The organism is Stenotrophomonas sp. SXG-1, assembly GCF_014083965.1.
In the GTDB taxonomy this organism is placed as follows: Bacteria; Pseudomonadota; Gammaproteobacteria; order Xanthomonadales; family Xanthomonadaceae; genus Stenotrophomonas; species Stenotrophomonas geniculata.
On record NZ_CP046588.1, the window covers coordinates 1,314,760 to 1,429,259 of the forward strand.

Here is a 114,500-nt window from a genome sequence, read left to right on the forward strand (position 1 = left end):
TCCGCCATAGTCCTAGAGCTGACAGAGCGATCCACTGCCTCTCAGCAGCTGCTGATAGAGGCGCTGCGCGAGCTGGAGCAGGCGGGCTTCAGGGTGTACCTGGACGATTTTGGAACTGGCTACTCGAACTTCGCCTATCTGGCTGACCTTCCTCTCGCAGGGCTGAAGATGGACCGCCGGCTCACCAGAGCTGCAGGCACTCATTCTCCGGCGAGCCATGCCGTTGAAGCCATCTGCGCAATGGCTAAGGCGCTGAAGCTGCCGCTTGTAGCCGAAGGCGTTGAAACCGAGCAGCAGGCGATTGCAATGTGCCGGCTCGTTCCCGACGCCGTTGGTCAAGGCTGGCTCTTAGGAAAGCCATGCAAGGCCGGCGCATTGCCCGCAGGTGAGAAGTTTGAAGGGCGACATCTGTGAAAGTTGGGCCCAGGACAACACAGAGCGGCGCTCCTCAGAAGGCCAGCGCGCAATGGAAAGGAAAGAGTAACGAAGTGACAATGTCCGATCGACGCCAGCCCTACAAAGGCCAACCGAAGCCTCTCTATCATGCGCTCGCGCAGTCAATCACCATTGACATTGAGCGCGGGGCTCATCCAGTGGGGAGTACTTTGCCGTCCGAGAAGAATCTCATGTCAGTTCACGGCGTGAGCCGCCAAACCGTGCGCCGGGCGTTGGCATTGCTCAGGTTCCAAGGCTTGATCGCGTCTCGCCCAGGGGTTGGCTCGATGGTGCTTCCGGCGCCACAGGAGGTGGAGGCATTTCCCCCGATCATTTCTGTAGATGGCCTTCGCGAGCTTCTCCGAAGGACAGAGCTTCACCACGTATCTTTGGGCTTGATCACCGTCAATGAGCGCCTCTCGGACGTTCTGGAGTGCCGGCGTGGTATCCAGTTGTCTGAGGCTTGTTTTCTAAGAAGGCGGTCAGCTGCTTCACTGCCGGCGGGCGTTGTGCGAGTTTACCTCCATCCGGAGTATGCGGCGGCCCAGATCACCTCGCGGATAGCACGTGGGCCGATCTATCAGAATCTGGAGCGGATGTACGGCATAGCCGTGACGGAAGTTCGGCAGGACATGACGGCTACGGTTCTCGACAAGGAGACCGCCGATCTGCTTCAAGTGGCGCCAGGTGATCCCGCACTTCAAGTTGTTCGCTTCTACTACTCCACAGCCGGCAACCCTGTCGAAGTGGCTGTCAGTCACTACCCAAGCTCACGCTTTCGACAGAGTATTAGGTATCCGCTGCCCCCGGCAAGTTGGCAGGCAGGGTGAATCAAGTGTGGCGTTACGCTGCGGCCGCGGGGCGCGAGAGCGGCTCGGCCTGGAGGTCCATCCTAAGCCGCTGTCGCGATCCATGACTACTTCGTCTGATGTCGATGAGCCGGCTCAAATCCTTCTCTCGCTGGCATCTGTCCGCGGATCCTCACGAGGGCGCGGTGGTGCCTGCAAGTACTGCTCTTTTCGGTCTGACGGCAGGGCAATTTGCGGCTTCATCCATAAGTGGATGGCGCTGCTTCGAGCAACCCGCAAAGGTGGGGGAAAATTCTCCATGCGACGTCTGGAGCACTCCCTGCATGTGCGGACATGCGGCGCAGGCTGACCGTCTTCATCGGCCAGTTGGCGACGCCCCGGCGTGGTGATAAGAAGGGCTCGCCGCCTCGACGGCTCCTGGACAAACATCAATAGTTGATCAATGACTCTTTCGAACTCTGTGTACTCGGTGTCGTCTCCTTACAGCGTGAGAAGAGTGCTGCTGGTTGAGGGTGACATTGAAAGCGCCGGCATACTTGAGGCTCAACTTCGAAAGGAGGGGTTCCTCGTAGCGGTTGCTGATGACGGAGAGCATGCCTTGGAGTTGTTCGCCCATTGGCACCCTCACATAGTGCTTCTAGAGACGATGTCTTCCAGGATGGCTGGTACCGATGTGCTCGCTATGATCCGCGGAAGGGCGAGCACACCTGTGATCATGATTTCTGCGATCGACGATGAGCGGGATAGGCTCGGTGCGCTGCATTGCGGCGCAGATGATTACATCGTCAAGCCATACAGTCCGCGGGAACTCGTCGCTCGTGTTCATGTGGTGTTGCGTCGCGTTTCGCTTGGATGGGGAATGGATAGCATCCTCCGGCAGGGAAGGCTGATTGCAGATGGAGTGGCGATGAGGGCACTGGTTGAATCAGAGGCGTCTGGACCGCCGGCTGTCGTCGACTTGACCCTGACCGAGTTCAACATCGTTTATGCGCTACTGCGGTCCCCTTCCAGAGCATTCACGCGTGGAGAGCTGCTCCAAGGCGTCGCTGCCGATGATTCGTCCAGTCGGGTTGTCGACACGCATGTCCACAATATCAGGAGGAAGCTCAAGCATCATGGCATCACCGGAGTGCTGGTGACGGTTAGAGGTGTGGGATACCGCTTCAAATGACGGCCGAACAGTCGCATGGCTAGTAGAGACTCTTATAGATATGAGTTCGCCTCTGACCGAGTGGGCCGGTCGTTGGCCTAAGCAATGCATGATGCTCAGCATGTTGCGCCAATGCCTCTTGGCCAGGCGGTCGGTTAGCCTGAGTGAAGAAGGTCCAGCGAAGACTTTGGAGCTGCTGTGCTAGAGGTGGATTCGCAATGACGCGAATCCACGGAATTTCGATTTCTGGCGAGGGCCACAAGATGGTGGTTGGTAAGCGTTACAGCGTGAAGTCACGTGGAATCATGACGTGCGGACTCATTTGATCAAGAAGTCGCTCGGCGACTTCCCGTTCTGAACCAAAGCAGCGAGCCACTTCGGTTGGCGCCCACGGCCGGACCAAGTCTCACCAGGGTTGGCCGGATTGCGGTACTTAGGGGCGACCTTGCTGCCGGCCGTCTTCTTCGGATTCCGGACTACTCGCTTGCCGGCCTTTTCCGTGGATGGACTTGAAAGCGCCCCATAGAGCTCCTCAATCGTGTAACCGTGGTCTTTAACATACTTGTTGATCTTGGCTCGCATGGCGGCAGCCTTGGGGCGAGTCAGTACTCTGGTTTGCTGTTTCTCTGCTTGAGCGATCAGCGTCTTGAGTTCTTTTGCCGAGAGGTGGCTGACATCGATTGTCATCTGTTCTATCCGAGGTGCAGAAGGGATAGCGTAGTTCGAAATCCGCCTCGATGCGAATGACGAAAGCCTATGGCAACGGCACCGCGTCATTCCGCAGCGGCTTGGCCATTGGCAATAGCTTACGGGTAGAACTTTCCCGGGTCGCTCAGCTGTTTCGCGAACTGCCCCCTCTGGTAGGGCGGCAGCTCCACCGGCGGCGCGTAGCGGCTCAGAAGGTCGATTTGCTTCCTTCGGGCGAGTTCCGGCTTCTTATGGAAGTAGGCCTCATGCAGCACCGGCACTCTCTTGCTGATGCTGTGGCCCGTCAGCAAGGCAATGTCCTCGTCGGGAATTCCCTTGTGATGGAGCTCCGTGGCGATGGTGTGCCGAAAGGCGTGCAGCCCAATCCCCTTCCCGAAACCCAAGCTCTTCAGGTAGGTGCTGAACTGGTTGAGCGCCGCTTGGCTGTAGCGCTGGTTCGACTCACCCGTTTTGCGGTTCACGCCGGCGGTCAGGTGGGGGAACAATCGAGGATGGCCACACGCGCGGATATCCTCCACGAAGTCCAGAAAGCCCGCATCAAGCACTTGGGGAGGGATGGGGAGGGTTCGAATGGCAGACTTTCCTTTCAGGCGCTGACGGCTTCGGTTGCGGGTCTTGTGCGCCAAGTCGGGATCGACGGTCTTCTGGATCCGTATGCACCAGACGCCAGCCTCTTGCACTACGTCCGCTAGTTTCAGCTGAGCGATTTCGTTGATGCGCGCCCCTGTGCACAGGCCAAGGATTGGAAGCCACCAGCGGTGGGGGTACTTGCTAGCCCATGGGACATATGTCTCCAGGTCGAAGATGCGCTTGAGTTCTGCATCGTCAAAAAGGCGCTCGGGCTTGTTCGGATCCACGACCAAGTCTTTCTTGATTTCGTCGAAGGCGACCATCGGCGAGGCACCAATGGCCTTGGATTTCTCTAGCTTTTTGAAGAAGGTCGATAGGAAGCGCCGGTGTTTCTCGAGCGTGGCGGGGGCGGGCGGAGCAACGTTGAGTTGCTTTCCACGCGCGACCGCCTGGTCGTAGGTAAACCTTCGGTACTCGGGGTCGGACAGCAGACGGTCTGGGGCCCAGCGAATGAGGTCCCACAGCTTGTAGATGTGAGCGTGGTCGATGCGGGTGACTGGTATGTCCCCGCAGGTCATTAGAAGCAGCCGTAGGGTGCGAGAGGTCGCCTCGACGGTCTCTCTGGCCAGGCAGCTGTAGTCGCCGCGATTGCGGATGTAGTCGTCAATTTCTACGGAGAGCGAGCGCCCGGGTGTGCCCGCCGGCAGCGGCTCGGGATACCGGGTGCCGTTCTTCGTTGAGCGTGCGCGGCGGGTGCGCTCATAGGCGGCATTGAGAATCTCTTGGGCCTGGATCGCGGCCTCTCGGCTGGTGACGACCAGCTTTCCGATCCGAAACCTGCCGATGCGGATGTCGGACATCTCCAGCGAGCCGTTGGGGTCGTCCAGGTAGATTTGGAGGGGGCTTGGTGGGGGAGTCAACTGCATTGCGGGCTTCCATCGTTTCGATGGAGGTACAGATAAACCAGCTTCAGCAATCGTCAATGGAAATGGGTCGTTCGCGTACCGACCGTAGGCATCTATTGTGAGCGCCCATTACTGCTTCTTCAGGAAAAGAAAATTACGCAGGAACTGGATGAATTTAATGTATTAAAATCAAAGACTTGACTGGATAAAAATTATGTCGAATCGCAGTCATTACGGTACTGTTTAATTTCTACAAGCTAACAACTCCCTCTGGGATGCTAGTTTAGTTCTGTACGGCTGTTAAACGGCGCAGCCAGTTGATGGCTGAGAAGTCACTTGGGAGGTGGAGCTGTGGCGAAACGACTCGGTCCATTGTTAGGGATTGCGATCCTCTTCGCGCCGCTGGGAGCCAGCGGTGGGACGCCCACTGACCCAGAGCTGCGCGGTGAGCTCCTACGGATGAAGGATGTCGGTCAGGCGGCGCGGGACTTCCCACTGACCGCCGAGGGCGAGGAGAGGGTGCTCAGGGCCGTCGATGGGGCGCACACCGCTCGGCTGAAGTCCACCGTTGCGGCCCGTGGCTGGCCGGACCGTGGCGCAAGTGGGCCAGGACGGAGCGGACGCGGCTTGGCTGCTGGCCAAGCATGCCGACAAGGATCCGGCGTTCCAGCGCTCAGTTGCGGAAGCCATGGAGCCCTTGGTAGCCACTGGGCAGATCATGGCGTCCAATTACGCCTACCTTTGGGACCGCACCCACGACCCCCAGCGCTATGGAACACAGGGGCGTTGTGCGGATAATGGGCGTTGGGTGCGCCACCTCATCTCACTTGCGAAACAGAACTGAGACTGTCGGGGCCGCCCTGGACAGAATGGGGGAGGGCGGGCAATGGCAATAACGAATGAATCAGTTTATCTCGTTAGGGTATATTGACAGTTGTGATGCGATGTTGCAGCTTTGTGTAGCTGTTCCCTCTCAATGAAGGAGTAAAGTTATGTCGATTAAGCCTGGACCGAAGCCGATAGCTCCCTCGACCGGGCAGCCGGACAAGCGTCGACGGGACAACAAGGACACCCCCGGGAATACGCCGGACTTGAAGCCTCACAAGCATAAGCCTGGCAAGTAAACCAAAGCGAAGTAGGTCCTGTGGTGCCAAGGCAAAGACGCAGAAGGTTGGCAATCGGCCGACGCTACAACGGCGTCGGCCTTTGCCGCTGCTTGGTTCATCGTATTGGGTAGCCAGGCTAATGTGCGAGTGCCTTATTCGAAATGGCATGCCCTGGAGCGGGCGGGGCGCACTCGTGGGCAATATCAAGTAGATGCAGAAAGTACTAAGTTGCTCTCCGTCTGCCAAGCAGACTATTCAGTGTGCATGATGTCTAGATTTGCTGTCCAGTAAATCTGTGAGTGCCTAATCAGAGCGGCGAAGTGGGCATCGAGACCGGGTTGTTGTGGCCAGGGGCAATTTTACTTCGATCAACTAGGGGACAAGCCGAACAGTGATGGTTCGGGTCGTCAGCAAGTCCCGTGGAATAATGCTTGCTGCTCATCAGGGGCAGCCATTCGAACAGGGTTCCGTCGTGACCCTTCACCTGCGCACCCTTCGTGATGAAGAGGGGGAGCATTGCCGAGGGCAGGCTATGAGAGAAAGCTATGCAAGAGGCCAGTGCGTTGGTTCCAAGTGGCTTTTTGGGATTTAGCTGTAGGCCAATTTTCTTGCAGAGCTTTGCCAGGCTGGTCCTATCGCTGCTTACGTAGTCCAACAGGTCTGTGTCATGGAAGGCAAGGCCAACTTGCCCAGACTTGTTGCCGCGGACTTGTAGGCTATTCTCCGGTGCTGATTGGATCTGGATCGAGCCGATGTTCGCCAACTTTTCTTGCACTAGCTTGGATATTTCTTTGTCGATAGCTTTCAGAGCTGTGTTAGTAAGAACTCCGATGCGTACGTCGAGGTGATGCGTGGGGGAAAGATGAGCCTGCTTACTGGTGCATGGCGTGAACAAGCAGCGTATTCTCCGCTTGGTTTCGCCGCCGCTCCAGGCGCCGTCGCAGAATAGTCGCAGTTTTCCCGATGCAGGAATTTTTGGCAAAGTCCTGCTATCGGTTAACTTGGCGTTGTCAATGATCGCTGACAAAATATTGATTAGTGCATGGTCCCCGCTGTGTGGATCAGCGCCCAAAAAAAAGCAACTGGCATGCACGTCCTCAGGTAGCTCTCTGAAGAATTCGCTAAAATCTCGAGCGTCGAATACCCTAAGCTGTGCCAGCAGTGCGGCGCCAGCCTGTCGACCTATGTTCGGGTCCACTTTGCTGAACTGTTCCAGCCATAACTGTGGGGAGATGCAGTAGAACGGAGTCTTTCTGCATTGTCTCTTGGCGTGTTCTAAATACGCCAGATTCTGCGCATCCAGCCAACGCACAACCTGATCCACCATCTGATACTTCTTAACTCGGCTAACGTTGCTGTAGAACTTGGCCAGATGTGCAGATGTGAGGTGCCCCATCGCGAAAATAGTCGCGTTAGCTGTGGTCGCATTATTGGCGATCTTGGTATCGTTTTCTTCCTTGTTCGTCGTAAGATCAATGACGGTAATGTGCTTTCGCCAGCGACCTGCGGAAACCTCATCCCAGATCTTGAAGGCACTTGCCGAATCCTTCGGCGCGATTGCGATGATGAGGCTGCTCATAGGCGCAGTAGATCAGGTCTTATTCCGATTCAACAGTGCGACAACTACATCCATCGGGATCATGATTTTTGCGATCATGTTGGCGTCAAGCTCACTTATCGCTCGGCTCAAAAGGGCGCGCGTTTGCTGCTCCGGTAGTTGGCTGGATGATAGTGAAGGGGCGGGCGGTAGTCGTTTTGAGGGGGCGGCGGCGGCACTTTGGCGCCCCGCAGTATAATCAGCATCAAGAAGATCAACTAAGCGCTTTCTGGTATCGGCGTCAGGTGTTAAATTTTCCAGGCGACCAGAAAACAGTGCTCTCAATTCTGCGCCACGAAAGACTCCCCATTTCTTATACAGGCCGGGCTCACTCTTAAGAGTCGCAACCCAGCTGGAATAGATGCCAGGATGGAACGCGGCGGCACTGGCTGCAAGTATGGATGCTGCGTGCCCTTCTTTTTCAAGTGTGGCGACAAAGTCGAGGCAGATCTGCTTGTGCTCTTCCGCGCTAACTTGTGGGATTACAGTATCCTGGCCTCCCTTTTCGCTATCCGTTTGGTCTCTCTCGATATCGACCAAATGAATAGAGCCGGAATTAGTATCAAATATAATGCGCTGTGCGGGCTTAATGGCGCAAAACGCCCGCCAAAGGGCGCCGTCAAATGAAGCTGGCGTCGCCGTTAAATGTCCATCAATTGTAAAAAGATAGTCTAGGCCGCGGCGTCGATTTGTCGGAGTGACCAGTCCGCACAAAAACTTTTCGGTAAAAGCGCGGAGGTTCTGAGAGCCTTCGGGCATCCAAGATTTGTAGCTGCCCTCAATCACTGCGTTGACTTGAGTGCCCAGCTGCGCGCCTAGAATTTCGGTCTCTGAGTGCTCCTCTAAACGAACGAGAAGGGCCGCGCGCATAGCGTCTACTGACGCGGAGGAAGGAATGGGAACAGCGGCTGCCATATTGCCTCCAGATAAATCAAAGCCCACATACGTGGGCTTGTTTGCTTGAAATCTTAAGTGGCTGCGCTCAGCTAACGCGCTCACTAGGGCAATTTGCGCGTGGGCCCCTGGGATGTCGAAAGATTGCGCACATGCTCAATGCCATGTATCCATTTGGTACCGGCACCTGAGGTCATGCATCCGTGCGGCCATCTTAGCATCCTCTACGGCTTCCGCAAGTCCCGTCATTGGCTGGGGGGAGTTCGGATGGTAGTGTGAAATCCATGGCCACTGCGCTCAAAGCAATCGCCTTCAGTTTTTTGCGTGGGGGGCTAGAGGCGCTTTCATCTAGAAGGTGCGGCAGAGCCAAGAGGCAGCCTCTTCTAAGGCCAGCTTTAGCGATGCATAGGAGCGTCTCAAAAGGCGTGGAGGAAGGAGACCGTCCCACTTCTGCGTGACCAAGTTGTTTGCAGAGTGAAGGAGCGTCTCTGGCGATGGTGAGGGCATCTTCGCTACCCGCCCGAGCACCTTGATCACATCATCGAGACTCCTGGCTCCCTTGGAGATTTCCACGCCCAGTCTGCCGGCCTGAGAAGTGAATCCCTGAGCGTTCAGGAGGCAGGCGATGGCTTCATTCGCAGAGTCTCCCAGCCACGTCAGCAGCAAGGCATCGCTGCCCTGGTCGAGGAGAACCTCCCCGTCCAGGCCCAATTGACGGTAGGCGCTCTGCGCCTCCTTCAGGAAGCGAGAGGCAGTGGGATCCAAGAAGTCTGGTTTGATCTCTTGCTGATACAGTCCACGCATTTTTTGACGGACCTGGGTGTGGACCTGCCCCCCCGTTCCATTGAATAGAGGCGGGGTGCCGCCTTTCGCTGCGGCCACGTAGATCGTCTTTTGGGCGTCGTCGATCTGCTCGACGAGCCAGGTGCGGCCGCCAAACAAGATTCTCTGGCCGACGGTCAGCAGTTGGGAAACGGGGAGCGTGCCTAGTGCCTTGCCGGCGGCCACGATCCGGAACTCTTCGTCGACGCTGAAAGCGGCGTAGAAGGTGTAGTGGTTGACCAACTTGTCGCCGACCGGGCCGTGGAGCAGCAAGCCGGAGCCGTCTTGAATCAGGACCTGTTCTTGGCCAAGGTGGCGAAGCAACTCTGCGAACGCGTCTTGGGACAGCCCGTGGAACGGTCCCTGATCTGCGCAGAGCAGCTGATAGGCTTGGGCTGCCTTGAGTCCGCCGTACTGGGCAATGGAGGAGAGCAACTGCTGAACCAGCGTCGATAGCTGTAGCCCGTTGACCGAAGGCGGTTCAAACCACCTCTCCAGCAGTAGCAGTACGCAAGCAGTGGACTGAACTGTGTCCAGTCGAAGCCTTGTTTTCAACGTCGACTCAGCATCGATTGCATCCTCGATAACGTAGCCTCGCAACACCGCTGGCTCTCCAGGGCGGCGTCCGGAGCGACCAAGGCGCTGGCGAAGGCTGGCCACGGAAGGTGGTGGGCCAATTTGCGCGATGCTTTTCACCGCTCCGATATCGATGCCTAGTTCCAGGGTGTTCGTGCAAATTGCGCTTGCTGGACGACCCCTTTGCTTCAGAGCCGCTTCCGTGTCCGTGCGTATCTCTTTGGACAGACTCCCATGGTGTGGCCAGAACTCTCTCGGCCGGCCGTCCCGTTCGCTCAGCAGGTTGAGGAGGTGGGTGTAGCGTTCAACCTCCCTTCGGCTATTGGGGAAGATCAGGTTGTTCGTCCCTGAAAGGACCCGGTAGAGGTGCTCGGCCAGTGCAGCGGGAGCCGCCGGATTCTCGTCGGACCCGGCGTCAGGTGCGGGTTGTTCGTAGCCCTTGATGATCAGTTGGAGATCATTTCCGGTTGATGAGGCGTTGACCAGCGCGGGGGCAGCCCCAACACCCGGGCGTAGGAAAGCCCCAGCGCTCGAAAAGTCACCCAAGGTTGCCGACAGGCCCAGGCGGGGAGTCTGCCGCCGTAACAGCACGTCGATCCGGTGCATCAACGATTGGAGCTGCTTCCCGCGCTCGCTTCCAATGAACGCATGGAGTTCGTCCACGACAACGTAGAGGAGCTTGGAGAACGCGGCGCCTACGGAGGTTCCGCGGTTGCAGAGCATCGCCTCCAAGGACTCCGGCGTGATCAGGAGCACGCCACGGGGGTGCTTAAAGAACCGCTGCTTGGTGGAGCCCGATACGTCCCCGTGCCAAGGCCACACGGGGACTTCAAGGTCCTCGCAAAGCCGCTGCAGCCGTTCAAACTGGTCGTTGATGAGCGCCTTTAGAGGGCTGATGTAGACAATCAGGCCCTCCTCGTCGGTGTTCAGAAGGTGCGTGAGCGCAGGAAGAAAAGCGGCCTCGGTTTTTCCCGAGGCGGTGCTGGCGGCGATGATCACGTCCCGGTCGGCGCTCAGGACGAGAGGAATCGCCAATTCCTGGACCTCACGCAGCGCCTCCCATTGTTCGGTCCAGAGGTAGCGCTGGATTCGAGGGTGCAGCGATTGGAAGGCGCTGGAGGCAGTCATCGTTAGAGCCTGAACGACGCCAGCTCGTCGTCCTCTTGCACGACCAATTCGCCGTCGCCCCCGTGGTCAGCTGCCACCTCGACCGATCCGATCAGGTCCTGCCAGTCCACGCCCGGGTTCTGCTCCAAGACGGCCAAGAGGTTGATAAAGGCGGTGATCGTTGTGCGCGGGGTGCGGAAGAAGTTATCGCCGATTCGATTGGCGCAATGGGTCATGAACTGGTGAATGGCTTCATCGGGCAAGAGATACTTGCCCGCGTCGCCGGCAGCGTAGACATGGCGAATCTTGGTGAGCAGGACGTAGAAGTCTTCGGCTGTCAGGCTCGACAGTCGAACGACAGGGCCGCTGAAATCCACCAACCCGTTGGTGGCAAAGGTATTCTGGGCCAGGCGGCTCTGAAGAGCTTCATAGCTGTAGACGCCGCGGCGGGTATCCATCAGGAAATCCGGGGTGCCGCCCAGAACAAAACCAAGGCCAACCGCAGTGCCCTGCAGGGAGTCGTTGAGCATGCGCAGGAGCTGTTCGTAGTTTGCATTCCGAGCCTGGGCGTTGGCCAACTTGTAGAGGTTGACCAGTTCGTCCAGGCACACCAGCAGGCCGCTATAGCCCGCCAGCCGAACAAAGCGGCCCATGAGCTTGAGCTGGTCGTAGACCGATGCGTCGTCCACGATGGTTCGGACGCCCAGCGCTGCACGCGCGTCCGTCCGGGTGGCAAATTCGCCACGCAACCAACGAATGGCATCGGACTTGAGCTGCTCGTTGCCTTGTTCGAAACCTCTCCAATAAGCGGCGATCACGTCGGCAAAGTCATAGCCGTTCACCAGTTCGCTCAGCTGCTCGAGCTTCGCGCGAATGACCTGCTCGGTGGATACGCCTTGCGACTTGGATTCGGCCACTGCGGTCGAAATGAACTTCTCTACCACCCCGGGCAGGGCGCCTCCGTCGGGCTTGGTCCGAGTGGCCAAGTTCCGCATGAGCTCCGCGTAGAGCGACCGGGCCTGCCCCCCTGAAGCATGCAACCGCCTGTCGGGATTCAGATCCGCGCTGGCCACGACGAGCTTCCGCTCCATTGCAATGGCGCGAACGAGGTTCAAGAAAAAGGTCTTGCCTGCGCCGTACTCACCCACTACCAGGCGGAAGGACGAGCCGCCATCGGCGAGCCGATCGATGTCACTGACCAGGGTTTGCACTTCACGGACGCGCCCGACCTGGATCAAATGCTGACCGGCGCGTGGAACGACGCCGGCGCGCAGCGACTGGATCACCGCGTCGCGGTCCCTGGAACGGATTGGGCTGCTCATTGCTCGATCTTCTCAATGAATTCGGGGTTGATCTCCAACGGGTCGTCGCCGTCGGAAAATGGGATGTCGTAAGCGTCGAACGACGCATCGTTGATTTGTTCAAGCGCGCCGTCGAGCATCAGCTCCATGTCTGCCGCGCCATCTTCCAGTTCCGCACGGGTCCAGACGGGGCGCGACAGCATTAGCCTCAGCAACGCGCTGTGTGCCTGATCAAGCCCGAGCAACTGACCAGGACTCTCCTCCTCGGCACTCACCGCTTCCGCCGGCGCAAGATCAGGGGGAGTCGCTTCCTCGTCGGTGAAAATGTTGGCGAGCAACGCGGAGACTTGGGCCGTGTCCCGCTGAAGAGCAGCGATCCGGTCGGGATCGAGTTGGAATGCGCCAGACGCAGCCTTGGGCAATGCGCTGGGGGCTTTGGACGGGCGTGGGGCATGGACGTCGCTGAACACACGAGCGGGATCCACGCCCAGCGCTTTGTAGACGCGCTCCAAGAACCGGACCTCCTCTGGGGAGACCATCCCGTCGACTTGGGCGAGCGTGGCCATGGACCCGGCGATGGCGTCCTTTATGTCCCCGCTGAGCGGATCCAGCTTCTTGCGCAACGTAGGCAAGGAAAGCGGTGCCCTCGCCAAGAGATCAAGGTGCGCGCGCAAACGCCGTCGGTCACCCTCGCTCAGATGCGTCCAGCTTTCGATTTCGCGTGAAAGGTGCTCAAGTTCGTGGGCGCTGAACGTGCCATCAGACTGAGCGACCGTCGAGGCGAGTTGCAGGGTCAACTGGGCCGTTTGATAGGCCTGAGCGTCGGTTCGATGGGTTTGGTCGGGAAGCAGGGGGAAGAGAACGATCGGGTCGTTATCGCCAGGCACCCGCGCGCCTTCGAGCACATTGGGTTCGATGCCGACCTTAGACTGCTCCAGTGCTCGTGCGAGTTCCCGAATTTTGTCCTTGCCCAAGGTGGTTCCGACTGCCCCAAGCCTTCCCAATAGGTCAGTCAGCTTGATCGACAAATTGGCGGCTTGAACATCCGAAGCGACTTCGGCCAATGCTGTCCGCGTGGCCAGCGGCCAAATCTCTGACGGAAGCAGCAAGGTGCCCTCAATGGATTGGCGGGCCTCGGGGTTCTTGCCCACGAGCCGGCTGAAGGCTCCGAGGTCCTCCGAGCACTGAGAAACAAGTTCCTGCAGCGCCTTTAGGGGCGCTCGCAATGCGGTGACATCGGGAATATCACCGAAAGTCTTGGTGCCAGCGTCGGTTCGGTCCAGGGCCGGGTTAAAGGGGCGGCGTGTGAACTTCAGCTTGGTGCGGTTTTTTGGCAGCACCATTCCAGTGCCGAACGTCTCTTGATACCGCAGAGCGAAAAGGCGATCGAACTCTTCCGCGCAACGCGTTGCGGCGGTTCGCAGCGGAATCTCTGGATTGAGTCGCACCCACGCCGTGGCCAGCGCGGGGGGCACGGGGACTCGATCCAAGGAGCATTGCCCCAGGGCCAAGCGGATGTAGAAAGGCAGTTCGTAAGTTCGTTCGAACGCTGGAAGAGGCGCGTTGTAGAGCTGTTCGCCTGCTTCGGTCAGAGCCATCCAGTCGAGCAGGCTGTTGACATGACCGTGGACGTTCGGAAGCACGGCAGCATAAGCAGACGACAAACGGAGGAGCATCGCCTTGATAGCGGGCCAGTCTTGCTTGGAATCCGGATCGTTCACCGAATCCAGCAAGATGCGACGCTCCAATCCAAACAGGAACAATCGAACATACTGGATTGCGCAGCCGGGATCGGTACGGTCCGAAGCGAGCCACTTCAGATAGGCGTGGCGTTCAGCGGGTTCAAAATCTGCGTAGCCTCCCCAGTAGCGCGTCGTGGACCGGTAATCCCCGTATCGCCCAACGGCAAGAACGCCATTGACCAAGCTGGGCTCGTTCTCACGCGTGCCAGGGGTGGCCAGCCGCGGACCTGTGTAGAACAGGCCGCCCCGGATAACGATGCCCGCGATCTCGATCTCGTCCTGGGCGCCGAGCCAGCGGGTCTTGTCCCAGCCCTCGGGGGGGCGGGGTACTGTGAATTGCTTTGCCGGCGTTCCGGCGTCGATGGCCACCCGCCGGAGTTCATCGGGCAGCGGGGGAGGCGGCGTCATTGCACCTGCGTCGCGGGTTCCGTTCGTGTGGGGAGGGTTGGTCTGCTCTGCGGCTCTTGAGTCCGAATGTGCGTGCGCTCGCCCATCTATGGTGCCCGTCAAGGGTTCGCCCGAGGTGGTGTCCGCGTTTGTGGTGGGCTGGATCAAGGGCTCGGCCAGCTCACCTTGCGAAGTCGCGGCCAAGCGCTGGGTCACGGCAAGTTTCGCTGCAGAGAGGTTGCCCGGGCGCGCGCGCTCAATGCGTTCCTCGTGAGGTTGGTAGGGGTAGGGGGTAGAAGGGTTTGCGGAGCCCACGGCCGTCAGCACCCGTGCGGCGGACTCGATGGCAAGGCGCATGCTCACCGCTGCTTTGGCCTCTTCCAAATTGCCAGGACGGGGCGGCGAAAGAGTCTCTGGGGGCGCTCTGCTCGGGGCCTGCGCCGCAGGCAGCGCCGAGCGACCCTCAGAGCCGACCGGGCACGCATCTTCTGACACGGCAGCGCAGACCGATCCCGAGGATGTGCCCGATTCAATACTCGCGGGTCTCGCCGGTTGGGCAGCTTCTGGGCGGGGCTGTCTCTGTGCCGCCTGCCCAGATGGAAGGGCGGATGCCTTGATCAACTCTGCCAAGGTCGGCTCTGGAGCGGGGACCGGCTTGGCGGGAGAGGGTGTCCTTTTCGGGCGCATCGCCTGCCACTTGGCCCAGAGCCAAACGGCAGTGGCCACCGCAAGGACGATACCCAATCCGATCCAGACTTCCTTTGGCACCAATGCTATGACGACCAGGATTGCGACGATCCAGCCGCCTGCGGTTTGCTTCCTTCTCGCCATGTGGCCCCCTGCCTTTGGCGCTTCCTTTGGGGCATTGTAGCTCGCCCACTCCACGTGAGACGCGCATAGCGAGGACGGGGCGGGGCACCGGGATGGCCAGGGTTTCGCCCATTCAGCATTGGCGTCCAGGGCGCTGGGAGTGCATGCCCGAGGCCTTGACGTTGATGGCCGTGCGATTGCGCTGGGATAATCAGTGGGACGGTGAGGGGCGTTTTTCGTTCACCGCAAGCAGGTGCCGCTGCAGGGCTGCGACGATCTCGTTGTCTGGCAGGTTCTGGGCCCCGGCCAGGAAAACGAGTTCGGCCACTTGCCGTCTGCGCTTGGCGTCGTCGCGGCGCTTGATGGCCTTCTCCCTGGCATCCTGCCGCTGATGCGCCAGAAGCTCCCTGGCTCGAAGCTGGGCCAGCCGATGGGTCGCCCTTTGGATCTGATCGCGGTAGTGATTGGTGGATGACATGATCTTCTCCTAGTGAAGTCTCCCTCAGTGAAGCAATGATTTCTCATCCGTCAACCTATTGATGGCGACATCGCATTCACACTTGAAGAAATCCAGAAAATCAGAAAAGGAAGATGCAAAAGCAAGGAGCGAAAAGCGCACTTAGGCATCACAAGTGATGCGTGCGCAAAGGGCTTCGCCCCTTGAACCCCAAGCCGCTTTTCGACTTGCCAACGGCAAATTCAAAGGCATAAAGAGCTCAAAGAACTGGAGCTCTCTGCATGGCGATCTACCACACCCGTGTCAAAACCTTCTCCCGTGCCAAGGGCCATTCGGCCGTTGCCGCCGCTGCATACCGCGCGGGCTTGTCGCTCGTAGATGAGCGCACGGGAGCGCGGCACGACTATTCTCGCAGAGGCGGAGTGGTCGAGAGCCGCTGGGTGGTACCTTTGAAGGCGCCCGACTGGTCGCTCGACGCCTCAAAGCTATGGCAAGCGGCTGAGGCGGCCGAGAGGCGAAAGGACGCGACCGTGGCCCGCGAGTTTGAGATCGCACTTCCGCACGAGCTCAACGGGCCGCAGCGCTCGGCCCTGACGGCGGACATAGCCCGGGCATTGGTTGATCGCTACGGCTTTGCGGTTCAAGCGAGCATCCACTCGCCGGGCAGCAACGATGGACTGAATTGGCACGTGCACATCCTCGCCACCACCCGGCGCTTGGGTGCCGAAGGCCTTGCGGACAAAACGCGCGAGCTCGACGGTGGCCCCTCGGGACGCAGCGAAGTGGAGTGGCTTCGGGCGATGGTGGCCCAGCTGACAAACCAGCACCTGGCCGCTGCCGAGATCCCAGTGTCCGTCGATCATCGAAGTTTGGAAGCGCAAGCGGAGGACGCGCTCGAGCGCGGCGACATCGTCGAAGCTGCGGTTCTCGGGCGGCGCCCAACGATCCACTTGGGCCAGCAGGCCTCAGCGCTTGAACGGCGGGGAGTGGAGACCGATGTCGGGAGAGTTCTGGCCAACATCGTTGCGGACAACCAGGATGCTGTGCATCAGGCAGCGATACGGTTTGAGAGGGCAGCGACGGATACAGACCGTGCCCGCGGACATGCGTCGATGCCGCCGAACCGTGTCGAGCTGGGGGCGAAATCAGGTGAAAGCTACATCGAGGACGTAAAGGGATTCGGTCGGCGAGGAGTTCTGGCCATTCGCACTCTTCCCGATGCCCCCGAACCCTCGCTGCAGTCCCTGATGGAAAGAGCATGGGGACTTTGGCGTGACGTGGTGGCGGCCGGTCTCGAGGGGGCGCTTCGCTCCACACTCGTGCTTCTACGTCGCTTGGACTTGGCTATTGGCAACGGGAGCGTGGGAACAAGGGTGCGCAAGGATGTCCAGCGAACGCTGAGGGGCTTGGCCGCGGTGAGGCGACGAGCTACAGAGTGGGTGCGGCGGGTCGAGGCTGAACGACGGGCGGCATCGCTTCTGACGCGCGCCGAGAGGTCGTTGGAGGACTTCGTCGAGCAGCAGCCCCGACCAGCAGGCGCTGGACTGGTGGCCTGGGCCCGGCGTCGCGGACGTCGTTTGGCAGCAATCGAGCAGCGTTTGGATGCCCTGAGAAAAGCTCGTACAAAGATCGAGGACGGTCAGGAAGAGGCCTGTGCGAATCAGCTGTCAGCCGCCGTGGCAGAGTTGGAAACCAGCAGCAAGATAGCCCTGGATCGGTTGGAGGATCCGCTCCACGAAATGGGAGACCCAGCAAAGCTGAGTGCATCCACGCAGCAGGCCACGCCTCGGCCAAGGCTTCACTGATAGGAATGAAGAGCCCCCGCCATGGCGGGGGCTTTAAGCCTTCAATGGAGCGTTGGCCGCTTGGTCGTTGGCGGCTTGGCCGGGGGCCTGATTCCCCGCCGATCAGCGAGCAGTTGGTTCAAAGACGCCAGCTCCTCTTTGACCTCCACGCGCTCCTTCGTTGTGGGCGTGGGCCGTTCCTGCGCTCGTGGTCCGTCGTGGGTGAGGTTTAGCGGGCTTCCACCCGCGCGCTGGCGTAGAACCTCGGCGGCGACTTCCAGGGCCACTCGAACATCTTCTGAGCGCTCTCGTTGGGAACGCTGAGCCGCTCGTTCGATGGTGCCGCTTAAAACGAGCGCGGCGATTCGGGTTTGTGGATCAGTCATGGCTCCTCCGCTGTCGATGCGTGCCCGTCGTCAGTCGACTGAGCTGTAATGTTGACCGGTTCGATCGGACTTCTCCTTTCGGACCTGCCCAGAATGCGCTCCGCGAGATCAAGGGCGTCTTGAACATCCCCCAAGCGCTCCTCGCGAGTTCGATGGGCGGTGGGATTGAGGGTGCCGCTCAGAAGTAGCGCGGCGATTTGGGTTCGTGGGTCTAGCAATGTGCGTCCTCGGTTGGTGTGTGCTCGTAGCCAACCAGCTAAGTGAAAATTAGCAAGGCCACTCAGCAGGGAATTGCGCACAGAATTGCTAGTTAGTCGGAAAAGCTCTGCTGTCGCGGTGCTTTCCCTTGAAAGTCAGCCCGCGCGGCAACGTGGCGGTCTAATAGCTTGGGAGCTTGCAGTTGAGAGAAGAAGGTGGCTACCCCGCTCTAAGCAGCTTGATGTCGGCTATGCGCTGAAGCTGTTGAAGATGATCCGGCTTGTTCTTGGCAAGCCATCGCACAACCGCTGCATTGTCCAAGAGGGTCGACCCAATGTGGGTTTTGACGATTTCGAGCTGGAGGCTGGCTGGGCCATAATTCTCCTCCAGCAGCTTCGTATCGGCTTGCAGCGCTGCCAGCTCCCGTTCCAAGCGTTGGAGCGCCTCGATAGGTGCACCGTTGACCGTCTTTGCTGCCAACGGCTCTATCAACTGTTCGACCGGCGTGTTTTGGAGAAGCGCGGTTGCAAGCTTGATCGAGTAATCTCCCAAATTCACCATGGTCTGGGCAGCATCGATCTGTCGGAAGGGCTTCATTTTCCGCAGCAACCGAAAGACGCCTGCGGCGGCGGGTTTGTCGGCCAGGATGGCGGTCGCTTCGTCGCAAACGCCATCCAGAAGCCGGAATTTGTCCCGGATGGAGCTGGCCGAGATGCTAAGCACCTGCGACAACTGTTCCACGGAAACCCCGCGCTCTGCTGCCCTGAGGATCATTCGGTGCTCTTGGACAACCGAAAGGCGGTTCACCTGCTTGTTGTAAGTGTAGCCCTCGTCGTCTGTTGAGATGAGGCAGGGGGCCACGGTTGCTCCCAGTTCCTTCAGAGCCTCCAAGCGCATTCGCCCATCCAGGACCAAGAACCGCCCGGCGGCGCCCCGGTCCAGGGTAACCACGATGGGTTCGACCAATCCCACCGTCCTGACCGAGCTCACGATCTGCTGATACTTGACGGAGGCTTTGGTTCCCGTGGGCATGGCCACGCTGTAATGGAGCTGCGCCACCTGGATGTCCACGCAATCCTTCTCAAAGCCCAGGCGTACGCCCGAAGGTTGCTTTTTGCTCATCGGGCCAACCCTCTGCGGGGCAGCAGGTCAGCCAGTGGTTGCGGGACGCTGGTCAGCCCTTCTGATTGGAGAACTCCGCAGAACTCTTTCGAGGCAAACAGCTCTTTGAAGATCTGGCGGGCCAGGAGGAGCGATTGCTGCGTGAACTCGGCCTTCTTCTGGATGCGTTGATGCATCTCCACGTCCCGTTTGTAGAGCTTGGCAAGGTCCTCGGGAGTCAGCTTCTTTCGCGGTGTGCCGTGAGCATAGGAGTTTGTTCCCTTCTTTCCGCTTCTAGCTCGATGAGCCAAGATATTTCGGACGACGGTCACCTTCTTTCCCTTAAGCTCACCGGCCTCGTAGGCGTCCATCAGCAACTGTTGCGCATCGCGATCATTTGCCCGGGAGATGTTGACTGCAAGGGCCAAGGAAATGTGGCCGGCCTCTGCGGCAGCGAGCAGACGTCGCTCTCCGCGCTCCATGAGGTTGGCCACGCTGTTCACCCAGGACGGAGTGCAGCCCAGCTTGGTGGCTATCTCCGGATCTGAGTAACCGCGCTCTCTGAGCACCTGGACCTGTTCCATGGTCTCGGCCGCCCTGGGCGTGCGGCGGGCGACGTTCTCCACGATGCTCATGACGTGGCCGGTATGCTCATCCACGTCCAAGATCAGGGCGGGGATCTCGCGGTGGCCCAACAACTTGCAGGCCTCAAGGCGGCCTTGGCCGCAGATCAGTGCATAGGGGAGGGACGTTTCATCAGGAGAAGCCTTGCGAACGCTAACCGGGCGCTTAAGTCCCACCGTTTCGATGCTTCGGGTGATGCCACGGTGGATTCGTTGGTTTCTGACACGCGGATTCGCGACGTGGATTTCGGCAATGGGGATCATCTGTACGCTTGTGCTTTTGTTCGTCATGCGGCCTCCAGCAATGCGGCCCGACCGGCCAAAGCGAAGAACTCCTCCAGTGTGTCCATCCGGTAGGCATCCAAGGAGAAGCCGTTGTCCTCCATGGAGGGCATGCCATCGGGGGTGAAGTCGATGGAAGGAAGCACGTAGAAGTCATGGGCATGACGGTTACCGGGATCCATCCGGATCACTACGGTCAAATGCGGCGTCAGGCTAGCATCCAGTCGGATGCGCCAGCGGTTGGAGCCGGCGGGTGTGGGCTTGCATCGTGCGATGACGACGGATGTGAGGAGCTCACCGTTCACCCGTAGCAGGCCGGTATCCCGGTATGGCTCGACCCACCCACCCTGTTGGGCTATGCCATCCACCACCAGCTGGACCATCTCGGGATGCCGCTGCCGAAGGGCGCGGTTGATCTCCAAGTAGGCGTAGTCGCGTTTGGGGGAGTAGCCAACCAAGCTATAGGCCCGGAGCAGGCTACCAAACCGATGACGAAAGGCGCTGCTGGAGGGGACGCCCTCTTCTTCGTCGATCAGCATCCCTGACAGCGCACCATGCCGCTCGAGCAGCGACCGCAGGGCGTCCAGCATCTGGTCGTCGTCCAAGTGGACCGAACGTGCCGCTATGACTGCTTGAACGCGCTCGAACAGATCAAGCGGAACAATGGCTTCAAACGCATGTTCCTTTCGCACCCACGCTTCCGGCGGGTTCTGAACGTGTTGCAGCTTCAGCTTGAACGAGGTCCGGTTGTAGACGTTGTGGCCGACGTATTTCTCATTCGTCAGTATTTGATGGATCGTCCCTCTGCTCCAGGGGCCACCCACTTCATTGGGGATGCCTTCTCGGTTCAGAACGGAGGCGATGACCCGTTCGGGCATAGCGTCCTTTAGAAACAGCCCATAGATCCGCAAGACGGTGGCGACTTCTTGCGCGGGCCCGGGCACCAGGATCACACGATCGGTCTGGATGCTCTTTTGCTCTCCCCGAGCGAGCACCGCCTTGGGCTGGAGGTGCTCGTCCACGAGTTGTCGGCGCAAGCCGTATCCCGGCGTGCCTCCTTGTCGGAACCCGTGTCGCACGATGTTGCATGCCCCTTTGAACACCTTGTCAGATAGCTCTCGGCTGTATTCGGCGGCCATGCTGCGCTTGAGGCCAATCATGATGGTGGATGGCAACGAGCCATCGTTCTTGAACGCTTCCGCGCAATAGATGACCGGCACACCATGGCTCTTACAGGCGTGAACGTAAGCGGCGGCCTCGTCGGGGTCGGGGAAGCGCCCCCAACGGCTCACGTCGTAGACCAAAATAGCGTTGAAGCCAGGGGAGGGGAGCTTCACATCCCGGAGAAGGGCTTGAAGAGCGCTCCGACCTTTCAGGTTTAGTCCACTCTTGCCTGAGTCCTCGTAGGTCTGGACGATCTCCATGCCGTGCGCCTTGGCATATTCGGCAATTGCCGCGGCTTGGTTCTCCGTGGAGTAGCGCTGATGCTCGGTAGACATGCGCACATACTGGGCAACCGGAATGAGCCGATCGGGGGGCTGAGTAGCATCGGACACTGCGTGGTGCGAAAACACGGTCAGCGCTTCCCATGTAAGACTATGTATTCAGCGACCGTAGGCGGGTAGATTGACGGTCTTGTGACCGTTTGAGTTCTTGGCTGAACCCGTCCGGTTAGTGACGGATCAGAAGAAGGCCAGGTTCTAGGGCGCAGACCATGTATCGTGGACAAACAGATGGTCATTCCGAGAGAGCGGATGGACGACATCGAAGATGAGAACGGCGGGGATTACCCCCGCTATCATGAAGAGATCGAAGCCAGTGAGTTGGTGGCCGGCCTGATGAGTCTGGCTCTGCTCAGCGACGATTTGGCAATGGTTAGCCAAGCCTACAACGTGGCTGCTGTGGACAAATTCATCATGGGGTTGGAGATGCAATTCCTGCGCAGCCGCTATGATGAAGAGACTCCGCGCGAAAATAGGGGTGGCATGTTCTTATCTGCCCAAACCGAGATGTGGATCTTCGCCGCCTACGAGCTTGTCCGGTCCTGGCGGGAGCGGGCGAAGCTGGCGATTAAGCTTGCCGAGAATGGTGGGTTGGACGTCAAGATCTCTCACCTCGTTGGGAAGCCAGATTGGGATTACGGAAGCCAGATGGTGGCCCGCCAACTCAGTCAGGTCCGTGATGAGCCTGCGCTCGTTGCAAGACTTAAGGACGATCTGCGCCGGAGCCATATCCCATTCCACTTGATCGAGTGGGTGAGGGTTCAGCTGGCAAAGCATCAAGAGCCCGGTAACGCTAAGTCTTTTGTTCGCTCGCATCCGATGATGGATCGAAACACGGGGTCGCTTAATTATCAACTGACTCAGGGGCCTTTGATCTTGGCCACCATGAGCAGACGCGAATTGGCAGACGCGCTTCGGGACCTCAACGATCCGTCGGTCCCTTCAGAAGAGGACATCGCGTCTTTCAATAATTTCCGAAAGGCAAGAGCGGTGAGCATTGATACACCAGGAGAGTGACTCCGCCGCAGGTCCACGGGGGAACATCTGGCGACGGCAATGAGAGGATTACGCTGAGAGTGCTCGACCCGAAGGCGGACGGGTGTGACCTGGATGGTGTAAGTCTCGCGGGGCTGGGTGGGATCGCACGCCAAAAGGCCTCGCAGCCCCCTGTTGCGACAGCGTTGCGACGGACCAGTGATCTCGTGGCTGGCGTCGAAGATCCTTGCTGCACAAGGCTCTTGATGACTAAGATCTTCTTTTAGTCGTTTTGCTTCATCAGCGGGGTGTGGTCCTTGGACGCCTTGGCGTTGCTGGTGTTGTCTTTTGTATCAGTCACTTGGGGCGTTTCGCGTCTTGGCAGGGCGTCGGGGCGTGGCCACGCGCAGGCATGGCCGGAGAGATCGTTAGTGTAGCGACCTGGGGCGGTCGATGATCCCGACCGGAAGCCCAGAGACAAGGGCGGTTGCCCGCGACTGTCCGTACGCCAACGCAGGCCCCCGTACACCTGCGGTTTGGTTGATTTCCACGGGGCCCCACGGTAGTGTCAGCCCCGGCGATTTCCGCCAAGCGGCCTCCATGGAAACCGGGGCGACTCACCCCGGGCGGGCGTTGATGGAAAGAACAAGCATGACTGCAGCCTGCATGGCCGCCGAACCTCGTTACACCTGGCGTACCGTCCTGCTGAGCATCCTGGTCGCCATCGTTCCGCTTGCCGGCTCCGCACCCTACACCTTGCTGAAGGCGGTGCTGCTGCTGGCCCTGCTGGTCACCGGCGTGGTTCTGATCCGCCGCCAGCCCGATGTCCGCCTGCGCTACCGCATCGCCCGGTTCATCGTGATCGTCTGCTTCCTGCGCCTGGCCTATGCCTTCTACAGCATCCTCTGGCACGGGCTGCGCTGGAACGAACTGGACCTTCCGGCACAGACACTGCTCTACCTGGGCACCGCTGCGGTGTTCGCCACTGCGCTGGACTGGCGCCTGATCTGGAAGATCTTCGCCCTGTCCACCCTGGTCTTCGGCGGGTCGTGCATCGTGCAGCACCACGTGATGGGCCTTGAACGCGCGCACGGTTTCAGTGGCGGCGAATGGACCGCCATCGAGTTCACCATGGTGACGTTGTGCATGGCGCTGTTCTCGGTCATCCGGTTGATCCAGCCCAATGTCCATCCGGCCGAACGCTGGCTGCACGGCGTGGCCATCGCCGTCGGCGTCTATGGTTCGATCCTGGCGCAGAGCCGCGGGCCGATCCTGGCGTTCATTCCCGCCATGCTGATGGTGATTGCGGTGCACGTCCGGCGCACCCGGCGCTGGCGGGGGGCACTGGCCTTCGTCGGTGCCCTGGTCATTGGCGTGGTCGGCGCCACCTCGGTGCTGAACCATGAGGTGATCCAGCGCTTCGGTGAGGTCAGCGGCGAGATCTCCGGTTTCAACCAGGAAAACGAGGTCGGCTCGGTCCGCGAGCGCATCGCCATGTGGGGCGTGGCCGTCGACGCCTTCGCCGAGCATCCCGTGGCGGGGGTGGGCCTGAACCAGTTCGGTACCTATGCACGTGAGGGCATCGCCCGCGGCGAGGTGTCCGAGTCGATCTTCCGCTACAACCACCCACACAACGAGTACCTGGAAGCGGCGGTGACCGGTGGCGTGCCGCTGCTGCTGATCATGCTGCTGGTCTTCATCCTGCCCGGCATCCATTTCGTGCGACGTCTCGGCCACGCCGACGACATCACCGCGATGATCGCCACCGCCGGACTTGCCGTGGTCATCGTCTATGCGCTTTCGGCGTTCACGGACAACGTGTTCTACCGGGCGATGCCGCATTCGTTCTATTTCTACCTGGTGCTGGGTTTCATGCTGGCGACCGCCTTGCCGGCGCGTGACCTGCTCCGGCCAGGGAGTCCCTCCTGATGGCGCATATCCATCTGCTGGCCGCCGACAACCAGCGTGGGCTGTCCCATGACATCCAGGTGATCGAGCGCTCGTTGCAGCAGCTCGGGCACACGGTGACGGTCAGCCGCCTGGACGCGGTCCGCAATGGTGGCGCCTGGAAACTCCGCGGAATGCGCCTGCGCAGGCTGCTGGCCTCGTGGCTGAGCCTGGGGCGCACGCCCGCCCGGTTCGACGTCAACATCTCGCTGGAACATGTCCGGCCGACGAGCTTCGGACTGGCCAACGTCAATCTGTTGATCCCGAATCCGGAATGGGTGTCCGCACGCAGCCTGCGGATCCTGCCGCGGTTCGATGCGTTGCTGACCAAGACCGAAGAAGCCACGCGCATCTTCAACGCGCTGGGCATGCGCGCGCTGGAAGTCGGTTTCTGCAGCCGTGACCGCTACGACCCGGCAGTGCCGCGCAGGCCGCGCAGCTTCCTGCATGCGGCCGGTACCAGCCGTATGAAGGGAACGGCTGCACTCGTCAATGTCTGGAAACGGCACCCCGAATGGCCCTTGCTGACCATCCTGCGCGGCGGCCCTTCGGACGAAGATGAGGGCGGTGCCGCGAACCTGAGAATCGTCCGCGAGCGGCTGCCCGACCAGGAGGTGCAGCGCCTGCAGAACGAACATGCGTTCCACCTGTGCCTGTCGCAGACCGAAGGCTGGGGCCACTATCTGGTGGAAGCGATGAGCTGCGGGGCGGTGGTGATCACCTGTGACGGCGCGCCGATGAATCAGATGATCGACGACAGCCGCGGCATCCTGGTTGCCGCGCACGAGGGCGAGCCCTGCCATCTGTCCAGGACCTGGCATGTGGATGAGAAGGCGCTGGAACAGGCCGTCGAGCGCGCGCTGGCGATGGATGAGGCCGAGTGGACCCGGCTGGGCGCCAATGCACGCGCATGGCACCTGGCCAGCGAGGTGGCGTTCCCGCGCCGTCTTGGCGAGGCCCTGGCCAAGCTCTGAGCTGATGTGGGGCTGGTCGCTGCAGCCCGCTCAGCCAGGCACCAGGGTGATCTGCGGATGGCTGCCGAAGATCTCCATGACGATCTCGAAGTAGGTCTGTCCCTGGCCAAGCGCCAGTGCCGTCAACTGAGCGTGGATGGCCGCACCGTTGAACCTGCCGCCCTGAGCGAGTTTCGACTGCAGCCAGGCGCGCGTGGTCTCGCGGCCCAGTGCATCGCGGCTGTGGGCGATGTCACGCCACACCACCGTGGCGATGGCATGGCCTGCGAGAGCGCCGTAGCCGCCGTGAAGCAGGTCATCAAGCGCATCCAGGCTTGCGCCCAGTTGCCAGTCTTCGTCGGCCATGAACACGCGATTGATTTCCACGTAGAGGCTGGCGATGTCGTTGATGGACGCGCCTTCGATGTGCAGGATCCGTGTCATCTGCAGACTGTAGCCCTCCCGGGCTGCGGTTGTGTCCGGCGCAGATAATCCAGGGCCGCTTCGGATGGAGCTGGCATGATTATGGTGTTAAACCTGCGTGATTTTCATCGGGCGCTGGCGTGTCAGCGGTATTCGATAATGATATGGCGCCATTATCTGCCGCCTTGTTTTCTGACTGCCTGCACAGTTCCATATATTTGGATCGGTCCATATATAAAGTCCCGTAAAGTTTCCCTTCGCTGCGCCGCCATCGAACGTACGGCCACGATCAAGGGAATTGAGATGCTTGCCTTACGTAATCTCCGTGTGGGATCCCGGCTTGGCGCCGGCTTCGGTCTGCTGCTGCTGTTCATCATGGCCATCGTTGGCCTGGTGCTGTATGGGAATCAGCTGAAATCCGCCCAGTTCGAGAAAGTGGTGGACGTCAACATGGTCAAGATGCGTTTGTTGAATGACATGCTTGATACCAACAACGCGGTGCTGATGCATCGCCGCCTGATGGTGATCAAGCGGGGTGATGAGTTCGACAGGGATTACCAGCGTGCCCAGGAGTTGTCGCGGACCTATGACGGTATCTGGGCCAAGTACATCAAGATTCCGCGTGACGCCACCGGCGATACCCTGGTCGCGCGCATCGAGGCGGCACGAAAGGCCACCGATGCATCAACCCAGCAACTGCATGAGCGCATGAAGGTGGGGGATTTTGATGGGGCAGCGAAGGAGCTGCTGGCCGAGCACGGTCTGGCAACGGCCTGGAATGAATCCATCTCGGCCCTGCTGCGCCACCAGGAAACACTGACCGAACGCAGCCGCGAAGAGTACCGCGCAACCGAATCGTGGACCGGCACGCTGTCGATCGCGTTCGGGGCACTGAGCCTGCTGCTGGGCACGTTGGCGGCCTGGGCGATCACCCGCAGCCTGACCCGTCCGCTGGAAGGCGCGGTGAAGCTGGCCGACGGCATCGCCAGTGGCCGCCTGGACAGCAGCATCGACGCCACCGGCAACGACGAGGTGACCCAGCTGCTGAAGTCGATGCAGCGCATGCAGGCACAGCTGCAGTCGGTGATGGCGGCGCAGGGCGAGCTGGCACGCCAGCACGATGCCGGCAGCCTCAGCTACCGCATGGACGAGAGCGCATTCCCCGGCGACTACGGGCGCATGGTGCATGAGACCAATGCGCTGGTTGGATCGCACGTGCAGGTACAGAACCGGCTGATCGAGGTGATGAAGCACTACGCACGCGGCGATCTGTCGGTGGACATGGACCCGCTGCCCGGCGAGAAGGCGGCGATCACCCAGGCGATGGACGAAACCAAGTCCAGCCTGTCGGCGATCAACAGCGAGATCCGCCGGCTGGCGACAGCGGCCGCGGCAGGCGACTTCAGCCTGCGCGGTGATGAAGATCGCTTCGCCTACGATTTCCGCGACATGGTGGCAGGGCTCAATCGCCTGATGCAGACCACCGACGAGAACCTGGTGCAGGTCTCGACCCTGCTGCAGGCCATCTCGCGCGGCGACCTGACCGTGCGCATGCAGGGGGATTTCCACGGCGTGTTCGCGCGCATGCGTGATGACTGCAACGCCACCGTCGATCAGCTCAAGCAGATCGTGGGCCGTATCCAGGCCAGTGCTTCCAGCATCAACCTGGCAGCGGGCGAGATCGCCTCGGGCAACACCGACCTGTCGCGGCGTACCGAACAGCAGGCGGCGAACCTGGAAGAAACGGCAGCGTCGATGGAGGAACTGACCTCTACCGTGAAGCAGAACGCCGAGCATGCACGCCAGGCCAACCAGCTGGCCATCGGCGCGCATGGTGTTGCCTCGCAGGGCGGTGAAGTGGTCGGGCAGGTGGTCACCACGATGTCGGCCATCGAAGCCGCGTCGAAGAAGATCGCCGAGATCATCTCGGTCATCGATGGCATCGCCTTCCAGACCAATATCCTCGCGTTGAACGCGGCGGTCGAAGCTGCGCGTGCTGGCGAGCAGGGCAGAGGCTTTGCAGTGGTGGCCAGCGAAGTGCGTACGCTGGCGCAGCGCTCCGCGGGCGCGGCCAAGGAGATCAAGGGCCTGATCGAGGATTCGGTCGGCAAGGTCGCCGATGGCTCGGCGCTGGTCCGCCAGGCCGGCACCACGATGGGCGAGATCGTGGCCTCGGTGCAGCGCGTGACCGACATCATGGCCGATATCTCTGCTGCCTCCCAGGAGCAGAGCTCGGGCATCGAACAGGTCAACCAGGCGGTGGTGCAGATGGATGAGACCACCCAGCAGAATGCCGCGCTGGTCGAAGAAGCCAGTGCCGCAGCGCGCTCGATGGAGGAGCAGGCGAACCTGCTGGCCGAAGCCGTGTCGGTTTTCCGCACGGGGGCGGTGACCGCCGCCGCCGCAGTACGCCCGGCGCTGGCAGCCGTGGCGGCATCGGTTGCGCCGGTACGCCGGCCTGCGGTGCTGTCGCCGCGGCTTGAGCCGACGCTGGCCGCCAATGCGGGTGGTTGGGAAGAGTTCTAGCAGAGGGCAATGCCGGCAGGGAGACGGCGCCCATCGCGACGGCTGGTCGCGATGGGCGCGGATTTTCTTCCTGAACGTGCGATGGCCGATGAAGTGGCGGACACGCGCATTTCACTTCCGGTTGCCAACCGCGGGAGGACACTGGTGCCATACCGGAACTCAGGAGATGGCCATGAAGACCTCGACCCGATTGCTTGTGCTGGGCACCCTGCTGGCGGCTTCGTCGGTGGCCGGCGCGCAGACCTATGGGCCGCGCGATGAGGGACGCAAGTTCAATGACGGCAGCCGCGTGGTCTGCAAGAACGTGGAAGTGCAGCGTAATTCGCGCGATCCCAACCGCATCGCCGGTACCGCCACTGGCGCCGTGATTGGTGGCCTGCTGGGCAACCAGGTGGGCGGTGGCAACGGCAAGAAGCTGGCCACCGTGGCCGGTGCCGTGGCCGGTGGTGCGGCCGGCCGCCAGATCCAGGGCAACAGCCAGCAGAAGAACGGCGACCGCGTGGTCGAACGCCGCTGCGAGCGCATTTACCGCTGACCGATGATGCCAACAGCGTAATCCCCCTTCCGCAACGCAGTTCCTCGAACGCCGGCCCCGTGCCGGCGTTCCTCGTTGTGGGGCCCCGTATCGCCGGCCGCTGTGTCGCGCCTATACTGCGCCGACCTCCAAGGATGAATGCCCTGTGAACGAATTGCCCGTCGCAGAGTCGCACGTGCCGGTTGCCGACCGCGAGCCCGGACCCGAGGCGAGCACCCGCTTCGGTCGGCTGCGCGAGCGTACCGATGAGTTGGAACTGTTCATTTCCGGCCTGCTGGCGTTCGCACTGTTGGCGGTGCCTGGGTACCTGTTCGATGCGTGGGCGCGCAGCAGCCTGCACACGGAAGGCATGTACTTCCAGGTGCTGTGGTTTGGTTTCAGCATCAGCGTGGGCATGTGTTACGTGCTGGCGGTAGCGCTGATCGCGCACCTGACCGTGCGCGGGTACTGGATAGGCCTGGTCGGGCTGAAATCGCACTTTCCCAAGGGCATCGACTGGGAACGGCTGCCGCAGATGGGCCCGGTATCGCGCGCTTTCCTCAAGGCGCGCGACGGTGGCCTGGACGGCAGCATCGAACGCGCTGATCGTTTGGCCACCATGCTCTTCTCCACCACGCTGCTGGCAGTACAAACGCTGGCCGGCACCTTGGTGATGGCCGTGCTGACGTTGTGCGTGGCGATGGCGATCAGTGCGCTTGCCGGCGGTTCCGATCGTGTGGCCATGATCGTGGTCGGTACCGTGCTGGCCAGCCTGCTTGTACTCGCACTGGTTCCTGCACTGCTGGAGCGTGTCATTGCGCGCCGGCAGCGGCGCGACCAGCCCTATGACGGCCTGCAGCGGTGGCTGCAGCGCTTCCTGGCGGGCCTGCAACGGATTCCCCTGCTGCGCCTGATGCAGACCATGCAGTTGACCCTGCAGAGCAACCTGCGCTCGCGTTCGTTCATGGCGGTCTATCTGCTGGCGGTGATGGTGGCCATGGTGCTGGGCGGGGTGCAGGTGCTGGGTTCGGTGAAGTTCTCGCTGTTCAACCGCTACCAGGTGATGACCGACGAGGCCGTCGAACACGGCATGTTGAGCGCGCATTACGAATCGATGCGTTCGGCGCACGATCAGCTGCTGCCGTACCCGATGATCCCGTCGGACACTATCAGTGGTTCACGCCTGCGTGTGTTCATTCCACACCGCCCCCAGCGCGACAACCCGCTGGCGCGCCAGCACTGCACCGCCTTGCCCGCCGCACGCAATGAAGCGACTGGCGCAAAGGCTGCCAGCGCAGCGGTGGAGTGCCTGTCCCGGTTGTGGCGGGTGCAGCTGGATGGCACGCCGGTTGACCTGCACGACTTCATGCCGATGGAGCGCCGCGATCTCGACATGCGTGGCCTGGTGGGCTATCTGCCCATGGCGACGCTGGCACCGGGTCGCCATGACCTGAGCCTGGTCTGGAATGCCGAAGGGGGCGAGCGCGGCCCGGAGCGACGCCGCGAGTACCGCATCCCGTTCTGGTACGCGCCCGACCCCTGAAAAGGGGGCGGAGGGGATTGAGCCGCATCCCCCGACCTTGCCGTTTACGACTCAATCCCCTTCGTCCCCTTTTTTTCGAGGAGGCGCCAGGCGGCGAGGCTGCCGTAGAGCAGCAGCAGGACGGTGAGAGTGATCAGTTCGTGGCCGACTTCAGCCAGGCGGGCGTCCATCTGGTTCAGGCGCACCATCAGGTTGATGCCCGAGGTGGTCGGCAGCAGCTGCGCCAGCCAGACCAGCGGTTGCGGCGTCATCACCGCCGGCCACGACAGGTTGGCCAGGAAGAACAGTGGGATCGAGGTGGCGATGATGTACTGGAAGGCGCGTTCGCGGGTGCGGAAGAAGCTGCCGACGAACAGGCCGAACGCCACCGTGGCGGCGATGAACAGCGTGCCGCCCAATAACTGGCCCAGTGGATTGCCACCGCGCGGATAGTCCTGCACCCACGCGGTGAAGCCGGCGTACCAGAACAGACCGAACAGGCCGATCAGGCTGAAGCCCAATGCCATGCCCGCCAGCGTTGGCAGGTCGAAGCGCAGGCGCCGGCCCAGCGCGAGTCGGCGGCCACCGAGCAGCACGCCGATGCCCATCAACAGGGTCTGGTGAACGATCAGCTCGGCCACGCCGGGCACGATGGCGCTGCCATAGCCTTCCTGCGTGTTGTACAGCGGGCGCTGCACCAGGGTGACCGGCGGTGCCTGCGGTGCGCCCATGAAGGCCGCCTGGCCGACTACCGCCTCACGCCCGAACGCGCCCAGTGCATCGGCCACGCTGCCCAGCACCCAGCTGGCACGGCCCAGGTAGGCGCCGTTGCCGAGCAACACCAGCTTGGCCGGATGGCCGCGCAGGATGTCGCGTTCCAGGTTGGCCGGGATCAGTACGATGCCCTCGGCGTGGCCGGCTTCCAGCTGCTGGCGTGCACTGTCGATGTCTGCCGGTTGCCCGACCACGCGTGCAACGCGGAGTGCATCGAGCTTTCGCAGCAGCGCGCGGCTGGTCGCGCTGTGGTCTTCGTCCACCACCAGCACCGGCAGGTTGCCGGCCACCTGGTGGCGGTACGCGGCCGGGTAGAAGAACGAGTACAGGATCACCGCGCCGACCATCACCACGATCGCGTAGCGGTCGCACAGCACTGCCATCAGCGTCTGCCGGAGGCTGCGCCAGAGTGCGCTCATGCGTCGGCTCCCGCAGGCTGCGCGGCTTCAGGCGTACGCGCAAAGGCGATCAGGCGCAGGCCGCCGATGCCACCGGCCACCATCGTCATCAACAACAGCGTGGTCAGCGGCCATATCGAAACCTGCAGCGGCGAACCGATGAACTGCTGCTGGGTCTGCAGCTTGATGTAGGCGCTGAGTGGCAGCAACTGATGCCAGATACGGGTGAACAGGGGGCCATCCAGCACCGGGAAGGTGGCGCTGGAGAACGCCAGTGCGGTGCCGATGCTGAGGCCGACCGCAGACAGCGCGGTACCCATGTCGCGGGTGACGCCGACGAAGAACAACGCGTAGGCGGCCGTGGCCAGGTAGAACAGTGGCTGTGCGAGCAGCAGCACGAGCACGCTGCCGGCCACGCCATCGCCGCGCATCCAGGCCAGGTACCCAATGCCGAGCGCGCCATACAACGAGAACAGCAGGATGTACGGCGCGACCTTGCCGGCAATCGCCGACCACGGCGTGCGACCCAGCCAGGCGGGCAGGGTGCCGTCGCGGATCTCGCGGCCAAGGCTGCCGGCTACGGCCAGCGCCAGTACCAGCGACAGCACCGCCGGGAAGATCAGTGGCAGCAGGAACAGTTCGTAGCTGCGTGCCGGGTTGTACAGGATGTCCGACTGCACCGCGATCGGCGCCGCACGCAGCTTGCCCGGGCCGACCTGCAGGCCGATGCGCTCGCGCAGCAGGCCCGCGTTCCAGGCCGCGACCGCATCGCCGATATCGCGTGCCGCCGACTGGCCGGTGGTCATGTAGGTGGCGTTGTAATAGGCGAACACCGTGCCCTGGCGGCCGCGCAGCGCCTGGCGGGTGACATCACGCGGCACCAGTACGATGGCGAACACATCCAGGCGGCGCAGCTGCGAACGGGCGTCTTCCATGTCCACGGGCTGGCTGGCGATGCGCACGCCCGGGCTGGCATCGAGCATGCGCAGCAGCAGGCGGCTGTCACTGCTGTGGTCGAGGTCGACCACAGCAATGGGGATATCGCGCATCACCGACGGCGTGAACATCCACGCCATCACCGCCAGCATCAGCAGGGGCAGCAGGGTCACCAGCAGCAGGTCGGCACGGTTGCCGCGCAGCGACTGCAGCTCGCGCCGCCACGAAGCGGCGAAGCCGTTGCGGTCGGGGCTCAGTGCTGGGGCCATGCGAACAGCACGCTCATGCCGGGGCGGAAGCCCTCGATGCGGCGTACCGGGCGCACCCGCACCTCGAAGCTGCGGACGTCGTAGCCGGACGACTGACGGGTGGTGCGCCAGGTTGCATAGTCGCCGGCCGGGTTGATGAAGTAGACCTCGAACTCACCGTCCTGGCCGAGTGCCGGCACGTTGCCCTGCAGCTTGCTGCCGACCTTCAGACCCTGCATCTGCGATTCGCGCAGGTTCATCGCCACCCACATGCGGTCGATGTCGACCAGGGTGAACACCGGGTAGCCGGCCGGCACCAGTTCGCCGGGGTCGGCCATGCGCTTGTTGATCTCGCCGGCCACCGGCGCGCGCCCTTCGACTTCGACACGCGCGGCGTTGACTTCGGCCACCGCGCCCTGTGCCTGCTGCACCTGGCCCTGCGCGGCGCGCTTGTCCTGCTCGCGTGCGCCGGCCAGCGCCATGTCGTACTGCGCACGGGCGGCACGGGCCAGTTCACGCGAACTGGTGGCCTGGGCATGCGCTTCATCGCGCTTCTGCCGGGTCATCACCCCTTCGTTGAACAGGTTCTGCACGCGCTGGTAGGTGGCCTCGGCCAGCGTCGCACCGGCTTCGGCGCGCTTCCAGTTCGCTTCGGCGGCGCGGATGTCCTCGCTGCGCGCGCCTTCGTCGGCCTTGTCGGCCACCGCCTGCGCGGCGGCCAATGCGCCGTGCGCCTGCTGTTCCTTGGCGGCCACTTCGGGGCTGTTGAGCAGGAACAGCACCTGGCCGGGCTGTACGCGGTCGCCCTCGCGCACCTTCAGTTCGGCCACGCGCGCGGTGATCTTGGCGGCCACGTTGATGGTGTCCGCATCGGCCATGCCCTGGATCTGGTCGGCCGGGCTGCGCCAGGCCAGCCACAGGCCGAGCACCACCACGATCAGCAGCACCACTATCAGGATCGGGCCCAAGCGGCGCTTGCCGGGGGGCGTTTTCGCTTCGTCGTGCAGCACATCACTCATGGTCGATCACCTCGTCCGCACGCCGCCGGAACTCTTCGAAACGGTCCATCTGTCCACTGACCTCCAGCAACTGTGCCAGCGCAATATCGTATTGGTAGGCGGCCTGCGCACGCTCGACACGGGCACCGCCCAGGCCGAGCCGCGCGTCGATTACATCAAGCGAAGTCGCCTGGCCTTCGCGGAACGCCAGCTCCTGCAGGCGCAGGTTTTCCTGTGCCTGGGCGATGCTGCTGTCGAGCAGTACGAACTGCTGCCGCGCGGTTTCCAGTTCGTTCCAGGCCTTGCGCACGCCCAGTGCGACCTGGTTTTCGGCCTCGCGCAGGCCGGCTTCGGCCTGCTCCTGCTGCGCACGTGCGGCGCTGATCTGCGCCGGCCGCGAGTTCGGCGACAGGAAGGTGTACTTCAGGCCGATGCCGAACGCCCAGTCCGGATCGGTCAGCATCTCGTCGCGGCGGCGGAAGTCGTACTGGCCGAAGGCGAAGATCTGCGGCTTCAGCTTGGCCTGCTGCACGCGCACGCCCTGTTCGGCCTGCGCCACCATCGCCCGCAGGCGTGCGATCTGCGGCTGGCGCGCCTGCGCAGTGCGCTCGAAGCTGGCGACCGGTTCCAGCGGCACGCGCTGCACGAACAGCGGCGACACCGGCTGTACCTCGCCGCCACTGCGCAGGAGCGTGGACAGCGCGGCCTTCAGCGTGGCCAGATCGTTCACCGTCTTCTGGTACTCGCGTTCGGCCTTGTCGCGGGCCACGGTGGCCTGCAGGCGCTGCGCGCGGGTGGCGAAGCCCTCGCGTTCCAGCTTTTCCGCATCCGACAGGTGGCGGTTGAGGCCATCACGCACATCGCGGCGCACGTCCACCGCCTGCTCGGCCAGACGCTGGCCGAAATAGGCCTGGGCCAGCTGCACGGTCAGCGACTGGCGCTGTGCTTCGCGCTCGGCGCTGGCCTGTTCGTGGGCGGCGCTGGCGGCACGTTGCGCGGCCGGAATCACGCCGCCGGTGTACAACGGCAGCACCGCAGTGACCACGGGCCGGGTACGCCAGTCGCGCTCGGTGAACGACAGCGGCGAATCGATGCCGAAGGCTTCAGCCACGGGGGCCAGCGAGCCCAGCGGCAGGGTGAGGGTCTTCTGGAACTGCAGGCGGCGCACTTCGCCAGTGATCTCCGGCAGGCGCAGCAGGCGGGTGGCGTCCTGCAGGTCCTGCTTGTTGCGTACCGCTGCATCAGCGGCCGCCAGTGCATCGGAGACCTGCTCCAGGCGTTGCCGCGCCTGTTCCCAGTCCAAGGCAGGTGCGTCGGTGTTGTTCTGCGCGGACGCAGCGAATGGCAGGCAGGTCGCCAGCGCCAGCGCCAGCGCGGCCTTCGCGCGGTGCATCCTTGTACGTCGGCCGATCACGCCCATGCCGTCCCAGTGGTAAAGAAGTGCGCAAACGGTAGTGCGCGCGGCGTGAAGCCCGGGTCTGCGGTCATCGGATTGTCCTCAACGAAGGGTGCCGCTGGCCGCAGTGCGCAGCGCCTGGGTGATGTGCTGCAGCGTGCTTGAACGCACGGCGGCATGCTGCCAGTACAGCGGCACATCGAGCCAGCGGCGGGGTTCCAGTACCACCACGCGGCCGGCGCGCACGGCGGGTGCGACCAGCGTTTCCGGGGCCATGCCCCAGCCGAGTCCGCACGCGGCGGCTTCGACGAAACCGGTGGAGGAAGGCAGGTAGTGTAGCGGTGGCTGCAGCCGCGCGCGGGTCAGGCGTCGCACGAAGCGCCATTGCAGTTCATCCTTGCGGTTGAACACCAACATGGGGGCGTGCGCCAGGGCCGCGGCCTGCATGCCGTCACTGAAGTACTGGCGGGCGAAGCCGGGCGAGGCGATGGCGTGGTAGCGCATCGCGCCGAGCGGGTGTACGTTGCAGCCCTTCACCGGCTGTCCTTCGGCGGTCACTGCACCCAGCACACTGCCGTCGCGCAGCAGCTGCAGGGTGTGGTCCTGGTCGTCCATGCGCAGGTCGAACAGGTAGCCATGGCGCTGGTGCAGGTCGGCGATGGCCGGCACGAACCAGGTATCGAGCGAGTCGTCGTTGACCGCCAAGGGGATCGGCGTACGTGCGGCGTCGCTGCCGCGTTCGGGCAGCAGTTCGGCCACTGCCTCGGCCTCCAGTGCCTGCATCGGCCGGACGCGGCGCAGCAGTGCCTCACCGGCGGCGGTGGGCCGGCACGGTGCCTGGCGCACCACCAGCACCTGGCCAAGCCGGTCCTCCAGGGCCTTGATCCGCTGCGACAGTGCCGACGGACTGATCGACAGCCGGCGCGCCGCAGCCTCGAAGCTGCCTTCTTCCAGCACTGCGGCAAATGCGGACAGTTGCGGATGTACCAGGTCCACCAGCACCTCTTCAGTATTTCTGCACAGGATAAAGAATAATCAGTTTGTCTTAACGTGTCCGTTGGCCGCACCCTGCGCGTCCCCCCGCTGCCTGGCCTGTCCTGATGTGGATCGCCGCTACCGCCGCCGGCCTGTTCGCAGGTGCCGGCCTGATCATCGCCATCGGCGCGCAGAACGCCTTCGTGCTGCGCCAGGGTCTGCAGCAGCGTCATGTGGGGAGGGTGGTGCTGGCCTGCGCCGGTGCGGACATCGCGCTGATACTGGCCGGTGTCGGCGGCATGGGGGCGCTGGTGCTGCAGTGGCCGCTGCTGCTGCAGGTGCTGCGTTTCGGTGGTGCGGCCTTCCTGCTCTGGTATGGCCTGCAGGCGGGATTGCGCGCGTGGCGCGGTGGCAGTGCGCTGGCCGCCGCCGAGGCGCAGGGCGGCAGTGGGCGCCAGGTGCTGCTGACCTGCCTGGCCTTCACCCTGCTCAACCCGCACGTCTATCTGGATACGGTGGTACTGCTGGGCAGTCTGTCCACGCGCTACCCGGGCGATCTGCGCTGGGCCTTTGCCGCCGGTGCGTGCGTCGCCAGCGTGGCCTGGTTCTGTTCTCTTGGTTATGGCGCGCGCCTGTTGCAGCCGGTGTTCCGCAGACCGGGCGCCTGGCAGATGCTGGACGCCGGCGTGGCGGTTTTCATGTTCTGCCTGGCCACGCTGCTGCTGTTGCGTCCTTTATCGCCATGAGTGCGTGACGCACGCCGGTGTTGCGTATGTGTTCCACCGATACGGTTCACGTGGCCGGATACAGCGCGGATAATGCGCGCCTGGTCGCGACCCCGCCGCGCATGCCGTTGTTCGGCAGCCCCCCGGTCGCCTGTGTTCTCGTTGTACGACCGCCACGGTGCGGCATCGGTGTTGCATGAAAGACAATCTACAGCTGCTCCTGTCCCACCTGGGGCGCACCTCCCTGTTCGGCCTGATGATGGCGCTTCCGCCTGCGTTGGCCTGGCTCGACATCCATTGGCTGGGCAATGCCGTCGGCGAGTGGTCGCTGGTCGAACTGACCCAGGAAGGCTTCCTGGTCGCCAGCGTGGCTGCCTTCGTCCGGCTTGCGTTGCGGCGTGCCGATGATCGGGCCTTTGCCGTGCTGGCGGCAGCGCTGTTCGCCTGCATGCTCCTGCGTGAGATGGATGAGGCGCTGGACCTGATCGCACACGGTTTCTGGAAGTATCCGGTGGGTGTGCTGATCATCGGCTCACTGGCCTGGGCCAGCCGCGACTGGCGCCGGGCCATGCAGGCGCTGGTGCGTTTTCTCGTATCCCGGCCGGGTACCGTGATGACGATTGGTCTGGTCCTGCTGCTGTTCTATTCGCGCCTGATCGGCATGACGTCGTTGTGGACCGGACTGTTGGGTGATCAGTACATCCGTGTGTTCAAGAACACCATCGAGGAGACCACCGAGCTCCTTGGTTACACCTTCATTCTCGCAGCCAGCGTCGGCTATGTGGCACATCGGGTGCGCGAGCCGCTGACGGCGCGCAAGCGCACCGTGCACGAGGACGCCGGGATGCAGCAACGGCCACTCTAGGCGCCATCCACCGCGCATAACGGCGTCTCGCCGGGGCGCAGGGTCAGTACGCGCACGCCGCTGCGGGTGACTGCCACGGTGTGTTCGAACTGCGCCGACAGCTTGCCGTCGCGCGTGTAGACCGGCCATGCGTCCGGCTGCTGGCGGATGGCCGGCTTGCCCTGGTTGAGCATCGGCTCGATGGTGAACACCATGCCTTCTTCCAGCACCATGCCGGTGTGGGGATGGCCGTAGTGCAGGATCTGCGGTTCCTCGTGCATTTCCTGGCCGATGCCATGGCCGCAGTATTCCTTCACTACGCTGTAGCCGTGGCTGCGCGCGTGGCGGGCGATGGCGTGGCCGATGTCGCCCAGGCGTGCGCCGGGGCGCACCGCGGCGATGCCTTTCCACATCGCCTGGTAGGTGGTCTGCACCAGCCGGCGCGCGGCGTAGTCGACCTCACCGACCAGGTAGGTGGTGCTGGAGTCGGCGATGTAGCCGTTCTTCTCCAGGGTGATGTCGAGGTTGACGATCTGACCGTTGTGCAGCACGTCGGTGGTGCTGGGCACGCCGTGGCAGATGACGTTGTCGATCGAGGTATTGAGCACGTACGGGAAGCCGTACTGGCCCTTGCTGGCCGGCCGCGCCTGCAGCTCATCGACGATCATGCGTTCGACGAAATCGTTGATCTCCATCGTGCTGCGGCCCTGCAGCGGCAGCTGGTCGAGTGCGGCGAACACCTGCGCCAGCAGGCGACCCGATTCGGCCATCAGCGCGATCTCGTCGGGGCGCTTGATGATGCCCATCGGCTCAGACCTGGCCCGGGGGCAGCAACGGTGGCTGCACGCCGGCCGCGCGCAGCTCGCTGGCGACGATGTTCTGGAAACTCAGCGTAGGGTTCAGCTCGCACAGCATGCCGACCCGGATCCAGAAGTTGGCCTGGGCGTTGATCGAACGGCTGGAAACGGTGCAGGCACGGCGCAGCTGGTCGTGCAGGGTGTCATCGATGTTGACGATGCCCATGGGCGGTCCTGGAGGGTTCAATATACGAAGCGTATATGTTTCGTATATTCATCTCAACCCGGCGTCGTTCAGTCCACGCGTGTGGCGAAGCGCAACCGGTTGTCGTCCGGGTCGCGCAGCAGCATTTCGCGGCTGCCCCATTCGGTGTCATGCGGGGGCTGCTCGATCGGCACGTTGGCCGCGCTGAAGGCGCGGTGCAGGCTGTCAACATCGTCGACGATGAAGTACACCGCGCCGCCGACCTCGCAGTCGCCGCTGTGTTCGGTGAGGAAGATCGTCTGGCCGTCGCGGGTGAGCTGGGCGAACAGCGGGAAGCCGGGTTCGAAGCGATGTTCCCAGTCGACCACGAAACCCAGCCCCTGCACGTAGAACGGCAGGGTGGTGTCGGCATGGCGCATGCGCAGTTGCGGGATGACGGTCTGGGGCATGGCGAGGGCTCCGAGGTGGGAACCCAGTGTAGAGCCGAGCCATGCTCGGCTGCTGTTCGCGGTGCCCGCAGTCGAGCATGGCTTGACTCTACAGAAGGCGCCAGCCGAGCGTGGGCTCGGCTCTACCCGGCTCTGGTAGTTGCCAACCTTGGTTGGCATTGCCGGACAGTGGTCAGCAGGCCGTCGGCACGGCGGCCATTGCCGCCAGCAGTTCGCGGTTCACCTGCTGGTGCCGGGCCTGCCAGGCAGGAAGATCATCGGCGCTGACGTCCGGCTGGCCATCCAGCGACGACAGCCAGCGCTTGAAGCGGCTCTGGTAGTTGGCCAACGACACTTCGCCGGTGATGTCACTGCCGACCAGGCCGCCGGCGCGCAGTGCTTCGATCACCACCAGCGCGTGTTCCAGCTGGAAGCGGCCCTGGTCCCAGTTGCTGCGGGCCACGTCTCCGGCGAACACGTCCTTGTCGATCGACAGATAGGTCGGCTGCGGCGACTTGGCCTGCTCGGCGGCGAACGTGGCGACCAGGGCCTCGGGATGCTCGAAACGGCGGAAGGCATGGCCCATGCCGAGGCGATGGCCCCAGCCGACATCCACGTCCATGCACCAGTAGGTGAGGCGACCGCCCATCAGCGGACGCCAGTGGTTCTCCCAGGCATGGCCGAGGCCGATGTCGCTGGAGGTGATGCCGAGCACGTGGATGTGCGAGATCTGCGGCAGCTTGCTGGCGGCGTTGACCCACGACCCGCAATGCATGCCGAACGGGAATCGCATGTTGTCCGGATGGTTGTCCAGCACCACCAGCTGGAACGGCGCCTGCGCGCGCATGCGGCGCAGCAGCGGCAGGCTGAGGTGATGGAAGTCACCACTGCCGAGCATCACTGTGCCGAGCAGGGCCGGCAGCGGCGCAAGCACCTCGGTGCTGAAGCGATCCAGGGTGCCGTTGCTGCAGGCGAATCGCAGCGTGTCGTGCCACTGCGGCAGGGACAGGGTCTGCGCTTGGGGCAGTGGCAGCACGCCACCGTCCAGGTCCAGGATCAGCGGGGAACGCACCAGCATCGCTCAGCCGCCTCCATCAGGTTCGCCCTGCAGGTACGGGGCCAGCCGGCGCAGGGCGGCACGCAGCAGCGGGGAACGGGCATGGATCGCGTGCCGGGTGGAGGTGAAGCGGGCCCCCAGCTCGGCCTTGATCCGCGAGTCGGTCCAGCCAGCCACGTAGTGGCTCAGGCCGTGCTGCAGGGCGTACTCGAGGTTGTGCATCCAGCTGACCGCGTACAGGTTGTGCTCGCGCGACTGCGGGTAAGCCAGGCCGATGTACTTGTCCACCAGCTTGCCGGCATGCACGTAGCACAGGTTCCAGCCGATCAGCTGGCCCTGGTGGCGGTACAGGAACATCCGTCCCTGGCCCTGGCTGTCGGCCAGCAGATGCTGGAAGTAGGGCAGGCCGAGCTGGTCGAAGTGCACCGCGCTCTGCGCATACACACCCAGGTACAGCGCATGCAGTTCGGCCTGCAGCCGTGGGTCGGCCAGGGCCGGATCACCGGTGGCGATGCAGTCGATCTGCAGGTCGTCGCGCGAGCGCAGCTTGCGCCGGATGTTCTTGCGGCGCGAGGACGACAGGCGGCCGAGATAGCCGTCGATCGAATCGAAATCGATCGCCACCCAGGCCAGCGGCATGCCTTCCAGTTCAACGAAGCCGCGCGCCAGCAATGCCTGCAGGAAGGCAGCGCTGTGCGCGTTGGCCGCGTCGTCCAGCAGTGGTGAATCGATCGCCAGGTCCTTGACCACCAGCAGCCGGGTATCGCCGATCGCGTGACGCGTCACGTCCTCGGCCAGCGCCTCCGGCGCGACGTGTGCCGGCAGCGGGGTGTACTCGGTGCTGGTGGCACCGACGAAGCGGGTCTTCCAGGTGATCCACGGCCGCCACAGGCGCGACAGCGGGAGGCCGAGCAGCCTGCCGCGCAGTTCGTCGTCCATCGTCGTGGTCAGGTCCAGCGGTGCACGGAAGGACGGCAGGCCGCTGGGAAGGCGGCCTGCCTCGAATCCGAGCGGCGGGTGGGCCAGGAAGCCCTCCAGCAGCGCGGCCGGTTCCAGCGCGGTGCTGGATGCGCGTGACGTCATCTCCATCGGCACGGGAACCGGCAGCGCATCGACCTCAGCCCTTGGCCTTGGTCAGCGCCTGGTCGAGCAGGGTGATCGCCAGGTCGATTTCTTCGTAGCTGATGTCCAGCGACGGCGCAAAGGTGATCACGTTCTTGTACCAGCCACCCACGTCGAGCACGAGGCCCATGCGCTTGCCGTCGTGCAGCAGGTCACCGGCCAGGCCGATGTCGACCATGCGGTCCAGCAGTTCCTTGTTCGGGGTGTAGCCGTCGGCCTGGCAGATTTCCGCGCGCAGGGCCAGGCCCAGGCCGTCGACGTCGCCGATTTCCGGGTGGCGCTTCTGCAGGCCACGCAGGCCGTCGAGGAAGTACGCGCCCTTCTCCGGCACGGTGCGCTCGTAGTCCATTTCCTTGCCCAGCTTCAGCACTTCCAGGCCCAGGCGGGTGCCCAGCGGGTTGGAGTTGAAGGTGGAATGGGTGGAGCCCGGCGGGAACACGGTCGGGTTGATCAGCTCTTCGCGAGCCCACAGGCCCGACAGCGGGTTCAGGCCGTTGGTCAGCGCCTTGCCGAACACCAGCACGTCCGGGGTGACACCGAAGTGCTCGATCGACCACAGCTTGCCGGTGCGCCAGAAGCCCATCTGGATTTCATCGACGACCATCAGGATGCCGTACTTGTCCAGCACGCGCTTGAGGCCGGTGAAGAAGTTGCGCGGCGGAATGACGTAGCCGCCGGTGCCCTGGATCGGCTCAACGTAGAACGCGGCGTACTCGGCCTGGCCGACCTTGGGATCCCACACGCCGTTGTACTCGCTTTCGAACAGGCGCTCGAACTGCCACACGCAGTGGTCGGAATACTCGTCCGGGGTCATGCCCTTCGGGCGACGGAAGGGGTACGGGAACGGGATGAACATCGCACGCTCGCCGAAGTGGCCGTAGCGGCGGCGGTAGCGGTAGCTGGAGGTGATCGAAGACGCACCCAGGGTGCGGCCGTGGTAGCCGCCTTCGAAGGCGAACATCAGGCTCTTGCCGCCGCGCGCGTTGCGCACGATCTTCAGCGAGTCTTCAATGGCCTGCGCGCCGCCGACGTTGAAGTGCACGCGGCCGTCGAGGCCGAACTTCTCGTGCATGTCCACGGCAATGGTCTTGGCCAGCTGCACGCGGGTCGGGTGCAGGTACTGGCTGGCGACCTGCGGCAGGGTGTCGATCTGGTCCTTCAGCGCGTCGTTCAGGCGCTTGTTGCTGTAGCCGAAGTTGCAGGCCGAGTACCACATCTGCAGGTCGAGGTAGGGCACGCCCGCACCGTCGAACATGTAGCTGCCTTCGCCGCGCTGGAAGATCTTCGGCGGGTCGACGTAGTGGACGGTGTCGCCGAAGGAGCTGTAGCGGGCTTCGTCGGCCAGCAGCTGCGCGTCGGAGGCAGCGGCGTCGGCGTTCTTGTCAAAAATGTTCATGCAGTTCGGTTCCGTGAAGGACGTTCGAAAGAGGTGGCGGGGGCGTGCTCAGGCGGTGGCCAGCAGCAGGGGCAGTGCGGTGGGCTGCGGGCTGGCGTCGATGCGGCGTGGCTGCAGCAGGCTGCCATCGAGCAGGCGCGGCAACAGCGCGATTGCATCGTGGAAGGTAGCGATGGCGGCATGCCCGATGCCGGCATTGGCGCAATGGGTGATCAGGCGGCGCTTGGCGAACACGAAGTCGGCATCTTCGGATACGCAGAAATCCGAGCTGCCGTCACCGATCATCAGCACGCGCGGTGCTTCGTTGGCGCGCGCCTGCGCGGCGCAGGTGCATTTGCAGGTGCCACTGCGGCAGCCTTCGGCCTGGTAGGGCGATTCCAGTTCCCAGTGGTCCCCGCACCAGCGCAGGTGGTTGGCCACCACCGGCAGTCGCGACAGGCCATGGTTGGCGAGGATGCGGTGGATCGCATAATCCAGGCCGTCGCTGACGATGCGCAGCGGCACGCCCAGCTGCTCGGCGCGGGCGACGAAGGCGACGAAGCCCGGATCGATCTGCACCTGGTCCAGGTGCGCATCGAGCGTGGCCGGGTCCAGCTTCAGCAGCCGCACCTGGCCCTGCATGCATTCACGCGAGCCGATCTTTCCAGCCTTCCATTGCTCTTCCAGTTCCTGCCAGCCCGGCTGGCCGTACTTTTCCAGCAGCGAGTCGATGACATCTTCGAGGCTGATGGTGCCATCGAAGTCACACAGGATGCTCCAGTGCATGGGCAGGTCCGTCGATGAAAGAAACGCCCGGCCCGATGCCGGGGCAGACTCAATGTAGGCAGGCCGCCTTTCTCGTTCCTTTCCTGTTGAAAGGCTTCATTGACGGGCTGGGAAAGCGTTCAGGAAGGTGCATGGATGAATGCGTGAGGTGCAGTCCATCCGTGCGCCTTGAAGTCACGCGCGGGCCAGCACCTGCAGTATTTCGGCCGTCTCTTCACGGGTCTGCCAGGCACTGTTGCCAAGGGTAAGCATGCGTGCGGCGAAGTCGCGTGCGTTGGGCATGTCGTCCTGCGGCACGATGCCGCGCAGGTACGCGTAGTCGGGCAGGGCATGGATGAACATGCGGCTGGCGCCGAGCCCGCGTGGCCACAGGTCTTTCAATACGGCATCGCGGGCGCGCTGGCTGGGCAGCAGCAGCATCAGCATCGGCCAGGTGCCACCGCTACCGGCAAGGCCGTCGACCACCTCAACGGCTGGCAGCTGTGCCAGCTGCACGCGCAGCTGCAATGCACGCAGGCGCCCTGCCTGCAGGAAGGCCGGCAGGCGCCGCGCGGCACGGGCACCGATGTTCTGCCGCCACTGGCTGACCCGGTGCTGCGGAATCTGCAGCGGGAAAATGTCACCGACCGCTTCTTCCAGGTCGCCACGCTGCAACGCACTGCGCAGCGGATTGCCGTACACCAACGACAACAGCGATGGCCGATAGCAAGCGGCCAGGCCAAGCAGCTGCAGACTGCGCAGCAGTTCCCAGCGGAGGCTGGAACGCACCTGTTCGGCGGCATGTCCGGCCAGCGCGGCACGCAGCTCGTCATCGCGGCTGACCAGCAGGCCGCCTTCGTGCAGGCTCAGGCCCTTGCCGGCGGCCAGGCTGAAGAATCCGATATCGCCACGCAGGCCGACACTGCTGCTGCCGACCCGTGCACCGAGCGCCTGCGCGGCATCCTCGATCACCCAGGCGCCAGCGCCGCGCGCAACCTCGCAGGCCAGCTCGACATCGGCGATGCGCCCGCCCAGGTGGGTGGGCAGGATCGCCAGCGTGCGTGCGTCGGCCAGGCGCTTGAGCTGGCCGGGGTCGAAGTCGAAATGGCCGTGGCGGGTATCGCACAGCTGCACGCGCAGGCCCAGGCTGTGCACCGCGATCGGCACCAGCGGGCAGGTATAGGCCGGCAGGATCACGGTGTCGCGCTTGGGCGCACGCTTGCGCAGCGTACGCAGCGCGATCAGCAGCGCGTGTGTGCCGGAACAGGTCAACTGCAGCGGCGGTGTGCCGAGCTGACTGGCCAGGATCGCGCGCAGGTCGCCACCACCGGGCAGGAAATCGCTGGCCTGCATCGGCAGGCCAGCCGTCGGTGGCAGTTCGCGCGCGAACAGGCTCATCGCAGGGTGCTCACGCGGCGCTTTCGGCGGGGCTGTGCGGGTCGTCGGCTTCCGCGCGGCCGAGGCAGACGATGCCGGCCACGATCAACACCGCACCGAGCAGATGGTGCAGCGTCAGCGGCTCGTTCAACAACCACGCCGACAGCAGCAGCACGCTGATCACTTCCAGGTGCGAGGCGGCGAATGCGGGGCCGATCGGCGCATGCCGCAGCAGGCTCATCCAGGTGAAGAACGCACCCACGTAGCCGAGGATGGCGCCGTACACCCACGGCTGCGACAGCACGCGCAGCAGCCACGCAGTGTTGGCCTCGACCGGCAGCGCGGCATCGCCGGCGTACTTGAAGCACAGCTGGGCCAGCGTGTCGAAGGACATCAGCAGCGGGAAGCCGATGACATACAGGCGCCTCATGAGCCGGCCCCCACCACCGCCACGCCCGCCGTGACCAGCAACATGCCGGTCACCCGCAGCGGCGTGAGTTTCTCGCGGAACAGGAAACGGCCGGCGATCATCAGCGCGACGATGTTGATCGAGCCGAGCAGCACGCCCTTGGACAACGGCACCAGCGACAGGAACGCGATCCAGGCGACAAACTCAAGCACGTAGCAGGCGATGCCGATCCACAGCCAGGGGCGGCTGAGCATGTGTTTCCAGCGTTTCAGTCCTTCGCCTTCCTGCGGATCGCTGGCGGCGGCCTTGAAGGCGAGCTGGCCACCGGTATCGAGTACCACATTGGCCAGCCACAGCAGCGTGGCAAGTGCCCCCATTTCAGGCCACCGCCTTGAGCACGCCCGTACGTTCACCGATCTCGGTGAAAAAGCGCGCGCTGCGGCGGATCACGTCGCGGCGTTCGCGGTCGATGGTGATCATGTGGTAGCTGTCTTCCAGCACCACCAGTTCCTTCGGACCGCTGACCCGCGACATCACCAGTTCGGCGTTGCCCATGCTGGCCACGTCGTCTTCGCGGGCGTGCATCACCAGGCACGGTGCGGTGACCTGGTGCAGATGGCGTCGGGTCCAGTTGCTCAACGCACGCATCTCGGCCAGCGCATGCCAGGGGTTGCCCGGTAGGCCGGCGGCGGCGCTGTCGCCGGACAGCATGGCGGCGCTCACCTGCGCACGCAGGCGCTCGTCACGCAGGCCGTACGGCGGTTCTTCCATGAACATGCGGTCGCGGCCGATGTTGAAGCGCTTGAACCACGGCAGCAGGAACGAGAAGCGGGCCACGGCGGGAATGTTCCAGCCGTCGTAACGGAACGTGGCGCCGTACACGCCGACCCCGGACACCCATTCCGGGCGCCGGGCAGCCAGGGCCAGCGACAGCACCGCGCCCATCGACAGGCCGCCGACGAACAGCTGGTCAACCTTGCCGCGCAGGGTTGCCGCCGCATCCTCCACGCCCTGGTACCACTGTTCCCAGGTGGTCGCCAGCAGGTCATCCACGCTGCCGCAGTGGCCGGGCAGCTGCACGCCGTGCACGGTGAAACCGGCGTTGTTCAGCCCTTTGCCCAGCATGCGCATTTCCGCCGGGGTGCCGGTCAGGCCATGGACCAGCAGCACGCCCTGTGGGCCACCGGGGAGGAAGAAGTCGTGCGATTCGGTCACCTGGCGGCTCCGGGACGGCAGTGGGGATGGCAGGATCGCAAGCGCGATTTTCGCCAGCCTTTCATCGCCCCGGGCCGGGTCAGGGCGCCTTCAGCAGCGGCAGCGTGATGGCGACCTTCAATCCGCCACCGGGGCGGTTCAGAAAGCTCAGGCGGCCGCCGAAGTGCTCCACCGCCTCATGCGCGATGGCCAGGCCGAGGCCGGTGCCGCTGGCAGCGGTGCCCGGCGCCCGGAAGAAGCGCTCGCCCAGCCGTGGCATCACGTCGTCGGGCACGCCGGGACCGTTGTCTTCCACATACAGTTCGACATCATTGTCGTCCAGCGCATGCACGCCCACCGTGACCGTCGCATTGCGGCCGGCATAACGAAGGGCGTTGTCGATCAGGTTGTCCAGCGCCTCCTGCAGCATGGCGCCGTTGCCGAGTACACGCAGCGGATGGGGGCTGCCGCGGTAGCCCAGATCGATGCCATCACGGATCGCTTCCGGTACCCGCATGCCGACCCACTGCGGTACCAGAACGCCCAGATCCAATGCCTCGACCGTTTCCGGCACGGTCTGTGCCCGGCTCAGCGCCAGCAGCTGGGTGCTGACCCGTGCCGTGCGCTGGTTGAGCCGGCGGATGTGCTGCAGTGCCTCGCGCACCGTGTCCGGGTCGCCGTGCGCCAGCGCCTGGTCCACGTGCAGTGCCATGCCCGCCAATGGGGAGCGCAGCTGGTGCGCGGCATCAGCGATGAAGCGGTTCTGCAGGGTGATCATTTCCGCCTGGCGCGCGAACAGATCGTCGATGGTGCTGATCAGCGGCTGGATCTCTTCCGGTACGTCGGCATCGGAGATCGGCGCCAGTTCGCCGCGGCGCTGCGCCAGGCGGGTCCTCAGCGGGGTCAGGATGCGCAGGCCGTACGTCACGCCGAACCAGACCAGCGCCGCGGTACCCAGCGCCAGCATGGTCATCAGCGGGATGATGATCATCAGGATCTCGCGCGCACGCTGCCGGCGGTCGGCCATGCTCTCGGCCACGGTCACCGCCAGCTGGTCCTGCGGATCGTTCATCGCCTGCGTGCAGACGGTGGCCATGCGCACCTGCTGGCCATTGAGGTTGCCGTCGTACAGCGCCGGATGCACGCCGGTGCAGTCCTGCGAAGGGGCATACGGGCTGAAGTCTGCATTGCCGCTGAGCGTACCCATGCGGCTGCTGTCGACGTTGAAATAGCGATGGCCGTCGGGGTCGTACTCGATCAGGAAGCGCGCCTGCGGAGACAGGTCGCTGGTCACCGGCATGGTGCTCAGCATCTGCGCGAACGAATGCGTGTCGTCGATCAGGTTGCGGTCGTGGATGCGGTTGGAATAGTCCAGCGCAACGTAATAGGCCAGGATCGTGTTGAAGGTGAGCAGGCCCAGCATCGGCAACGCCAGGAAGGCGAGCAGGCGCCGGCGCAGGCTGGGCGGTCCACTGATCACGGGGTGCCGTCGTCCTGCGCGTCTTCCAGCATGTAGCCCAGCCCGCGCACGGTGCGGATGCCCATGCCGCCGGGCTGCAACTTCCGGCGCAGGCGGTGCAGGGCGATGTCCAGGCCGTTGTCGGTGAGGTCCTGCCCCCAGTCGCACAGCGCTTCCACCAGTTGCGCGCGCGACACGATGCGCTCGGCGCGTACCGCCAGTGCCGACAGCAGGCCGAACTCGCGCGCGGTCAGTTCCAGCGACTGGTCGTCGATCCACACCCGATGCCCGGCCAGGTCGATGCGCAGGCGGCCGATGCGCAGGTCAGGGTTGCCATTGCTGGTGACCCGGCGCAGCTGCGCACGCACGCGCGCTTCGAATTCGTCCAGTGCGAACGGCTTGACCAGGTAGTCATCGGCGCCAAGGTCGAGCACGCGCACGCGCTCGGCCAGGCCATCGCGGGCGGTCACCACCAGCACCGCCAGGCCATCGCCGCGCTGGCGCAGACGTTGCAGAACGTCGCGGCCATCCAGCTGCGGCAGGCCCAGGTCCAGCACCAGCAGCGCGTACTGGGTCGAGTCCAGCGCGGCGTCGGCGTGCGCGCCGTTGTCGACGTGGTCGACCACATGGCCCTGCCGGCGCAGCGAGGCGCACAGGCCGGAGGCGATATCCGGGTCGTCTTCAGCAATCAGAACGCGCATGCGCGGGGGCTCCTGTAACGGTCTGGCCCGCCGGATGGACGGGGTGGGCCTCTCTCGGCTGCCGAGGGTAGCCGCAAACCGGGTGAAGGTGGAGCGCGCCGGCGCCGTCGGTCGCGCTCGCGCTTTCCGGCCATTCAGTCCTGCAGGCCCGGCTCGCCCTGCGCCAGCGGCACCCGCGAACCGTCCAGCAGGCCACGGCTGAGTTTGCCATCTTCGATGAACAGCAGTTCGCCGTTCTCGCCGTTCTTGATGCTGCTGTCGATGGCGATCACGCGGTCGCCATGGAAGCTGCTGACGTGCGGCATCGAAGTGTGGCCGACCACGATGCGCGCGAGCTGCAGGCGGTCGAGCACCTTCTGCACCCCTGCGGTGTCGAGGCGGCCATCGAAGTAGCCGCGGTACCAGATCGGGCTGGTCTTGCCGTCATACAGCGGTGCGGTGTCCGGGTCGGCCTTCACTTCGGCCTTGGGCAGGCCGAGCGAGGCCTGGTAGGCCGCATTGGTGCGCGCCGGGTCCAGCGCCAGCTGTACTGCTTCGGGCGAAATTCCGCCGTGCAGGAACAGGGTGTCGCCGATCTTCAGCAGCACCGGGCGGGTGCGCAGCCACTGGCCGATCACCGAGTCGGCGCCATACAGCTGCGGGTAGCTGCGCCCCAGCAGCTGGGCACTGCGCAGGTACTTCGGGTTGACGTAGCGCAGGTCGTCGTACAGCACCATGGTCTCGTGGTTGCCAAGCACGAAGTGCACCGCGCCACCGGCGGCAGCCGCCTGTTGCTGCAGTCCGTAAAGCAGCCAGAACGCTTCGGTCACCTCTGGGCCACGGTCGAACACATCGCCGGCGATGACCAGGGTGTCCTTGCCCAGCGCCCAGCTGTCCTGTGCGTCGATCACCTTATTGGCGCGCAGCAGGCGCACCAGCAGCCCGTACTGGCCGTGGATGTCGGACAGCGCAACGATGCGCGGCACGGCCGGCAACACGGAGATCGAAGGTGCATCGGGTGCAGCCACGTGCACGCTGTGTTCGTAGCCGCAACGCGGGGCGATGTCGGTGCCTGAGGCCTGCGTGGCAAGCGTGTGCGACTCGACCTTGTCGTCGCAGATCCATCTGGCCTGCAGCTGGTTGCCCTGGCGGAACACATAGGGGCCATCGGCCTGCACGTGGTCGGCGGGCGCGGCAACCTCGCGGGCCTCCGTGGTTGCTGTGGCGCAGGCCAGCAGGGGTAACAGCAGGGCGGTCAGCAGGGAAGGGCGATCGCGCGACATCGGGGGCATCCAGCGGCGGAAAAAACCGATGCTAACCGGCGCGGGCGTTCGTCGGTGTACGCGAATGGGCGGGTCAGGTGTCGCGCCCGTCGTCCTTGAGTTTGCGTACGCGGGTGGCGGCGGGCTGAAGCGGCTGGCCGTCGCGCCCGCGCGGCTGCATGTAGAGCAGCGGCCGCCGCGTCGCCAATTCGATCAGCTGTGAATGGGCTTCCCCCATACCGAAGCGATGGCGCTCTCCCCACTGGCGCAGCGCGACCAGCAGCGGGAACAGTTCCTGGCCGGCGGCGGTGAGCACGTACTCCTGGTAGACCGATCCATCGGAGGCCGGCCGCAGCTGCAGGATGCCGGCCTCGACCAGCCGGCGCAGGCGGTCGCTGAGGATGTTGCGCGCCGCGCCGAGGCTGCGCTGGAAATCACCGAAGCGGGTGATGCCGTCGAACGCGTCGCGGATCACCAGCAATGCCCAGCGGTCACCGAGCAGGTCGGCACTGCGGGCTACAGGACAGGGACTGTCGGCGTGCATGCTGGGTACCTCCGAATGTGGTTGCAGTTTAAAACCAATGACGATAGCCTGCATCTGGTTTCAAATTGCAACTACAAGATGAGTGCCGCATCTCTTCCCCGCCCGCTGCTGGTCCTGCTTGCGGTTGCCGCCGGCGCCAGCGTTGCCAATGTCTACTACGCGCAACCGCTGCTGGATCAGCTTGCACGCGCCTTTGCACTGGACCGGGCCGTGGCCGGCGCGGTGCTGGCTGCCACCCAGGCCGGCAGCGTGCTGGCGTTGCTTGGCCTGCTGCCGCTGGCGGACCGCGGTGACCGGCGACGCCTGCTGCGGCTGCAGCTGATCGCACTGGTGCTGGCCCTGTTGTGGCTGGCGGCGTCGCGCACGGCGAGCTGGCTGTTGTCTGGCATGCTGCTGGCCGGATTGCTGGGCACGGCGCTGACCCAGGGCCTGATCGCCTACACCGCCACGCTGGCACCGCCCGAGCAGCGCGGTCGCATGGTTGGCGTGGTGCAGGGCGGAGTGTTCATCGGCCTGCTGCTGGCGCGCGTGGTGTCGGGTACGGTGGCGGCGGCCTTCGGCTGGCAGAGGGTCTACCTGCTGTCCGCGGTGGTGATGGCGGCATTGGCGGCGCTGCTGTGGCAACGCTTGCCCGCAGTACCGGTGCCGTCGGTCCCTCCACGCTGGCATGAGCTGCTGGGCTCGATGCTGGGCATGCTGTGCCGGAATCGAATGCTGCGCGAGCGTGGCCCGCTGGCGTTGCTGTTGTTTGCCGGCCTCAACGTATTCTGGGCGGCGGCGCCCTTGCCGCTGTCGGCACCGCCGCTGCACTGGTCCACCGCGGCCATCGGCGCGCTCGGCCTGGCCGGCGTGGTCGGTGCGTTGATGGCGGCGCGGGTCGGGCACTGGATGGACTGCGGTTTCGCACATCGGGTCAGCCTCGGCGCGCTGCTGTTGATGCTGGTCGCGTGGTGGCCGCTGCTGGGCCTGCCGCAATCGCTGTCCTTGCTGTTGGGTGTGGTCGTGCTCGACCTGGGCGGCCAGGCACTACATGTTTCGAACCAGGCATTGCTGCTGCGTGCACCGGCAGAACAGCATGGGCGCCTGGTGGCTTTGTACATGCTGTTCTATGCGGTGGGCAGTGGTGCCGGTGCGGCGGCGGGGCCCTGGATGCAGGTGCGGCATGGCTGGCCTGCCGTGTGCCTGCTGGGGGCAGGCATCGCGTTGCTGGCGCTGCTGTGGTGGGCAGCATGGCGGGTGGTGGCGGTGAAAGCAGCGGCTGGCGCTGGTGTCGGTGGCGTCGGCTGTCGGTAGCGTCGACCGTTGGTCAACTGCTCTTGCCGCGGAGCGCGAAAAGCCCGCGCTGCGCGTGATAGTCGACTGGCAGTCGACTCTACACATGGGTTGCCTGCCGCGCAGCGTTACCGCTGCAGCGCGCGCCGCCCGGGGGCCTCCTGCAATGCCTCGCTGGCCACCACCACGCGGTTGCGGCCGCTGCGCTTGGCCTCGTACATCGCGGCGTCGGCACGTGCCATCAGCCGCTCGTAATCCGGATGACCATCGTGACCGGCCACGCCGATGCTGGCGCTCAGTTCCAGCACCTGGCCATTGGCCAGCGCTACCGGCGACTGTGCGATCTGCCGGCGCAGGCTCTCGGCGATCACGGTCGCCTGCGATTCGCTGGCGGCCACCAGCACCACCACGAATTCTTCGCCGCCATAGCGGAACAGGTAGTCGCTGCCACGCGTGAGCTGGCCGAGCAGGCCGGCCACATGCTGCAACGCGCGGTCGCCGGCATCGTGGCCATGGCCGTCGTTGATTGCCTTGAAATGATCCAGGTCGAGCAGCAGCAGCGAGAACGGTGTGCGGTTGCGCGTGGCCAGCTCGATTTCCCGGCGCAGCACGGTGGGCAGGAAGCGGCGGTTGAGCAGATTGGTCAGGGCATCGCTGCCGGCATCCAGTTCGCCGATGCGCTCGAACAGCAGTGTCATCAGGGTGCGGATGGCGGCCAGGTCCTCGCGTATGGCCGGCAGCACCGCCAGTCGCTGTGCCGGGGCATCGCCGCTCGCGCGCTGCAGGTGGCCGTCAATGCGGGCCATCAACTGGCCCACCTGCTGCGTTTCGCTGCTTTCGCCGAAGCTGGGGATGCCCTTGTGGGTGAACCACAGGCCGAACTCCGAGGTGGCCAGGCTGGCGTTGTCGCTGGCCTGCACATGACCGGCGAGTGCGTAGAGCAGGGCGTTCTCCCAGTCCAGCAGCAGTGCGCGTTGACGCTCGCGTTCGGTGCCGACGTTCTGCACCAGCGAGAACAGCCGGTACGCAGCATCGGCACGGGTGGAGCGCTCGCGTGCATGGGTGTAGGCCAGGGTCATGCCTTCCATGGCGATATCCATGATCGCGCTGAGGCAGTCGATGGCGGCGAACGCGGTGGCGCTGTCGGGCGCGTCGTCGCGCAGGCGCACGAACAGTTCGTGCTTGAGCACGCGCGCGCCGCGGGTGACCAGATCGACCGGAATGCCGACCCGGGCATGCACATCGCCGATCACGCGCTGTGAGGCAACGGTGCTGGCAATACCGTCGGCATCGGTGGTCAGCAGCTGCACCAGCCAGCGTTGCATGGCTGGCTGCAGGCGCTGCTTGACCTGGTCATGGGACAGGAAGCGGCGTGCACGCCCGTCCTGCAACAGTACTTCGTAGAAGCGTTGGGCCAGCGCCGGCGGGGCATCGGCGGCGGCGGCGTGCAGCAGCGCGGTGGCGGCAGGGCCGGCCTGTTGCAGGCAGTGCTGCCAGGCCTCGGCCAGCGGCTGGCTGGCATCGTCCAGTTGGGGTGGTTCCACGTCGATCTCTGACTGCGTACGGCAAACCACGGGTATCGGCCGCGGTGGCGTACGGTTGATGGCAGGTTGGCCGGCCAGTTTACGCGCGATGCAGGGTTGCACGGTGCGCAAAGCACAACGGTGCCGCTGCGGCAATGAGTGAACGCATTTGAGAATCACTCGCATTGATGGGAGAATACGCGCACGGATCGGGCCGCAGGCGACTGCAGCGACGCTCCGCCCCCCCCTCGTCGTTGCCTCAAGCCCTTTGCCAGAGGCCCCGTAGCCCTGCCAGAAGGTCCTGATCATGTCTCCTGCCGTTGTCCTTTCGCCGCGCCCGCTGGCGCTTGCCGTTGCCGCCCTGCTGGCGGGCAGCGCCCTGACCGCCAAGGCTGAAACCGACGCCACCGATATCGACACGGTGCATGTCACCGCCTCGCAGATTGCCCGCCAGGCGTTGGGCACTTCGACCATCACCGCTGAGGACATCGCCAGGCGCCCGCCGGCCAACGACATCGCCGAACTGCTGCGCACCATGCCGGGCGTCAACCTCACCGGCAACAGCGCCTCGGGCCAGTACGGCAACAACCGCCAGATCGATCTGCGCGGCATGGGCCCGGAAAACACCCTGATCCTGGTCGATGGCAAGCGCGTCGGCGCACGCGATGCTGTGCGCATGGGGCGTAGCGGCGAGCGTAATACCCGCGGTGACACCAACTGGGTGCCAGCGGAAATGATCGAGCGCATCGAAGTGCTGCGCGGACCGGCAGCGGCACGCTATGGCTCGGGTGCTTCTGGCGGCGTGGTCAACATCATCACCAAGCGCCCGACCGGCGACCTGACCGGTGCGGTCGACCTGTATGGCCTGGTGCCCGAGCACAGCGCCGAAGGCGGCAGCGAGCGCGTCGGCCTGCAGCTGAGTGGGCCGATGACCGACACCCTGTCGTTCCGCCTGTACGGCAATCTCAACAAGACCGACGCCGATTCGCTGGAACTCAACCGTGACTTCGCGACCAATCCGAACGCGGTGCCGCCGGCCGGCCGCGAGGGCGTCAAGAACCGCGACATCAACGCGCTGCTGCGCTGGGACGTGACCGCCAACCAGGTGGTCGAGTTCGAAGCCGGCACCAGCCGCCAGGGCAACATCTATGCAGGTGACCGCGCGGTCAGCACCACCGGCACCTCGACACCGATCGATCTGGGGGCCTTGGCCGAGCAGCAGGCCGAGACCAACCGCATGTACCGCAACACCGGCGCGATCACCCATCGCGGCCGCTGGGGTGATGTGACCTCGCGGGTAACGGCGGCAGTGGAGGCGGTGAACAACTCGCGCATCAACGAAGGCCTGGCCGGTGGCCCGGAGGGCAGCTTCAACGGCACCGACTGGTCGACCTCGCGCCTGCGCAACTACCAGCTGGATGGCGAAGTGAGTTTCCCGACCACGCTGGGCGGTGCCGAGAACATCTGGACGCTGGGCTTCGAGTACCTGGACAGCCGCCTGACCGACCCGTATTCGATGAGCCAGTCCAGCAGCAGTGGCGGCGGACTCCCGGGATTGTCGGCCGATCGCGCGCGCGGCAAGTCCGACGCGCAGACCACCGCCGTGTTCGTGGAAGACAATATCTACCTGGGTGAGCGCTGGATCGTCACCCCGGGCCTGCGCTTCGATCATCACAGCCAGTTCGGCAACAACACCAGCCCCAGCCTCAATGCGCAGTTCCGCATCAACAGCGACTGGGTGGTGAAGGGGGGTATCGCCCGTGCATTCAAGGCACCCAACCTGTACCAGTCGAATCCGGACTATCTGTATTACACCCGTGGCAATGGCTGCCCGAATGCACTGCCGAGCCTGGGCGCCGGCTGCTACATGCGCGGCAACGCGGACCTGAAGGCGGAAACCAGCCTGAACAAGGAACTGGGCATCGAGTGGGCACCGCAGAGCGGCTGGCAGGCGTCGTTGACCTACTTCCACAACGACTACAAGGACAAGATCCAGGCCGGCTACACCCAGATCGGGCTGACCGCCGACACCAAGGGCCGCATCTTCCGCTGGGAGAACGCACCCAAGGCGATCGTGCAGGGGCTTGAAGGCAACCTGGTGATCCCGCTGCTGGGCGAGCAGGGCAGCCGCCTGAAGTGGAGCAACAACTTCACCTACATGGTCGAGAACGAGAACAAGACCACGCGCCAGCCGCTGTCGGTGATCCCGAAGTACACCATCAACACCATGCTGGACTGGCAGGCCACCGACAAGCTGTCGCTGCTGCTGACCGGCACGTTCTACGGCAAGCAGGAACCGGCCACCACCAACATCAACAACGACCCGCGCTGCACCGGCACCTGCGACCCGTCGATCGCACTGCAGGATCGCGGTGCGTACAACATCTGGGGCGTGAGCGCGCGCTACAAGGTGACCGAGACGGTCAGCTTCGGCTTTGGCGTCAACAACCTGGCCGACAAGCGCCTGTTCCGCGAGGCCAACAGCAGCGATGCCGGTGCGGCGACCTACAACGAGCCGGGTCGCGCGTACTGGGCCAGCCTGCGCTTCGGGTTCTGACCCAGGCCAGCGTCGTTCCACGGGGCTCGCCAGGCATGCCTGGCGGCTCCGGACCGGTACGCCTGCAATGTTATAAACACCGTAATAGTCTCCCCCGCCAGCACGGCGTAGCCTGCACCGCATCGCAAAGGAGCTGTTGCCATGGGCCACGACCACGATCACCTGCCATCCGAGATCCGCCACGAGAAACCCTTGTGGTGGGCGCTCGGCCTGACCTCCACTTTCCTCGTCGTCGAGGTGGTGGGCGCGTTCTGGACCAACAGCCTGGCGCTGCTGTCCGACGCGGCGCACATGGCCACCGATGCGCTGGCGCTGATGATCGCGCTGGTCGCGGTACGGCTGAGCCGTCGCCCGCCCGACGCGCGCCGCACCTACGGCTATGCGCGCCTGGAAGCGCTGGGCGCGATGATCAACGGTGCGATGCTGTTCGTGGTCGCTGGCTACATCCTGTGGGAGGCCATTGGGCGTTTCCGCGAGCCGCAGGAGATTGCCTCGTCGGGCATGCTGGTGATTGCCGCAGCGGGCCTGGTCATCAACCTGATCTCGATGCGCCTGCTGCAGGCCGGCAGCGGCGAGAGCCTCAACGTGAAGGGCGCCTACCTGGAAGTGTGGGCGGACATGCTTGGCTCGGTGGCGGTGATCGCCGGCGCGTTGTTGATCAAGTGGACTGGCTGGAAGCCGATCGATCCCATCCTGGCGGTGCTGATCGGCCTGTGGGTGCTGCCGCGCACCTATGTGTTGATGCGTGAGGCGATCAACGTGCTGCTGGAAGGCGTGCCCAAGGGCATGGACGTGGCCAGGGTGCGTGACAGCCTGTCCGGTCACGCTGCGGTGCTGGACGTGCATGACCTGCATGTGTGGGCGCTTGCTTCCAGCACGCCGGCGCTGACCGCGCACATCGTGATGCGCGACGGCACCGATGCCGATGCGCTGCGCCGTGAACTGGGCGGGCGCCTGCACGATGACTTCGGCATCGAGCACGTGACACTGCAGATCGAAGCGGACCACTGCGGCGAAGCCTGTGGTGAGCCGGTGCCGGCCAAGGGCGGCGAGCACGAGGGCCATGAAGGCCATGACCACGGCGAGGACGCGCAGGGCCATCGCGGTCACGTGCATCGCTGATCGAAGGTGACGCGCGTGCCGGGAGATGCCCGGCGCAGCTATTCGTCCCGTCGCGAGGCGAGCCGATCCGCCAGCCGGGTCGGCTCCGGCAGCCGGTAACCGCGCAGGGTACGCTGCACCCAGGTCAGCGCGGTATCGGCACTGACCCGATGGCCACCGGCCACGAACAGCGGCTTGCAGCGCACCTTGCTGCGCAGCACCCAGCCCAATTGTTCATCGCCCTCCAGCAGCGGCGTATGTGCACCGGCCTCGGCGCCCGGCTCGACGAACCGGCCCACCAGCTTCGACTTGGCCACGCCGATGCTCGGCAGGTCGGTGACCACGCCCAGATGCGCGGCCACGCCCAGCCGGCGCGGATGGCTGATGCCGTGGCCATCGACGAACACCAGATCCGGCGCCTGCGGCAGCAGCGCCAGTGCCGCCAGCAGCGCCGGCAGCTCGCGGAAACTGAGCAGGCCGGGGATGTAGGGCATCACCGTAGGAATCCGCGCGATCTCCTGCGCCACGGGCTGCAGCGTCTTCGCATCCAGCAGCACCGCCGCGGCGCGGGTGATGGCGCCGTTGTCTTCAAAGCCGACATCCAGCCCGGCCAGCCAGCGCATGTCGCGGGGCAAGCGGTCCTGGCGCTCCACGCGGCCGGCAAGCTGGATCTGCTGCGCGCGGGCAGTGGCGACGCTGCCTTCCCAGCGTCCGGGGTCGATCACCGTATTCATTGGCCGCAGCATCGCATGCGCGGCGCCACGGCCCGGTGAGTGGCGCCCGGGGCTACAATGGCAGCCTGCCTTTCCTCGCGTTGGAGACCCTGCAGTGACCCGTAAACTCGTACTGTTGCGCCATGGCCAGAGCCAGTGGAACCTGGACAACCGCTTCACCGGCTGGGTCGATGTCGACCTGACCGAGCAGGGGCGCCGGGAAGCGGCTGCCGCCGGTCGCCTGATGCGCGAGGAAGGCCTGCAGTTCGACGTCGCCCACACTTCCGTGCTCAAGCGCGCCATCCACACCCTGCAGGGTGCACTGGCCGAGCTGGAGCAGGACTGGCTGCCGGTGAACAAGTCCTGGCGGCTCAACGAGCGCCACTACGGCGGCCTGCAGGGCCTGGACAAGGCAGAGACCGCTGCCAAGCACGGCGAAGACCAGGTCAAGGTGTGGCGTCGTTCGTACGACATCCCGCCGCCGGCCATGGACCTGGAAGATCCGGGCCACCCTATCCACGACCGCCGCTACGCCGGCCTGGACCGCAACGCGCTGCCGGGCACCGAATCGCTGGCCACGACCCTGGACCGCGTGCTGCCGTACTGGCATGACGCCATCGCGCCGCAGCTGAAGGACGGCAAGACCGTGCTGGTCACCGCCCACGGCAACTCGCTGCGTGCGCTGTACAAGTACCTCAACAATGTCTCGCGCGAGGAAATCCTCGAGCTGAACATCCCGACCGGCATTCCGCTGCTGTTCGAACTGAACGACGATCTGACCGTGCAGTCGTTCCGCTATCTGGGCGACCCGGAAGCGGCACGCAAGGCTGCTGAGGCCGTGGCCAACCAAGGCAAGGCGAAATAAAGAAGCAGAAGGCCGGCGCAAGCCGGCCTTCGCTTTCTGTAGAGTCGAGCCATGCTCGACTGCTCTCCGTTGCGGGTTCATGACCCCTGCGGGAGGCCAACCGCAGTCGAGCATGGCTCGACTCTACAGGAAGCTCGCCCCTGTGACCTTTGGCCGGTCCCTGTCGTGGGCGTACCCGGCTACCCTGTGAAATTACCCGCAGGAGAGCCACATGAACGTCCGCAACCTGGTCCCGCTGGGCCTGACCATCGCCATTGCTGCCTCGCTGGCGGCCTGTGGCAAGAATGAAGCCGCACCGGCGGCCAGTGCCGACGCCAAGCCGGCCTTCGACCAGTCGCAGATCAAGACGCCGCTGATCTCGCTCAACAGCGCCGATCTGGACCCGTCGATCTCGGCCTGTACCGACCTCAATGGCTTCGTCAACAGCAAGTGGCTGAAGGCCAACCCGGTGCCGGGCGACCAGACCACCTGGGGCAGCTTCGAGATCCTGCGTGAGCGCTCGCTGGAAGTGCAGCACGCGCTGGTCCAGCAGGCCGCCGCCAGCCAGGCCAAGGCCGGTTCGGTGGAAGCCAAGATCGGTGACATCTGGAAGACCGGCAACGACGAAGCCAAGATCGAAGCCGCCGGCCTGGCGCCGCTGCAGCCGCAGCTGGACAAGATCACTGCACTGAACGACACCGCTGCCATCACCCAGTACCTGCGCGACAGCCAGGCCGAGGGCAAGGGCGTGCTGTTCTCGCTGTTCGCCAATGCCGACTACAAGGATTCGGCCAACGTCATCGCCTACGTCGGCCAGGGCGGCCTGGGCCTGCCGGAGAAGGGCTACTACTTCGACGACGCGCAGGCCAAGATCCGCGACGCCTACGTGGCCTACATCGCACAGGTGCTGACCCTGTCCGGTGTGGACGCGGCGCAGGCCGCCGAGCAGGCCAAGGCCGTGATGGCCTTCGAAACCCGCCTGGCCAAGGCCTCGATGTCGCGCATCGAAATGCGTGACCCGGCCAAGCGCTACAACCCGCTCAGCGCCGCAGATGCCGACAAGCTGACCCCGAACTTCAGCTGGACCGCGCTGTTCGACACCCTGAAGGTGCCGGCCGCACAGAAGTTCTCGCTGGCGCAGCCGGCCTTCTTCGGTGAAATGGACAAGATGCTCGCCGATGTGCCGGCCAGCACCTGGCAGGCCTACCTGCGCTTCCACACCATCGACGATGCCTCGCCGTACCTGAGCAGCCAGTTCGAGAAGGCCAACTTCGATTTCTACGGCACCACCCTGCGTGGCCAGAAGGAAATGCAGCCGCGCTGGAAGCGCGTGCTGGAGTCGGTCAACGGCGGCATGGGTGAAGCGCTGGGCCAGCTGTACGTCGACGCCGTGTTCCCGGCCGAGTCGAAGGTCGCCATGCAGCATCTGGTGGAAAACCTGTCGCAGGCACTGAAGGCGCGCCTGGAGCAGCTGCCGTGGATGGGCGAAGAAACCAAGAAGAAGGCACTGGAGAAGTGGGCCAGCTTCACCCCGAAGATCGGCTACCCGGACAAGTGGCGTGACTGGGCAGGCCTGCAGACCAACGGGGACAGCTACCTGGGCAACATGCAGGCGGCGCGTGCGTTCAACTACCGCTACATGCTGGACAAGATCGGCAAGCCGGTGGACAAGACCGAGTGGGGCATGACCCCGCAGACCGTCAACGCGTACTACAACGCCACCAAGAACGAGATCGTGTTCCCGGCGGCGATCCTGCAGGCACCGTTCTTCGACGCCAAGGCCGATCCGGCGCTGAACTACGGCGGCATCGGTGCGGTCATCGGCCACGAAATGATGCACGGCTACGATGACTCGGGCAGCCAGTTCGCCGCCAACGGCAATTTCGACAACTGGTGGACCGACGCCGACCGCAAGGCCTTCACCGAGCGTACCGACCAGCTGGTCGCGCAGTTCGACGGCTATGAATCGGTGCCGGGCGTGTTCGTGAAGGGCAAGCTGACCCTGGGCGAAAACATCGGCGACCTGGGCGGCCTGACCGTGGCCTACGACGCGCTGCAGATGGCGCTGAAGGAAGATCCGAAGGCGAATGTCGAGGTTGATGGCCACAGCCAGGACCAGCGCTTCTTCATGAACTGGGCCACCGTGTGGCGCCGCAACTTCACCGATGGTGAGCTGCGCGTCCGCCTGAACACCGACCCGCATGCGCCGGCCAACTTCCGTGCCAACGGTGCGCCGTCGAACATGCCGTCCTATGCCGCTGCATTCCAGTGCAAGGCCGGTGATGCGATGGTGCGTGCCGACGACAAGCGCGTGGTGATCTGGTAATCGATCATCCGTGATGCATGATGCGAAAGGCCCGGCGAATGCCGGGCCTTTTGTCTTTCTGGCCGGTCGCGAGGAGCGCGCCGGTAGAGTCGACTGTTAGTCGACTATCGCGCGCAGCGTGGGATTTTCTCGATCTGGACGAAGAGCAGTCGACTAACAGTCGACTCTACCGGCGGGTCGTTTCACCGTCGGGAAGATCTCAGGCCAGCTCGGGTTCCCGCGCCAGCATGCGATGGAAGAGCTGCAGCACGTAGGGATCCACCAGCCCGCCGGACTGCGCTTCGATGATCCGCAATGCGGTTTCATGCTCCATCGCATCGCGATACGGGCGCACGCTGGTCATTGCATCGTAGGCATCGACAACGGTGACGATACGTGAGCCCAGCGGAATGCTCTCGCCACGCAGGCCGTCGGGGTAGCCGCTGCCATCGAAGGCCTCGTGATGGGCGCGGATCAGCCGCGCCACAGGCATGGCGTCGCTGCGGCCGGTGGCCAGGAAGATGTGTTCGCCGCGTACCGGATGCTCGCGCATGATCGCGCGTTCCTCGTCGGTATGCCGGCGCGGCGCCAGCAGTACATCATCGGGAATGCCGATCTTGCCGATGTCATGGAAGCGCGCGGCCAGGCCGATCTGCGAACAGGCATCGTCGTCCAGGTCGCAGTGCGTGGCCAGGCGCTGCGCGAGCAGGCCAACGCGGTCGCAGTGGTGGCGGGTGTAGGCGTCGCGCATCTGCAACGACATCGAGAGGGCATCGATCAGGCAGGCCTGCGCGTGCAGCAGGTCGGGGGCGGGTACGGCGTCAGGGAACATGGTCATCCGCCCGCACCGGGTGGGGACCGGTGCGGGGTGTTCGGGGAGGGCGATCAACCCGGGGCGAGGGTGGTCAGAAGGGCGCGGGCCGCATTGAAGCGGTCTTCCGGCAACGGCAGCGGGTGCTTGATGCGCAGCTTGTCGGGCCCTTCCATGGCGTAGAGGTTCGGTTGTTTCTGGATCAGCTGGATCACCGCCATCGGATCGATGTTCGGCTTGGACTCGAACACGATGCGGCCACCGTTCTCGCCCAGGTCCAGCTTGCGGATGCCCAGCGTGTTGGCTTTCAGCTTCAGCTCGGCGATGGCGAACAGGTGCTTGGCCGCATCCGGCAGCAGGCCGAAGCGGTCGATCATCTCCACCTGCAGTTCGCGCAGCGCATCACTGTCGCGCGCGCTGGAAATGCGCTTGTACAGGGTCAGGCGGGTGTGCACGTCCGGCAGGTAGTCTTCCGGAATCAGCGCCGGCACATGCAGCTCGACTTCGGCACCGCGCACTTCCTCGCCGGCATCCAGGTCGGGCAGCTTGCCCTGCTTGATGCTGCGCACCGCGCGTTCCAGCAGTTCTGTGTACAGGCTGAAGCCGACCTCGGCCATCTGCCCGCTCTGGTCCTCGCCGAGCAGTTCACCGGCACCGCGGATCTCCAGATCGTGGGTGGCGAGGGTGAAGCCGGCGCCCAGTTCGTCCATCGAGGCGATCGCTTCCAGGCGCTTCTCGGCGTCGGGGGTGATCGCGCGGCGGTCAGGGGTGATCAGGTAGGCGTAGGCACGGTGGTGCGAACGGCCGACGCGGCCGCGCAGCTGGTGCAGCTGGGCCAGGCCGAAGCGGTCGGCACGGTTGATGATGATGGTGTTGGCGTTGGGAATGTCGATGCCCGATTCGATGATCGTGGTCGACAGCAGCACGTTGAAGCGCTGCTTCTGGAAATCCAGCATCACCTTTTCCAGCTCGCGCTCCGGCATCTGCCCATGGGCGATGCCGATGCGCGCCTCCGGCACCAGCTCGGACAGCTCGCGCTGCATGCGGCCGATGCTTTCCACGTCGTTGTGCAGGAAGTACAGCTGGCCACCGCGCGCGAGCTCCCGCTGGAAGGCCTCACGCAGCAGCGCGTTGTCCCACTGGGTGATGAAGGTCTGCACCGCCAGCCGGTTCGGCGGCGGCGTGGCGATGATCGACAGGTCGCGCAGGCCGGCCATGGCCATGTTGAGCGTGCGCGGAATCGGGGTGGCGGTCAGGGTCAGCAGGTGCACGTTGGCGCGCAGCGCCTTCAGCGCTTCCTTCTGGCGTACGCCAAAACGCTGTTCCTCGTCGACGATGACCATGCCCAGGTCCTTGAACTTCACGTCCGGCTGCAGCAGGCGATGGGTACCGACGATCACGTCGATGGTGCCGGCGGCGACCTTTTCCAGCTCGGCCTTGATCTCCTTGGTGCTCTTGAAGCGCGACAGCACTTCGACCTTCAGCGGGTAATCGGCGAAACGGTCGCGGAAGTTGCGGTAGTGCTGCTCGGCCAGCAGCGTGGTCGGCACCAGTACGGCCACCTGCTTGCCGGCACTGGCGGCGGCGAACGCCGCGCGCACGGCGACCTCGGTCTTGCCGAAGCCGACGTCGCCGCAGACCACGCGGTCCATCGGCTGGCTGCTGGCCAGGTCGCGCAGGGTGGCATCGATCGCGGCCAACTGGTCCGGGGTTTCCTCGAACGGGAAGCCGGCCGCGAACGGTTCGTACATCGCGCGGTCCACCTGCAGTGCCAAACCCGCACGCGCCTGGCGGCGGGCCTGGATCTCCAGCAGCTCGGCAGCGACGTCGCGCACCTTCTCAGCGGCCTTGCGCTTGGCCTTGCTCCACTGCTCGCCACCCAGCGAATGCAGCGGCGCGGTTTCCGCCGAGGCGCCCGAGTAGCGGCTGATCAGGTGCAGCTGGGCGACCGGCACGTACAGGCGGTCGCCCTTGGCATATTCGATTTCGAGGAATTCGCCGGGCATGCCGCCGACGTCCATCGCGATCAGGCCCCGGTAGCGGCCGACGCCATGGTCCTCATGCACGATCGGTGCGCCCTCGGTCAGTTCGCCGAGGTCGCGGATGATCGCTTCCGGCTCGCGGCCGGCACGGCGCGTGCGGCGGGTGCTGCCGGCGCGCTCGGGGAACAGCTGGCGCTCGGTCAGCACCGCGATGCGCGGGTCGTCCAGTGCGAAGCCATCTTCCAGCGGCGCCACAGCGATCGCGAAGCGCGCATCGTCGGCGAGGAACGCGGGCAGGTCGGCCACCACCGGCGGCTTCAGCTCGGCGGCCTGCAGCACTTCCAGCAGGGCTTCACGACGGCCTGGCGAATCGGCGGCGATCAGCACCCGGCCCGGGTAGTGGCCGAGGAAAGATTTCAGTGCGTCGCCGGCGGGGGCCTCGCGTGCGGCCACCGGCAGCGGCGGCAGCGGCTGGTCACCCAGCGCATGGGCATCGGCGATGCGCGCGTGGTCAGCCGACCACACCTCGATGCGCGGGGCATCGTTCAGGCGCTCGCGCAGCAGCTCTGGCGACAGGTACAGCGCAGACGGCGGCAGCAGCGGCCGTTCGACGTCGTGGCGGCGTTGTTCGTAGCGCTCACCGGTCTGCGCCCAGAACGCGACGGACGCTTCATACGCACCGGCGCAGACCACCGGCAAGCTGCCGTCGGGCAGGTAGTCGAACAGGGTGGCGGTGCGTTCGAAGAACAGCGGCAGGTAGTACTCGACGCCGGCCGGGGCCAGCCCGGACTTCAGATCCTGGTACAGCGAACTGCGCCGGGTATCCACATCGAAACGCTCGCGCAGCGCGGCCAGCACGCGGGCGATGCTGGCCTCGTCCATCGGCACTTCGCGGCCGGGCAGCATGTGCACGGCCTCGACCTTGTCCAGCGAACGCTGGCTTTCCGGATCGAACGCACGGATCGAATCGATGTCCTCGTCCAGCAGTTCCACCCGCAGTGGCTCGTCGGAACCCATCGGGAACACGTCGAGCAGGCCGCCGCGCACGGCGAAGTCGCCGGGGTCCATCACCTGCGGCACGTTGCGATAGCCGGCACTTTCCAGGCGGCGCTTCTCGGCCTCCAGATCCAGGCGCTGGCCGACCTTCAGGTCGAAGCTGCCACCGATCACATAGCTGCGCGGGGCCAGCTGCTGCAGCAGGGTCTGCACCGGCACGATCACCAGGCCGCGCTTCAGCGAGGGCAGGCGGTGCAGGGCGGACAAACGCTGCGAGATGATGTCCGGATGCGGGCTGAAGCGGTCGTAGGGCAGGGTTTCCCAGTCCGGGAAGGCGACCACCGGCAGGGCCGGGTCGCCGCCGAGCAGGGTCTGCAGGTCGGCTTCGAGCTGGTTGGCACCGTGGTTGTCACGGGCGATCACCAGCAGCGGCGCGTCGTGCGCGCGCGCGGCCTGGGCCAGATACCAAGCCAGGGCGGTCGGCGAGGCGGGGGCGCGCCACCAGGCGCGGAGCTGGCCGGCGCGCGGCAGCGGCGGGGCGGGGTATGAGGTACGCGACATGGACCCCGGATTTTAGCAGAAGCCTGATCCAGGCCCGGTGGGTCGGGCTCGCCGGTTGCCGACAGCCTCATGTGCCGTTGGGGGAACACAATGCCGGCCAGCGGCCGGCACTACCGGGAGACGTGGCCGGGCAGGGCCCGGCGTATCCGTCAGTTGTCCAGCTCCAGCACCATCCGCACCAGGCCTTCGGCACCGGTCGGGTGCGGCACCGGCTTGAAGCCCAGCGAGGCGGCCAGCTGCTTCATCGGCTCGTTCTCGGCGGCAACGTCGCCGTACAGGCGGTCCAGGTACTTGCCGCGGCCCCACTTCACCAGCTTGCGCATCAGCTGCCGGCCCAGGCCCTGGCCGATCAGGAAGCGGCTGATCAGGATCGCGTACTCGGCTTCACGGGTACCGGGGATGATCGAGGCCCGGGCGACCGCACCGACCACTGCTTCGCCAGCAGGCAGGGATTCGGCAGCGACCAGGGTGATCTCGGTCTTGGGATTCGGGTGGGTCAGGCGCTGGGTGGTTTCCGGCGACAGCTCGGTCACCGCCTGCAGGAAACGATCACGGATTTCTTCCGGTCCGAACAGGCTGAACGCCGCTTGCAGCGGTGCGCCATCTTCCGGGCGAATGGGGCGGATCAGCAGCTCGTGGCCGCTGGGAGCCTTGAAGATCTCATGCCAGGGCGGCATGCGGTTGCGAGTGGCCATACCGGGTGATTCCTTGGTGGTCCATCGATTGTGGCATCACCGGGGCTGCATTCCGTGAACGAAAGGCTCACGGCGGTACAGCCTCGTGAAGGCCGTTATTCGGGTGCTTTGAGCCAATCCAGGCGGGTGCTGGCACCAGGTTCGCCCAGGTGCTGGCGCAGCGCCGGCAGGGCCGGGCCGACCACCCGGTCGAACTGCCAGGGCGGGTTGAGCAGCAGCATGCCACTGCCGTTGAGGCGCAGCGGCGAGTCGTCCGGGCGCACCAGGAACTCGATCGTCATCGCCGATTTCACCGGCAGGGCGGTGGCCTTGCGCAGGAAATGCAGGATGGTGCGGCGCTGCTTGATCGGGAACCAGACGGCACACGTGGCCTGCGGCCAGCGCGCCAGGGTTTCGGCCAGGGCGGCCAGCACCGCCTGGTACTCGGCATCCTGGGCTTCGTAGGGCGGGTCGATCAGGACCAGGCCACGGCCGATCTTGCTGCCGTTGAACTTCGGCGGCAGCAGCGAGCGCAGCAGCGCATAGCCATCGCCAGAGCGCACATCGACGCGGCTGTCATGGGCGAACAGGGCCTTCAACGTGGCCGTTTCGGCTTCCTGCAGCTCACAGACCGCCATGCGGTCCTGCGCACGCATCGCCTGTGCGCTCAGCAGCGGCGAACCCGGATAATTGGTTAGCGCGCCGACCGGGTTGTCGGCCTGTACCGCCTTCAGGTAGCGCTCGACCACCTCCGGCAGCTTGGGCTGGGCCATCAGCCGCATGATTCCGGATTCGGCCTCCAGGGTCTTGCGGCTCTCTTCGCTGGCCAGCAGGTAGCGGCCGGCACCGCCGTGGGTGTCGAGCACGAAGAACGGGCTGTCCTTGCGCTTGAAGCTGTCGATCAGGGCCAGCTGCACGATGTGTTTGAGCACGTCGGCATGGTTGCCGGCATGGAAGGCGTGGCGATAGTTCATGGGCGGCAGTGTACGGGGCGGCGGCCGCAGCGGCTATGCTGCGCGCCATGACAGCTCCTGTTGCCCATGTCCTGGTGGTCGAGGACGAAGCCGCCATCGCCGAAACCGTGCTCTATGCGCTGCGTAGCGAGGGCTATGCCGCCAGCCACTGCCTGCTGGGCGGCGAGGCCCTGCAACGGCTGCAGGCCGGGGATATCGACGTGGTGGTGCTGGACGTGGGCCTGCCCGACCTGGGCGGCTTCGAGGTCTGCAGGCGACTGCGCGCGCAGCCCGGGCCGTCGGCGCAGCTGCCGGTGATCTTCCTGACCGCCCGCAACGATGAAGTGGACCGGGTGCTTGGCCTCGAGTTGGGCGCCGACGATTACATGACCAAGCCGTTCTCGCCGCGCGAACTGGTGGCGCGGGTGCGTGCGCGCCTGCGCCGCGCGGCATCGGTCGTGGCAGCACCCGGCGCCGATGCGGGCTGGCAGGAACATGGCGCCTTTGCCATCGACCGCGAAGGCCGGCGTATCCGCTTCCATGGCCAGGCACTGGACCTGACCCGCTACGAGTACGCGCTGCTGGAGGCGCTGCTGCAGCGCCCGGGCGCCATCCTCAGCCGTGCGCAGCTGATGGACCGTGGCTGGGACAGCAGCGCCGACAGCGCCGACCGCACCGTTGATACGCATGTAAAGACGCTGCGCGCCAAGCTGCGCGCGGCCGGTGCCAGCGAAGACCCGATCCGTACCCACCGTGGTCTTGGCTACGCGCTGGAGGTCTAGCCGATGCGCCTGGTACTGAAGCTGTTCCTGGGCTTCTTCCTGATCACCGGCATCGCGGCGTTCTTCGTGATGCGCGTGTTCGTCAACGAGGTGAAGCCCGGTGTGCGCCAGGCGATGGAATCGACCCTGGTCGATGCGGCCAACGTGCTGGCCGAAATGGCCGCCGCCGACGTCAAGGCCGGCACCATCCGCAGCGGCAGCTTCACCCGCAACCTCGCCAAGGCACGCCAGCGCGACCTGAAGGCGATGGTCTGGCGCTTCCCGAAGCGCTCGCTGGATTACCGGGTGACCATCACCGATGCCAAGGGCATCGTCATCTACGACTCGCTGGGCCGCGACCTGGGGCGCGACAACTCGCGCTGGAATGATGTCTATCGCACCCTGCGAGGTGAGTACGGCGCGCGTTCCAGTCCCGAGATTGCCGGCGAAGAGGGCGACACGGTGATGCATGTGGCGGCGCCCGTATATGACCCGGCCGATGGGCGCACCCTCATCGGCGTGCTCAGCCTGGCGCAGCCCAACCGCAGCATCGATCCGTTCATCGCCGCCAGCCAGCGCGCCATCATCGAGCGCGGGGCCTGGCTGATCGGCTTGTCGGCGCTGGTCGGTGTGCTGGTGACGATGTGGCTGACCACCGGCCTGGGCCAGCTCAGCCGCTATGCGCGTGCGGTCAGCGCCGGCGAACCGGTGCCGCCGCCGCGCCGCCGCCGCGACGAGATCGGCGATCTCGGCCAGGCGCTGGAAACCATGCGCCGCAAGCTGGAAGGCAAGGCCTACGTCGAGCAGTACGTGCAGTCGCTGACGCATGAGATGAAGAGCCCGCTGGCGGCCATCCGCGGTGCCGCCGAGCTGCTGCAGGAGCCGCTGCCCGAAGCCGATCGCGTGCATTTCGCGCGCAGCATTGTCGACCAGCAGGAGCGGCTGACCGAGACCATCGACAAGCTGCTGGCACTGGCTGAAGTGGAACAGCACGGCTGGCTGCAGACCCGCGACCGGATCGCGCTGCCGGCATTGCTGGCCGATGCGGCCGCTGCCGCGCAGGTGCGCGCACAAGCGGCAGCCGTGCAGGTCCGCATCGGCAGCGTGCCCGACCTGCAGGTGCAGGGCGACGGCTACCTGCTGCGGCAGGCACTGCACAACCTGATCGACAACGCGATTGCCTTCTCGCCGGCTGGCGCGGAGATCGCGCTGCAGGCCGAGGTGGACGGGCAGGGCGTGCGCCTGCAGGTGGCCGACCGTGGCGCCGGCATTCCCGACTACGCGCGTGAGCGGGTGTTCGAGCGCTTCTATTCGCTGGCGCGCCCCGGCAGCGGGCGGCGCAGTTCCGGCCTGGGCCTGCCGTTCGTGCGGGAAGTCGCGCGCCTGCACGATGGGCGCGCCAGTGTCGATGCCCGCGACGGCGGCGGTACCGTGGCCAGCCTGTGGTTGCCGCTGGGTACACCGGGCCAGCGCCCGCGCCGCTGACTTCACACTCGCTTCAAATTCGCCACAAACCCTGCTCACTGCAGCGGTCCATCCTGCAGCCCTCTCCAACGAGGATGGACCATGAAATCCCTGAAGATGCTGCTGCGGTTCGCCATTGTCGGCGGGCTGATCCTGCTGCTGCTGGTTCCGCTGACGATGATCCGCGGGGTCATCAACGAACGCAGTGCGTACCGCGATGAGGCCTTCTCGCGGGTGGCCGACAGCCGCGCCGGTGCGCAGCAGCTGGTCGGGCCGGTGCGGGTGGTGCCGTGGGTGGAGCGCAAGCAGGTTGAACTGGTCGATCCGCTGGGCGTCAAGAAGACCGAGGTGCAGGTCACCGAGGGGCACTGGTTGCAGATGCCGGCGTCGCTGGAGGTGGGCGGTGAGATGCTGCCGAGCCAGCGTGAGGTCGGGCTGTTCAAGGTGCCGGTCTACAGCTGGAACGGCCAGATGAAGGCGACGTTCGCCGAAGACGACTATCCGGTGAAGGCCGGCCGCAGTTACGGCCAGCCGTATGTAGCCGTGGGCATTTCCGATGTGCGTGGCCTGGTCGGTACGCCGAATCTGCGCGTGGATGGCAAGCAGCTGCGGCTGCTGCCCGGCGTGGGCGCTGCCAGCGAAGTCGGCCGCGGTCTGCATGCACCGGTGACCGGGTTTGCCGAAGACCACGGCGGCACGCTGGCCGCCAGCACCGTGGAGCTGGAACTGCGCCTGGATGGCAGCCGCATGCTGTCGGTGGTGCCGGTGGGCGATGACACCCACATCGCGCTGCGTTCGAGCTGGCCGCATCCGTCGTTCAGCGGTGCGTTCCTGCCCAACGAGCGCCGCGTCGATGCGCAGGGCTTCGATGCGCGCTGGGCGGTGTCCTCGCTGGCCTCCGACGCACAGCGGCAGCTGCGCAATGACGGTTCGGTCGACTCGCAGGCGGTGACGGTGTCGCTGGTCGATCCGGTCGATACCTACACCCAGGCCGACCGTGCCTCGAAGTACGGCGTGCTGTTCGTGCTGCTCACCTTCGTCGGCTTCATCCTGTTCGAGCTGATCAAGTCGCTGCGCATCCACCCGCTGCAGTACCTGATGGTGGGCCTGGCGCTGGCGATCTTCTTCTTGCTGCTGATCAGCCTGTCCGAGCACATCGCGTTCTGGAAGGCCTACCTGGTTTCGGCCGTGGCCTGCATCGGCCTGCAGGCGGTGTACCTGGCCAACGTGCTGGGCCACTGGAAGCGCGGTCTCGGCTTCGCTGCGCTGCTGACCGTGCTGTACGGCGCGCTGTATGGCCTGCTGGTGTCGGAGAACAACGCGCTGCTGATGGGTTCGCTGCTGCTGTTCGTGATCCTGGCGCTGGCGATGTGGGTGACGCGCCGGGTCGACTGGTACGCGCTTGGCGCGGAACTGAAGTAAGGAGTACGTCATGGGCTGGCGCCAGGGATTGCGGCAACGGGCACGGCAGGGCATTCCGGCCCTGCTGGAAGTGAATGCACTGCTGCAGGCACATGGCGTGCTGGCGGCCCTGCCGGGGGCACGGATCGCCCCCGGCCTGGTCCGCTTCCAGCTGGCTGCGGTGACCTGCGAGGGATTGCAGGGGCAGGGACTGCGCTGGCTGCAGGACGCGCGCCAGGGACGCGGCGCGGTGGCCGGCTGGGTGCCGCGCTACCGGCCATGGAAGGCCGGGGCGGAGGCGCTGGCCGAGATCGGCATCGGCGGCCTGCCGGATGACTGGCCGGCACACGCGTCGGTGTATGGCTGCAGCAGCATCGATCGGCGGCATTGGTTGTTGTTGCTGCCGGAGCGGGCGCAGTTGTGGTTGGGGTGGAGTGGGTGATCGGGTTGTTCATCCACGCATGGCGTGGATCTACTGGCGGGAACCCCGCCCTTTGGTGGGTGCGAGCTGACCGGTCACCTGTGGGTGCGAACCTTGGTTCGCATGCTCCTGCCCATGACCGATGGGACGGTATCGGCGCGCCCCTGCTGGCTAGACTCGATGGGTTGATGATCGAGCCGAAGGGCAGGGGTGCGATGTGTTGAAGTGGGGCGTGCTGGCCGTAGCGCTGGCGATGGGGGGCAATGCAATGGCGCAGCAGCGCGAGTCGGTGGACCTGGACATGGTCAGCCGCATCCGCCAGGAGGCCTTCCACCGTTCGCAGGTGATGGATACCTTCAGCTACCTCACCGAACGCATCGGCCCGCGCCTGACCAATTCGCCGGCGATGGGCCGCGCCAACGCGTGGACCCGCGGCAAGTTCAGCGAATGGAAGCTGGACAACGTGCACGACGAAGCCTTCGATGACTTCGGCCGTGGCTGGGAGTTCACCTCGGCCAGCGTGGAAATGCTGGGTGACCGCGTGCAGCCGCTGCATGCGCTGCCCAAGGCCTGGACGCCAGGCACCAAGGGACCGGTTGAGGGCGAGCTGGTGCACGTGGAGATCAAGAAGCCCGAGGACATCGAAAAGTATCGCGGCAAGCTGCGCGGCAAGATCCTGCTGCTGGGCGAGGCGCGCGAGTACAAGCGCGGCACCGAGCCGGACTCGCACCGGCATGACGCCACCTCGCTGGAGGGCCTGCAGGAATTCACCCTGCCCAAGGACGTCGCCGCCGAGCGGGCCAAGCGTGTGAAGGAATACAAGGAACGCCAGGAGCTGGCCGCCAAGGTCAACGCCTTCTTCGTCGAAGAGGGCGCGCTGGCCGCGATCAGCATCAGCAGCTGGGACAACGGTATCATCCGCGTCGCCGGCGGCGGTTCGCGCAAGGCCGGCGAATCGGTGGGCATCCCGGAACTGGCGATGATCGCCGAGCACTTCAATCCGCTGGTGCGCGCGCTGGATGCCAAGCAGCCGGTACGCCTGCGCGTGGATGTAGCCGCGCGCTTCACCGACGAGGCTGACCAGCCCGGCTACAACACGCTGGCCGAGATCCGCGGCAGCAGCAGGCCCGACGAAGTGGTGATGATCGGCGCTCACCTGGATTCCTGGCACAGCGGCACCGGCGCGGCTGACAACGCGGCCGGCGTGGCGGTGATGATGGAGGCGATGCGCATCCTCAAGGCCACCGGCGCCAAGCCGAAGCGCACCATCCGCGTGGCGTTGTGGAGCGGTGAGGAGCAGGGCCTGATCGGCTCGCAGGCCTATGTGGCCAAGCACTTCGGTCGTTTCCCGGAACCCACCGACCCGGCCCAGAAGGCGCTGCCGGCCTCGCTGCGCGAGCCGACCGGTGCATTGCAGAAGTCCCGCGACTACAGCAAGTTCCAGGTCTACTTCAACATGGACAACGGCTCGGGCCGCTTCCGGGGCATCTACGCGCAGGAAAACCTGGCGGCGATGCCGATCTTCGAAGCCTGGCTGGCGCCGTTCCATGACGTGGGCGCCACCACCGTGGCCACCCGCAACACCGGCAGTACCGACCACATCAGCTTCGACCGCATCGGCCTTCCGGGCTTCCAGTTCATCCAGGACCGGCTGGACTACTTCACCAACGTCCACCACAGCCACTTGGATACCTGGGACCACGCCGAGCCGGAAGACCTGAAACAGGCCGCCGCCATCGTCGCCTCGTTCGCCTACAACGCCGCCATGCGCGAGCAGTCCTTCCCGCGCAAGCAGGAACCGTAAAGGGGACGGAGGGGATTAAGTCGTTTCTCCCCTCCGTTTCCCGGTCGCAGCGCCCAGAGGCTGGGCAATCGCGACTTAATCCCTCCGTCCCCTTTTTCCGTCGGGGGCGGAGGGCTGGTAAAATCGGGGGATTCCCGTTCCTCGAGCCGTCCATGACCTGCCGCACCCGCTTCGCCCCCAGTCCCACCGGCTACCTGCACATCGGTGGTGCCCGCACTGCGCTGTACTGCTGGCTGGAGGCCCGCCACCGTGGCGGCGAGTTCGTGCTGCGCATCGAGGACACCGACCGTGAACGCAGCACCCAGGGCGCGATCGACGCCATCCTGGAGGCGATGGAGTGGCTGGGCCTGGACTACGACGAGGGCCCGATCTACCAGACCGACCGCGTCGCCCGTTACCAGGAAGTGGCCGAGCAGCTGATCGCCGACGGCAAGGCGTACTACGCCTACGAAACCCGCGAAGAGCTGGATGCGATGCGCGAGGCCGCCATGGCCAAGCAGGAAAAGCCGCGTTACAACGGCGCTGCACGCGAACTGGGCCTGCCGTACAGGGACGACCCGAACCGCGTCATCCGCTTCAAGAACCCGCTGGAAGGTACGGTGGTGTTCGACGACCTGATCAAGGGCCGCATCGAGATCGCCAACAGCGAGCTGGATGACATGGTCATCTTCCGTCCGGACGGCTACCCCACCTACAACTTCGCGGTGGTGGTGGACGACTGGGACATGGGCATCACCGAGGTCATCCGCGGTGACGACCACATCAACAACACCCCGCGCCAGATCAACCTGTACGAAGGCATCGGTGCGCCGGTGCCGAAGTTCGGCCACATGCCGATGATCCTGGACGAGCAGGGGGCCAAGCTGTCCAAGCGCACCGGCGCGGCCGACGTGATGCAGTACAAGGACGCCGGCTACCTGCCCGATGCGCTGCTGAGCTACCTGGCCCGGCTGGGCTGGTCGCACGGTGACCAGGAGCTGTTCAGCCGCCAGGAACTGATCGACCTGTTCGACGTGAAGGACTGCAATTCCAAGGCCTCGCGCCTGGACATGGCCAAGCTGGGCTGGGTCAACCAGCACTTCCTGAAGACCGAGGACGTGGCCGCCATCGTGCCGCACCTGGTCTACCAGCTGCAGAAGCTGGGCCTGGACGTGGCCGCCGGCCCGGCCCCGGAGGACGTGGTGATCGCCCTGCGTGAGCGCGTGCAGACCCTGAAGGAAATGGCCGAAAAGGCCGTGATCTGGTACCAGCCGCTGACCGAGTACGACGAAGCGGCGGTGGCCAAGCACTTCAAGGCCGGTGCCGAGGTGGCGCTGGGCAAGGCCCGCGAGCTGCTGGCAGCCCTGCCGGAATGGACCGCCGAGTCGGTGGGCGTGGCCCTGCACGACGTCGCCGCCGCGCTGGAGATCGGCATGGGCAAGGTCGCCCAGCCGCTGCGCGTGGCCATCACCGGCACCCAGGTCAGCCCTGACATTTCCCATACCGTGTACCTGGCCGGCCGCGAGCAGGCCTTGAAACGCATTGATGTGGCCATCACCAAGGTAGCAACGGCCTGAGGCATCCTTGCCAGGCCCGAACCGGAGAACACGCATGCCCGCCAAGACCGCCACTGCCTGTACGGCCCCGCACCACCACGTCCACGATGCATCGGATTTTGTGGCGGTGGTCGAGCGCGTCTCGCGCGAACGCGGGCTGCGCCTGACCCCGATCCGCGCCAATGTGCTGAAGCTGATCGCCGAGGCCGGCAAGCCGGTCAAGGCCTACGAGCTGCTGGAATGGGTGCGCAACGGCAAGGGCGTGGGCGCTGATGCCCCGCCCACTGTGTACCGCGCGCTGGATTTCCTGATGGCCAATGGCTTCGTGCACAAGCTGGAGTCGGTCAATGCCTTCGTGGCCTGCCACCATCCCAGCAGCGCCGCGCATTCGGTGCCGTTCCTGATCTGCAACAGCTGCCACAGCGCGGTGGAGCTGGAAGACCGCGAAATCGTCACCCAGCTGGAGAAGCGCGCCAAGGAGCTGGGTTTCCAGCCGCAGGCGCAGACTCTGGAAGTGCACGGCCTCTGCGCGCGCTGCGCGGGCTGAGCAATGGGTCCTGGGGTCAGATCCCTTTTGCCTTGGCAAAAGGGATCTGACCCCCGTTTCATGGCAAACGCTAGTCCATCGGCTTGCTTGCGGTATCCACCCGCACGATCACCGACATGCCGGGCCGCAGTTGTGCCGCCAGCGTCTGGCCCTCGTTGATCGAAATCCGTACCGGCAGCCGCTGCACCACCTTGGTGAAGTTGCCGCTGGCATTGTCCGGGCGCAGCACGCTGAATTCCGAGCCGGTAGCCGGCGCGATCTCCTGCACGCGGCCCCGCAGCACCTGCCCCTGGAACGCGTCCACCGAGAACGTGGCCGGCTGGCCGATCGCCATGCCCCAGGTCTGGCCTTCCTTGTAGTTGGCCACCACCCACAACGTGTCAGGTACCAGGAACAGCAGCTGCGAACCGGCAGCGACGTACTGGCCCACGCGCACGCTGGCCTCGCTGATCTGGCCGTCGCGCGGTGCGTGGATCACCGTGTTGGCCAGATCGATGCGGGCCAGTTCCAGCTGCGCCTGCGCGCTCTCCACCTGCGCTTCCAGGCTCTTGCGCGCCACCTGGGTCGATACCAGGGTTTCCTCGGCAATGCGGATCTGCGCCTGTGACTGCTGGACGCTGGCCTGTGCCGACGCCTGGGTGGTGCGGAACTTGTCGCGGTCGTTGACTGACACCAGTTGCTGCGCGGCCAGCTCCTCGTAGCGCTTCAGCTCGTTGCGTGAGCGTTGCAGCTCCGCCTGGCCGGCCGACAACGTGGCGTGTGCGGAGGCAATCTGCGCACGGTTCTGCGCCTGCGACTGGTCCGAGTTGGCCAGCGCCGCGCGTGCGCTGTCCAGCGTCGCCTGCGCCTGGGCGACGCGCTGCGCGTAGATGCGGTCATCGATGCGCAGCAGCGGCTCGCCCTGCTTCACGTGCTGGAAGTCCTTCACCAGCACTTCGGTCACGTAGCCGTTCACCTGCGGCGCCATCACCGTGATCTGCCCGCGTACATAGGCGTTGTCGGTCACCATCACGCTGCTGGTGAATGGCCACAGGTGCCAGGCGCGCAGGATCAGCGCAATGCCCAGCAGGGCGACCACCACCATCACCACTACACTGCGCGCGCTGGGCTTGAGGTACTTCGGCGCGACCGCCGGCTCAACGGGCGTGGGCGCAGGTGCCGCGTCGGTCGGCGGCGGTGGGGTCACGTTGTCGTCGGGTCGGGGCGGGACGGGAGGCATGGCGGAGGACTCAGCGGGGCGCGGCCGGCGTGGCCGCAGCGGGGGAAGTGGGGTGGCGCTTGCGCCATTGCTTGAGCACCGCGGTGCGCAGCGACAGCAGCAGCAACCAGCACAGGAAGCCGATGGCCAGCCAACCGCTCAATGTGAACACATCATTGAATCCACGCACGTTGGCTTCGCGGCGAGTGGTCTGCGCCAGCTGCGCGCTGCCCTGCGCACTGCGCAGCACCGGGTCGGTGATCTGTGCGCTGTACAGCTGCTGCTGGATGCGCAGGCGTTGTGCCACCACCGGGTCGGCCGGGTCGAGCTGGCTGGTCAATGCGCTGGAGTACAACTGCTCGCGATGCAGCTGGAAGGTGCCCAGCACCGCCGAGCCGGCCAGGCCACCCAGCGTCTGGGTGATCGACAGCGTCACCAGGAAGGTGATCATGTGATCCACGCCCTGTTTCAACGCGGCAGAGATGCCGAGCATGATCAGCGGGCCCATGAACATACCGGCACCGACCGAGGCCAGGAACTGGCTGGCGTAGAAATCGTGTGGCCGGTCCAGGCTGGTGCGGTGCTGGTCGAAGAACGCGGCGGCGCCCAGCAGCAGGATCGCCATCAGCAGCTGGGGGATCAGCCGCTTCGGGCCGAAGGTCAGCGATGCACCGGCGATGCCGGTGACCACGCCCGCCAGGATCACGACGAACAGCGGGCGCATCTGGTCAGGCCCCATGCCCAGCGTGCGCATCAGGTTGATCACGCCGTAGGACTGCTCGGTGGTGAGGAATCGGATCAGGAACGCACCGACGATGAAGTGCAGTACCGGCAGCTTCGACAGCCAGCGGATCTGCAGCAGCGGATTGCGCCGGTAGTGCTCGATGATGAAGGCGGTGGTGGACAGCACGATCGAGGCGACAAGAGCCCAGCCCAGCCATGGCGTGTTGAGCCACCAGCGGGTGTAGCCCTGCGCCAGCACGATCACCAGCAGGGCGACGGCCGGTGCGAGCAGGGCGAACGTGAGGAAGTCCAGCGGCTCGAACGCCTTCACCTGGATGCCGGGCGGCAGCTTCAGCACCACCACTGCCGCGAACGCGCACAGTGCCAGCCCGGCCTCAAACGAGTAGAGCTGGTGCCACTGGCCGGTATCGACCAGGCCCGGCGACACGATCCAGGCGATCGGCACCGCCAGCTGCGAGAGGCCGACACCGACGACCAGCAGATTGCCGGTGAAGCGACGCGGCAGCGCCTGCAGCATGTACAGCGTGCCCAGTGTCGAACAGGCCGCACCCGCGAAGCCGCTGGCGGCGCGGGTCAGCATCGTGGTCTCGAAGCTGCCGACGAACAGGTGCAGTACCGCCAGCGCCGCATACAGGCCCAGCCCGATCTCGGCGAACAGGCGGATGCCGTACTGCTGGCGGAACTTGAAGGCCAGCAGGTTGGCGGTGACATTCACCATGGCATAGGCGGCCACCAGCCAGCTGCCCTGGGTCGGGGTCAGTGCCAGTTGGCCCTGCAGGAACGGCAGGTTGGCGGTGACCAGCGCATTGCCGAGGCCGCCGGTGATCGCCACCAGCAGCGATACCAGTGCATAGGCCAACCGACGGTACGGTGGGTGCCAGGGCATCGAAGCCGAACCGGGCATGGTCGGCTTCTCGTGCTCCTCCCAATCCGGAACCGGCTTCAGATACGGCTGGACCATCAGCGGGCCTCGCTGGTTGCTCCCTGGAGACCCCCGCGCAGCAGCTGCAGGGCGCGCCCGGCCAGGTGGGCGCGCTCGTCGCGGGTCTTGCCGCGCAGGGCCGCGCCCAGCATGCCCGAGATGAGTGAAATGTCCGTCTTCTCCAGGTCGGCACGGCACAGGCCGGCGGCCTTGGCACGGGCGATCGGTGCTTCCAGCAGGTCGCGCACGGTCTCGCGCGCGGTACGCATGGCCGGCACGTCCGAATCCACTGCGCGCCAGTAGTCGGCCAAGGCAGGCGAATCGATGATGCGCTGGGCCATGCCCTCGAACACCTCGAACAGGGCATCGTCGCGGTCGCCGAGCTGTTCGACCTGGCGCCGGATGCGGTCGACCGTACGCTGCAGCAGTGCCTGGATCAGCGCGGTGCGGTCGGGAAAGTTGCGGTACAGGGTGGCGCGGCCCACCTGGGCGCGTTCGACCACCAGGTCCAGCGGGGCGGTGACACCGTGTTGGCCGAACACATGATCGGCGGCGTCGAGGATGAGGGCACGGCGGGCAGCAGCATCGGCACGTTGGGCAGTCATGGAATTATGTTCGGACAAAAATGTCCGATTGGCGAGACTTTGAGTGACGGGATTGTCCGCTTGTTGTGGTACGCACATCTTTGTGACGAATGTGTGATGGTGCGGATCGAAATGAAAACGGGGGCCCGAAGGCCCCCGTGGGATCCGACCCCGCCTTACGCGATCAGAAGAACGCGCGGATGCCGAATGCGACACCACGGCCCGGCAGCGGCGAGTAGTCGCGCAGCAGCGAGGTATGCGGACGCACTTCGCGGTTGGTCAGGTTGCTGCCATCCAGGAAGACTTCGTAGCTGTTGCTGGCGTTGCGGTCCCAGCGGTAGGCCAGGTGCGCATCGACCAGGGTGTAGCCGTCACTCGGTGCTTCGTTCTGCGCGACGTCCTTCTGGCGGCTGTAGCGCACCGCACCGACCGAGGCGCGCCAGCCGTCCTTCGACCAGCGCAGGTCGGCGCCGACGCGGGCCGGGGCGATACGCGGCAGGTAGCCGGTGTTGGCCAGTTCCACGTTGTAATTGTGGTTGTGGTCGCCGTGCGGCACGGCGATGTCGAGGTTGCGGCTGCCGCTGCCATCCAGCTTGGCCTTCACGTAGTCACCGAACAGGCGCAGATCCCAGTCACCGGCGCCGCCTTCGAACAGGTGCACCAGCGCTTCGGCCTCGGCGCCGCGGAACACCGCGTCCTGCTGGGTCCAGGCGCGGACCGGCAGGCCTTCGGTAACACCGGTGTCGGCCAGGTAGATGAAGTCCTTGAACCTGGTCTGGTAGACCGACGCGGAGAAGTCCAGGCGCTCGCTGTGGGTGTGGATGCCCAGTTCCACGCGCTGGCCGCGCTCGGTCTTCAGGTTGGCGTCGCCGATTTCCAGCGAGCGGGTGGCGATGTGTGCGCCGGCGGCATACAGCTCTTCGTTGGTCGGTGCACGCTCGGAGCTGTCCACGCCGATGCGGAGGTCAACGGCGTCGTTGAGCTTCCAGATACCGGCGGCAGACAGGTTGGTGGCACCGAACGTACGGCGGCGGTAGTCACCGGTCGGGTCCAGCTTGACCTGGTCGTGGCGGCCGCCCAGTTCCAGCTTGAACGGGCCGAACTGCTTTTCCTGCAGTACGAACAGGCCGATGTTCTTCGTGCCGGTATCCGGCACGAACGCCTCTTCGCCCTTGGCGCCGAAATCACTGTTGCCAAACTGCAGGCCGAAGGCACCGTCCCAGCCACCGATCTGCTGCTGTACGGCTTCCAGACGCGCTTCGATGCCACGGTTGGTGAAGCGGGTGGACGGCGTGCCGGCTTCCAGCTCCACGTGTTCGTAGTCGGTGTAGGCCACGCGTGCGTTGATGTTCTTCAGGAACGAGACCGGGTCGTAGATGCCGGCCTTGGTCTCGAAGCGGTTCTGCACCATGTCGATGCGCACGTCGTGCTCGTCGCCGCCTTCTTCTTCATCGCCATGGTCGTGACCGTGGTCATGGCCATGATCATCACCATCGGCGTGCACGTGCGCGCCATTGGGAATACCGTAGTTGGTGCGGTAGGTGCTGGCCGATACGCCGAAGTAGCCGCCGTCGCCCAGCCACGTTGCGCCGACGCCACCGGCGCGGGTGCGGATCGAGCTGTTGTCCAGGCGGCCGCGACGCGGCTCTTCACCCTCGGCCGCGTCATGGTCGTGATCGTGGTCATGATGATCTTCAAGGCTGTCGATCACTGCATAACCGGGGATGCGGTAGTCGTCGCCATTGCGGACCAGGCCATCCACGTGCAGCACGACATTGCCGCTGACGCCATCGAGGCGGAACATGCCGCTGCGTTCGTTGTTCACCGAATTGCCGCGCAGTTCTGCGCGGCCGCTCAGCGGGCGCTCCGGCAGTTCGCGCGCGATGCGGCCATCGACCACATTGACCGCACCACCGATGGCGCCGCTGCCGAACAGCAGCGTGGCCGGACCCTTCAGCACTTCGATCTGGTCGGCCAGGAACGGCTCGATGCTGGTGGCATGGTCGGCGCTGACGGTGGATGCATCCATGTTGCCCATGCCGTTGGACAGCACGGCCACGCGCGGGCCTTCCTGGCCGCGGATGATCGGGCGGCCGACGCCGGGACCGAAGAAGGTGCTCTGTACGCCGGGCAGCTTGGCCACGGTATCGCCGAGGGTGCCGGCCTTCTGCTCGTCCAGGCGTTCACCGGCCAGAACCTCCACCGGGCGTGCCAGCGATTCTGCGTCGCCCTGCAGCGGCGACGCGGTGACCTGCACCGACGACAGTTCAGTCAGGTGGCGGTCACGATGGGAATCGTCTTCGCTGGCGGCGAAGGCAACGGTCGGAAGCAGGGCGGTCAGGGCCAGGGCGAGGGAATGCGGCTTCAACCGCGGGGTACGGGCGGGCATCGGTGGGTCCTTTGTTACACTGTATCAATCGCTGGGCGCACGCATCCCGTCAGCGGGACAGGGGGAGGGAAACCGTGCGGGTCGGGAAGGGATGTTATATTATTCCATAACGATTCGCCGACCCTGCTGGAAGTCATGTCCCTGTCCTCACGCCTGCGCCACCTGCTCGACCGTTTCGGCGCCACTGGTTCGATGCTGTGCGCGGTGCATTGCGCGGTGATTCCGGTGCTGCTGGCGGCAGCGCCCTCGTTGGGCCTGTCGTTCTGGCTGAGCGACGGCGTGGAACAGGCGCTGGTGGTGTTCGTGACCCTGCTGGGGCTGTTCAGCCTGGTCTGGGGCTACCGTCGCCACGGTGCGCTGCGTGCGCTGGGCTTCCTGATTCCCGGCCTGGTGGCGTTGTGGGCCGGCGTGCTGTACGACCCGTTGCACCACAATGCGGTGCCGCACGCGGTGGTGATGACCGTCGGCGGCCTGCTGGTGGGTGTGGCCCATCTGGTCAACCTGCGCCTCAACCACGGTCACGTGCACGACGCCAGCTGCGCGCACTAGGCGCTCCATGGTAGGATTTTCGATCGTGCGCGGGGGCGCCCAGCAAGGCTGGCCCCGCCGAACCCGTGTCAGTACGGGGTAACCAGATTTCACATTTGAGGAGTTGAAGACATGGGTAAGGGTGACCGCAAGACCGCCAAGGGCAAGCGCTACAACGCCAGCTACGGCAACGCCCGTTCGCACACCGCGAGCAAGGTCGCCGTAGGCGCCGCCGCTCCGGTTGCCAAGAAGACCGTGGCCAAGGCTCCGGCGAAGAAGGCTGTGGCGAAGAAGACCGTCGCCAAGGCCTGATCCGGCCCAGACCGGTTCAACGAAAAACGCGGCGCCTGGCGCCGCGTTTTTTTATGCACGTTTTTGTAGAGCCGAGCCCATGCTCGGCTGGCGCAATGCAGCCGAGCATGGGCTCGGCTCTACAACCGGATCAGCGCAGGGTGTTCTTCAGCGTTTCCGGATTGCCGTCGTTCGGCGCGGCCGGCACCTGCAGCAGGTGCGCCAGCAGCGGGTAGACGTCGACATTGTCGAAGCCATCGATCACCAGGCCCTGGCGGAACGACGGACCGCTGGCCACGAACACCGCGCGCATGGAGGGCAGGGCGTTGTCGTAGCCATGCGAGCCTCGATCCTGCCTGGCGCGCTTGGCGATCTTCTCCAGGTGAAGGGCGTCCCAGCCTTCATCCATGGCACAGACGATGGCCGGAACCCGCGGATGCGTGCCGTAGTGCCAGCGCGCCGGCAGGTTCTCCTTCTTCCAGCACTCGTAGTGCGTATGGCGGCCGAGCAGGGCGCGTTCCGCTTCCGCTTCGCGGCCCGCGACCGGCGCAAAACCTACCGACTGGCCCTGGCTGACATTGCGCGCGATGGCCGGATCGGCCATTGATTCGGTGGCGATCACGTGGCCGTCGGCGACACTGGCCATGCCGTGGTCAGAGACCACGATGATGTTGGTGGTCGCGACCAGGCCGCGCTGTTGCAGTCCATCGAGCACCTGGCCGACGATCTGGTCGGCGCGCACGATGGCGTCGGCGTACTGTTTCGACTCGGGGCCGTAGTTGTGGCCTGCCTTGTCCACGTGTTCCATGTAAAGCGTGGTCAGGCGCGGTGCATCGGCATCGGTCTGCGCCAGCCAGTCGAGCACGATGCCGGCGCGCTGCTCCAGTGGTTCCTTGCCATCGTAGACGCGCCACTGGCTGGGGCGCACGCCACGGATTTCCGACTCGCTGCCCGGCCACGAGGTGGTGGCGGTGCGCACGCCGACGTTCTCGGCGCCGACCCAGATCGGTTCGCCACCCCACCAGCCGCTGGTAGTGACCGCGTCGCGGTTGCTCAGTTCGAAACGGCCCAGGGTTGCATCGTCCATGCTGTTGTTGACGACGCCGTGGTGGTCCGGGCGCAGGCCGGTGACGATGGTGTAGTGGTTGGGGAAGGTCAGCGACGGGTACGAAGGCGTCATCCAGCGCGCGCGTACCCCGCCGTCGATCAGTCGCTGCAGATTCGGTGTCAGGCCGCGATCCAGCGCATCGGCGCGCAGGCCGTCGATCGAGATCAGCAGCAGCTTCGGCGGTGCAGCCGTTGCAACAGTGGTGGGAACAGAGGCGGAAGGGGCGGGCGCGATGGTGCAGGCGGCCAATGGCAGCAGCAGCGCCAGCGCGCAGGTCAGGCGTACGGAAGTCATCCGTCCATCATAGTGCGAGGTAATGACGCGCCCAAGACACGGCGCACTATCGCGCGCCGTGTCCGCGCATTTTTCCTTATCCCCGCGCCTATCGGCGCGCCCCCTTCAACAAGAAGGGGGCTTTTCTCCAGACAGTTTACAGACGCTTCCATCCACGCATGGCGTGGATCTACCGTGTCGACCAAGGTCGACACCTACCAGCAGTTGCGCAGAATGACGTTCGGACAGATCGCCGGAACCTGTCGAAGGCGGGGTGGGTCCGGTTGCAGGGGCGTGAGCGCCATGGGCCCGAGGCATGCCTCGGGCGGGTTGGGCAGGACGCCCAACCCCGGTCTTGCCGTGTGCGCAGGACAGCGCACACGAGCAAGCGGCGACCGAGCTTACAGGGACGTACTTGCAGCGTCCCCTGCAACTGGACCCACCCTGCCTCCCCGCAGGAAGCCCGCTGTTGCTGTTGCTCTAGCCTCTGCGGGTGCCGGGCGCAGCCCGGCCAGCCCTCTCAGGCGAACAGCGGTGCCTGGCGTTGTTCCAGCCGCAACAGCGAGGCCTTGGTTTGCAGTCCGCCGCCGAAACCGGTCAGCGCGCCGTTGCTGCCGATCACACGATGGCAGGGCAGGATGATCGGGAGCGGATTGCGGCCGTTGGCCGCACCCACCGCGCGGGTCGCGCTGGGTTGGCCCAGGTGCTGCGCCAGCTGCAGGTAGCTCCAGGTCTGGCCGAACGGGATCAGCGCCAGCGCCTGCCACACGCGCAGCTGGAACGGGGTGCCACGTGGCGCAAGCTGCAGGTCGAACTGGTTGCGCTCGCCGTGCAGGAACTGCAGCAGTTGATCGCGTGCTTCCGGCAGTGCATCCGGGGCGTAGTGCCAGTCTTCGCGGCCGCGTGCCGGATGGCGGTTTTCCGGGAACAGCACATGCGACAGGCCACGCTCGTCACCGGCGATGGTCAACACGCCGATCGGGCTGTCGAAACGATCGAACAACAGGGTCATGTCGGTTCTCCAACGAAGGTGCCGGACAGGTGCCACAGATGCAGCACGGCATAGGCGCGCCACGGGCGCCACGGTTGCGAGCGGGCTTCGGTCGCACGCTCGCTCAGGCGCTGGCCTTGGGCGTGGCCGAGGACCTGCTGCAGCACCAGGTCACCGGCGGGGAAGGCATCGGGCTGGCCAAGTCCGCGCAGCGCGATGTACTGCGCGGTCCACGGGCCGATGCCGGGCAGTGCCACGCAGCGCGCAACGAATTCCTCCAATGCCTGACCGGGCCCGAAGTCGAGCTGGCCGCTGGCGCAGGCAGCGGCCAGCGCACGCACGGTGGCGGCGCGGGTGCGCGGCAGGCCGATCGATTCCAGCGGCGCCTCAGCCAGTACCTCGGGCGCGGGGAACTGGCGATCGAATTCCGATGGCATGCCCGGCAGGTGTGCGCCATAGGCATCGACCAGGCGCCGCGCGAAGGTGGTGGCCGCGGCCACGCTGACCTGCTGTCCGAGCACGGCGCGTACGCCCACCTCGAAGCCATCCCAGCCACCGGGCACGCGCAGACCGGGACGTTCGGCGATGCCTCGCGCCAGCAGCGGTTCCTCGCCCAGCGCGGCATGCACCTGCTGCAGGTCGGCATCCAGATCGAACACGCGACGCACGCGGCGCACGATGTCGGGGATCAGGCGCGGATCGACCGCGCCCAGCTGCAGGCGCAGTTCCGGGCGTTTCGGGTCGGCGGTGACGCGCAGCAGGGTGGGGCGCTCGGGTGTGCCGAGCACGCGCTGGTAGCTGTCTTCGCCGATCAGTTCGATGCCGGGCAGGCTGCGCTTGCGCAGGAAGGCCAGCATGCGCGGGAAATCCAGCGGTGGACGGTACACCAGGCGCAGTACCAGGCCGCCGTCATCGGCGGCCGGCGGCTGATGCTGGCGACGCAGTGCCGTCGGTGCCATGCCGCAGCCCTGCAGGAAGGCGGTATTGAAGCGGCGCAGGCTGTTGTAGCCGGCGGCCAGCGCAACATCGGTCACCGGCAGCGTGGTCTCGGTCAGCAGCTGCTTGGCCAGCAGCAGGCGATGGGTGGCGTGGATCTGCCCCGGCGTCGCGCCCAGGTGTTCAACGAACAGGCGCTGCAGCTGGCGCGCGCTGAGGCCGATCTTCTGCGCGAGGTCGGCAACGGGCTGCTCCTGCAGGAAGCCGCCATGGATCAGGGCGAGGGCGCGCTGCACGATCTGCCCAGCCAATGCCTGCTGTGCCTGCGGCGCCAGTTCGGGACGACAGCGCAGGCACGGGCGGTAGCCGGCGGCGGCGGCCGCAGCGGCGGTCGGGTAGTAGGTGATGTTGCGCGGCTTCGGTGGCGGTGCCGGGCACACCGGGCGGCAGTAGATGCCGGTGCTGCGCACGGCGGTGAAGAACACGCCGTCGAAGCGTGCGTCGCGGGCCAGACGGGCGCGGTCGCAGGCGGCGGTGTCGAGGGCGAGGGCGGTGTCCATGGCGCCAGTCTAGGCGTGTGCGGGTGGAGATACTCGCCACATTCGGACATGGATGCTGAAGGGGGATCTGGCAGGGCTGCGCCCTGCACCCGCAGAATCAACGGCAACAGCTGAAGCAACAGCAGAAGCAACAGCAGAAGCGGGATTCCTGTGGGATGGCGTGGTGGGGCCGGTGGCAGGGGACGCCGTGAACCCGTCCATGGGGGCTTGGTCGCGGCATCCATGCCGCTCACGCCCCTGCCACCGGACCCACCCCGCCTTCGACAGGTTCCTGAGGCTGTTGGTGGGTGTCGACCTTGGTCGACACGCTTTCCCAAGGGTCAGAAGGGGTTCAGTACCACGCGCTGAATGCGCGCCCCGGACGGGTAGACTGTGGCCCTTGCTCCCTTGAAATCCGGTTGCCCGATGTCCGCCAAACTCCGCTGGTTGCCCCTGTTGTGCCTGGCCCTGGCGGGCTGCAGTCAGCTGGAGAATCCGGGCAATGTGACCGCTGCCGACAAGGCGGCGCGGGCACCGGCCAGTGATGGCGAGAACATGGTGTCGATCAACGCCGCCGATGCGCCACCGCCGCCGGCGCCGCCGCGCAGCCGGGCGGATCGGCCGTGGCCGCAGGCGCAGCTGGAGAACGGGCGTGCGTGGGTCAGCTGCAGCACCGAATATGCCGGTGACGCGGGCGACGGTGTCGAGCTGGAAGGCCTGCAGCGCGAGCAGATCAGCCAGGCGCTGGCGCCCTGCGCCGAACGTGGCCTGATGCGCGTGCGCTACGCCGGCAAGATCAACCCGGGCTTCGCCGAGATGATGTGGCGGTTGGCCGTGGTTGCCGACCAGCAGAAGATCCACAAGCGCATCCTCGACCTGGATTCCAGCGGGGGCCAGGTGGAATCGGCGATCGTCGCCGGTGACAGTATCGGTGAATCCGGCTGGACCATCTGGGTGCGCGAAGGCTCGATCTGCCACAGTGCCTGCGTGTTCGTGCTGGCCGCCGGTGACAACCGCCTGCTGTCAGGCAAGGTCGGCATCCACCGCATGATGCGCATCAGCTCCAAGGCCACCTCGCGCGCAGAACTCAACCGCGAGCTGCACGAGGTCTACGACAACGTAAAGGACTACCTGCAGCGCAACGGCGTGGCGGTGGGCGTGGCTGATCTGATGATGACCGTGCCCAACCGCAGCCTGCGCCTGCTGACCGCGGACGAGCTGCGCCAGTACGGCCTGGATGGCACCAACGCGGTGCAGGACGATCTGGAACGGATCAAGCAGATGCGGGCCTGCGGCGATGATTTCGTGCAGCGCAAGGACGCGTTCCTGATCGCCTTCGACCAGCAGTGCAAGCGCGAAGGCGCCGACATGGAATCGATCAACAGCTGCGGCCAGGCACTGAAGCAGCGCTTCGGTTTCCCGGATGCAGTGTGCCCGGAAGAAAGCCCGCTGTCGGAGATCGACGTGGCAACGCTGCCGCCGGCACCGTCGGAGCCGCCGCCGGTGGCCGAACAGGCGCCGGCAGATTCCGGCACGCCTGCCGCGCAGGCCGATGCCGCCACGGTGGAAGGCAGCGCCAACGCGCGCTGACGAACAGCTCACCGCGCTGGCGTAGACTGCGGTTCTTTCCCGAGAACCGGCGGTGTCCATGAAGCGCGTGCTCCTGCTGCTGTCCCTGCTGCCCCTGACCGCATTGGCGCAGGCACCTGCGCCGGCCACGCCCGCCCCGGCACCCGCGCGCCCGGCACCGGCCTCGCCAGCGGCTGCAAAACCGGCTACCGCCGACGCTCCGGTGTTGACCGCCGCGCAGCAGGCGCAGGTGCAGAAACAGGACGCGGAAATGGGTGCGGCCGCAGTGAAGGCGGCGCAGCTGGTGGATGCCAACCGCGCAGGCGAATTGTGGGACGGCGCTTCGGCCGTCGCGCGACGTGCGGTACCGAAGGCCGCCTTCGTCAGCCAGTTGACCAGCGAGCGCACGCGCCTGGGTGCGTTGGCCGGCCGCGGCCAGCCGACCATTACCCGGGTCAAGTACAGCGCCGGCGCTGCGGTGCCGGAAGGGTTGTACATCAACGTCAGCTTCCCGACCCGTTTCGCCAACAGCGCGCAGCCGGTGCGCGAGCTGGTCTCGTTCCGTTTCGACGAGGACCAGGTGTGGCGCCTGGCCGGTTACAGCCTGCGTGCGTCGGCACCCTGAGGAGATGCATGATGGCAACTGAACTGACGATGCTGGCCTGGTCGGTGCTGCTGGGCTTTGTCTACATTTTCGCCACCTCCACCGTGGTCACCCGCGAGCGCGGGATGAAGTGGAATGCTTCGGCGCGAGATGGCGAAGCGAAGCCGGTCAGCCCGCTGGCCGGTCGCCTGCAGCGGGCCCAGGCCAACTTCCTGGAAACCTTCCCGTTCTTCGCCGCCGCCGCGATCGCAGTGGTCGTGGCTGGGCGCGGCAACGACACCACCGCGCTGGCCGCGCAGGCCTACTTCTGGGCGCGCGTGGCCTACTTGCCGCTGTATGCCGCAGGCGTGCCCTACGTGCGCAGCCTGGTGTGGCTGGTGTCGCTGCTGTCGATCCTGGCGCTGGTGTTCGCGTTGTTGTGACCCGGGCCTGATCCAGATCAAGGCCGGTCAGGTGTGTGGCGCTATGCTGGCCCGGACTGAATCAACGGCAGGAGGCGCGCATGCGCAGGATGGACGTGGTGGTGGTCGGCGCCGGACCGGCAGGCCTGTGCTTCGCGCGCGCGCTGGCCGGCAGCGGGCTGCAGGTCGGGCTGGTCGAAGTGCAGCCGCGCCAAGCCTTGGCCGAAGCCGCCTTCGATGGCCGCGAGATCGCGCTGACCCATGCCTCGCGGCAGAGCATGGAGCAGCTGGGGCTATGGCAGCGCCTGCCGCACGCCGAAGTCGCTGAACTGCGCGATGCCAAGGTGATGAATGGTGGCTCGCCGTTCGCGCTGACCTTCGCCAGCAGCCAGGTCGACGGCCAGCCGCTGGGCTGGCTGGTGCCCAATCATCTGATCCGCCGTGCTGCATGGGATGCCGTGCAGGGCCAGGACGGCCTGGAGCTGTTCGACGGGCGCAAGGTGCAGGGCGTGCAGGCCGATGCACAGGGCCATGTGGTCAAACTCGATGACGGCAGCCAATTGCATGCGCGGCTGCTGGTGGCCGCTGACAGCCGCTTCTCCGCCACCCGCCGCATGCTCGGCATCGGTGCGCAGATGCGCGACTTCGGCAAGTCGATGCTGGTGTGCCGCATGCAGGTCGAGCGCGACCATCACCACACTGCCTGGGAATGGTTCGGCTACGGCCGCACGATGGCGCTGCTGCCGCTCAACGAGGGCCAGGCGTCGGCGGTGATCACGCTGCCGCCGCGGCAGATTGAAGAACTGCTGGCAATGGATGAGGTGGCCTTCGGTGAGGCCATCAGCGGTTGCTTCGAACATCGCCTGGGCCGCATGCAGCCGGTGGCCACGCCGCAGGCGTATCCGCTGGTAGGTGTGTATGCGCACCGCTTTGTCGGCGGGCGTTCGGCACTGATCGGCGATGCCGCAGTCGGCATGCACCCGGTCACCGCGCATGGCTTCAACCTGGGACTGGCCAGCGCACAGCGGCTGGCGCAGGGCATCGTCGAGCAGCAGCGTCGCGGTGCCGACATTGCCGCGGCCGGCATGCTGGCCAGCTACCAGCGCGGTCACCGGCTGGCGTCGCGGCCGCTGTACGAGGCCACCAATGCGATCGCCAGCCTGTACACCGACGATCGCCGTCCGGCGCGCCTGCTGCGGGCGGCCGGCCTGCGCCTGGCGCAGGGCGTAGCACCGTTCAGGCAGCTGATTGCCTCGCACCTGACCCAGCGCGTGGCCTGAACAGCTTCAGATCAGCCGGCAGCCAGCACCCGGATCTGGCTGTCGGCGAATTCGACCACCTGGCCTGCGCGGATCTTGCAGGCCTTGCGCAGTTCGACTTCGCCATCGACCCGCACCTGGCCGTCACCGATGACCATCTTGGCTTCGCCGCCGCTGGTGACCAGGTCGGCCAGCTTCAGCAACTGCTTGAGTTCGACGTAGTCACCGTCGAGGTCGAATTCGAGAATCTGCATGGAGCGGGTTTCCTGGGAAGGGGCGCGGGCCAGCGGCCGGGCCGGGGAAGAGGGCGCGTATTGTGCGCCAGCACGGGGCATGACGACACGCGCACGGCAAGCTGTACGCCTTGTTCAGGATCAATGCGGTATGATTCCGCTCTGAGCGAGTGAAATCTCCTCCAACCGAGCAGCGCCAGGGCACGCGATAAGAAGGGCGCCCAAAGCGCGGACCATCACCTTTTTTATCGCACTGCCAGGAAGACGGCAGTGTCTTCGGAGTTCCCCATGTCCCAAGATTCCCAAGCGCCGCTGCAGTTTGCGCAGCTCGGCCTGTCCGAGCCCGTGATGCAGGCGGTCACCGCCATCGGCTACGAAACCCCGTCGCCGATCCAGGCCGCCACCATCCCGGCGATGCTGGAAGGCCGCGACGTGCTGGGCCAGGCCCAGACCGGCACCGGCAAGACCGCCGCGTTCGCGCTGCCGGTACTGTCCAACATCGACCTGCAGCAGATCAAGCCGCAGGCCCTGATCCTGGCACCGACCCGCGAGCTGGCCATCCAGGTTGCCGAGGCGTTCCAGTCCTATTCGTCGAAGATCCCGGGCTTCCGCGTGCTGCCGGTGTACGGCGGCCAGCCGTACGGCCAGCAGCTGTCGGCCCTGCGCCGTGGTGTGCACATCGTGGTCGGTACCCCCGGCCGCGTGATCGACCACCTGGACCGCAGCACCCTGGACCTGTCCGAGCTGAAAACCCTGGTGCTGGACGAAGCCGATGAAATGCTGCGCATGGGCTTCATCGACGACGTCGAAGCCGTGCTGAAGAAGCTGCCGGAGCAGCGCCAGGTGGCCCTGTTCTCGGCCACCATGCCGCCGCAGATCCGCCGCATCGCGCAGACCTACCTGCAGGACCCGGTGGAAGTGACCATCGCGGCCAAGACCACCACCTCGGCCAACATCCGCCAGCGTTACTGGTGGGTGAGCGGCATGCACAAGCTGGATGCGCTGACCCGCATCCTGGAAGTCGAGCCGTTCGACGCGATGATCATCTTCGCGCGTACCAAGGCCGGCACCGAAGAACTGGCCAGCAAGCTGCAGGCCCGTGGCCTGGCCGCTGCCGCCATCAACGGTGACATGCAGCAGGCCCAGCGTGAGCGCACCATCGCCATGCTGAAGGAAGGCAAGCTGGACATCCTGGTGGCCACCGACGTGGCCGCCCGTGGCCTGGACGTGGAGCGCATCAGCCACGTGCTGAACTACGACATCCCGTACGACACCGAAAGCTACGTGCACCGCATCGGCCGTACCGGCCGTGCCGGCCGCAGCGGCGAGGCGATCCTGTTCGCCACCCCGCGCGAGAAGGGCATGCTGCGCCAGATCGAGCGCGCTACCCGCCAGCCGATCGAAGAGATGCAGCTGCCGAGCGTGGAGGCGGTCAACGACACCCGCATCAACAAGTTCACCTCGCGCATCAGCGAAACCCTCGGCGCCGGTGGCCTGGACTTCTACCGCCAGCTGCTGGAGCGCTTCGAGAACGAGCAGAACGTGCCCGCCATCGAGATCGCCGCCGCGCTGGCAAAGCTGCTGCAGGGTGACACCCCGTTCCTGCTGCAGCCGCCGGTGCGCGCCCCGCGTGAAGAGCGCGCGCCGCGCGAGCGCTTCGACCGTGGCGACCGTCCGGAGCGTGGCGATCGATTCGACCGCAACGAGCGTGGTCCGCGCTTTGAGCGTGGCCCGCGTCGTGACGACGCCGAAGGTGGTTTCGAGCAGCGTCCGCGCCGCGAGGTTCCGCCGCGTGGTGCGCCGGAGCAGGGCATGGAGACCTACCGCATTTCGGTGGGCCACCAGCATGGCGTGAAGCCGGCCAACATCGTCGGCGCCATTGCCAACGAAGCCGGACTGGAAAGCCGCTTCATCGGCCGCATCGACATCCACGACGACTTCTCGCTGCTGGACCTGCCGGCGCAGATGCCGCCGGACGTGCTGTCGCACCTGCAGAAAGTGTGGGTGTCCGGCCAGCAGCTGCAGATGCGTGCGCTGGCCCCGGGTGAAGACACCAACCCGGCCCCGCGTCCGTTCAAGCCGCGCTTCGACAAGCGTGGTCCGGGCGGCCCAGGTGGCCCGCGTCGTGGTGGTCCGGGTGGTCCGGGTGGCCACGGCGGCGACCGCGGCGGTGACCGCGACAGCCGCCCGCCGCGTCGTGACGGCTTCAAGCCGCGCGGTCCGCGCAGCTTCTAAGCCGCACCCGCAGCCGTCCTGATCAACGCCAGCCTCCGGGCTGGCGTACAGGAAAAGGGGACGGAGGGGATGAAGTCGTAAATGGCAGGCCGCGCGCTTATGCCGAAAACGACTTAATCCCCTCCGTCCCCTTTTTCGCATGGCCCACACATGGCCGGTCATAGGCTGGGCCGGTTCCAAGGGAGGTTGTCACCGCAGCACATTCGGGGGGATCCGGGATGGGTAGAAGTGGCACGGACCAGCAGAGCCGGCGGGTGCCGATGACCCGTGGCCTGGGATTGCGCTTTGCGTTGTTGACGGGCATGGCGATCGGGTTGGTCGCGCTGTCCGCCTTGATCCAGGAGCTGCAGGCGGCCTCCACCGCATGGATCGCCGGCCAGGGCTACTGGTCGCGTGGTCAGCAGGATGCGACCGCCGCACTCAGCCGCTATCTGGCGCGCGGTGATGCCCAGGACCTGGACGACGCGCGCCAGGCGCTGCGGATTCCGTTGGGGGATCTGCAGGCCCGGCTGGCGCTGGAACAGGCGGTACCGGACGAGGAGAAGGCCAGGCAGGGCTTCCTGCAGGGCGGCAACGCGCGCGCCGATATTCCGCGCCTGGTGTTCTCGTTCCGCTATGCACGCGACATCGGTGCATTCCGGGAAGCAAGCACGCTGTGGCGACAGACCGATGATGACCTGTTGGCCGTGCAGCGGCTGGTCGCCGAGCTGCAGTCGGGGCATGCCCAGGGGGCGCTGCGAGTGGCGGACCGCGACCGGTACCTGCAGCAGCTGCGTGATCTGGACCGGCGGTTGCAGGTGCAGGCACAGGCATTTTCCCAGGCGTTGCTGCGCATGGCCACGATGGTGCGGATCGCCACGCTTGTGGTCGGTGGGCTGTCGGTGCTGGCGATCAGCCTGATGGCTGTCGCGCTGGCGCGCCGCGTCGGCAAGGACCTGACCGAGCACGAAAGCCGCTTCCGTGCGGCCTTCTACCAGGCCAATGTCGGCATGCTCAAGCTCGACACCGACGGCAAGGTGATCGAAGCCAACCAGGCGATGGCCGATATCCTCGACTACCGACGCGACGTGCTGCTGCAGATGTCGCTCGGTGATCTGTTGATGGAAGGCGAACTGGTCATCGATGGCGTCGGCCGCATTGACTGGGACCGGCAGCTGCGGCCGAGTGAGCTGCGCTTCTGCCGCCGCGATGGCAGCCTGGTGTGGGGGCGCTGGAGTGGCACCGGCGTGCGCAGCGCGGGAGGTGGCCTGTCGGTGTTTGCGATCATCGAGGATGTCAGCCAGAACCATGCCCTGGCGCGCGAGATCGAACACCACGCCAGCCACGATCCGCTGACCGGCCTGATCAACCGGCGCGAGATCGAGCGGCTGCTGGAACGTTCGCTGCTGCAGGTGCGCAGCGACGGCGGCACGCATGCGCTGTGCTACATCAACCTGGACCACTTCAAGCTGGTCAACGACAGCTTCGGCCACGCCGCCGGTGACCAGATGCTGCGCAGTTTCGCCGACTATCTGGTGGCTGCAGTGCGTGACGGTGACTGGGTCGGCCGCCTGGGCGCCGATGAGTTCGCCGTGTTCCTCGCCCATGCCGGGCAGGACGAGGCCAAGCGGGTGCTGCAGCGGGTGATCCGCAACCTGGGCCAGGCCACGTTCCCGATCAGCGAGGGCAGCCCGCAGCTGAGCTGCAGCATCGGTGTGGTTGAAGTCAGCGCCGACGCCCCCGATGCGAACTGGCTCATGAGTGCTGCCGACAGCGCCTGCTATGCCGCCAAGCAGGCCGGTCGCAACCGGGTGCACTGTTTCAATGAGAACCGCATGGCGCTGGAGGAGCGCCGCCGGGAAGCCGAGCGGTTGCAGGGCGTCAGCCTGGCGATGGCCGAGAACCGCATGCTGCTGTATGCGCAACGCATCGCCCGCGTGGGCGATCCGACCTACCTGCACTACGAAGTGCTGGTGCGCATGCGCGGTACCGACGGCAGCCTGCACCTGCCCGGACAGTTCATGCCGGCAGTGGAGCGCTATGGCATGGCGGTGGCGCTGGATCGTCACGTGCTCGGGCTGCTGTTCCGCCACCTGCAGGTGTGCCCGGCACACGTGCGCCAGCTGGGCCTGTGCAACGTCAACGTCTCGGCGCAGTCGATCGCCGAGCCCGGCTTCCTCGCCTTCGTCTGCGACCTGCTCGAGCGCAACCGCGCGCTGGCCTCCAAGCTGTGCTTTGAGATCACCGAGACTGCGGCGATCAGCAACCTCACCCAGGCCCGTGCTTTCATCGATGCGGTCAAGGCGCGGGGCTGCCGGATGGCACTGGATGACTTCGGCTCCGGCCTGTCTTCTTTCGGCTATCTGCGCCAGTTGCCTGCGGACATCCTGAAGATCGACGGCGCCTTCGTGCGGGACATGGATACTGATCCAGTCAGCCACGCCACAGTTCGCGCGATCAGCGAGCTCGGGCGCGAGCTGCAGATGGAAGTGGTGGCCGAGTGGGTGGAGACCGCCGAGGTTGCCGGTGCGCTGACCCGGCTTGGCGTGCAGGGCCTGCAGGGCTATGCCATCGAACGCCCGCAGCCGCTGGAGCGGCTGACCCTGGCCGATCTGCGCCCGGTGCGGCTGGTCGCGGTGAAGGGGCCGCCGGGGGCTGGCTGAACGGCGTGGCGGCGACTTTGGTCTACACGTGCGGCGTACGTCCGGCTGCGATAATGCCGGCCAGGGGCGACGCGCAGTGGGCGCGGGCGTAAGCAACAACAGGATGTGGCGTGGGCGGCAGGCAGTGGCAGTACGGAACGGGAGCGGTGCTGGTCGTACTGCTGGCGTGGTTGGCGACGCCGTGGCCGCTGCAGGCCGCAGCGGTGGAATCGGGGCGCGATTACCTGCTGGTCGGTGGCGCCACCGATGAGCCCACCCCGCATCGTGCGTGCACGCCGCACATGCTGTCGGGCCCGCGCCAGCAGGTGCTGGTGACGGCTCCGCAGGAAGGCTGGTCGGGCCAGCCACAGGCGCTGGACGTGTTCAATGTCTTTGCCGGCGAAGTGCGGGTACAGCACGGTGACCGCGAAATCTGCGGCAACATGCACGACGCCCGCACCCGTGATTCGCGCTTCCGTGCAGGCATCGGCCTGGTGGCCGTACCGCCGGCCGGCAGCCATGAGCCGTTCCTGGTTTCCTGGCAGACACCGCTGAAGACACGTTGGGTACCGACCCTGCGGCTGGGCGCGCCCAGCCCGGTGCAGCAGAACGACACCGCCCGCCTGCTGATGCGTGCTGCCTGCATCGCCGTGGCGATCGCACTGGCGCTGTCGGCGTTGATGGCCTTCCTGACCACGCGCGATCGCAGCTTCCTGGTTTACGTCGCCGGCACCACGGTACTGGTGCTGTGGCAGGCGATCCTCGGTGGCCTCAGCGGCTACCCGGAACCGTGGCTGCCGGTGGGGGAGCGTGGGGCCTGGTGGCTGCTCTCGCTGACCGCCGCCACGCAGGCGCTGGTACTGCCGGCACTGTGGCGGCTGAACGGCGGTGACCGCGTATGGCCACGGTCGCGGCCGCTGCAGGCGACCGTGCTGTGGGGCCTGGTGGCGCTGGCCGTCCTGGTGCCGTGGCTGCGCTGGGAACAGCTGGCCTGGGTCGCGCAGGGCCTGCAGGTGACCTATCTGCTGGGGTGTGGCCTGGCGTTGCTGATGGGCGTATGGGCACGTTGGCGTGGCGACCGTTGGTCGCAGGCAGGACTGGCCGCATTGGCACCCATGCTGGTCCTGATCATCGCCGATGCCTGCCGTGCGGAATGGTTGTTGGAGTACCGGGTCGAAGCACTGCAGCTGGCGGTGACCTGGCTGCTGATGATGGCCGCCTATGCCATGAACCAGCGGCTGGGCCGACTGCGCCAGCAGCGCGATGAACTGCGTCAGCTGGCCGAAACCGACGGCCTGACCGGACTGCCGAATCGCCGCGCCGGCCTGCAGCAGCTGGCCCGTCACCTGGCACAGGTCGACCGTGAGCGTGGCCCGCTGGTGATCGGCTTCCTCGACATCGACCTGTTCAAGGACATCAACGACCGCCACGGCCATGCCGTGGGCGACCAGGTACTGGTGGCGGTGGCACGCGCGCTGCGCGCTGCGGTGCGCAGCCAGGACGAAGTGGTGCGGATGGGCGGCGAGGAGTTCCTGCTGCTGATGCCCGGCATGCCGCGCGAGGCGGCGTCGGCGCGGCTGGACCGCCTGCGCCAGCGCATCACCGAGGCCGGGCAGGCCCTGCAGGTGCCGGGGCTGGAAGTGACCGCCAGCATCGGCCTGGCGCAGTGGCGGCCTGGCGAGGACGATCTGGCCGGGCTGTTGCGGCGGGCCGACCATGCCATGTACGTGGCCAAGCGCGCCGGCCGCAACCGGGTGTTCGACGGTGAAGAGCTCGATCCGCCCGGCCTGGCATGAAGCGCTGCGGGCGGCGATGCCGGATAATAGGCCGATGACCACCCGACTCAACAAACATATCGCCGACACCGGCTTCTGCTCCCGCCGCGAGGCCGATCGCCTGATCGCCGCCCGCCGGGTCACCGTCAACGGCCATCCGGCCGGCACTGGCGCGGTGGTGGGCGACGAAGACCAGGTGCTGGTCGACGGCCAGCCACTGCGCGCGCGCGTGGCCCGCAAGCCCGGCGCCCGCCGCCATGTCTACATTGCGCTGAACAAGCCGGTGGGTGTCACCTGCACGACCGAAACCTCGGTCAAGGGCAACATCGTCGATTTCGTCGGCCACGAGCAGCGCATCTTCCCGATCGGGCGCCTGGACAAGGAATCCGAAGGCCTGATCCTGATGACCAGCAACGGCGACATCGTCAACCAGATCCTGCGTGCCGAGAACGGCCACCAGAAGGAGTACCTGGTGGCGGTCAACAAGCCGGTTACCGATGAGTTCCTGCGCGGCATGGCGCGCGGTGTGCGCATCCACGACCAGATGACGTTGCCGTGCAAGACCTCGCGCATCGCCAAGTTCGGTTTCCGCATCACCCTGCAGCAGGGCCTGAACCGGCAGATCCGCCTGATGGCCGCCGAATTCGGCTATCGCGTGACCCAGCTGCGCCGCGTGCGCATCGACAACATCAAGATCGGCGCGTTGAAGCCGGGCCAGTGGCGCAACCTGACCGAGCAGGAGCTGCAGGGCCTGTTGCCGAAGCAGCTGGACTGGTAAACGGCCTCTGTAGAGCCGAGCCTTGCTCGGCTGCCCTTTTGTCCGGGTGCAGCCGAGCATGGGCTCGGCTCTACATCGGCTAGACTCCGCAGTGACCTGCCGGAATGTGACGCTGCATGATCAAGCCCGACAAGCCTGCCAATGAAGCCCTTCGGCTCGAGGCGCTGTACCGCTACCGCATCCTTGATTCGCAACGCGAAAAATCATTCGACGACCTGGTGGCGATCGCCAAGGCGGTCTGCGGTACCTCGATGGCGGCGGTGACCCTGATCGATGTCGAGCGGCAGTGGTTCAAGTCGATCCAGGGCATCGACGCGGCGGAGAACCTGCGCAGCGAATCGATGTGTGGCCATGCCATCCTGCAGCCGCAGGAAATCATGGTGGTCGAGGACGCGTTGCAGGACATCCGCTTCCACGACAACCCGGTGGTGACCGGTGACCCGCACATCCGCTTCTACGCCGGTGCGCCACTGATCAGTTCCGATGGCCTGCCACTGGGTACGTTGTGCGTGTTCGATGCACATCCGCAGCACCTGCCCAGCGACAAGGCCGAGGCACTGGCCGCTCTGTCACGGCAGGTGATGCTGGTGATGGAGCTGCGCCGTTTCGCGCTCGACATCCAGAAGCACATGCTGGAACGCGATGACTACGAGCGCCTGCTGTCGGAGTACCAGGACGTACTGCTGGCGCAGAATGCCGACCTGGCCGAGCAGAGCCGCACCGATGCGTTGACCGGACTGCCCAACCGCCGCGCGATGGCGGCGGCACTGGAAGAGGCGGTGGCGGAGATCGATGGGCAGCCGGGACTGGCCTGCGTGGCCTTGCTGGACATCGATCACTTCAAGCACATCAACGATTTCCAGGGCCACGCCACCGGCGACCGGGTGCTGGCCGAGCTGGGCGTGCTGCTGCGCTCGCACTTTGCCGGCCGTGGCATGGCCGCGCGCTATGGCGGTGAGGAGTTCGTGGCGGTGATGCCGGGCACCGATCTGCACACGGCCGAACTGCAATGCGAGTTCCTGCGCCTGGCCGTGGCAGACCTTCCGCTGGGTTTCCCGGTCACGATCAGCATCGGCGTTGCCCAGCACCAGGCAGGTGAAAGCGTGGATGACATGCTGGCGCGCGCCGACAAGGCGCTGTACCGGGCCAAGGGCAACGGTCGCAACCGTGTGGAACGGGCGGGCTGAGCCCTGCATGCAGTAGTTCCACGCCATGCGTGGATGATTTTGCCGATGGGATAACGCCGTGTCGCGGCCTGTGCGATTGTGCCCGGCGAATATGCCGTTCCTGTTCCCACGGACGCCGACCATGCTGCAGACCCTGGCCATCGCCCACTATCGTTCGCTGCACGGGCTGGTCCTGCCGCTGCAGCAGTTGAACGTGGTGACCGGTGACAACGGCAGTGGCAAGTCCAGCCTGTACCGCGCGCTGCGCCTGCTGGCGGAGACCGCACAGGGCGGCGTTGCGGCGGTGCTGGCCCGCGAAGGGGGGCTGGGTTCGGCGCTGTGGGCCGGCCCCGAATCCATCGATCGCCGGGTCGCGGCCGGCGAGATCCCGCTGCAGGGTGGCCCTCGGCAGGCATCGGTGGGATTGAAGCTCGGCTTCACCACCGACGAATTCGGCTATGCCATCGACCTGGGCTACCCGCCGCCCAGCCATTCGGCGTTTGCGCTGGATCCGCAGATCAAGGTGGAGGCGATCTGGGCCGGGCCGTTCCTGCGCAGCGCCAACCTGCTGGTTGATCGCCGTGGGGCAATGGTGCGGCAACGTCATGCGCGCGGCTGGGATCTCGTGGATGACCGGTTGTCGCTGTTCGACAGCCTGTTCACCCAGGTCGGCGATCCGCAGCGCATGCCGGAAACCATCGCCTTGCGTGAGTACATCCGTCGCTGGCGCTTCTACGACCATTTCCGCAGCGATGCCGATGCCCCGGCGCGACAACCGGCGATGGCCACGCGCACGCCGGTGCTGCATCACGACGGCCGGGATCTGGCGGCAGCCTGGGTGACCATTCTCGAAATCGGAGATCCGGTCGCGTTGGCACGCAGCGTTGACGATGCGTTCCCCGGCGCCACGGTCGGCTTCGAAGAGCTGGACGGTCGACTGGCCCTGCGCTTCCACCAGCCGGGGTTGCTGCGGCCGTTGTCGATGGCCGAACTGTCCGACGGTACGCTGCGCTTCCTGCTGCTGGCTGCTGCGCTACACACGCCACGCCCGCCGCCGCTGCTGGTGCTCAACGAGCCGGAGACCAGCCTGCATCCGGACCTGCTGCCGGCGCTGGCGCGGCTGATCATCGCGGCCAGTGCGCGCAGCCAGGTGTGGGTGGTGTCACACGCCAGCCGCTTGATCGCAGCACTGGAGCAAGCGCCCGGCTGTCATTCGCTGCACCTGCACAAGGAACAGGGCCGCACGCTGCTGAGCGGGCAGGGCCTGCTGGATGCGCCGGCATGGCACTGGCCGCAGCGTTGATACGGCCATCCACGCCCTGCGTGGACGCGCTCAATCGGCGATGTTGCGTGCCTCGGCCGTGCCAAGGATTTCCGGATGCTGCACCGGCTTGCGGCGGTTCAGCAGCGGATGCAGGAACACCGCGCCGACGATGATCGCCACGCCCAGGTAGAACCACGGGGTGACCTCGTGCTGCTCGCGCAGCAGCACCACCGCCAGCACCACCGCATAGACCGGTTCCAGGTTGGTCACCAGCTGCACCGTGTAGGCGCTCAGGTGGCGCAGCGCGACCAGGGCCAGGGCGAACGGCAGCAGCGTGCAGAAGCCGGCCAGTACCAGCAGCAGGATGCCGTCGTGCAGGTCCGGAACCACCCACAGCGGGCTGGCCAGCGCCGGCAGCAGGTAGGGCATCAGCGGTGCCAGCAGGGTCAGGGTGAGGGTGCCCGCACCCAGCTCCAGTGCGGTGACCGTGAGCGGATCCGCGTGGCTGACCATGCGCTTGTTGAGCGAGCCGAACACTGCCACCAGCAGCGCCGAGATCGCGCCGATCAACACACCGAGGCGCATGCCATCGGGCACGCCGCCAACCACCAGCGCAACACCCGGCAGCACCGCCAGGCCGAACGCCAGTTCACGCAGCTGGAACGGCCGCTTGGCCACCCATGGCTCGATGATCGAGGTGAACACCGGCGCCAGCGCGATGCAGGTGGCGGCCACCGAGGCGTTGGCCAGCTTCACCGCGCCGTAGAACGTCAGCCAGTGCAGGGCGACCAGCGCGCCGATGCCGGCGTAGCCGGCCACCAGCCGCAGGGGCAGGGTACGCAGCCCGCGCCACACCCGTGGCAGCAGGGCCAGCATCGCCGTCACCAGCAGCATGCGCCACCATACCAGCGGCAATGCGGGCAGGGTGATCAGCTTGCCGAGGATGGCGGTGATGCCCCACAGCAGGACACAGAAATGGATCTGCCACAGCGCTTTGCGGGTGTCGGGTGTGCTCATCTGCCTATTGTGAGGCAAGGCGAACGTCGCAGCGCTACCCGCGTGTGGAATGACTGCTCTGGTCAACCTGCCGCTGCAGCGCCATCGCTGCCGCCGGGTTGCGCGCCTTGCCTGCGCCGATGCACAGGAGGTAGACCTCGCGCGGGCTTTCAGGGGCGGGCCCTGCCAGGCAGGGCAGGTCGTCCACCGGCTCGCCGCGCGACCAGCGCCTGGCCCGTTCGGCCCAGCGCTGCTGCACGGGCGCCAGCAGGCCCTCCTTCAAGCGGGCCTGGCTGCGCTTGATCCGTGCGTAGACGAAGCCGGCGCTGACATCGCCGTGCAGGGGCGCCTCGTCGCTGTCCTCGATCACCACGGCCACGCCATGCGCGCGTGCGGCGGTAACCAGTGCCGGGCCATGCGCCTCGGCATTGCGGACTTCCAGGGCGTGCTGCAGCGGCACGCCGCCCAGCTGCTTGGGCAGCTGCGCCATCAGCCGTTCCAGCGCTTCGGCGTCGGCCGGATGCCGCGGATCGAACTGCCACAGCAGGGGGCCCAGCCGGTCGCCGAGTGCGAGTGCGGCCTGCAGGAAGGGCGCGGCTGCCTCCACCGTGCTGGACAGGTCGCGGCGCTGCACCAGGTAGCGTGGTGCCTTCATCGAAAACCGGAAGCCTTCCGGCGTCTGCGCGGCCCACTGCGCGCACTGTGCTGCGGTGGGCGTGCGGTAGAAGGTGCCGTTGATTTCGATGCAGCGCAGGGCCCGGCTGGCATGGGCCAGTTCTTCACGCTGCGGCAGGCCCACGGGGTAGAAAACGCCGCCGCGCCATTCGGGAAACACCCAGCCGCCGATGCCGCAGCGGATCGCTGCGGCGGTCACTGGTCGTGGTCCGCGCGCCACGGATCGTAGCTGCCGAACCACCACAGGTAGCCTTCCGGATCGGCGCAGGCATAGCCACGGCCGCCGTAGTCCTGGTCGGCGATGTCGATGACGATGCGGGCGCCTGCGGCCTTGGCCCGGGCGTAATGGGCGTCGGCATCGGTGACGATCACGCAGGCACTCTGGGTCTGGCGGCCGCCCACCTCGTCCGGCATCGCGGCATGCTGGCTCCAGGCGCTTTCCCTGTCGGCCGAGCCGAGCATGATCATGCCGCTGCCGAAGGTCAGCTGCGCATGGAACACCGTATCGCCATCGGCGTAGACAGCCTGGGCATGGAAGCCGAAGGCGCGCTGCAGCCAGTCGATGGCGGCCTGCGCGTCGCGATAGCGCAGGCACGGAATGATGGTGGAGCCGTTGCTCGGTTGGCCGTTCCCGCCCATGACACCCCTCCTATGGCACAGGGCAGGGTGCGCCGCAGAACGTTACCATCCCGCGAAACCCCGGTGACGGCCTGCACATGGCCGCCACCCCTGTTCGGAGATCGTGCTGGATGAAACCCTGGATTGGAGGAGCCGTGCTGCTGGCGTGCACGACCATGGCGAGTGCTGCCACCCCGGCGCAGCTGCAGGACCTGGATGCGACCGTCGAGCGCGTGCGCGCGCAGTTCGACGTGCCCGGCATTGCCGTGGCGGTGGTCAAGGATGGCGAGGTGGTGCTGGAGCGCGGCTGGGGCGTGCGCGAGCAGGGCAAGCCGGAACCGGTGCAGGCCGATACGCTGTTCGCCATTGCTTCCAACACCAAGGCGTTCACCGCCACCTCGCTGAACCTGTTGGCCGAGGACGGCAAGCTGAAGATGGACGACAAGGTGATCGACCACCTGCCGTCGTTCCGCATGTCCGACCCGTTCGTGACCGGGCAGATGACGATCCGTGACCTGCTGTCCCACCGCAGTGGCCTGAGCCTGGGCGCTGGTGACCTGCTGTTCTGGCCGACCACGTCCTACAGCAATGCCGAAGTGGTGGAGCGGTTGGGCAGAGTGCCGCTGAAGGGCGGTTTCCGCGAAAGCTATGCCTACGACAACATCCTGTACGCGGTCGCCCAGCAGGTGATCGAGCATGTCTCTGGCATGAGTTACCAGCAGTTCCTGCAGACCCGCATCTTCGACAAGGTGGGCATGGCCGGCACGCGCTACAACGCCGATCACCTGAAGCCCGGCGACAAGGCCGCGGTCGGCCACGCCAAGTACGATTTCAAGGACCTGCGCACCGTTGCGCCGCTGACCTGGTCGAACAACGCCGGCGCCGGTGGCATCTATTCCAGCGCGCATGACATGGCGCGCTGGATGAAGGTGCAGCTGGCCGAAGGCAAACTGGCCGATGGCACGCCGCTGTTCAGTGAAAAGAGCCAGCAGCAGATGTGGCGGATGATCACCCCGCAGTCGATCCCGGCGCCGAGCGTGCCGGAGCTGGCACCGGCGCGAGCCAATTTCGCCGGCTATGGCGAAGGCTGGAGCCTGAGCGATTACCGTGGGCAGAAGCTGGTCTGGCACACCGGTGGCTGGCCGGGCATGGTCTCGCGGCTGACCCTGGTGCCGGGCGAGAAGCTGGGCGTGGTGGTGCTGACCAACCAGGAAGTGGGCGCGGCGTTCAATGCGATCACCCTGAGCGTGCTCGATGCCTATCTGGGCGGCGAGAAGCACGACTGGGTGGACGCCTATGCCAAGGCCGTGGCCAAGGGCCAGGACAAGGCCGACGAAGCCTGGGCCAAGCACCAGAGCGCGCGCGACAAGGGCAGCAAGCCGTCGCTGGCACTGGCCGGCTACACCGGCACCTTCCGTGACCGCTGGTATGGCGACATGCAGATCAGTGCCGAGGGCAAGGGCCTGCGCCTGCGCTTCATGAAGACCGCGCAGCTGAGCGGGCGCCTGGAGCACTGGCAGCACGACACCTTCATCGTGCGCTGGGACGACCGTTCGCTCAACGCCGACGCGTTCGTGAACTTCAGCCTGGACCCGGACGGCAAGGCACGCGAGGTGCGCATGCAGTCGATCTCCGACCTGACCGATTTCAGCTTCGATTTCCAGGACCTGCTGTTCACCCCGGCAACGTAACCCGATGCGGCCCACATGATCGGTAGCGCCGGGCCATGCCCGGCGAGCGCGCAGCGCGGTTGCAAGGGGAATCGCCGGGCATGGCCCGGCGCTACCAGAACCGGGGCATCATCGGCTGGCGTACACATCCGGCGTGGGATACTTCGCCGCTTGCAAGAGGCGAGGGAATGCAATGTTCCGTTGGTTTGAATCCCTGATTCCGGTGTTCCCGCCCGTGGACGGGCGCATGCCGCCGCGCAAGGTGCTGCCGTTCTACCTGCACTACCTGCGCCCGGTGTGGCCAGTGCTGCTGGCGACCCTGATCGCCGGCCTGCTGCTGGCGCTGGTGGAAGTGGCGATGTTCGATTACCTGGGCCGCATCGTCGACATGGTCGCCGAGCAGCCGGGTGCCGGCTTCTTCAAGCGCCACGCCAATGAACTGGGCTGGATGCTGTTCATCACGGTCATCGCGCGGCCGATCCTGGTCGGCCTGCACAACCTGCTGGTGAACCAGGCGATCGTGCCCGGCCTGAGCAACCGCTCGCGCTGGCTGATGCACAACTACGTGGTGCGGCAGAGCCTGAGCTTCTTCCAGAACGACTTTGCTGGCAGCGTGGCCAACCGGGTGATGCAGACCGGTACCTCGTTGCGCGAGTCGGCGGTGCAGATGGTCGATTCCCTCTGGTACATCGTGGTCTACACCGGCACCGCGCTGTACCTGTTCGCGCAGGCCGACTGGCGGCTGATGGTGCCGCTGATCCTGTGGCTGCTGGCCTACGTGGTGATCATGGTCTACTTCGTGCCGCGCGCGAAGGAACGGGCATGGATTGCCTCGGAAGCACGTTCGAAGGCAATGGGCCGCATTGTCGATGGCTACACCAACATTCCCACGCTGAAGCTGTTCGCTCATGGCGGGCGTGAGCAGGCCTACGTGGCCGAGTCGATCCGGGAGCTGGCGGTCAAGCACCGCGCACAGACCCGCATCACCACCGGCATGGACCTGACCATCGCCATCGTCAACGGCTTCCTGATTGCCGGTACCTGCGGTCTCGCGCTGTGGCTGTGGAATGGCGGCCACATCACCGTCGGCGCGATCACCCTGGCCACCGGCCTGGTGATCCGCATCCACAACATGTCCGGCTGGATCATGTGGACCATCAACGGCATCTTCGAGGACATCGGTACGGTGCAGGATGGCATCACCACCATTGCCCAGCCGCTGACCGTGCAGGACCGCGAGGACGCGGTGCCGTTGCAGGTGACCCGCGGTGGCGTGCACTTCCAGGACATCCACTTCCACTACGGCAAGAAGGGCGGCGTGATCGCAGGCCTCGACCTGGTGGTGAAGCCGGGCGAGAAGATCGGCCTGGTCGGTCCGTCCGGCGCCGGCAAGTCGACCCTGGTCAACGTACTGCTGCGCCTGTACGACCTGGAAAGCGGCCGCATCCTGATCGACGATCAGGACATTGCCTACGTTACGCAGGAAAGCCTGCGCCAGCAGATCGGCGTGGTTACCCAGGACACCTCGCTGCTGCATCGCTCGATCCGCGACAACCTGCTGTACGGCCGCCCGGATGCGACTGATGAGCAGCTGCGTGCAGCCGTAGCCAAAGCACGTGCCGAAGCCTTCATCGATACGCTGGTGGACGGGCAGGGGCGTCGTGGCTACGACGCGCATGTGGGCGAGCGTGGCGTGAAGTTGTCCGGTGGCCAGCGCCAGCGCATCGCCATTGCCCGCGTGCTGCTGAAGGATGCACCGATCCTGGTGCTGGACGAAGCGACTTCGGCGCTGGATTCGGAAGTGGAAGCAGCGATCCAGGACAGCCTGGACCAGTTGATGGGAGGCAAGACGGTGATCGCCATCGCGCACCGGCTGTCGACCATCGCGCGCATGGACCGGCTGGTGGTGATGGACCAGGGCCGCATCGTCGAGACCGGCACCCATGCCGAGCTGATTGCTGCCGGTGGCCTGTATGCGCGCTTGTGGGCGCGGCAGACTGGTGGCTTTGTGGCTGCCGATCAGTGACTTCGATGTGACCGCGTTGCAAGGTGCCAAGTTACATCGTCACCCGTCCGGATGATTTGAGGTTTCACTTGCTCCGATGTTTGGAGGTCGCGGCTGATCGCCAAAGAACACCCTGGCATCGGGGATGTATCCCTCGTCCACGAGTACCGCGGCCATGCCTCTTGAATGCAGAAGATCATCCAAGGGCAGAGTGGTGAAAACCGTACTGTGCCGCGAAGTAGTTGAGCGGAGCACTGCAACCCAGTGAGTTCGTCTCTGGATATCAAGGTCAATATTCATTGTAGTGGCGATCGCGTCGTTGGTCAGACGAGCCCAGCACCGGGAGGGCGATGGAGGGGCATGCAGGAGCGCGCCCGATTCAATATCTCCCTCTGCCCACGCATGACCTAGCTCATCTAGGTTATCGAGCCAGGGCCGCAGGCTTGATGTGGCATCCGAGAAGCATTTGCGGTCTTTCACGGAGTCAATGTGAAAATTCTGGATAGTTTCCCTGCCCCCTCTCACCCGCATCGGGAAGCGGGCGTTGATCATCGGGATCCCATGATCGCGGGCCATACGGTCAATGGCTCGAGAAAGTGGCTCACCGGCTCGGGCTCCACTGAATTGCAGTGCAGCATCATGAATTTTCCAAGCCGCGTACATTGGGCGCATCCTCTCAATGCTCGCGTCATGCAGGCCATAGAGAATCTTGAGATCGCTCAATCGCGTGTACTCTTCTTCGGTGAGCTCGTCACGAAGCGTTCTTCTACCTGAAAGGAACTTGAGCTTGCGGATGGCGGGCCACAGAATGAGGCTGCGAAATACCCCGCCATCGTGCTCCACGGTCACGCCCGGAGGGCTCAGAATTGCATCAGACGTCGAGATTGCTGCTTCAACGCTGCGAGTATCGATGGATAGGCTCTTTCTTAGGGGTTGAATCGTGCCCAGTACAAGCAGCGTTGAAGAGCCTTTTCTGAACTGCCAGATGCGCGGGCCGGGGGCTGAGTGGACCGCGTGGATCGCAGGAAGATGAGTTGCATCGGCATTCTCTTGATCCGTTGCGTATCCATTGATGGGCGCCATCGCCATCAGGGCGATGGCCGCCAAGGTAATGGAAGGAGAATGAAATCTATCCATGTTCAATCCAGGCATGCCGTATAACGCGTGTGTGGCTTGGTTCGCGGGTCATTGGAGAACATGTGCCAAGCTTCATCGATTGTTTCGGGGTGGAACATCGGGAACTTGGAGGATTTCATGAAGTGTTGCCTGATGTACTGCCAATAGATGGCCTGAGGTCCCATTGCACGCTCAAGGAAACGATAGACTTCAGCCATCGTCCAGTAGTCAGCTACTTCAGATGGAAGCGATGCTCGCGTCTGTATAGGCTCGATGGCATCTCCGAAAGTAATAGTTGCTCGAAGATCCCGGTCAACGACGGAGATGGCTGGCAATATGCAACTTCCGGTTTTGCGCGCCATTGCGGCGGTTCCCAGCATGATGTCCAAGGGGCGCCCCAAAAATGGAATGCAATAGGTTTCTTCGCGAAAGCGGTGGACATCGGGCATCATGATGACTGCAGCTCTATTTTTCAGTGCGCGAAGCGCTATGCCTATCCCTCTGGCATTCGAGTGGATGATGCTCGCGCGGCATCCGGCGTGATTGAAGAGCCGGTGGTACAGGTCGTCGAACAATTCGTTGCCTGCATGGTTCTTTGGGTCGCCATAGAAGATGTAGATGTCACGCCGATGGCGAATGTGCTCCATCAGACGGACCGCAGACAGGATATAGTGGCCGTGATGCGGCAGTGCGATCACAACTCCCCTGTCGGCAGGGAGCTTTCCATCGATTGAGGAGTAGTCGGAACGGTCGATGCTGTGGACCGCCTCCAACAGTGACGGGCGGCAAAGGTCAGCCAACTGGGAGCTGATGGAGGCTTTCGATTGATACCAGCTGTAGTAGGAATCCATATCGAGTCCGCTGACTTCGCATGCGGAGAGGATGGCTTTCCTTTCCCTATCGGAAAGGGTCAATCCAAGCTGTTGCTCTGTCTGGACGCTGTGCCGAAAGGTGGCCTCCGGGGCAGGCTGACGACTCTCATGTGCTTGACTTTCGTGCATCCTGGACCTCCTTTGCTCGCTGCGATGCGCGGTAGAGGTTCTTGAGTTGTCCATGGAGCCAATCGAAATGCTTGGGATTGAAGTCAGGATGCTTCCAGTACATGTGCATCAGAGCTGAGTGAAAGACACGCTGACGGAATCTGCTCTCGGCTAGCCGTGTAGCAGGCCATCGCTTTGTCTGAACTGGTTGCGCGAGCCAGTCTCCTCCAAGCTTCTGGTTGGAATCCAGATGGTTCGAAATAGTGCGCAGAACGGAAGTGATGGGTGAGCAGGGTGGCAATGTGATCGTGTCATCGCATGTGCCTGTCATGATTTGAAATTCGTGGATGCTGTTGAGGACTCCTTCCACCAGAGGCAGGTAGCGCTGCTGCCCGTGGTGGGATGTCAAGACAGGAGCGTCAAGGCTGGATGTAAGCTGGTCACTGAACACGATAATGGTGTGAATTCCCGCATCACCCTCCAGTTTGCGAAGCGCGTCGGATGGCGTTGTCGAGTAAGCGGGATCTGTGCCAATTATCTCGGTGATCAATCCCCTTCTGCGGAGTTCGATAGCGCGATTAATATTGGATCGAGTCGTCGCGGCAATGATTGCGGTCGATGATGATGTGTCGTTTGGCAAGGGGAATGTTCCATCGCATCGCATGCGGCTTTGTTCTGGGCTTTGTGCTATTCGGCTCATGCCGTCATGACTGCGAGTCATCGTGATTCTGATCCTGTTTGATAGTGTTGATGACACGCATCCACGCCGCGTGCCATCAACGGAGTCTGTCAGCGCTCTTCGTAATTGTTCGATCCGCAGCAGTCACTGCTGAATGCGGCTACTTTGATTTCGTCCGCCTCGGTTTCAAACACTGCGTCGAGGGATCTTGCATTTGCGCTGGATGATTTCATCCATGCGGCGACGGCGCTTGGATCTGAAATGGTTGCGGATGCGTGCATGACGTATTTCCTTTTATAGGTGTGTGTTGATGACCAGGGCACATCCCTTGGTCGGCATCAAGAATGCGCCGTCCGTATGGCTACTTGCTGTCAGTGGTAGCGGGTTCGTTGCGTAGGACTTCTCTTCTAATTTCTGCATCAGTCTCGTAGTCGAGCAAGCTGCTCTGCGCGTTGTGTCCGTGGCTTGTTCTGATGCGTGGAGCTTCTCTTGAATGTCGGGGCCGGGGATGTAGCGCAGGGCGGCGTCGAGATCCTGGATCGGTTCGGCGCTCGCGTGTATCAATCAGACGAGGACGTGACTCAGGGAGCATCCTCGAGTGGGAGGCGATCACTGGATATTTCACGACTGGATGCGTTTGCATCGCGTGTCGGGGAGGTCATGGGTTGACGGTGCTACCATCCCCATTCGGTAGCTCGGAGAACGGTCTGTTCACCGTTTTGACATTGCCGTGCCGACCGTTGATCAGCAGACATGGGCTCGAGACTCTATCTGCACTATAGGAGCAGTGATGCAGGTTCAATCGTGCTCAAAGACTCGGATGCACTTCCGTATCTTTCGTTGCCTATCGCTGGTGACGAGCCTTGTGACCGCTGTTCCAGCCATGGCGGACAATGGCGAGGTGAGCAGAACACGTGAGGGCTCACTTGAGCAGGTCATCCTGCTCAGCCGCCACAACCTGCGCGCGCCGGTGGTGGCGTCGGGCGCGCTGGCCAATGCCACTCCGGAGCGCTGGCCAGGCTGGGACGTGGGCGCAGGCGAGCTCACCACCAAAGGCGGCGTGCTGGAGGTCTACATGGGCCGTTACATGGGCCAGTGGCTGCGTCAGGCGCAGCTGTTGCCGGCTTCGGGTTGCCCGCAGCTGGCTGACTTCCACGCCCATGCCAACAGCCTTCAGCGCACCCAGGCCACCGCGCAGTTCTTCGTTGCCGGTGCCTTCCCGGGCTGTCATGTCGCAGTCGAGCAGCGCATGGCGCTGGGCACGATGGATCCGTTGTTCAATCCGGTGATCCACAACAGAGACACGGTCTTCCGCGAGCGCGCACTGTCGGCAATGCAGCGAGCGCTGGCCGCATCGGGACTGGCACCGGCACTGTCCGTGGTGGAGCAGATCACCCGCTACCCGCAGTCGGCGGCCTGTGCGGGGCACAGCGAGTGCCATCTGATGCTGGCCGACACGATCTTCAATGCGGAACCGGGCAAGGAACCACGCGCGTCCGGTTCGCTGGCCCTGGCCAGCGGGTTGGTCGATGCCTTGTTGATGGAGCACTACCAGGGCAGTGGCGTCCCCCGCGAAGGCTGGGGCCGGTTGACCACCGAGGCGCAATGGCAGGCGCTGGCGCAGATCCGCAATCGCTACCAGGACATCCTGTTCGGAACGCCCGAAGTGGCGCGCGATGTGGCCGCTCCGCTGCTGGCAAGAGTGAATGCGTTGTTCGAGGACCCGGCATCGCCAAAGGTGAGCCTGCTGGTCGGCCACGATTCCAACATCGGTTCGGTGCTGGTGGCGTTGGGAATCACGGACTACAGCCTGCCGGGGCAGTACGAGAAGACGCCGATCGGCGGCCTGCTGCAGTTCGAGCGCTGGCGTGATCGTGGGGCCGGTGAAGTGCGTTACCGGTTGGTGTATGTCTATCCCACGCGCGAGCAGCTACGTGGTGCGATCCCGTTGACCGACGCACAGCCGCCGGGCCGGGCGGAGCTGATGCTGCCGGGCTGCGCGCAGTCGGGTTGCAGTGAAGCGCAGTTCAACAACCTGTTGCATTCACCTTGAATCCGGGATGGATGGTGGCGTCGCAGTGTGATGAGACGGAAGCAGCTTCGCGCCCCTTATGCTCGGATTCGAGTAGTCTCCAGCAATCAACCAAGCGATCCCGGTGAATCATGAACATCACGGACTTTCTTGTAATGGACGGCGATGGAGATGAAATATGGGCCGACCCCCATGGCAGCAACATTGCCTTTACGTGTTTTGATTGTGGATATCCGGTGGTGGCTGATGCCTCGGAGAACCAACGTGGGAGCGATGAGGATTGTCCCGCTGCCTGCCGCGGGTGTGGTGTGGAGTACTTCCTCGATTTGAGACTGGACTCGAGGAAGCTGTATATCCACATCGTCTGATTGAGTGGCGGCAGAAGCGGTGCGAACCAAGGTTCGCACCCACCAGGATGGCAGTTCGCACCACCAGGATGGCAGTTCGCACCGCCAGGATGGCAGTTCGCACCGCCAGAACAGAAAACGGCCCGGGTTTTTTCCCCGGGCCGTTATCATTCAGCTCACACCGGCGCGATCACTCGATCGGCTGGTCCAGCATCAGCTGGCGGGCGAAACGCACCGGCGGTGCGCCGTAGGACAGCATCTGGTCGTGGTAGGCCTTGAGGTTGAACTTGTCGCCCAGCTTGTCCTGCATCGCCTTGCGGGTGTCGAAGTGTTCCTGCGCACCGACAAAGTAGGTCGGTAGCTGCGCCGAGGTCAGCTGTGCACGCACCCACTTGCCCGCTGCCTCGCTCTCCTGCTGGAACGCATCGTGGGTCATCAGGTGCATCGCCTTCTCGCGATCCCAGTTGTCCACGTGCACGCCCTGGTCGAGGATCGCGTTGGAGATCGTGCGCAGGTAGAACTTCAGCTGCACCAGGTGGAACAGCGGGTCGTTGTTGAGGTAGCCCTGCTCCTGCATCATGCGCTCGGTGTAGACCGCCCAGCCCTCGGCGAACAGGCCTGAACGCAGTACCGCACGCAGGGTGGAGGGGAACTTGGCCGAATGCCAGCCTTCCAGGTAATGGCCCGGGGTGCCTTCGTGGATGCTCAGCAGGTGGATCATGCGCGAGTTGTACTCACGCAGGAACGAGTCGACCTGCTTGTCGTTCCAGTCGTCCGGAATCGGCGACACGGCGTAGAAGGTCTTCAGGTTCTTGTCCAGCGGGCCCGGTGAATCGCAGTAGGCCACGGCCACGCCGCGCTGGAATTCCGGCATCAGGATGATGTCCACCGGCGCATCGGGCAGCGTCATCAGGTCGTGCTCGCGCACGAACGCGGTGGACTGCTCCAGTGCGGCCTTGGCATCGTCGACCACCTTGTCGCGTGCCGGCTTGTCGGCGTAGGCCAGTTCCAGCGCGGCCTCGATCGCCTTCTGCTGCTGCTCGTCGGTCGGCTGCGCCGGCATTTCCGGCGCACCCGGCTTGTCCTTCAGCACGGTCTGCGCGATGCCGTACATGTCTTCGCGCACGCGCTTGAGTTCGGCACGTGCACGCTCACCGATCTCCTGGCGCGACAGCGACGAGCTCAGCGCGAACTTCAGCTTCTGGTCGTACTTTTCCGCACCGACGCGGAAATCGCCCTTTGCGTTCGGCACCAGGGTCTTGTCCAGCCAGGTCTGCTGCTCGTCCACCGCCTTCTTCAGGCCGTCGATGGCCGCCTGCAGTCGCTGCTGGTCGGCCTGCGGCAGTTCACCGATGTGCGGCGTGATGAAGGTATCGACGATGCTGAGGATGCCCTTGTTCTGCTTGGCCACGGTCTCGGCATGGATCTTCGGCACGCGGGCCGGATCCAGGTTCTCGCGGGCCTGGGCGAAGATCGCCGGCAGCTTTTCCATGCGCGCGGTGGCCGACTTCAGGCGCTCCGGCAGCGGCGCGAATTCACGCGCCATCAAGCCGTAGATCGCGCTGCCGGCGATGCCGTTGTACAGCTGCGGGTCCCACTTGCCGGACTGCAGCACTTCGGCGTTCCAGATTTCCGACTGCAGCTGGTTGCGCAGGATCGCCGCGTCCACCTGGTTCTCGCGGCCCAGCTTGGCTACCTCGATCTTGTCCAGTTCGCCCAGCAGCGCCTTGTACGCCGCCACGGTCTTCTGCTGGCCGGCGGCGCTCAGGTCGTCCAGTTCGCTGTCGTAGCGGTGGTCGCCGATCTGGGTGGCGCTGACCGGCGACAGCTGCATCCAGGTGTCCAGGGCGCGCTTGGACAGATCGGCGAAGGCGGCATCGACCGCCGCGTCACCGGCCTGCTGGCTGGTGGCCGGGGTGGAAGCGTTGGTCGGGGCGTCGGCCGGCTGGCAACCGGCGAGGGCGGCGACCAGGGCGAGGGCAAGAAGATGCGGGCGCATCGGCGTTCCTGTACAGGGTCAAACCCCGAGCATAGGGCCCCGGGGCTGCTTTGTCCCCGTGCCATAGGATTACCATGGGCGCAGACACGGACCCTCCAGCGGAGCGCAGGACATGGAATACCAGGGAAGCTGCCATTGCGGCAGGATCGCATTCACCGTACAGGCCGAGGCGCCGATCAGCGACGTCATCGACTGCAACTGCTCGATGTGCCGCCGCCGCGGCAGCCTGCTGTGGTTTGCCCCGCGCGAGGCGTTCCAGTTGGCCACCGATCCGGCGGACGTGGCCACCTATCATTTCAACAAGGCCCACATCGACCATCACCATTGCCGTGAGTGCGGTGTCGCGCCCTACAGCGAAGCGGTCGACCCGCGCACCGGCACGCCGATGGTGGCGGTGAACGTGCGCTGCGTGCCGCAGGTGGATCTGGGCACGCTGGCGGTGACTTCCTATGACGGAGCTGCACTGTGAGGCCGATGCGCGCGTGGACGCGCGTGGCGGCGATGCCGGTGCTGCTGCTTGCATTGGCAGCCTGCGCCAAACACGGCGATGCAGCGGCCGATGCGGGCGCCAGTGCCGCCGAAGCTGCCGTCGCTTCACCGGAAGGCGCATTCCTCGCCTACGAACACGACGTGCAGGTGCAGCTGGAAGCGGCGCAGATCGCACCCCGCATCCAGCAGGTGGCGCAGGCCTGCCAGAGCGCGAAGTTCGGCGATTGTGCGGTGCTGCAGGTCGACCAGCGCAGTGGCGAGCAGCCCAGCGGCGAGGTCAAGGTACGCATCGCGCCGAAGGGCACTGAGCCCTTGATCGCGTTGGCCGGTGAGGGGGGCACGCTGCAGTCGCGCAACACGCGCGCCGAGGACCTCGCTCAGGCGGTGGCCGATACGGCACTGACCAAGGCACGGCTGGAGAAGGAACACGCGCGGCTGCTGTCCTACCAGGACCGCAAGGACCTGAAGATCGAGGACCTGATGGCGATCACCACGCGCCTGTCCGAGATCGAAGCCGGCGTCGAACAGGCCAACAAGGATTCAGCGCAGCAACGCCGGCGCATCGATACCCAGCTGGTGACGATCCATTTCGACACCACCTCGGGCCAACGCAGCCGCAGCGAAATCGGTGAGGCGCTGAGCGAGTCGGGCAGCATCCTCAGCACCAGCGTGGCGTTCCTGATCCGCGCGGTTGCCGCGCTGCTGCCGGTGGCGGTGCTGGCCTTGATCGCGGCCTGGGGTGTGCGGGCGTGGTGGCGTCGCCGTCGTCGCAAGCTACCCCCCAACCTCTGAGGTGAAGGCTGATGCCGGTAGCCTGCCGGCATCAGCCCTCGTCGGTCTCGTACTCGACGAACACATCCAGTTCCAGGGCCAGCTCCTGCACCGCATCGCGCACCTTCTGCGCGGTGCTTTCATTGCCGACTTCCACTTCCAGCTCGTGGATGCCCGGGCCGATGTCATCGGACAGCCCGGCCGAACTGGAATCGTCGTCGTCCATGTGCGGCATCAGGTCGTCGGTTTCCTCGACATGTTCGATGCCGTCCAGGCCGAGCAGCAGGTCGCTGATGGCGCGGGCGTCGTCTTCGGTTCCGGTGATGCGCAGTCGCAGCATGGCCATGGCATAGGTACGTTGTGGGTTCGCCAGCAGCCTAGCCAGCGTGAAGCAAAGAGCGGGTGAGGGCGCAGTCAGGCGCGTGTGGCCGGGCGCCCGAGCAGGCTGTCCGGCAATGCCGGAATGGGCGTGCGTTCGTCCTGCGCCTGCTCCAGCAACCAGTCGATGAACAGGCGCGCGGTGGGGCTGGGTGGTTGTCCTTCGGCATGCACCACGTGATACGCATAGCGCGCCTTGAGCGCCGGGCCGGGCAGGCGCACCACCTCGTAGCGCTGCAGGTAGGGTTGAGCGATGTGGGTGCGCGCCAGCACCGCACCCATGCCGTATACCGCTGCACGCATCGCATCGGTGCTGTCGGCGAAGGTGTGCATCGGCGGCAGCGGCGACGGTGGGCGCACGCCGGCGTGACGGAACCAGTCGCGCCAACCCTGCGGTGACAGGTCGGTCAGCAGTGGCAGCTCGGCGATGCGGGCCGGATCGTCCAGCGTTTCGACCCCGGCCAGCGCGGGTGAGGCCACCGGGAACAGGTAGTCGTCCATCAGATGCTGCGCACGCAGGCCCGGCCATTGGCCCAGGCCGTAGCGGATGCCGACCTCGGGCCCATTGTCGTCGTAGCGATCCAGGCCGCTGCCGGTGTGCAGCTCGATGCGGATGTGCGGATAGGCCTGGGTGAAGCGTGGCAGTCGAGGCAGCAGCCAGCAGTAGGAAAGCGAGCGCAGCGTGGTGATCCGCAGCGGCACGCTGTCGGCATCCGGCTGCAGATGATGGGCGACCGCCGCGACATCCGTGAAGGCGGCGCTGGCGGCGTCGGCCAACTGCCGGCCCTCCGCGGTCAGGCGCACGCCGCGGGCATGGCGCAGGAACAGCCGGGTCTCCAGTACCTCTTCCAGGCGCCGCACATGGTGGCTGACCGCGCTGGCCGTCAGGTGCAGTTCCTGCGCGGCCTGGGCGAAGTTCTGATGGCGCGCCGCGACCGCGAAGACGGCCAGTGCGGGGAGCAGGGAAGGGCGTAGCTGCACGGCGAGCCTCAAGCCATATTTGTGGCTGGCAGCGATACTACGCGCTTGTGC

97 protein-coding genes (1 of these 97 running past the window's edge) are annotated in these 114,500 nt (G+C 65.1%); 41 read left to right on the forward strand and 56 right to left on the reverse strand.

The features are described 5' to 3' along the window. The 3 genes from GOC52_RS06030 to GOC52_RS06040 all read left to right on the forward strand — a co-directional run. On the forward strand, positions 1–414 hold the 3' portion of the coding sequence (locus GOC52_RS06030) for an EAL domain-containing protein (RefSeq protein WP_032955122.1). Its footprint begins 1,164 nt before the window's first position; the window shows 414 of its 1,578 coding nt (coding positions 1,165–1,578); its start codon lies off the left edge, out of view; it ends in the stop codon at positions 412–414. Between the two features lie 80 nt (positions 415–494). After that, on the forward strand, positions 495–1,265 hold the full coding sequence (locus GOC52_RS06035) for a GntR family transcriptional regulator (protein WP_019659231.1): 771 nt from the start codon (positions 495–497) through the stop codon (positions 1,263–1,265). Positions 1,266–1,686: 421 nt separating this feature from the next. Then, a complete protein-coding gene (locus GOC52_RS06040; RefSeq protein ID WP_019659230.1) occupies positions 1,687–2,415 on the forward strand; it encodes a response regulator transcription factor in 729 nt (242 codons plus the stop codon). A gap of 297 nt (positions 2,416–2,712) precedes the next feature. Here GOC52_RS06040 and GOC52_RS06045 read toward each other — a convergent pair whose 3' ends face one another. From GOC52_RS06045 to GOC52_RS06080, 8 genes are all read right to left on the reverse strand, one after another. Beyond that, positions 2,713–3,081 (reverse strand): H-NS histone family protein, encoded by a 369-nt coding sequence (locus GOC52_RS06045; RefSeq protein ID WP_019659229.1) that lies wholly within the window; start codon positions 3,079–3,081, stop codon positions 2,713–2,715. A 119-nt stretch (positions 3,082–3,200) separates the two neighbouring features. Then, a complete protein-coding gene (locus GOC52_RS06050; protein ID WP_191850928.1) occupies positions 3,201–4,598 on the reverse strand; it encodes a site-specific integrase in 1,398 nt (465 codons plus the stop codon). A gap of 1,392 nt (positions 4,599–5,990) precedes the next feature. Next, entirely contained in the window at positions 5,991–7,262 is a 1,272-nt protein-coding gene (locus GOC52_RS06055; RefSeq protein ID WP_191850930.1) for a phosphoribosyltransferase-like protein, read from the reverse strand. A gap of 12 nt (positions 7,263–7,274) precedes the next feature. Next, on the reverse strand, positions 7,275–8,195 hold the full coding sequence (locus GOC52_RS06060; RefSeq protein ID WP_191850932.1) for a hypothetical protein: 921 nt from the start codon (positions 8,193–8,195) through the stop codon (positions 7,275–7,277). A gap of 327 nt (positions 8,196–8,522) precedes the next feature. Next, complete coding sequence (locus GOC52_RS06065) at positions 8,523–10,700, reverse strand: DEAD/DEAH box helicase (protein ID WP_191850934.1); 2,178 nt, start codon at positions 10,698–10,700, stop codon at positions 8,523–8,525. A gap of 2 nt (positions 10,701–10,702) precedes the next feature. Next, positions 10,703–12,001, reverse strand: a complete 1,299-nt coding sequence (locus GOC52_RS06070; RefSeq protein WP_053442707.1) for an ATP-binding protein — start codon at positions 11,999–12,001, stop codon at positions 10,703–10,705. Beyond that, positions 11,998–14,940 carry a tellurite resistance TerB family protein gene (locus GOC52_RS06075; protein WP_106467440.1) on the reverse strand — a complete coding sequence of 981 codons (2,943 nt, stop codon included), beginning with the start codon at positions 14,938–14,940 and terminating at the stop codon, positions 11,998–12,000. Before GOC52_RS06075 ends, GOC52_RS06070 begins: the two co-directional genes overlap by 4 nt. 190 nt (positions 14,941–15,130) lie before the next feature. Further along, positions 15,131–15,397, reverse strand: a complete 267-nt coding sequence (locus GOC52_RS06080) for a hypothetical protein (protein WP_106467441.1) — start codon at positions 15,395–15,397, stop codon at positions 15,131–15,133. Between the two features lie 260 nt (positions 15,398–15,657). On the opposite strand from GOC52_RS06080, the gene mobQ reads away from it, so the two are divergent. Beyond that, positions 15,658–17,181: a MobQ family relaxase gene (gene mobQ, locus GOC52_RS06085; protein ID WP_106467442.1), complete on the forward strand. Its 1,524-nt coding sequence runs from the start codon at positions 15,658–15,660 to the stop codon at positions 17,179–17,181. A 782-nt stretch (positions 17,182–17,963) separates the two neighbouring features. Here mobQ and GOC52_RS06090 read toward each other — a convergent pair. The 3 genes from GOC52_RS06090 to GOC52_RS06100 are packed head-to-tail and all read right to left on the reverse strand — an operon-like array spanning position 17,964 to position 21,249. Beyond that, entirely contained in the window at positions 17,964–18,866 is a 903-nt protein-coding gene (locus GOC52_RS06090; protein ID WP_099596498.1) for a plasmid partitioning protein RepB C-terminal domain-containing protein, read from the reverse strand. Then, positions 18,863–19,759 (reverse strand): plasmid partitioning protein RepB C-terminal domain-containing protein, encoded by an 897-nt coding sequence (locus GOC52_RS06095; RefSeq protein WP_074726242.1) that lies wholly within the window; start codon positions 19,757–19,759, stop codon positions 18,863–18,865. Before GOC52_RS06095 ends, GOC52_RS06090 begins: the two co-directional genes overlap by 4 nt. Then, entirely contained in the window at positions 19,756–21,249 is a 1,494-nt protein-coding gene (locus GOC52_RS06100; RefSeq protein ID WP_083348178.1) for a recombinase family protein, read from the reverse strand. The genes GOC52_RS06095 and GOC52_RS06100 overlap by 4 nt, the downstream gene beginning before the upstream one ends. 255 nt (positions 21,250–21,504) lie before the next feature. Between GOC52_RS06100 and GOC52_RS06105 the strand changes: the two genes are divergently transcribed. The 3 genes from GOC52_RS06105 (at position 21,505) to GOC52_RS06115 (ending at position 25,148) form a co-directional block, all read left to right on the forward strand. Beyond that, complete coding sequence (locus tag GOC52_RS06105; protein ID WP_143025182.1) at positions 21,505–22,269, forward strand: hypothetical protein; 765 nt, start codon at positions 21,505–21,507, stop codon at positions 22,267–22,269. Positions 22,270–22,878: 609 nt separating this feature from the next. Then, entirely contained in the window at positions 22,879–24,156 is a 1,278-nt protein-coding gene (locus tag GOC52_RS06110; RefSeq protein WP_043396651.1) for an O-antigen ligase family protein, read from the forward strand. Further along, the gene (locus GOC52_RS06115; protein ID WP_143994541.1) at positions 24,156–25,148 is read left to right on the forward strand and encodes a glycosyltransferase; all 993 of its coding nucleotides are present in this window, start codon (positions 24,156–24,158) and stop codon (positions 25,146–25,148) included. The genes GOC52_RS06110 and GOC52_RS06115 overlap by 1 nt, the downstream gene beginning before the upstream one ends. Before the next feature lie 30 nt (positions 25,149–25,178). Here GOC52_RS06115 and GOC52_RS06120 read toward each other — a convergent pair whose 3' ends face one another. After that, positions 25,179–25,571 (reverse strand): barstar family protein, encoded by a 393-nt coding sequence (locus GOC52_RS06120; protein WP_049451902.1) that lies wholly within the window; start codon positions 25,569–25,571, stop codon positions 25,179–25,181. Between the two features lie 282 nt (positions 25,572–25,853). On the opposite strand from GOC52_RS06120, the gene GOC52_RS06125 reads away from it, so the two are divergent. The 3 genes from GOC52_RS06125 (at position 25,854) to GOC52_RS06135 (ending at position 30,133) form a co-directional block, all read left to right on the forward strand. After that, positions 25,854–28,076, forward strand: a complete 2,223-nt coding sequence (locus tag GOC52_RS06125; RefSeq protein ID WP_029379860.1) for a methyl-accepting chemotaxis protein — start codon at positions 25,854–25,856, stop codon at positions 28,074–28,076. Between the two features lie 166 nt (positions 28,077–28,242). Further along, positions 28,243–28,611 (forward strand): glycine zipper 2TM domain-containing protein, encoded by a 369-nt coding sequence (locus GOC52_RS06130; protein WP_010483220.1) that lies wholly within the window; start codon positions 28,243–28,245, stop codon positions 28,609–28,611. Positions 28,612–28,756: 145 nt separating this feature from the next. After that, positions 28,757–30,133 (forward strand): hypothetical protein, encoded by a 1,377-nt coding sequence (locus tag GOC52_RS06135; protein ID WP_191850936.1) that lies wholly within the window; start codon positions 28,757–28,759, stop codon positions 30,131–30,133. A 44-nt stretch (positions 30,134–30,177) separates the two neighbouring features. Here GOC52_RS06135 and GOC52_RS06140 read toward each other — a convergent pair whose 3' ends face one another. From GOC52_RS06140 to GOC52_RS06160, 5 genes are all read right to left on the reverse strand, one after another. Beyond that, the gene (locus GOC52_RS06140) at positions 30,178–31,305 is read right to left on the reverse strand and encodes an ABC transporter permease (RefSeq protein WP_049455632.1); all 1,128 of its coding nucleotides are present in this window, start codon (positions 31,303–31,305) and stop codon (positions 30,178–30,180) included. After that, complete coding sequence (locus tag GOC52_RS06145; RefSeq protein WP_191850938.1) at positions 31,302–32,489, reverse strand: ABC transporter permease; 1,188 nt, start codon at positions 32,487–32,489, stop codon at positions 31,302–31,304. Before GOC52_RS06145 ends, GOC52_RS06140 begins: the two co-directional genes overlap by 4 nt. Then, on the reverse strand, positions 32,474–33,487 hold the full coding sequence (locus GOC52_RS06150; RefSeq protein WP_191850940.1) for an HlyD family secretion protein: 1,014 nt from the start codon (positions 33,485–33,487) through the stop codon (positions 32,474–32,476). Before GOC52_RS06150 ends, GOC52_RS06145 begins: the two co-directional genes overlap by 16 nt. Beyond that, positions 33,480–34,886, reverse strand: a complete 1,407-nt coding sequence (locus GOC52_RS06155; RefSeq protein ID WP_191850942.1) for a TolC family protein — start codon at positions 34,884–34,886, stop codon at positions 33,480–33,482. Before GOC52_RS06155 ends, GOC52_RS06150 begins: the two co-directional genes overlap by 8 nt. 78 nt (positions 34,887–34,964) lie before the next feature. Then, positions 34,965–35,858: a LysR family transcriptional regulator ArgP gene (locus tag GOC52_RS06160; protein WP_010483208.1), complete on the reverse strand. Its 894-nt coding sequence runs from the start codon at positions 35,856–35,858 to the stop codon at positions 34,965–34,967. Between the two features lie 104 nt (positions 35,859–35,962). On the opposite strand from GOC52_RS06160, the gene GOC52_RS06165 reads away from it, so the two are divergent. Then, entirely contained in the window at positions 35,963–36,583 is a 621-nt protein-coding gene (locus GOC52_RS06165; protein ID WP_191850944.1) for a LysE/ArgO family amino acid transporter, read from the forward strand. A gap of 175 nt (positions 36,584–36,758) precedes the next feature. Continuing rightward, the gene (locus GOC52_RS06170) at positions 36,759–37,427 is read left to right on the forward strand and encodes a hypothetical protein (RefSeq protein ID WP_010483204.1); all 669 of its coding nucleotides are present in this window, start codon (positions 36,759–36,761) and stop codon (positions 37,425–37,427) included. On the opposite strand, the gene map is transcribed toward GOC52_RS06170, so the two are convergent. The 15 genes from map to GOC52_RS06245 all read right to left on the reverse strand — a co-directional run bounded on the left by map (position 37,424) and on the right by GOC52_RS06245 (position 50,080). Further along, positions 37,424–38,206 carry a type I methionyl aminopeptidase gene (map, locus tag GOC52_RS06175; protein WP_029550766.1) on the reverse strand — a complete coding sequence of 261 codons (783 nt, stop codon included), beginning with the start codon at positions 38,204–38,206 and terminating at the stop codon, positions 37,424–37,426. The two genes, GOC52_RS06170 and map, sit on opposite strands and share 4 nt — an antisense overlap. Before the next feature lie 10 nt (positions 38,207–38,216). Beyond that, positions 38,217–38,429: a ParD-like family protein gene (locus GOC52_RS06180; protein ID WP_191850946.1), complete on the reverse strand. Its 213-nt coding sequence runs from the start codon at positions 38,427–38,429 to the stop codon at positions 38,217–38,219. Positions 38,430–38,497: 68 nt separating this feature from the next. Further along, complete coding sequence (locus tag GOC52_RS06185; protein WP_010483197.1) at positions 38,498–38,857, reverse strand: bleomycin resistance protein; 360 nt, start codon at positions 38,855–38,857, stop codon at positions 38,498–38,500. A gap of 172 nt (positions 38,858–39,029) precedes the next feature. After that, a complete protein-coding gene (locus GOC52_RS06190; protein WP_010483195.1) occupies positions 39,030–39,914 on the reverse strand; it encodes an arginase family protein in 885 nt (294 codons plus the stop codon). A gap of 3 nt (positions 39,915–39,917) precedes the next feature. After that, entirely contained in the window at positions 39,918–40,982 is a 1,065-nt protein-coding gene (locus GOC52_RS06195) for a GNAT family N-acetyltransferase (RefSeq protein WP_049455637.1), read from the reverse strand. Positions 40,983–41,010: 28 nt separating this feature from the next. Continuing rightward, positions 41,011–42,411 carry an aspartate aminotransferase family protein gene (locus tag GOC52_RS06200; RefSeq protein WP_005408663.1) on the reverse strand — a complete coding sequence of 467 codons (1,401 nt, stop codon included), beginning with the start codon at positions 42,409–42,411 and terminating at the stop codon, positions 41,011–41,013. 48 nt (positions 42,412–42,459) lie between these two features. Next, positions 42,460–43,176 carry an MtnX-like HAD-IB family phosphatase gene (locus tag GOC52_RS06205; RefSeq protein ID WP_191850948.1) on the reverse strand — a complete coding sequence of 239 codons (717 nt, stop codon included), beginning with the start codon at positions 43,174–43,176 and terminating at the stop codon, positions 42,460–42,462. 174 nt (positions 43,177–43,350) lie between these two features. Continuing rightward, a complete protein-coding gene (locus GOC52_RS06210; RefSeq protein ID WP_049482763.1) occupies positions 43,351–44,553 on the reverse strand; it encodes a DegT/DnrJ/EryC1/StrS family aminotransferase in 1,203 nt (400 codons plus the stop codon). 10 nt (positions 44,554–44,563) lie between these two features. Then, entirely contained in the window at positions 44,564–44,962 is a 399-nt protein-coding gene (locus GOC52_RS06215) for a DMT family transporter (protein WP_010483185.1), read from the reverse strand. Beyond that, entirely contained in the window at positions 44,959–45,318 is a 360-nt protein-coding gene (locus tag GOC52_RS06220; RefSeq protein ID WP_191850950.1) for an EamA family transporter, read from the reverse strand. The genes GOC52_RS06215 and GOC52_RS06220 overlap by 4 nt, the downstream gene beginning before the upstream one ends. 1 nt (position 45,319) lies before the next feature. Next, positions 45,320–46,156 carry an alpha/beta hydrolase gene (locus GOC52_RS06225; RefSeq protein WP_010483180.1) on the reverse strand — a complete coding sequence of 279 codons (837 nt, stop codon included), beginning with the start codon at positions 46,154–46,156 and terminating at the stop codon, positions 45,320–45,322. A gap of 79 nt (positions 46,157–46,235) precedes the next feature. After that, the gene (locus tag GOC52_RS06230; protein WP_010483178.1) at positions 46,236–47,615 is read right to left on the reverse strand and encodes a sensor histidine kinase; all 1,380 of its coding nucleotides are present in this window, start codon (positions 47,613–47,615) and stop codon (positions 46,236–46,238) included. Further along, positions 47,612–48,295 carry a response regulator gene (locus tag GOC52_RS06235; protein ID WP_010483176.1) on the reverse strand — a complete coding sequence of 228 codons (684 nt, stop codon included), beginning with the start codon at positions 48,293–48,295 and terminating at the stop codon, positions 47,612–47,614. Before GOC52_RS06235 ends, GOC52_RS06230 begins: the two co-directional genes overlap by 4 nt. A gap of 134 nt (positions 48,296–48,429) precedes the next feature. Beyond that, the gene (locus GOC52_RS06240; RefSeq protein WP_010483174.1) at positions 48,430–49,557 is read right to left on the reverse strand and encodes a metallophosphoesterase; all 1,128 of its coding nucleotides are present in this window, start codon (positions 49,555–49,557) and stop codon (positions 48,430–48,432) included. Positions 49,558–49,630: 73 nt separating this feature from the next. Further along, entirely contained in the window at positions 49,631–50,080 is a 450-nt protein-coding gene (locus GOC52_RS06245; RefSeq protein ID WP_191850952.1) for a winged helix-turn-helix transcriptional regulator, read from the reverse strand. Between the two features lie 78 nt (positions 50,081–50,158). Here GOC52_RS06245 and GOC52_RS06250 point away from each other — a divergent pair, with 78 nt between their 5' ends. After that, positions 50,159–51,373 (forward strand): MFS transporter, encoded by a 1,215-nt coding sequence (locus GOC52_RS06250; RefSeq protein WP_010483170.1) that lies wholly within the window; start codon positions 50,159–50,161, stop codon positions 51,371–51,373. 107 nt (positions 51,374–51,480) lie between these two features. Here the strand turns inward: GOC52_RS06250 and GOC52_RS06255 are convergent, their stop codons facing one another. After that, entirely contained in the window at positions 51,481–52,896 is a 1,416-nt protein-coding gene (locus GOC52_RS06255; RefSeq protein WP_010483168.1) for a GGDEF domain-containing protein, read from the reverse strand. Between the two features lie 286 nt (positions 52,897–53,182). On the opposite strand from GOC52_RS06255, the gene GOC52_RS06260 reads away from it, so the two are divergent. Together GOC52_RS06260 and GOC52_RS06265 are read left to right on the forward strand one after the other, a co-directional pair. Then, positions 53,183–55,432 carry a TonB-dependent siderophore receptor gene (locus GOC52_RS06260; RefSeq protein WP_191850954.1) on the forward strand — a complete coding sequence of 750 codons (2,250 nt, stop codon included), beginning with the start codon at positions 53,183–53,185 and terminating at the stop codon, positions 55,430–55,432. A 141-nt stretch (positions 55,433–55,573) separates the two neighbouring features. Further along, a complete protein-coding gene (locus GOC52_RS06265) occupies positions 55,574–56,554 on the forward strand; it encodes a cation diffusion facilitator family transporter (protein ID WP_010483164.1) in 981 nt (326 codons plus the stop codon). A 38-nt stretch (positions 56,555–56,592) separates the two neighbouring features. Here GOC52_RS06265 and nfi read toward each other — a convergent pair whose 3' ends face one another. Beyond that, positions 56,593–57,267 carry a deoxyribonuclease V gene (nfi, locus tag GOC52_RS06270; protein ID WP_191850956.1) on the reverse strand — a complete coding sequence of 225 codons (675 nt, stop codon included), beginning with the start codon at positions 57,265–57,267 and terminating at the stop codon, positions 56,593–56,595. A 94-nt stretch (positions 57,268–57,361) separates the two neighbouring features. On the opposite strand from nfi, the gene gpmA reads away from it, so the two are divergent. Then, positions 57,362–58,111: a 2,3-diphosphoglycerate-dependent phosphoglycerate mutase gene (gpmA, locus tag GOC52_RS06275; protein ID WP_019337589.1), complete on the forward strand. Its 750-nt coding sequence runs from the start codon at positions 57,362–57,364 to the stop codon at positions 58,109–58,111. A 211-nt stretch (positions 58,112–58,322) separates the two neighbouring features. Then, entirely contained in the window at positions 58,323–60,416 is a 2,094-nt protein-coding gene (locus GOC52_RS06280; protein WP_191850958.1) for a M13 family metallopeptidase, read from the forward strand. Between the two features lie 199 nt (positions 60,417–60,615). Here GOC52_RS06280 and GOC52_RS06285 read toward each other — a convergent pair whose 3' ends face one another. The 4 genes from GOC52_RS06285 to GOC52_RS06300 all read right to left on the reverse strand — a co-directional run bounded on the left by GOC52_RS06285 (position 60,616) and on the right by GOC52_RS06300 (position 66,393). Then, positions 60,616–61,233: an HD-GYP domain-containing protein gene (locus GOC52_RS06285; protein WP_010483154.1), complete on the reverse strand. Its 618-nt coding sequence runs from the start codon at positions 61,231–61,233 to the stop codon at positions 60,616–60,618. A 47-nt stretch (positions 61,234–61,280) separates the two neighbouring features. Next, entirely contained in the window at positions 61,281–64,745 is a 3,465-nt protein-coding gene (gene mfd, locus GOC52_RS06290; protein ID WP_191850960.1) for a transcription-repair coupling factor, read from the reverse strand. A gap of 149 nt (positions 64,746–64,894) precedes the next feature. Further along, positions 64,895–65,440, reverse strand: coding sequence for a GNAT family N-acetyltransferase (locus GOC52_RS06295; RefSeq protein WP_004150340.1), 546 nt, complete (start codon positions 65,438–65,440; stop codon positions 64,895–64,897). Positions 65,441–65,535: 95 nt separating this feature from the next. Then, positions 65,536–66,393 (reverse strand): 23S rRNA (adenine(2030)-N(6))-methyltransferase RlmJ, encoded by an 858-nt coding sequence (locus GOC52_RS06300; RefSeq protein ID WP_019338445.1) that lies wholly within the window; start codon positions 66,391–66,393, stop codon positions 65,536–65,538. A 35-nt stretch (positions 66,394–66,428) separates the two neighbouring features. On the opposite strand from GOC52_RS06300, the gene creB reads away from it, so the two are divergent. The 7 genes from creB (at position 66,429) to GOC52_RS06335 (ending at position 74,305) form a co-directional block, all read left to right on the forward strand. After that, positions 66,429–67,154 (forward strand): two-component system response regulator CreB, encoded by a 726-nt coding sequence (gene creB / locus GOC52_RS06305; protein ID WP_100051435.1) that lies wholly within the window; start codon positions 66,429–66,431, stop codon positions 67,152–67,154. Between the two features lie 3 nt (positions 67,155–67,157). Then, on the forward strand, positions 67,158–68,618 hold the full coding sequence (gene creC / locus GOC52_RS06310) for a two-component system sensor histidine kinase CreC (protein ID WP_049455648.1): 1,461 nt from the start codon (positions 67,158–67,160) through the stop codon (positions 68,616–68,618). Positions 68,619–68,699: 81 nt separating this feature from the next. After that, positions 68,700–70,019, forward strand: a complete 1,320-nt coding sequence (gene creD, locus GOC52_RS06315; RefSeq protein ID WP_191850962.1) for a cell envelope integrity protein CreD — start codon at positions 68,700–68,702, stop codon at positions 70,017–70,019. A gap of 10 nt (positions 70,020–70,029) precedes the next feature. Next, the gene (locus GOC52_RS06320) at positions 70,030–70,440 is read left to right on the forward strand and encodes a hypothetical protein (protein ID WP_053442733.1); all 411 of its coding nucleotides are present in this window, start codon (positions 70,030–70,032) and stop codon (positions 70,438–70,440) included. Positions 70,441–70,636: 196 nt separating this feature from the next. Continuing rightward, positions 70,637–72,223 (forward strand): M20/M25/M40 family metallo-hydrolase, encoded by a 1,587-nt coding sequence (locus GOC52_RS06325; RefSeq protein ID WP_053442734.1) that lies wholly within the window; start codon positions 70,637–70,639, stop codon positions 72,221–72,223. Positions 72,224–72,375: 152 nt separating this feature from the next. Then, positions 72,376–73,779 (forward strand): glutamate--tRNA ligase, encoded by a 1,404-nt coding sequence (gltX, locus tag GOC52_RS06330; protein WP_043396573.1) that lies wholly within the window; start codon positions 72,376–72,378, stop codon positions 73,777–73,779. 34 nt (positions 73,780–73,813) lie between these two features. Beyond that, the gene (locus tag GOC52_RS06335) at positions 73,814–74,305 is read left to right on the forward strand and encodes a Fur family transcriptional regulator (RefSeq protein WP_004150412.1); all 492 of its coding nucleotides are present in this window, start codon (positions 73,814–73,816) and stop codon (positions 74,303–74,305) included. Between the two features lie 70 nt (positions 74,306–74,375). On the opposite strand, the gene GOC52_RS06340 is transcribed toward GOC52_RS06335, so the two are convergent. From GOC52_RS06340 to GOC52_RS06355, 4 genes are all read right to left on the reverse strand, one after another. Beyond that, positions 74,376–75,524, reverse strand: a complete 1,149-nt coding sequence (locus GOC52_RS06340; RefSeq protein ID WP_049455652.1) for an HlyD family secretion protein — start codon at positions 75,522–75,524, stop codon at positions 74,376–74,378. A gap of 10 nt (positions 75,525–75,534) precedes the next feature. Further along, positions 75,535–77,208 (reverse strand): MFS transporter, encoded by a 1,674-nt coding sequence (locus GOC52_RS06345; protein WP_019338438.1) that lies wholly within the window; start codon positions 77,206–77,208, stop codon positions 75,535–75,537. After that, positions 77,208–77,774: a TetR/AcrR family transcriptional regulator gene (locus tag GOC52_RS06350; protein WP_010483118.1), complete on the reverse strand. Its 567-nt coding sequence runs from the start codon at positions 77,772–77,774 to the stop codon at positions 77,208–77,210. The genes GOC52_RS06345 and GOC52_RS06350 overlap by 1 nt, the downstream gene beginning before the upstream one ends. Positions 77,775–77,937: 163 nt before the next feature. Further along, positions 77,938–80,142: a TonB-dependent receptor gene (locus GOC52_RS06355; protein WP_019338436.1), complete on the reverse strand. Its 2,205-nt coding sequence runs from the start codon at positions 80,140–80,142 to the stop codon at positions 77,938–77,940. A 135-nt stretch (positions 80,143–80,277) separates the two neighbouring features. Here GOC52_RS06355 and GOC52_RS06360 point away from each other — a divergent pair, with 135 nt between their 5' ends. After that, entirely contained in the window at positions 80,278–80,691 is a 414-nt protein-coding gene (locus GOC52_RS06360; protein WP_019338435.1) for a MerC domain-containing protein, read from the forward strand. Between the two features lie 111 nt (positions 80,692–80,802). Further along, a complete protein-coding gene (locus tag GOC52_RS06365; RefSeq protein ID WP_010483110.1) occupies positions 80,803–80,982 on the forward strand; it encodes a 30S ribosomal protein THX in 180 nt (59 codons plus the stop codon). Positions 80,983–81,112: 130 nt separating this feature from the next. On the opposite strand, the gene GOC52_RS06370 is transcribed toward GOC52_RS06365, so the two are convergent. The 3 genes from GOC52_RS06370 to GOC52_RS06380 form a co-directional block, all read right to left on the reverse strand. Next, a complete protein-coding gene (locus GOC52_RS06370) occupies positions 81,113–82,363 on the reverse strand; it encodes an alkaline phosphatase family protein (RefSeq protein WP_071305510.1) in 1,251 nt (416 codons plus the stop codon). Positions 82,364–82,862: 499 nt separating this feature from the next. Further along, a complete protein-coding gene (locus GOC52_RS06375) occupies positions 82,863–83,354 on the reverse strand; it encodes a methylated-DNA--[protein]-cysteine S-methyltransferase (RefSeq protein WP_191850964.1) in 492 nt (163 codons plus the stop codon). Then, a complete protein-coding gene (locus GOC52_RS06380; protein WP_049455656.1) occupies positions 83,351–84,829 on the reverse strand; it encodes a DNA-3-methyladenine glycosylase 2 in 1,479 nt (492 codons plus the stop codon). Before GOC52_RS06380 ends, GOC52_RS06375 begins: the two co-directional genes overlap by 4 nt. A 405-nt stretch (positions 84,830–85,234) precedes the next feature. Between GOC52_RS06380 and GOC52_RS06385 the strand changes: the two genes are divergently transcribed. The 4 genes from GOC52_RS06385 to ubiM all read left to right on the forward strand — a co-directional run bounded on the left by GOC52_RS06385 (position 85,235) and on the right by ubiM (position 88,662). Next, positions 85,235–86,398, forward strand: coding sequence for a COG3904 family protein (locus GOC52_RS06385; RefSeq protein WP_010486407.1), 1,164 nt, complete (start codon positions 85,235–85,237; stop codon positions 86,396–86,398). A gap of 58 nt (positions 86,399–86,456) precedes the next feature. Next, on the forward strand, positions 86,457–87,002 hold the full coding sequence (locus tag GOC52_RS06390; protein WP_143994054.1) for a DUF4019 domain-containing protein: 546 nt from the start codon (positions 86,457–86,459) through the stop codon (positions 87,000–87,002). Between the two features lie 11 nt (positions 87,003–87,013). Beyond that, positions 87,014–87,403, forward strand: a complete 390-nt coding sequence (locus GOC52_RS06395) for an MAPEG family protein (protein WP_010486403.1) — start codon at positions 87,014–87,016, stop codon at positions 87,401–87,403. Between the two features lie 80 nt (positions 87,404–87,483). Continuing rightward, positions 87,484–88,662, forward strand: coding sequence for a 5-demethoxyubiquinol-8 5-hydroxylase UbiM (ubiM, locus tag GOC52_RS06400; protein WP_049455657.1), 1,179 nt, complete (start codon positions 87,484–87,486; stop codon positions 88,660–88,662). Positions 88,663–88,673: 11 nt separating this feature from the next. Here ubiM and GOC52_RS06405 read toward each other — a convergent pair whose 3' ends face one another. Next, a complete protein-coding gene (locus tag GOC52_RS06405; RefSeq protein ID WP_010486399.1) occupies positions 88,674–88,895 on the reverse strand; it encodes an RNA-binding S4 domain-containing protein in 222 nt (73 codons plus the stop codon). 267 nt (positions 88,896–89,162) lie between these two features. Here GOC52_RS06405 and GOC52_RS06410 point away from each other — a divergent pair, with 267 nt between their 5' ends. The 6 genes from GOC52_RS06410 (at position 89,163) to GOC52_RS06435 (ending at position 98,752) form a co-directional block, all read left to right on the forward strand. Further along, positions 89,163–91,109 carry a DEAD/DEAH box helicase gene (locus GOC52_RS06410; protein ID WP_019337605.1) on the forward strand — a complete coding sequence of 649 codons (1,947 nt, stop codon included), beginning with the start codon at positions 89,163–89,165 and terminating at the stop codon, positions 91,107–91,109. Positions 91,110–91,327: 218 nt separating this feature from the next. Then, positions 91,328–93,751, forward strand: a complete 2,424-nt coding sequence (locus tag GOC52_RS06415) for a putative bifunctional diguanylate cyclase/phosphodiesterase (protein WP_191850966.1) — start codon at positions 91,328–91,330, stop codon at positions 93,749–93,751. A 110-nt stretch (positions 93,752–93,861) separates the two neighbouring features. Beyond that, positions 93,862–95,526, forward strand: coding sequence for a sensor domain-containing diguanylate cyclase (locus tag GOC52_RS06420; protein ID WP_053442739.1), 1,665 nt, complete (start codon positions 93,862–93,864; stop codon positions 95,524–95,526). A gap of 34 nt (positions 95,527–95,560) precedes the next feature. Further along, positions 95,561–96,283 carry a pseudouridine synthase gene (locus GOC52_RS06425; protein ID WP_010486389.1) on the forward strand — a complete coding sequence of 241 codons (723 nt, stop codon included), beginning with the start codon at positions 95,561–95,563 and terminating at the stop codon, positions 96,281–96,283. Positions 96,284–96,399: 116 nt separating this feature from the next. Continuing rightward, on the forward strand, positions 96,400–97,470 hold the full coding sequence (locus tag GOC52_RS06430) for a GGDEF domain-containing protein (RefSeq protein ID WP_010486387.1): 1,071 nt from the start codon (positions 96,400–96,402) through the stop codon (positions 97,468–97,470). Between the two features lie 121 nt (positions 97,471–97,591). Continuing rightward, positions 97,592–98,752, forward strand: coding sequence for an AAA family ATPase (locus tag GOC52_RS06435; protein WP_019337609.1), 1,161 nt, complete (start codon positions 97,592–97,594; stop codon positions 98,750–98,752). 30 nt (positions 98,753–98,782) lie between these two features. On the opposite strand, the gene GOC52_RS06440 is transcribed toward GOC52_RS06435, so the two are convergent. From GOC52_RS06440 to GOC52_RS06450, 3 genes are read right to left on the reverse strand one after another with little or no spacing between them, the layout of a single operon-like run. Continuing rightward, complete coding sequence (locus GOC52_RS06440; RefSeq protein WP_010486385.1) at positions 98,783–99,730, reverse strand: DMT family transporter; 948 nt, start codon at positions 99,728–99,730, stop codon at positions 98,783–98,785. 34 nt (positions 99,731–99,764) lie between these two features. After that, the gene (locus tag GOC52_RS06445; RefSeq protein WP_010486383.1) at positions 99,765–100,583 is read right to left on the reverse strand and encodes a DUF72 domain-containing protein; all 819 of its coding nucleotides are present in this window, start codon (positions 100,581–100,583) and stop codon (positions 99,765–99,767) included. Beyond that, on the reverse strand, positions 100,580–101,023 hold the full coding sequence (locus tag GOC52_RS06450; RefSeq protein WP_019337612.1) for a VOC family protein: 444 nt from the start codon (positions 101,021–101,023) through the stop codon (positions 100,580–100,582). Before GOC52_RS06450 ends, GOC52_RS06445 begins: the two co-directional genes overlap by 4 nt. A gap of 110 nt (positions 101,024–101,133) precedes the next feature. On the opposite strand from GOC52_RS06450, the gene GOC52_RS06455 reads away from it, so the two are divergent. Next, positions 101,134–102,693: a serine hydrolase gene (locus GOC52_RS06455; protein WP_191850968.1), complete on the forward strand. Its 1,560-nt coding sequence runs from the start codon at positions 101,134–101,136 to the stop codon at positions 102,691–102,693. A 172-nt stretch (positions 102,694–102,865) separates the two neighbouring features. Further along, positions 102,866–104,698 (forward strand): multidrug efflux ABC transporter SmrA, encoded by a 1,833-nt coding sequence (gene smrA / locus GOC52_RS06460; protein WP_010486377.1) that lies wholly within the window; start codon positions 102,866–102,868, stop codon positions 104,696–104,698. A 39-nt stretch (positions 104,699–104,737) separates the two neighbouring features. On the opposite strand, the gene GOC52_RS06465 is transcribed toward smrA, so the two are convergent. The 4 genes from GOC52_RS06465 to GOC52_RS06480 form a co-directional block, all read right to left on the reverse strand. Further along, positions 104,738–105,814, reverse strand: coding sequence for a TraB/GumN family protein (locus GOC52_RS06465; RefSeq protein ID WP_049455661.1), 1,077 nt, complete (start codon positions 105,812–105,814; stop codon positions 104,738–104,740). Between the two features lie 2 nt (positions 105,815–105,816). Continuing rightward, on the reverse strand, positions 105,817–106,794 hold the full coding sequence (locus tag GOC52_RS06470; RefSeq protein ID WP_019337616.1) for an LpxL/LpxP family acyltransferase: 978 nt from the start codon (positions 106,792–106,794) through the stop codon (positions 105,817–105,819). Beyond that, a complete protein-coding gene (locus tag GOC52_RS06475) occupies positions 106,772–107,494 on the reverse strand; it encodes a hypothetical protein (RefSeq protein WP_143994084.1) in 723 nt (240 codons plus the stop codon). The genes GOC52_RS06470 and GOC52_RS06475 overlap by 23 nt, the downstream gene beginning before the upstream one ends. Before the next feature lie 68 nt (positions 107,495–107,562). Next, the gene (locus tag GOC52_RS06480; protein WP_160314098.1) at positions 107,563–107,733 is read right to left on the reverse strand and encodes a hypothetical protein; all 171 of its coding nucleotides are present in this window, start codon (positions 107,731–107,733) and stop codon (positions 107,563–107,565) included. Between the two features lie 602 nt (positions 107,734–108,335). Between GOC52_RS06480 and agp the strand changes: the two genes are divergently transcribed. Further along, positions 108,336–109,505, forward strand: coding sequence for a bifunctional glucose-1-phosphatase/inositol phosphatase (gene agp / locus GOC52_RS06485; protein WP_191851422.1), 1,170 nt, complete (start codon positions 108,336–108,338; stop codon positions 109,503–109,505). Between the two features lie 516 nt (positions 109,506–110,021). Here agp and GOC52_RS06490 read toward each other — a convergent pair. Then, positions 110,022–111,830, reverse strand: coding sequence for a DUF885 domain-containing protein (locus GOC52_RS06490; RefSeq protein ID WP_191850970.1), 1,809 nt, complete (start codon positions 111,828–111,830; stop codon positions 110,022–110,024). A 112-nt stretch (positions 111,831–111,942) separates the two neighbouring features. Here GOC52_RS06490 and GOC52_RS06495 point away from each other — a divergent pair, with 112 nt between their 5' ends. After that, positions 111,943–112,299 (forward strand): GFA family protein, encoded by a 357-nt coding sequence (locus GOC52_RS06495; RefSeq protein WP_019337620.1) that lies wholly within the window; start codon positions 111,943–111,945, stop codon positions 112,297–112,299. Between the two features lie 5 nt (positions 112,300–112,304). Further along, positions 112,305–113,111, forward strand: coding sequence for a DUF4349 domain-containing protein (locus GOC52_RS06500; protein ID WP_224329386.1), 807 nt, complete (start codon positions 112,305–112,307; stop codon positions 113,109–113,111). A gap of 31 nt (positions 113,112–113,142) precedes the next feature. On the opposite strand, the gene GOC52_RS06505 is transcribed toward GOC52_RS06500, so the two are convergent. Both GOC52_RS06505 and GOC52_RS06510 read right to left on the reverse strand, forming a co-directional pair. Then, positions 113,143–113,436: a hypothetical protein gene (locus GOC52_RS06505; RefSeq protein ID WP_005415831.1), complete on the reverse strand. Its 294-nt coding sequence runs from the start codon at positions 113,434–113,436 to the stop codon at positions 113,143–113,145. Between the two features lie 68 nt (positions 113,437–113,504). Further along, positions 113,505–114,449, reverse strand: a complete 945-nt coding sequence (locus GOC52_RS06510; protein ID WP_010486365.1) for a LysR substrate-binding domain-containing protein — start codon at positions 114,447–114,449, stop codon at positions 113,505–113,507. Positions 114,450–114,500 lie beyond the last annotated feature (51 nt).

Excerpts from the sequence above, each read along its gene's own strand:
- GOC52_RS06035 (WP_019659231.1), top strand. The coding sequence starts at position 495 with ATGTCCGATCGACGCCAGCCCTACAAAGGCCAACCGAAGCCTCTCTAT.
- GOC52_RS06040 (WP_019659230.1), top strand. The coding sequence starts at position 1,687 with ATGACTCTTTCGAACTCTGTGTACTCGGTGTCGTCTCCTTACAGCGTG.
- GOC52_RS06045 (WP_019659229.1), bottom strand. The coding sequence starts at position 3,081 with ATGACAATCGATGTCAGCCACCTCTCGGCAAAAGAACTCAAGACGCTG.
- GOC52_RS06050 (WP_191850928.1), bottom strand. The coding sequence starts at position 4,598 with ATGCAGTTGACTCCCCCACCAAGCCCCCTCCAAATCTACCTGGACGAC.
- GOC52_RS06055 (WP_191850930.1), bottom strand. The coding sequence starts at position 7,262 with ATGAGCAGCCTCATCATCGCAATCGCGCCGAAGGATTCGGCAAGTGCC.
- GOC52_RS06060 (WP_191850932.1), bottom strand. The coding sequence starts at position 8,195 with ATGGCAGCCGCTGTTCCCATTCCTTCCTCCGCGTCAGTAGACGCTATG.
- GOC52_RS06065 (WP_191850934.1), bottom strand. The coding sequence starts at position 10,700 with ATGACTGCCTCCAGCGCCTTCCAATCGCTGCACCCTCGAATCCAGCGC.
- GOC52_RS06070 (WP_053442707.1), bottom strand. The coding sequence starts at position 12,001 with ATGAGCAGCCCAATCCGTTCCAGGGACCGCGACGCGGTGATCCAGTCG.
- GOC52_RS06075 (WP_106467440.1), bottom strand. The coding sequence starts at position 14,940 with ATGGCGAGAAGGAAGCAAACCGCAGGCGGCTGGATCGTCGCAATCCTG.
- GOC52_RS06080 (WP_106467441.1), bottom strand. The coding sequence starts at position 15,397 with ATGTCATCCACCAATCACTACCGCGATCAGATCCAAAGGGCGACCCAT.
- mobQ (WP_106467442.1), top strand. The coding sequence starts at position 15,658 with ATGGCGATCTACCACACCCGTGTCAAAACCTTCTCCCGTGCCAAGGGC.
- GOC52_RS06090 (WP_099596498.1), bottom strand. The coding sequence starts at position 18,866 with ATGAGCAAAAAGCAACCTTCGGGCGTACGCCTGGGCTTTGAGAAGGAT.
- GOC52_RS06095 (WP_074726242.1), bottom strand. The coding sequence starts at position 19,759 with ATGACGAACAAAAGCACAAGCGTACAGATGATCCCCATTGCCGAAATC.
- GOC52_RS06100 (WP_083348178.1), bottom strand. The coding sequence starts at position 21,249 with ATGTCTACCGAGCATCAGCGCTACTCCACGGAGAACCAAGCCGCGGCA.
- GOC52_RS06105 (WP_143025182.1), top strand. The coding sequence starts at position 21,505 with ATGGACGACATCGAAGATGAGAACGGCGGGGATTACCCCCGCTATCAT.
- GOC52_RS06110 (WP_043396651.1), top strand. The coding sequence starts at position 22,879 with ATGACTGCAGCCTGCATGGCCGCCGAACCTCGTTACACCTGGCGTACC.
- GOC52_RS06115 (WP_143994541.1), top strand. The coding sequence starts at position 24,156 with ATGGCGCATATCCATCTGCTGGCCGCCGACAACCAGCGTGGGCTGTCC.
- GOC52_RS06120 (WP_049451902.1), bottom strand. The coding sequence starts at position 25,571 with ATGACACGGATCCTGCACATCGAAGGCGCGTCCATCAACGACATCGCC.
- GOC52_RS06125 (WP_029379860.1), top strand. The coding sequence starts at position 25,854 with ATGCTTGCCTTACGTAATCTCCGTGTGGGATCCCGGCTTGGCGCCGGC.
- GOC52_RS06130 (WP_010483220.1), top strand. The coding sequence starts at position 28,243 with ATGGCCATGAAGACCTCGACCCGATTGCTTGTGCTGGGCACCCTGCTG.
- GOC52_RS06140 (WP_049455632.1), bottom strand. The coding sequence starts at position 31,305 with ATGAGCGCACTCTGGCGCAGCCTCCGGCAGACGCTGATGGCAGTGCTG.
- GOC52_RS06145 (WP_191850938.1), bottom strand. The coding sequence starts at position 32,489 with ATGGCCCCAGCACTGAGCCCCGACCGCAACGGCTTCGCCGCTTCGTGG.
- GOC52_RS06150 (WP_191850940.1), bottom strand. The coding sequence starts at position 33,487 with ATGAGTGATGTGCTGCACGACGAAGCGAAAACGCCCCCCGGCAAGCGC.
- GOC52_RS06155 (WP_191850942.1), bottom strand. The coding sequence starts at position 34,886 with ATGGGCGTGATCGGCCGACGTACAAGGATGCACCGCGCGAAGGCCGCG.
- GOC52_RS06165 (WP_191850944.1), top strand. The coding sequence starts at position 35,963 with ATGTGGATCGCCGCTACCGCCGCCGGCCTGTTCGCAGGTGCCGGCCTG.
- GOC52_RS06170 (WP_010483204.1), top strand. The coding sequence starts at position 36,759 with ATGAAAGACAATCTACAGCTGCTCCTGTCCCACCTGGGGCGCACCTCC.
- GOC52_RS06180 (WP_191850946.1), bottom strand. The coding sequence starts at position 38,429 with ATGGGCATCGTCAACATCGATGACACCCTGCACGACCAGCTGCGCCGT.
- GOC52_RS06185 (WP_010483197.1), bottom strand. The coding sequence starts at position 38,857 with ATGCCCCAGACCGTCATCCCGCAACTGCGCATGCGCCATGCCGACACC.
- GOC52_RS06190 (WP_010483195.1), bottom strand. The coding sequence starts at position 39,914 with ATGCTGGTGCGTTCCCCGCTGATCCTGGACCTGGACGGTGGCGTGCTG.
- GOC52_RS06195 (WP_049455637.1), bottom strand. The coding sequence starts at position 40,982 with ATGGAGATGACGTCACGCGCATCCAGCACCGCGCTGGAACCGGCCGCG.
- GOC52_RS06200 (WP_005408663.1), bottom strand. The coding sequence starts at position 42,411 with ATGAACATTTTTGACAAGAACGCCGACGCCGCTGCCTCCGACGCGCAG.
- GOC52_RS06205 (WP_191850948.1), bottom strand. The coding sequence starts at position 43,176 with ATGCACTGGAGCATCCTGTGTGACTTCGATGGCACCATCAGCCTCGAA.
- GOC52_RS06210 (WP_049482763.1), bottom strand. The coding sequence starts at position 44,553 with ATGAGCCTGTTCGCGCGCGAACTGCCACCGACGGCTGGCCTGCCGATG.
- GOC52_RS06215 (WP_010483185.1), bottom strand. The coding sequence starts at position 44,962 with ATGAGGCGCCTGTATGTCATCGGCTTCCCGCTGCTGATGTCCTTCGAC.
- GOC52_RS06220 (WP_191850950.1), bottom strand. The coding sequence starts at position 45,318 with ATGGGGGCACTTGCCACGCTGCTGTGGCTGGCCAATGTGGTACTCGAT.
- GOC52_RS06235 (WP_010483176.1), bottom strand. The coding sequence starts at position 48,295 with ATGCGCGTTCTGATTGCTGAAGACGACCCGGATATCGCCTCCGGCCTG.
- GOC52_RS06240 (WP_010483174.1), bottom strand. The coding sequence starts at position 49,557 with ATGTCGCGCGATCGCCCTTCCCTGCTGACCGCCCTGCTGTTACCCCTG.
- GOC52_RS06245 (WP_191850952.1), bottom strand. The coding sequence starts at position 50,080 with ATGCACGCCGACAGTCCCTGTCCTGTAGCCCGCAGTGCCGACCTGCTC.
- GOC52_RS06250 (WP_010483170.1), top strand. The coding sequence starts at position 50,159 with ATGAGTGCCGCATCTCTTCCCCGCCCGCTGCTGGTCCTGCTTGCGGTT.
- GOC52_RS06260 (WP_191850954.1), top strand. The coding sequence starts at position 53,183 with ATGTCTCCTGCCGTTGTCCTTTCGCCGCGCCCGCTGGCGCTTGCCGTT.
- GOC52_RS06265 (WP_010483164.1), top strand. The coding sequence starts at position 55,574 with ATGGGCCACGACCACGATCACCTGCCATCCGAGATCCGCCACGAGAAA.
- nfi (WP_191850956.1), bottom strand. The coding sequence starts at position 57,267 with ATGAATACGGTGATCGACCCCGGACGCTGGGAAGGCAGCGTCGCCACT.
- GOC52_RS06280 (WP_191850958.1), top strand. The coding sequence starts at position 58,323 with ATGAACGTCCGCAACCTGGTCCCGCTGGGCCTGACCATCGCCATTGCT.
- GOC52_RS06285 (WP_010483154.1), bottom strand. The coding sequence starts at position 61,233 with ATGACCATGTTCCCTGACGCCGTACCCGCCCCCGACCTGCTGCACGCG.
- mfd (WP_191850960.1), bottom strand. The coding sequence starts at position 64,745 with ATGTCGCGTACCTCATACCCCGCCCCGCCGCTGCCGCGCGCCGGCCAG.
- GOC52_RS06295 (WP_004150340.1), bottom strand. The coding sequence starts at position 65,440 with ATGGCCACTCGCAACCGCATGCCGCCCTGGCATGAGATCTTCAAGGCT.
- GOC52_RS06300 (WP_019338445.1), bottom strand. The coding sequence starts at position 66,393 with ATGAACTATCGCCACGCCTTCCATGCCGGCAACCATGCCGACGTGCTC.
- creB (WP_100051435.1), top strand. The coding sequence starts at position 66,429 with ATGCTGCGCGCCATGACAGCTCCTGTTGCCCATGTCCTGGTGGTCGAG.
- creC (WP_049455648.1), top strand. The coding sequence starts at position 67,158 with ATGCGCCTGGTACTGAAGCTGTTCCTGGGCTTCTTCCTGATCACCGGC.
- creD (WP_191850962.1), top strand. The coding sequence starts at position 68,700 with ATGAAATCCCTGAAGATGCTGCTGCGGTTCGCCATTGTCGGCGGGCTG.
- GOC52_RS06320 (WP_053442733.1), top strand. The coding sequence starts at position 70,030 with ATGGGCTGGCGCCAGGGATTGCGGCAACGGGCACGGCAGGGCATTCCG.
- gltX (WP_043396573.1), top strand. The coding sequence starts at position 72,376 with ATGACCTGCCGCACCCGCTTCGCCCCCAGTCCCACCGGCTACCTGCAC.
- GOC52_RS06335 (WP_004150412.1), top strand. The coding sequence starts at position 73,814 with ATGCCCGCCAAGACCGCCACTGCCTGTACGGCCCCGCACCACCACGTC.
- GOC52_RS06340 (WP_049455652.1), bottom strand. The coding sequence starts at position 75,524 with ATGCCTCCCGTCCCGCCCCGACCCGACGACAACGTGACCCCACCGCCG.
- GOC52_RS06345 (WP_019338438.1), bottom strand. The coding sequence starts at position 77,208 with ATGGTCCAGCCGTATCTGAAGCCGGTTCCGGATTGGGAGGAGCACGAG.
- GOC52_RS06350 (WP_010483118.1), bottom strand. The coding sequence starts at position 77,774 with ATGACTGCCCAACGTGCCGATGCTGCTGCCCGCCGTGCCCTCATCCTC.
- GOC52_RS06355 (WP_019338436.1), bottom strand. The coding sequence starts at position 80,142 with ATGCCCGCCCGTACCCCGCGGTTGAAGCCGCATTCCCTCGCCCTGGCC.
- GOC52_RS06360 (WP_019338435.1), top strand. The coding sequence starts at position 80,278 with ATGTCCCTGTCCTCACGCCTGCGCCACCTGCTCGACCGTTTCGGCGCC.
- GOC52_RS06365 (WP_010483110.1), top strand. The coding sequence starts at position 80,803 with ATGGGTAAGGGTGACCGCAAGACCGCCAAGGGCAAGCGCTACAACGCC.
- GOC52_RS06370 (WP_071305510.1), bottom strand. The coding sequence starts at position 82,363 with ATGACTTCCGTACGCCTGACCTGCGCGCTGGCGCTGCTGCTGCCATTG.
- GOC52_RS06375 (WP_191850964.1), bottom strand. The coding sequence starts at position 83,354 with ATGACCCTGTTGTTCGATCGTTTCGACAGCCCGATCGGCGTGTTGACC.
- GOC52_RS06380 (WP_049455656.1), bottom strand. The coding sequence starts at position 84,829 with ATGGACACCGCCCTCGCCCTCGACACCGCCGCCTGCGACCGCGCCCGT.
- GOC52_RS06385 (WP_010486407.1), top strand. The coding sequence starts at position 85,235 with ATGTCCGCCAAACTCCGCTGGTTGCCCCTGTTGTGCCTGGCCCTGGCG.
- GOC52_RS06390 (WP_143994054.1), top strand. The coding sequence starts at position 86,457 with ATGAAGCGCGTGCTCCTGCTGCTGTCCCTGCTGCCCCTGACCGCATTG.
- GOC52_RS06395 (WP_010486403.1), top strand. The coding sequence starts at position 87,014 with ATGGCAACTGAACTGACGATGCTGGCCTGGTCGGTGCTGCTGGGCTTT.
- ubiM (WP_049455657.1), top strand. The coding sequence starts at position 87,484 with ATGCGCAGGATGGACGTGGTGGTGGTCGGCGCCGGACCGGCAGGCCTG.
- GOC52_RS06405 (WP_010486399.1), bottom strand. The coding sequence starts at position 88,895 with ATGCAGATTCTCGAATTCGACCTCGACGGTGACTACGTCGAACTCAAG.
- GOC52_RS06410 (WP_019337605.1), top strand. The coding sequence starts at position 89,163 with ATGTCCCAAGATTCCCAAGCGCCGCTGCAGTTTGCGCAGCTCGGCCTG.
- GOC52_RS06415 (WP_191850966.1), top strand. The coding sequence starts at position 91,328 with ATGGGTAGAAGTGGCACGGACCAGCAGAGCCGGCGGGTGCCGATGACC.
- GOC52_RS06425 (WP_010486389.1), top strand. The coding sequence starts at position 95,561 with ATGACCACCCGACTCAACAAACATATCGCCGACACCGGCTTCTGCTCC.
- GOC52_RS06430 (WP_010486387.1), top strand. The coding sequence starts at position 96,400 with ATGATCAAGCCCGACAAGCCTGCCAATGAAGCCCTTCGGCTCGAGGCG.
- GOC52_RS06435 (WP_019337609.1), top strand. The coding sequence starts at position 97,592 with ATGCTGCAGACCCTGGCCATCGCCCACTATCGTTCGCTGCACGGGCTG.
- GOC52_RS06440 (WP_010486385.1), bottom strand. The coding sequence starts at position 99,730 with ATGAGCACACCCGACACCCGCAAAGCGCTGTGGCAGATCCATTTCTGT.
- GOC52_RS06450 (WP_019337612.1), bottom strand. The coding sequence starts at position 101,023 with ATGGGCGGGAACGGCCAACCGAGCAACGGCTCCACCATCATTCCGTGC.
- GOC52_RS06455 (WP_191850968.1), top strand. The coding sequence starts at position 101,134 with ATGAAACCCTGGATTGGAGGAGCCGTGCTGCTGGCGTGCACGACCATG.
- smrA (WP_010486377.1), top strand. The coding sequence starts at position 102,866 with ATGTTCCGTTGGTTTGAATCCCTGATTCCGGTGTTCCCGCCCGTGGAC.
- GOC52_RS06465 (WP_049455661.1), bottom strand. The coding sequence starts at position 105,814 with ATGGATAGATTTCATTCTCCTTCCATTACCTTGGCGGCCATCGCCCTG.
- GOC52_RS06470 (WP_019337616.1), bottom strand. The coding sequence starts at position 106,794 with ATGCACGAAAGTCAAGCACATGAGAGTCGTCAGCCTGCCCCGGAGGCC.
- GOC52_RS06475 (WP_143994084.1), bottom strand. The coding sequence starts at position 107,494 with ATGACTCGCAGTCATGACGGCATGAGCCGAATAGCACAAAGCCCAGAA.
- GOC52_RS06480 (WP_160314098.1), bottom strand. The coding sequence starts at position 107,733 with ATGCACGCATCCGCAACCATTTCAGATCCAAGCGCCGTCGCCGCATGG.
- agp (WP_191851422.1), top strand. The coding sequence starts at position 108,336 with ATGGCGGACAATGGCGAGGTGAGCAGAACACGTGAGGGCTCACTTGAG.
- GOC52_RS06490 (WP_191850970.1), bottom strand. The coding sequence starts at position 111,830 with ATGCGCCCGCATCTTCTTGCCCTCGCCCTGGTCGCCGCCCTCGCCGGT.
- GOC52_RS06495 (WP_019337620.1), top strand. The coding sequence starts at position 111,943 with ATGGAATACCAGGGAAGCTGCCATTGCGGCAGGATCGCATTCACCGTA.
- GOC52_RS06500 (WP_224329386.1), top strand. The coding sequence starts at position 112,305 with ATGCGCGCGTGGACGCGCGTGGCGGCGATGCCGGTGCTGCTGCTTGCA.
- GOC52_RS06505 (WP_005415831.1), bottom strand. The coding sequence starts at position 113,436 with ATGGCCATGCTGCGACTGCGCATCACCGGAACCGAAGACGACGCCCGC.